The sequence below is a fragment of the Aeromicrobium marinum DSM 15272 genome (assembly GCF_000160775.2).
In the GTDB taxonomy this organism is placed as follows: domain Bacteria; phylum Actinomycetota; class Actinomycetes; order Propionibacteriales; family Nocardioidaceae; genus Aeromicrobium; species Aeromicrobium marinum.
This window is the reverse complement of sequence record NZ_CM001024.1, coordinates 2,277,413-2,385,021: the sequence shown is the minus strand read 5'-3', so window position 1 is coordinate 2,385,021 and position 107,609 is coordinate 2,277,413. Positions and strand designations below refer to the sequence as shown.

The 107,609-nt window shown below is 72.0% G+C and carries 120 protein-coding genes, 4 tRNA genes and 2 pseudogenes (2 of these 126 running past the window's edge); 77 read left to right on the top strand and 49 right to left on the bottom strand.

Annotated features, from left to right (window positions below; genetic code table 11):
• Positions 1–715: the 5' portion of an ATPase BagA gene (gene bagA / locus HMPREF0063_RS12145; RefSeq protein ID WP_007078979.1), read on the bottom strand. The gene continues 260 nt to the left of window position 1, outside the view; the window shows 715 of its 975 coding nt (coding positions 1–715); the start codon lies at positions 713–715; the stop codon falls past the left edge of the window.
• Between the two features lie 85 nt (positions 716–800).
• Between bagA and sp36 the strand changes: the two genes are divergently transcribed.
• Genes sp36 through HMPREF0063_RS12130 form a run of 4 tightly spaced genes read left to right on the top strand, consistent with a single transcriptional unit; the run spans position 801 to position 2,974 of the window.
• Positions 801–956, top strand: a complete 156-nt coding sequence (gene sp36, locus HMPREF0063_RS16835; RefSeq protein WP_007078978.1) for a Sp36 family protein — start codon at positions 801–803, stop codon at positions 954–956.
• A 1-nt stretch (position 957) separates the two neighbouring features.
• The gene (locus tag HMPREF0063_RS12140) at positions 958–1,422 is read left to right on the top strand and encodes a RidA family protein (protein ID WP_007078977.1); all 465 of its coding nucleotides are present in this window, start codon (positions 958–960) and stop codon (positions 1,420–1,422) included.
• A complete protein-coding gene (locus HMPREF0063_RS12135; RefSeq protein ID WP_007078976.1) occupies positions 1,419–2,222 on the top strand; it encodes an NUDIX hydrolase in 804 nt (267 codons plus the stop codon). Before HMPREF0063_RS12140 ends, HMPREF0063_RS12135 begins: the two co-directional genes overlap by 4 nt.
• Complete coding sequence (locus tag HMPREF0063_RS12130; protein WP_007078975.1) at positions 2,219–2,974, top strand: MBL fold metallo-hydrolase; 756 nt, start codon at positions 2,219–2,221, stop codon at positions 2,972–2,974. The genes HMPREF0063_RS12135 and HMPREF0063_RS12130 overlap by 4 nt, the downstream gene beginning before the upstream one ends.
• Before the next feature lie 109 nt (positions 2,975–3,083).
• Here the strand turns inward: HMPREF0063_RS12130 and HMPREF0063_RS12125 are convergent, their stop codons facing one another.
• Entirely contained in the window at positions 3,084–3,761 is a 678-nt protein-coding gene (locus HMPREF0063_RS12125) for a Crp/Fnr family transcriptional regulator (protein WP_007078974.1), read from the bottom strand.
• 186 nt (positions 3,762–3,947) lie between these two features.
• Here HMPREF0063_RS12125 and nth point away from each other — a divergent pair, with 186 nt between their 5' ends.
• The 5 genes from nth (at position 3,948) to HMPREF0063_RS12100 (ending at position 8,190) form a co-directional block, all read left to right on the top strand.
• Positions 3,948–4,613 (top strand): endonuclease III, encoded by a 666-nt coding sequence (nth, locus tag HMPREF0063_RS12120; protein ID WP_245527762.1) that lies wholly within the window; start codon positions 3,948–3,950, stop codon positions 4,611–4,613.
• Positions 4,610–5,224, top strand: a complete 615-nt coding sequence (locus HMPREF0063_RS15885; protein WP_007078972.1) for a TlpA family protein disulfide reductase — start codon at positions 4,610–4,612, stop codon at positions 5,222–5,224. Before nth ends, HMPREF0063_RS15885 begins: the two co-directional genes overlap by 4 nt.
• The gene (locus HMPREF0063_RS12110) at positions 5,221–5,877 is read left to right on the top strand and encodes an NUDIX hydrolase (protein WP_007078971.1); all 657 of its coding nucleotides are present in this window, start codon (positions 5,221–5,223) and stop codon (positions 5,875–5,877) included. The genes HMPREF0063_RS15885 and HMPREF0063_RS12110 overlap by 4 nt, the downstream gene beginning before the upstream one ends.
• Positions 5,874–7,043 (top strand): MarP family serine protease, encoded by a 1,170-nt coding sequence (locus HMPREF0063_RS12105; protein WP_007078970.1) that lies wholly within the window; start codon positions 5,874–5,876, stop codon positions 7,041–7,043. Before HMPREF0063_RS12110 ends, HMPREF0063_RS12105 begins: the two co-directional genes overlap by 4 nt.
• Positions 7,044–7,275: 232 nt before the next feature.
• Positions 7,276–8,190, top strand: a complete 915-nt coding sequence (locus tag HMPREF0063_RS12100; protein WP_007078969.1) for a LysR family transcriptional regulator — start codon at positions 7,276–7,278, stop codon at positions 8,188–8,190.
• 83 nt (positions 8,191–8,273) lie between these two features.
• Here HMPREF0063_RS12100 and HMPREF0063_RS12095 read toward each other — a convergent pair whose 3' ends face one another.
• Positions 8,274–9,029 (bottom strand): enoyl-CoA hydratase, encoded by a 756-nt coding sequence (locus tag HMPREF0063_RS12095; protein WP_007078968.1) that lies wholly within the window; start codon positions 9,027–9,029, stop codon positions 8,274–8,276.
• Between the two features lie 29 nt (positions 9,030–9,058).
• Between HMPREF0063_RS12095 and HMPREF0063_RS15880 the strand changes: the two genes are divergently transcribed.
• On the top strand, positions 9,059–9,964 hold the full coding sequence (locus HMPREF0063_RS15880; RefSeq protein WP_007078967.1) for an alpha/beta fold hydrolase: 906 nt from the start codon (positions 9,059–9,061) through the stop codon (positions 9,962–9,964).
• A 255-nt stretch (positions 9,965–10,219) separates the two neighbouring features.
• On the opposite strand, the gene HMPREF0063_RS12085 is transcribed toward HMPREF0063_RS15880, so the two are convergent.
• Together HMPREF0063_RS12085 and HMPREF0063_RS12080 are read right to left on the bottom strand one after the other, a co-directional pair.
• A tRNA-Gly gene (locus HMPREF0063_RS12085) sits at positions 10,220–10,290 on the bottom strand.
• Positions 10,291–10,327: 37 nt separating this feature from the next.
• Positions 10,328–10,984 (bottom strand): hypothetical protein, encoded by a 657-nt coding sequence (locus HMPREF0063_RS12080; RefSeq protein WP_007078966.1) that lies wholly within the window; start codon positions 10,982–10,984, stop codon positions 10,328–10,330.
• 97 nt (positions 10,985–11,081) lie between these two features.
• Between HMPREF0063_RS12080 and HMPREF0063_RS12075 the strand changes: the two genes are divergently transcribed.
• Both HMPREF0063_RS12075 and HMPREF0063_RS12070 read left to right on the top strand, forming a co-directional pair.
• Positions 11,082–11,885 (top strand): S-methyl-5'-thioadenosine phosphorylase, encoded by an 804-nt coding sequence (locus tag HMPREF0063_RS12075; protein ID WP_007078965.1) that lies wholly within the window; start codon positions 11,082–11,084, stop codon positions 11,883–11,885.
• Complete coding sequence (locus HMPREF0063_RS12070) at positions 11,882–12,922, top strand: NAD-dependent epimerase/dehydratase family protein (protein ID WP_007078964.1); 1,041 nt, start codon at positions 11,882–11,884, stop codon at positions 12,920–12,922. The genes HMPREF0063_RS12075 and HMPREF0063_RS12070 overlap by 4 nt, the downstream gene beginning before the upstream one ends.
• 161 nt (positions 12,923–13,083) lie before the next feature.
• On the opposite strand, the gene HMPREF0063_RS12065 is transcribed toward HMPREF0063_RS12070, so the two are convergent.
• Positions 13,084–14,571, bottom strand: coding sequence for a flavin-containing monooxygenase (locus tag HMPREF0063_RS12065; RefSeq protein ID WP_007078963.1), 1,488 nt, complete (start codon positions 14,569–14,571; stop codon positions 13,084–13,086).
• 91 nt (positions 14,572–14,662) lie between these two features.
• On the opposite strand from HMPREF0063_RS12065, the gene HMPREF0063_RS12060 reads away from it, so the two are divergent.
• Positions 14,663–15,280 carry a TetR/AcrR family transcriptional regulator gene (locus tag HMPREF0063_RS12060; protein WP_245527710.1) on the top strand — a complete coding sequence of 206 codons (618 nt, stop codon included), beginning with the start codon at positions 14,663–14,665 and terminating at the stop codon, positions 15,278–15,280.
• On the opposite strand, the gene HMPREF0063_RS12055 is transcribed toward HMPREF0063_RS12060, so the two are convergent.
• Complete coding sequence (locus tag HMPREF0063_RS12055) at positions 15,274–15,768, bottom strand: inorganic diphosphatase (protein ID WP_007078961.1); 495 nt, start codon at positions 15,766–15,768, stop codon at positions 15,274–15,276. The two genes, HMPREF0063_RS12060 and HMPREF0063_RS12055, sit on opposite strands and share 7 nt — an antisense overlap.
• A gap of 108 nt (positions 15,769–15,876) precedes the next feature.
• Between HMPREF0063_RS12055 and dacB the strand changes: the two genes are divergently transcribed.
• The 12 genes from dacB to HMPREF0063_RS11995 all read left to right on the top strand — a co-directional run bounded on the left by dacB (position 15,877) and on the right by HMPREF0063_RS11995 (position 26,440).
• Positions 15,877–17,280, top strand: coding sequence for a D-alanyl-D-alanine carboxypeptidase/D-alanyl-D-alanine endopeptidase (gene dacB, locus HMPREF0063_RS12050; protein WP_169309985.1), 1,404 nt, complete (start codon positions 15,877–15,879; stop codon positions 17,278–17,280).
• 60 nt (positions 17,281–17,340) lie between these two features.
• Complete coding sequence (locus tag HMPREF0063_RS12045; RefSeq protein ID WP_007078959.1) at positions 17,341–18,369, top strand: zinc-dependent metalloprotease; 1,029 nt, start codon at positions 17,341–17,343, stop codon at positions 18,367–18,369.
• Between the two features lie 4 nt (positions 18,370–18,373).
• Entirely contained in the window at positions 18,374–19,348 is a 975-nt protein-coding gene (gene tilS, locus HMPREF0063_RS12040; RefSeq protein ID WP_007078958.1) for a tRNA lysidine(34) synthetase TilS, read from the top strand.
• Between the two features lie 5 nt (positions 19,349–19,353).
• The gene (hpt, locus tag HMPREF0063_RS12035; protein WP_007078957.1) at positions 19,354–19,911 is read left to right on the top strand and encodes a hypoxanthine phosphoribosyltransferase; all 558 of its coding nucleotides are present in this window, start codon (positions 19,354–19,356) and stop codon (positions 19,909–19,911) included.
• Between the two features lie 129 nt (positions 19,912–20,040).
• Positions 20,041–22,032: an ATP-dependent zinc metalloprotease FtsH gene (ftsH, locus tag HMPREF0063_RS12030; RefSeq protein ID WP_083788919.1), complete on the top strand. Its 1,992-nt coding sequence runs from the start codon at positions 20,041–20,043 to the stop codon at positions 22,030–22,032.
• The gene (folE, locus tag HMPREF0063_RS12025; protein ID WP_007078955.1) at positions 22,029–22,595 is read left to right on the top strand and encodes a GTP cyclohydrolase I FolE; all 567 of its coding nucleotides are present in this window, start codon (positions 22,029–22,031) and stop codon (positions 22,593–22,595) included. The genes ftsH and folE overlap by 4 nt, the downstream gene beginning before the upstream one ends.
• 50 nt (positions 22,596–22,645) lie before the next feature.
• Positions 22,646–23,464: a dihydropteroate synthase gene (folP, locus tag HMPREF0063_RS12020; protein WP_040320266.1), complete on the top strand. Its 819-nt coding sequence runs from the start codon at positions 22,646–22,648 to the stop codon at positions 23,462–23,464.
• Complete coding sequence (locus HMPREF0063_RS12015; RefSeq protein ID WP_007078953.1) at positions 23,457–23,876, top strand: nuclear transport factor 2 family protein; 420 nt, start codon at positions 23,457–23,459, stop codon at positions 23,874–23,876. Before folP ends, HMPREF0063_RS12015 begins: the two co-directional genes overlap by 8 nt.
• Position 23,877: 1 nt before the next feature.
• Entirely contained in the window at positions 23,878–24,255 is a 378-nt protein-coding gene (gene folB, locus HMPREF0063_RS12010) for a dihydroneopterin aldolase (protein WP_007078952.1), read from the top strand.
• Positions 24,252–24,815 carry a 2-amino-4-hydroxy-6-hydroxymethyldihydropteridine diphosphokinase gene (gene folK, locus HMPREF0063_RS12005; RefSeq protein WP_007078951.1) on the top strand — a complete coding sequence of 188 codons (564 nt, stop codon included), beginning with the start codon at positions 24,252–24,254 and terminating at the stop codon, positions 24,813–24,815. Before folB ends, folK begins: the two co-directional genes overlap by 4 nt.
• A 25-nt stretch (positions 24,816–24,840) precedes the next feature.
• A complete protein-coding gene (locus HMPREF0063_RS12000) occupies positions 24,841–25,335 on the top strand; it encodes a DUF3180 domain-containing protein (protein ID WP_007078950.1) in 495 nt (164 codons plus the stop codon).
• A 97-nt stretch (positions 25,336–25,432) separates the two neighbouring features.
• Positions 25,433–26,440, top strand: a complete 1,008-nt coding sequence (locus tag HMPREF0063_RS11995; RefSeq protein ID WP_040320265.1) for a hypothetical protein — start codon at positions 25,433–25,435, stop codon at positions 26,438–26,440.
• 21 nt (positions 26,441–26,461) lie between these two features.
• Here HMPREF0063_RS11995 and HMPREF0063_RS11990 read toward each other — a convergent pair whose 3' ends face one another.
• Positions 26,462–28,102 (bottom strand): DUF885 domain-containing protein, encoded by a 1,641-nt coding sequence (locus tag HMPREF0063_RS11990; RefSeq protein ID WP_007078949.1) that lies wholly within the window; start codon positions 28,100–28,102, stop codon positions 26,462–26,464.
• 142 nt (positions 28,103–28,244) lie between these two features.
• On the opposite strand from HMPREF0063_RS11990, the gene HMPREF0063_RS11985 reads away from it, so the two are divergent.
• Genes HMPREF0063_RS11985 through HMPREF0063_RS11970 form a run of 4 tightly spaced genes read left to right on the top strand, consistent with a single transcriptional unit; the run spans position 28,245 to position 31,172 of the window.
• The gene (locus HMPREF0063_RS11985) at positions 28,245–29,102 is read left to right on the top strand and encodes a Rossmann-like and DUF2520 domain-containing protein (RefSeq protein ID WP_040320264.1); all 858 of its coding nucleotides are present in this window, start codon (positions 28,245–28,247) and stop codon (positions 29,100–29,102) included.
• Complete coding sequence (panC, locus tag HMPREF0063_RS11980) at positions 29,099–29,974, top strand: pantoate--beta-alanine ligase (protein ID WP_007078947.1); 876 nt, start codon at positions 29,099–29,101, stop codon at positions 29,972–29,974. The genes HMPREF0063_RS11985 and panC overlap by 4 nt, the downstream gene beginning before the upstream one ends.
• A 2-nt stretch (positions 29,975–29,976) precedes the next feature.
• Positions 29,977–30,396, top strand: coding sequence for an aspartate 1-decarboxylase (panD, locus tag HMPREF0063_RS11975; RefSeq protein WP_007078946.1), 420 nt, complete (start codon positions 29,977–29,979; stop codon positions 30,394–30,396).
• Complete coding sequence (locus HMPREF0063_RS11970) at positions 30,393–31,172, top strand: type III pantothenate kinase (RefSeq protein WP_007078945.1); 780 nt, start codon at positions 30,393–30,395, stop codon at positions 31,170–31,172. Before panD ends, HMPREF0063_RS11970 begins: the two co-directional genes overlap by 4 nt.
• A gap of 6 nt (positions 31,173–31,178) precedes the next feature.
• Here HMPREF0063_RS11970 and HMPREF0063_RS11965 read toward each other — a convergent pair whose 3' ends face one another.
• The gene (locus HMPREF0063_RS11965) at positions 31,179–31,592 is read right to left on the bottom strand and encodes a VOC family protein (RefSeq protein WP_007078944.1); all 414 of its coding nucleotides are present in this window, start codon (positions 31,590–31,592) and stop codon (positions 31,179–31,181) included.
• 35 nt (positions 31,593–31,627) lie between these two features.
• On the opposite strand from HMPREF0063_RS11965, the gene HMPREF0063_RS11960 reads away from it, so the two are divergent.
• The 6 genes from HMPREF0063_RS11960 (at position 31,628) to lysS (ending at position 36,968) form a co-directional block, all read left to right on the top strand.
• Positions 31,628–32,419, top strand: coding sequence for a TetR/AcrR family transcriptional regulator (locus tag HMPREF0063_RS11960; protein WP_040320263.1), 792 nt, complete (start codon positions 31,628–31,630; stop codon positions 32,417–32,419).
• Positions 32,420–32,565: 146 nt separating this feature from the next.
• Positions 32,566–32,739, top strand: coding sequence for a CsbD family protein (locus HMPREF0063_RS11955; RefSeq protein ID WP_007078942.1), 174 nt, complete (start codon positions 32,566–32,568; stop codon positions 32,737–32,739).
• A gap of 91 nt (positions 32,740–32,830) precedes the next feature.
• A complete protein-coding gene (locus tag HMPREF0063_RS11950) occupies positions 32,831–33,094 on the top strand; it encodes a GlsB/YeaQ/YmgE family stress response membrane protein (protein WP_007078941.1) in 264 nt (87 codons plus the stop codon).
• Positions 33,091–33,480 (top strand): LapA family protein, encoded by a 390-nt coding sequence (locus HMPREF0063_RS15875; protein WP_007078940.1) that lies wholly within the window; start codon positions 33,091–33,093, stop codon positions 33,478–33,480. Before HMPREF0063_RS11950 ends, HMPREF0063_RS15875 begins: the two co-directional genes overlap by 4 nt.
• A 125-nt stretch (positions 33,481–33,605) precedes the next feature.
• Positions 33,606–35,438, top strand: coding sequence for a Na+/H+ antiporter NhaA (nhaA, locus tag HMPREF0063_RS11940; RefSeq protein WP_007078939.1), 1,833 nt, complete (start codon positions 33,606–33,608; stop codon positions 35,436–35,438).
• 21 nt (positions 35,439–35,459) lie between these two features.
• The gene (gene lysS / locus HMPREF0063_RS11935; RefSeq protein WP_007078938.1) at positions 35,460–36,968 is read left to right on the top strand and encodes a lysine--tRNA ligase; all 1,509 of its coding nucleotides are present in this window, start codon (positions 35,460–35,462) and stop codon (positions 36,966–36,968) included.
• A gap of 36 nt (positions 36,969–37,004) precedes the next feature.
• Here lysS and HMPREF0063_RS11930 read toward each other — a convergent pair whose 3' ends face one another.
• Complete coding sequence (locus tag HMPREF0063_RS11930) at positions 37,005–37,295, bottom strand: DUF4287 domain-containing protein (RefSeq protein WP_007078937.1); 291 nt, start codon at positions 37,293–37,295, stop codon at positions 37,005–37,007.
• Between the two features lie 240 nt (positions 37,296–37,535).
• On the opposite strand from HMPREF0063_RS11930, the gene HMPREF0063_RS11925 reads away from it, so the two are divergent.
• The gene (locus tag HMPREF0063_RS11925) at positions 37,536–40,049 is read left to right on the top strand and encodes an ATP-dependent Clp protease ATP-binding subunit (protein ID WP_007078936.1); all 2,514 of its coding nucleotides are present in this window, start codon (positions 37,536–37,538) and stop codon (positions 40,047–40,049) included.
• Between the two features lie 67 nt (positions 40,050–40,116).
• On the opposite strand, the gene HMPREF0063_RS11920 is transcribed toward HMPREF0063_RS11925, so the two are convergent.
• A complete protein-coding gene (locus HMPREF0063_RS11920; RefSeq protein ID WP_007078935.1) occupies positions 40,117–40,998 on the bottom strand; it encodes an HhH-GPD family protein in 882 nt (293 codons plus the stop codon).
• Positions 40,999–41,045: 47 nt separating this feature from the next.
• Between HMPREF0063_RS11920 and HMPREF0063_RS15870 the strand changes: the two genes are divergently transcribed.
• On the top strand, positions 41,046–41,732 hold the full coding sequence (locus tag HMPREF0063_RS15870) for a hypothetical protein (protein ID WP_050760952.1): 687 nt from the start codon (positions 41,046–41,048) through the stop codon (positions 41,730–41,732).
• Entirely contained in the window at positions 41,729–42,292 is a 564-nt protein-coding gene (locus HMPREF0063_RS11910) for a chloramphenicol phosphotransferase CPT family protein (RefSeq protein WP_007078933.1), read from the top strand. Before HMPREF0063_RS15870 ends, HMPREF0063_RS11910 begins: the two co-directional genes overlap by 4 nt.
• Before the next feature lie 5 nt (positions 42,293–42,297).
• On the opposite strand, the gene disA is transcribed toward HMPREF0063_RS11910, so the two are convergent.
• From disA to HMPREF0063_RS11890, 4 genes are read right to left on the bottom strand one after another with little or no spacing between them, the layout of a single operon-like run.
• Positions 42,298–43,392, bottom strand: coding sequence for a DNA integrity scanning diadenylate cyclase DisA (disA, locus tag HMPREF0063_RS11905; RefSeq protein WP_007078932.1), 1,095 nt, complete (start codon positions 43,390–43,392; stop codon positions 42,298–42,300).
• Positions 43,393–43,417: 25 nt separating this feature from the next.
• Entirely contained in the window at positions 43,418–44,803 is a 1,386-nt protein-coding gene (gene radA / locus HMPREF0063_RS11900) for a DNA repair protein RadA (protein WP_007078931.1), read from the bottom strand.
• 41 nt (positions 44,804–44,844) lie between these two features.
• The gene (locus tag HMPREF0063_RS11895) at positions 44,845–45,483 is read right to left on the bottom strand and encodes a VOC family protein (RefSeq protein WP_007078930.1); all 639 of its coding nucleotides are present in this window, start codon (positions 45,481–45,483) and stop codon (positions 44,845–44,847) included.
• A 47-nt stretch (positions 45,484–45,530) separates the two neighbouring features.
• On the bottom strand, positions 45,531–46,274 hold the full coding sequence (locus HMPREF0063_RS11890) for a DUF3109 family protein (protein WP_007078929.1): 744 nt from the start codon (positions 46,272–46,274) through the stop codon (positions 45,531–45,533).
• A 63-nt stretch (positions 46,275–46,337) separates the two neighbouring features.
• Between HMPREF0063_RS11890 and HMPREF0063_RS11885 the strand changes: the two genes are divergently transcribed.
• Both HMPREF0063_RS11885 and HMPREF0063_RS11880 read left to right on the top strand, forming a co-directional pair.
• Entirely contained in the window at positions 46,338–47,249 is a 912-nt protein-coding gene (locus HMPREF0063_RS11885; protein ID WP_007078928.1) for a Ppx/GppA family phosphatase, read from the top strand.
• Between the two features lie 57 nt (positions 47,250–47,306).
• Positions 47,307–48,089 carry a sugar phosphate isomerase/epimerase family protein gene (locus tag HMPREF0063_RS11880; protein WP_007078927.1) on the top strand — a complete coding sequence of 261 codons (783 nt, stop codon included), beginning with the start codon at positions 47,307–47,309 and terminating at the stop codon, positions 48,087–48,089.
• Positions 48,090–48,202: 113 nt separating this feature from the next.
• Here the strand turns inward: HMPREF0063_RS11880 and HMPREF0063_RS11875 are convergent, their stop codons facing one another.
• Both HMPREF0063_RS11875 and HMPREF0063_RS15865 read right to left on the bottom strand, forming a co-directional pair.
• Positions 48,203–49,159, bottom strand: a complete 957-nt coding sequence (locus HMPREF0063_RS11875) for a bile acid:sodium symporter family protein (RefSeq protein ID WP_007078926.1) — start codon at positions 49,157–49,159, stop codon at positions 48,203–48,205.
• A gap of 26 nt (positions 49,160–49,185) precedes the next feature.
• Positions 49,186–49,902 (bottom strand): DUF4328 domain-containing protein, encoded by a 717-nt coding sequence (locus tag HMPREF0063_RS15865; protein ID WP_007078925.1) that lies wholly within the window; start codon positions 49,900–49,902, stop codon positions 49,186–49,188.
• A gap of 89 nt (positions 49,903–49,991) precedes the next feature.
• Between HMPREF0063_RS15865 and proC the strand changes: the two genes are divergently transcribed.
• The 6 genes from proC to HMPREF0063_RS11845 all read left to right on the top strand — a co-directional run bounded on the left by proC (position 49,992) and on the right by HMPREF0063_RS11845 (position 54,864).
• Positions 49,992–50,792 (top strand): pyrroline-5-carboxylate reductase, encoded by an 801-nt coding sequence (proC, locus tag HMPREF0063_RS11865; protein WP_007078924.1) that lies wholly within the window; start codon positions 49,992–49,994, stop codon positions 50,790–50,792.
• A 38-nt stretch (positions 50,793–50,830) separates the two neighbouring features.
• Positions 50,831–52,012, top strand: coding sequence for an acetoin utilization protein AcuC (locus HMPREF0063_RS11860; RefSeq protein WP_007078923.1), 1,182 nt, complete (start codon positions 50,831–50,833; stop codon positions 52,010–52,012).
• A gap of 153 nt (positions 52,013–52,165) precedes the next feature.
• On the top strand, positions 52,166–52,351 hold the full coding sequence (locus HMPREF0063_RS11855; RefSeq protein ID WP_007078922.1) for a helix-turn-helix domain-containing protein: 186 nt from the start codon (positions 52,166–52,168) through the stop codon (positions 52,349–52,351).
• An 87-nt stretch (positions 52,352–52,438) separates the two neighbouring features.
• Positions 52,439–52,540 carry a 30S ribosomal protein bS22 gene (locus tag HMPREF0063_RS16300; protein ID WP_012359487.1) on the top strand — a complete coding sequence of 34 codons (102 nt, stop codon included), beginning with the start codon at positions 52,439–52,441 and terminating at the stop codon, positions 52,538–52,540.
• A 21-nt stretch (positions 52,541–52,561) separates the two neighbouring features.
• Positions 52,562–53,533: an NAD-dependent epimerase/dehydratase family protein gene (locus HMPREF0063_RS11850; RefSeq protein WP_007078920.1), complete on the top strand. Its 972-nt coding sequence runs from the start codon at positions 52,562–52,564 to the stop codon at positions 53,531–53,533.
• Between the two features lie 119 nt (positions 53,534–53,652).
• Complete coding sequence (locus HMPREF0063_RS11845; RefSeq protein WP_007078919.1) at positions 53,653–54,864, top strand: lysophospholipid acyltransferase family protein; 1,212 nt, start codon at positions 53,653–53,655, stop codon at positions 54,862–54,864.
• Positions 54,865–54,870: 6 nt separating this feature from the next.
• Here HMPREF0063_RS11845 and HMPREF0063_RS11840 read toward each other — a convergent pair whose 3' ends face one another.
• From HMPREF0063_RS11840 to HMPREF0063_RS11830, 3 genes are all read right to left on the bottom strand, one after another.
• A complete protein-coding gene (locus tag HMPREF0063_RS11840) occupies positions 54,871–55,923 on the bottom strand; it encodes a DUF5667 domain-containing protein (RefSeq protein ID WP_007078918.1) in 1,053 nt (350 codons plus the stop codon).
• Between the two features lie 133 nt (positions 55,924–56,056).
• Positions 56,057–56,755 (bottom strand): sigma-70 family RNA polymerase sigma factor, encoded by a 699-nt coding sequence (locus tag HMPREF0063_RS11835; protein WP_007078917.1) that lies wholly within the window; start codon positions 56,753–56,755, stop codon positions 56,057–56,059.
• A gap of 55 nt (positions 56,756–56,810) precedes the next feature.
• Positions 56,811–57,692 carry an HAD family hydrolase gene (locus HMPREF0063_RS11830; RefSeq protein ID WP_007078916.1) on the bottom strand — a complete coding sequence of 294 codons (882 nt, stop codon included), beginning with the start codon at positions 57,690–57,692 and terminating at the stop codon, positions 56,811–56,813.
• Between the two features lie 52 nt (positions 57,693–57,744).
• On the opposite strand from HMPREF0063_RS11830, the gene HMPREF0063_RS11825 reads away from it, so the two are divergent.
• The gene (locus HMPREF0063_RS11825) at positions 57,745–59,310 is read left to right on the top strand and encodes a class I adenylate-forming enzyme family protein (protein WP_007078915.1); all 1,566 of its coding nucleotides are present in this window, start codon (positions 57,745–57,747) and stop codon (positions 59,308–59,310) included.
• Positions 59,311–59,323: 13 nt separating this feature from the next.
• Complete coding sequence (locus HMPREF0063_RS11820; RefSeq protein ID WP_007078914.1) at positions 59,324–59,581, top strand: glutaredoxin family protein; 258 nt, start codon at positions 59,324–59,326, stop codon at positions 59,579–59,581.
• A gap of 166 nt (positions 59,582–59,747) precedes the next feature.
• Here the strand turns inward: HMPREF0063_RS11820 and HMPREF0063_RS11815 are convergent, their stop codons facing one another.
• The 3 genes from HMPREF0063_RS11815 to HMPREF0063_RS11805 are packed head-to-tail and all read right to left on the bottom strand — an operon-like array spanning position 59,748 to position 62,175.
• Positions 59,748–60,578, bottom strand: coding sequence for an SCO6745 family protein (locus tag HMPREF0063_RS11815; RefSeq protein WP_007078913.1), 831 nt, complete (start codon positions 60,576–60,578; stop codon positions 59,748–59,750).
• 31 nt (positions 60,579–60,609) lie between these two features.
• Positions 60,610–61,377, bottom strand: coding sequence for a M15 family metallopeptidase (locus HMPREF0063_RS11810; protein ID WP_007078912.1), 768 nt, complete (start codon positions 61,375–61,377; stop codon positions 60,610–60,612).
• Positions 61,378–61,395: 18 nt separating this feature from the next.
• Positions 61,396–62,175: an MBL fold metallo-hydrolase gene (locus tag HMPREF0063_RS11805; RefSeq protein WP_007078911.1), complete on the bottom strand. Its 780-nt coding sequence runs from the start codon at positions 62,173–62,175 to the stop codon at positions 61,396–61,398.
• Between the two features lie 66 nt (positions 62,176–62,241).
• On the opposite strand from HMPREF0063_RS11805, the gene HMPREF0063_RS11800 reads away from it, so the two are divergent.
• On the top strand, positions 62,242–62,781 hold the full coding sequence (locus HMPREF0063_RS11800) for a bifunctional adenosylcobinamide kinase/adenosylcobinamide-phosphate guanylyltransferase (RefSeq protein WP_007078910.1): 540 nt from the start codon (positions 62,242–62,244) through the stop codon (positions 62,779–62,781).
• A 12-nt stretch (positions 62,782–62,793) separates the two neighbouring features.
• Here HMPREF0063_RS11800 and HMPREF0063_RS11795 read toward each other — a convergent pair whose 3' ends face one another.
• Positions 62,794–63,567 (bottom strand): adenosylcobinamide-GDP ribazoletransferase, encoded by a 774-nt coding sequence (locus HMPREF0063_RS11795; protein ID WP_007078909.1) that lies wholly within the window; start codon positions 63,565–63,567, stop codon positions 62,794–62,796.
• A gap of 22 nt (positions 63,568–63,589) precedes the next feature.
• Between HMPREF0063_RS11795 and HMPREF0063_RS11790 the strand changes: the two genes are divergently transcribed.
• Positions 63,590–63,943 (top strand): sterol carrier family protein, encoded by a 354-nt coding sequence (locus HMPREF0063_RS11790; RefSeq protein ID WP_040320832.1) that lies wholly within the window; start codon positions 63,590–63,592, stop codon positions 63,941–63,943.
• On the opposite strand, the gene HMPREF0063_RS11785 is transcribed toward HMPREF0063_RS11790, so the two are convergent.
• Both HMPREF0063_RS11785 and HMPREF0063_RS11780 read right to left on the bottom strand, forming a co-directional pair.
• A complete protein-coding gene (locus tag HMPREF0063_RS11785) occupies positions 63,930–65,246 on the bottom strand; it encodes a cytochrome P450 (RefSeq protein ID WP_007078907.1) in 1,317 nt (438 codons plus the stop codon). The two genes, HMPREF0063_RS11790 and HMPREF0063_RS11785, sit on opposite strands and share 14 nt — an antisense overlap.
• A gap of 3 nt (positions 65,247–65,249) precedes the next feature.
• On the bottom strand, positions 65,250–65,699 hold the full coding sequence (locus HMPREF0063_RS11780) for an SRPBCC family protein (RefSeq protein ID WP_007078906.1): 450 nt from the start codon (positions 65,697–65,699) through the stop codon (positions 65,250–65,252).
• A 51-nt stretch (positions 65,700–65,750) separates the two neighbouring features.
• Here HMPREF0063_RS11780 and purF point away from each other — a divergent pair, with 51 nt between their 5' ends.
• The 3 genes from purF (at position 65,751) to HMPREF0063_RS16295 (ending at position 68,570) form a co-directional block, all read left to right on the top strand.
• Complete coding sequence (purF, locus tag HMPREF0063_RS11775) at positions 65,751–67,235, top strand: amidophosphoribosyltransferase (protein ID WP_007078905.1); 1,485 nt, start codon at positions 65,751–65,753, stop codon at positions 67,233–67,235.
• Positions 67,232–68,299, top strand: coding sequence for a phosphoribosylformylglycinamidine cyclo-ligase (purM, locus tag HMPREF0063_RS11770; RefSeq protein WP_007078904.1), 1,068 nt, complete (start codon positions 67,232–67,234; stop codon positions 68,297–68,299). The genes purF and purM overlap by 4 nt, the downstream gene beginning before the upstream one ends.
• A gap of 100 nt (positions 68,300–68,399) precedes the next feature.
• The gene (locus tag HMPREF0063_RS16295) at positions 68,400–68,570 is read left to right on the top strand and encodes a DUF3073 domain-containing protein (protein ID WP_007078903.1); all 171 of its coding nucleotides are present in this window, start codon (positions 68,400–68,402) and stop codon (positions 68,568–68,570) included.
• Positions 68,571–68,582: 12 nt separating this feature from the next.
• Here HMPREF0063_RS16295 and HMPREF0063_RS11765 read toward each other — a convergent pair whose 3' ends face one another.
• Positions 68,583–69,650, bottom strand: a complete 1,068-nt coding sequence (locus HMPREF0063_RS11765) for a Glu/Leu/Phe/Val dehydrogenase dimerization domain-containing protein (protein WP_007078902.1) — start codon at positions 69,648–69,650, stop codon at positions 68,583–68,585.
• A gap of 182 nt (positions 69,651–69,832) precedes the next feature.
• On the opposite strand from HMPREF0063_RS11765, the gene HMPREF0063_RS11760 reads away from it, so the two are divergent.
• A complete protein-coding gene (locus HMPREF0063_RS11760; protein ID WP_007078901.1) occupies positions 69,833–70,189 on the top strand; it encodes a DUF2834 domain-containing protein in 357 nt (118 codons plus the stop codon).
• Here the strand turns inward: HMPREF0063_RS11760 and HMPREF0063_RS11755 are convergent.
• Together HMPREF0063_RS11755 and HMPREF0063_RS11750 are read right to left on the bottom strand one after the other, a co-directional pair.
• On the bottom strand, positions 70,178–70,984 hold the full coding sequence (locus HMPREF0063_RS11755) for an SDR family NAD(P)-dependent oxidoreductase (RefSeq protein ID WP_007078900.1): 807 nt from the start codon (positions 70,982–70,984) through the stop codon (positions 70,178–70,180). The two genes, HMPREF0063_RS11760 and HMPREF0063_RS11755, sit on opposite strands and share 12 nt — an antisense overlap.
• On the bottom strand, positions 70,981–71,622 hold the full coding sequence (locus HMPREF0063_RS11750; RefSeq protein WP_007078899.1) for a TetR/AcrR family transcriptional regulator: 642 nt from the start codon (positions 71,620–71,622) through the stop codon (positions 70,981–70,983). The genes HMPREF0063_RS11755 and HMPREF0063_RS11750 overlap by 4 nt, the downstream gene beginning before the upstream one ends.
• 67 nt (positions 71,623–71,689) lie before the next feature.
• Between HMPREF0063_RS11750 and HMPREF0063_RS11745 the strand changes: the two genes are divergently transcribed.
• Complete coding sequence (locus HMPREF0063_RS11745; RefSeq protein ID WP_007078898.1) at positions 71,690–72,559, top strand: sterol desaturase family protein; 870 nt, start codon at positions 71,690–71,692, stop codon at positions 72,557–72,559.
• A gap of 3 nt (positions 72,560–72,562) precedes the next feature.
• Here the strand turns inward: HMPREF0063_RS11745 and HMPREF0063_RS11740 are convergent, their stop codons facing one another.
• The 3 genes from HMPREF0063_RS11740 to HMPREF0063_RS11730 form a co-directional block, all read right to left on the bottom strand.
• The gene (locus HMPREF0063_RS11740; RefSeq protein WP_007078897.1) at positions 72,563–74,278 is read right to left on the bottom strand and encodes a DUF429 domain-containing protein; all 1,716 of its coding nucleotides are present in this window, start codon (positions 74,276–74,278) and stop codon (positions 72,563–72,565) included.
• A gap of 243 nt (positions 74,279–74,521) precedes the next feature.
• Positions 74,522–74,595, bottom strand: a tRNA-Phe gene (locus tag HMPREF0063_RS11735).
• A 180-nt stretch (positions 74,596–74,775) separates the two neighbouring features.
• Positions 74,776–74,849 (bottom strand) — tRNA-Asp (locus HMPREF0063_RS11730).
• Between the two features lie 166 nt (positions 74,850–75,015).
• On the opposite strand from HMPREF0063_RS11730, the gene HMPREF0063_RS11725 reads away from it, so the two are divergent.
• Genes HMPREF0063_RS11725 through HMPREF0063_RS11700 form a run of 6 tightly spaced genes read left to right on the top strand, consistent with a single transcriptional unit; the run spans position 75,016 to position 79,017 of the window.
• Positions 75,016–75,555, top strand: coding sequence for a cysteine dioxygenase (locus HMPREF0063_RS11725; RefSeq protein ID WP_007078896.1), 540 nt, complete (start codon positions 75,016–75,018; stop codon positions 75,553–75,555).
• A complete protein-coding gene (locus HMPREF0063_RS11720; RefSeq protein ID WP_007078895.1) occupies positions 75,552–75,980 on the top strand; it encodes a rhodanese-like domain-containing protein in 429 nt (142 codons plus the stop codon). The genes HMPREF0063_RS11725 and HMPREF0063_RS11720 overlap by 4 nt, the downstream gene beginning before the upstream one ends.
• The gene (locus HMPREF0063_RS11715) at positions 75,977–76,789 is read left to right on the top strand and encodes an ABC transporter ATP-binding protein (protein WP_007078894.1); all 813 of its coding nucleotides are present in this window, start codon (positions 75,977–75,979) and stop codon (positions 76,787–76,789) included. The genes HMPREF0063_RS11720 and HMPREF0063_RS11715 overlap by 4 nt, the downstream gene beginning before the upstream one ends.
• A gap of 4 nt (positions 76,790–76,793) precedes the next feature.
• Positions 76,794–77,447, top strand: a complete 654-nt coding sequence (locus HMPREF0063_RS11710) for an ABC transporter permease (RefSeq protein ID WP_007078893.1) — start codon at positions 76,794–76,796, stop codon at positions 77,445–77,447.
• Positions 77,444–78,118 (top strand): ABC transporter permease, encoded by a 675-nt coding sequence (locus HMPREF0063_RS11705; RefSeq protein WP_040320260.1) that lies wholly within the window; start codon positions 77,444–77,446, stop codon positions 78,116–78,118. The genes HMPREF0063_RS11710 and HMPREF0063_RS11705 overlap by 4 nt, the downstream gene beginning before the upstream one ends.
• Positions 78,119–78,126: 8 nt before the next feature.
• Positions 78,127–79,017: an ABC transporter substrate-binding protein gene (locus HMPREF0063_RS11700; protein WP_007078891.1), complete on the top strand. Its 891-nt coding sequence runs from the start codon at positions 78,127–78,129 to the stop codon at positions 79,015–79,017.
• A 52-nt stretch (positions 79,018–79,069) separates the two neighbouring features.
• Here the strand turns inward: HMPREF0063_RS11700 and HMPREF0063_RS11695 are convergent, their stop codons facing one another.
• Both HMPREF0063_RS11695 and HMPREF0063_RS11690 read right to left on the bottom strand, forming a co-directional pair.
• Positions 79,070–81,211 carry an MMPL family transporter gene (locus HMPREF0063_RS11695; protein ID WP_007078890.1) on the bottom strand — a complete coding sequence of 714 codons (2,142 nt, stop codon included), beginning with the start codon at positions 81,209–81,211 and terminating at the stop codon, positions 79,070–79,072.
• A gap of 1 nt (position 81,212) precedes the next feature.
• Positions 81,213–81,782 carry a TetR/AcrR family transcriptional regulator gene (locus tag HMPREF0063_RS11690; RefSeq protein ID WP_007078889.1) on the bottom strand — a complete coding sequence of 190 codons (570 nt, stop codon included), beginning with the start codon at positions 81,780–81,782 and terminating at the stop codon, positions 81,213–81,215.
• Between the two features lie 75 nt (positions 81,783–81,857).
• Between HMPREF0063_RS11690 and HMPREF0063_RS11685 the strand changes: the two genes are divergently transcribed.
• Positions 81,858–82,670, top strand: a complete 813-nt coding sequence (locus tag HMPREF0063_RS11685) for an alpha/beta fold hydrolase (protein WP_007078888.1) — start codon at positions 81,858–81,860, stop codon at positions 82,668–82,670.
• Positions 82,671–83,200: 530 nt separating this feature from the next.
• Here the strand turns inward: HMPREF0063_RS11685 and gluQRS are convergent.
• The 5 genes from gluQRS to HMPREF0063_RS11665 form a co-directional block, all read right to left on the bottom strand.
• The gene (gene gluQRS, locus HMPREF0063_RS11680) at positions 83,201–84,073 is read right to left on the bottom strand and encodes a tRNA glutamyl-Q(34) synthetase GluQRS (protein WP_007078885.1); all 873 of its coding nucleotides are present in this window, start codon (positions 84,071–84,073) and stop codon (positions 83,201–83,203) included.
• Positions 84,074–84,091: 18 nt separating this feature from the next.
• Positions 84,092–84,256, bottom strand: a complete 165-nt coding sequence (locus HMPREF0063_RS16625; RefSeq protein WP_007078884.1) for a hypothetical protein — start codon at positions 84,254–84,256, stop codon at positions 84,092–84,094.
• 162 nt (positions 84,257–84,418) lie between these two features.
• Positions 84,419–87,211, bottom strand: coding sequence for a type II toxin-antitoxin system Rv0910 family toxin (locus HMPREF0063_RS11675; RefSeq protein WP_007078883.1), 2,793 nt, complete (start codon positions 87,209–87,211; stop codon positions 84,419–84,421).
• A 17-nt stretch (positions 87,212–87,228) separates the two neighbouring features.
• The gene (locus HMPREF0063_RS15860; protein WP_007078882.1) at positions 87,229–88,578 is read right to left on the bottom strand and encodes an S-layer homology domain-containing protein; all 1,350 of its coding nucleotides are present in this window, start codon (positions 88,576–88,578) and stop codon (positions 87,229–87,231) included.
• A 29-nt stretch (positions 88,579–88,607) separates the two neighbouring features.
• A tRNA-Glu gene (locus HMPREF0063_RS11665) sits at positions 88,608–88,683 on the bottom strand.
• A 48-nt stretch (positions 88,684–88,731) separates the two neighbouring features.
• Between HMPREF0063_RS11665 and HMPREF0063_RS11660 the strand changes: the two genes are divergently transcribed.
• From HMPREF0063_RS11660 to HMPREF0063_RS11645, 4 genes are all read left to right on the top strand, one after another.
• Entirely contained in the window at positions 88,732–89,082 is a 351-nt protein-coding gene (locus tag HMPREF0063_RS11660) for a metallopeptidase family protein (protein WP_007078881.1), read from the top strand.
• Positions 89,083–89,106: 24 nt separating this feature from the next.
• The gene (locus HMPREF0063_RS11655; RefSeq protein ID WP_007078880.1) at positions 89,107–89,766 is read left to right on the top strand and encodes a pirin family protein; all 660 of its coding nucleotides are present in this window, start codon (positions 89,107–89,109) and stop codon (positions 89,764–89,766) included.
• 68 nt (positions 89,767–89,834) lie between these two features.
• The gene (locus HMPREF0063_RS11650; protein WP_007078879.1) at positions 89,835–91,193 is read left to right on the top strand and encodes an FAD-binding oxidoreductase; all 1,359 of its coding nucleotides are present in this window, start codon (positions 89,835–89,837) and stop codon (positions 91,191–91,193) included.
• The gene (locus tag HMPREF0063_RS11645; protein ID WP_007078878.1) at positions 91,190–92,476 is read left to right on the top strand and encodes a class I SAM-dependent methyltransferase; all 1,287 of its coding nucleotides are present in this window, start codon (positions 91,190–91,192) and stop codon (positions 92,474–92,476) included. The genes HMPREF0063_RS11650 and HMPREF0063_RS11645 overlap by 4 nt, the downstream gene beginning before the upstream one ends.
• Positions 92,477–92,505: 29 nt before the next feature.
• On the opposite strand, the gene HMPREF0063_RS11640 is transcribed toward HMPREF0063_RS11645, so the two are convergent.
• On the bottom strand, positions 92,506–93,291 hold the full coding sequence (locus HMPREF0063_RS11640; RefSeq protein ID WP_040320259.1) for an exodeoxyribonuclease III: 786 nt from the start codon (positions 93,289–93,291) through the stop codon (positions 92,506–92,508).
• 34 nt (positions 93,292–93,325) lie between these two features.
• Here HMPREF0063_RS11640 and HMPREF0063_RS11635 point away from each other — a divergent pair, with 34 nt between their 5' ends.
• Positions 93,326–93,913, top strand: a complete 588-nt coding sequence (locus tag HMPREF0063_RS11635) for a hypothetical protein (protein ID WP_050760950.1) — start codon at positions 93,326–93,328, stop codon at positions 93,911–93,913.
• Between the two features lie 3 nt (positions 93,914–93,916).
• Here the strand turns inward: HMPREF0063_RS11635 and HMPREF0063_RS11630 are convergent, their stop codons facing one another.
• Positions 93,917–94,768: an SDR family oxidoreductase gene (locus HMPREF0063_RS11630; protein ID WP_007078875.1), complete on the bottom strand. Its 852-nt coding sequence runs from the start codon at positions 94,766–94,768 to the stop codon at positions 93,917–93,919.
• Between the two features lie 229 nt (positions 94,769–94,997).
• On the opposite strand from HMPREF0063_RS11630, the gene HMPREF0063_RS15855 reads away from it, so the two are divergent.
• The gene (locus HMPREF0063_RS15855; RefSeq protein WP_169309983.1) at positions 94,998–95,729 is read left to right on the top strand and encodes an exonuclease domain-containing protein; all 732 of its coding nucleotides are present in this window, start codon (positions 94,998–95,000) and stop codon (positions 95,727–95,729) included.
• Positions 95,730–96,051: 322 nt separating this feature from the next.
• On the opposite strand, the gene HMPREF0063_RS11620 is transcribed toward HMPREF0063_RS15855, so the two are convergent.
• From HMPREF0063_RS11620 to HMPREF0063_RS11610, 3 genes are read right to left on the bottom strand one after another with little or no spacing between them, the layout of a single operon-like run.
• On the bottom strand, positions 96,052–96,873 hold the full coding sequence (locus HMPREF0063_RS11620; RefSeq protein WP_007078873.1) for an alpha/beta fold hydrolase: 822 nt from the start codon (positions 96,871–96,873) through the stop codon (positions 96,052–96,054).
• 29 nt (positions 96,874–96,902) lie between these two features.
• Positions 96,903–97,670 (bottom strand): lysophospholipid acyltransferase family protein, encoded by a 768-nt coding sequence (locus HMPREF0063_RS11615; protein WP_007078872.1) that lies wholly within the window; start codon positions 97,668–97,670, stop codon positions 96,903–96,905.
• 55 nt (positions 97,671–97,725) lie between these two features.
• The gene (locus HMPREF0063_RS11610) at positions 97,726–98,409 is read right to left on the bottom strand and encodes a lysoplasmalogenase family protein (RefSeq protein WP_007078871.1); all 684 of its coding nucleotides are present in this window, start codon (positions 98,407–98,409) and stop codon (positions 97,726–97,728) included.
• 56 nt (positions 98,410–98,465) lie between these two features.
• On the opposite strand from HMPREF0063_RS11610, the gene HMPREF0063_RS11605 reads away from it, so the two are divergent.
• The 3 genes from HMPREF0063_RS11605 (at position 98,466) to HMPREF0063_RS11595 (ending at position 100,598) form a co-directional block, all read left to right on the top strand.
• Complete coding sequence (locus HMPREF0063_RS11605; RefSeq protein WP_007078870.1) at positions 98,466–98,801, top strand: ArsR/SmtB family transcription factor; 336 nt, start codon at positions 98,466–98,468, stop codon at positions 98,799–98,801.
• Between the two features lies 1 nt (position 98,802).
• Positions 98,803–99,279, top strand: a complete 477-nt coding sequence (locus HMPREF0063_RS11600) for an SRPBCC domain-containing protein (RefSeq protein ID WP_007078869.1) — start codon at positions 98,803–98,805, stop codon at positions 99,277–99,279.
• A gap of 62 nt (positions 99,280–99,341) precedes the next feature.
• Positions 99,342–100,598 carry an APC family permease gene (locus HMPREF0063_RS11595; RefSeq protein ID WP_007078868.1) on the top strand — a complete coding sequence of 419 codons (1,257 nt, stop codon included), beginning with the start codon at positions 99,342–99,344 and terminating at the stop codon, positions 100,596–100,598.
• Here HMPREF0063_RS11595 and HMPREF0063_RS17100 read toward each other — a convergent pair.
• Both HMPREF0063_RS17100 and HMPREF0063_RS11590 read right to left on the bottom strand, forming a co-directional pair.
• The gene (locus tag HMPREF0063_RS17100; RefSeq protein ID WP_007078867.1) at positions 100,581–100,934 is read right to left on the bottom strand and encodes a rhodanese-like domain-containing protein; all 354 of its coding nucleotides are present in this window, start codon (positions 100,932–100,934) and stop codon (positions 100,581–100,583) included. The genes HMPREF0063_RS11595 and HMPREF0063_RS17100 overlap by 18 nt on opposite strands.
• Positions 100,935–101,065: 131 nt before the next feature.
• Positions 101,066–102,184 (bottom strand): annotated as a pseudogene (locus tag HMPREF0063_RS11590) (FAD-dependent oxidoreductase); the annotation flags it as partial.
• A gap of 121 nt (positions 102,185–102,305) precedes the next feature.
• Here HMPREF0063_RS11590 and HMPREF0063_RS16830 point away from each other — a divergent pair.
• Positions 102,306–102,467: a hypothetical protein gene (locus HMPREF0063_RS16830; protein ID WP_007078866.1), complete on the top strand. Its 162-nt coding sequence runs from the start codon at positions 102,306–102,308 to the stop codon at positions 102,465–102,467.
• A 45-nt stretch (positions 102,468–102,512) separates the two neighbouring features.
• Positions 102,513–102,773 (top strand): metal-sensitive transcriptional regulator, encoded by a 261-nt coding sequence (locus tag HMPREF0063_RS11585; RefSeq protein WP_007078865.1) that lies wholly within the window; start codon positions 102,513–102,515, stop codon positions 102,771–102,773.
• 3 nt (positions 102,774–102,776) lie between these two features.
• Here the strand turns inward: HMPREF0063_RS11585 and HMPREF0063_RS11580 are convergent, their stop codons facing one another.
• Complete coding sequence (locus tag HMPREF0063_RS11580) at positions 102,777–103,412, bottom strand: class I SAM-dependent methyltransferase (protein WP_040320258.1); 636 nt, start codon at positions 103,410–103,412, stop codon at positions 102,777–102,779.
• Between the two features lie 80 nt (positions 103,413–103,492).
• Here HMPREF0063_RS11580 and HMPREF0063_RS11575 point away from each other — a divergent pair, with 80 nt between their 5' ends.
• The 3 genes from HMPREF0063_RS11575 (at position 103,493) to HMPREF0063_RS17345 (ending at position 104,445) form a co-directional block, all read left to right on the top strand.
• Positions 103,493–103,711, top strand: coding sequence for a YgaP family membrane protein (locus HMPREF0063_RS11575; protein ID WP_007078863.1), 219 nt, complete (start codon positions 103,493–103,495; stop codon positions 103,709–103,711).
• Complete coding sequence (locus HMPREF0063_RS11570; protein ID WP_007078862.1) at positions 103,708–104,160, top strand: rhodanese-like domain-containing protein; 453 nt, start codon at positions 103,708–103,710, stop codon at positions 104,158–104,160. Before HMPREF0063_RS11575 ends, HMPREF0063_RS11570 begins: the two co-directional genes overlap by 4 nt.
• An 84-nt stretch (positions 104,161–104,244) precedes the next feature.
• Positions 104,245–104,445 (top strand): YgaP-like transmembrane domain, encoded by a 201-nt coding sequence (locus HMPREF0063_RS17345; protein WP_425358308.1) that lies wholly within the window; start codon positions 104,245–104,247, stop codon positions 104,443–104,445.
• A gap of 120 nt (positions 104,446–104,565) precedes the next feature.
• Here HMPREF0063_RS17345 and HMPREF0063_RS17340 read toward each other — a convergent pair.
• Together HMPREF0063_RS17340 and HMPREF0063_RS11560 are read right to left on the bottom strand one after the other, a co-directional pair.
• A pseudogene (locus tag HMPREF0063_RS17340) lies at positions 104,566–105,144 on the bottom strand (RNA polymerase sigma factor); the annotation flags it as partial.
• A gap of 4 nt (positions 105,145–105,148) precedes the next feature.
• The gene (locus HMPREF0063_RS11560; RefSeq protein ID WP_007078860.1) at positions 105,149–107,302 is read right to left on the bottom strand and encodes an MMPL family transporter; all 2,154 of its coding nucleotides are present in this window, start codon (positions 107,300–107,302) and stop codon (positions 105,149–105,151) included.
• 102 nt (positions 107,303–107,404) lie between these two features.
• Here HMPREF0063_RS11560 and HMPREF0063_RS11555 point away from each other — a divergent pair, with 102 nt between their 5' ends.
• Positions 107,405–107,609: the 5' portion of a YidH family protein gene (locus HMPREF0063_RS11555; protein ID WP_007078859.1), read on the top strand. 176 nt of this gene lie beyond the right edge of the window; 205 of the gene's 381 nt are visible here — the first part of the coding sequence; it begins with the start codon at positions 107,405–107,407; its stop codon lies beyond the right edge, outside the window.

Sequence of the window (107,609 nt, the reverse complement as noted above, 5' to 3'; positions counted from 1 at the left end):
TGGCGGTGGCCGCGGTGACCAACGCGGGGCGCACGAGGTTGACGATCACGTGGCCGACGGGCAGCCGTTCGCCCGTCAGCTCGGCCACGCCGTCCAGCGTCTCCTGCACCGGCATCTCCTCCAGCACGGTGACGAGGTGGACGCGCGTGGCGTCCGACCGCAGCAGCTGCATGATCGAGTCGGCCTGCCGGCGGATCGGACCCACCTTGGCCAGCCCGGCCACCTCGGAGTTGACGTTGAGGAACCGGGTGATCCGTCCGGTCGGCGGCGCGTCCATGATGATGGCGTCGTACGTGGGTCCGGCCTCGTTCTTGGCGCCCTGGCGGCGGGCGATCTCGTAGACCTTGCCGGTCAGCAGCACGTCGCGGACACCGGGAGCGATCGTGGTGGCGAAGTCGATGATGCCGAACCGGTCGAGGGCCTTGCCGGCGCGGCCGAGCCGGTAGAACATCTCGAGGTACTCCAGCAGCGCCGACTCCGGGTCGATGGCCAGGGCGTACACCTCGCCACCCCCCAGTCCGGTGGCGATGCGACGCTCCTCGTACGGCAGCGGGGCCACGTCGAACAGCTGGGCGATGCCCTGCCGACCCTCGACCTCGCACAGGAGCACCTTCTGCCCGCGGCCGGCGAGCGCCATCGCGAGGGCTGCCGCGACGGTCGTCTTGCCCGTTCCGCCCTTGCCGGTGACGATGTGCAGCGTGGGAGTGGAGGACACCTCAGCACCCTATCGACCGCCCTCCCTTCTGCATCTCGATCCGGGGAATCCCGCTCCCCGGCCGGCGGCCGATACAGTCGAACCCATGACGCAATGGGAGTACCTGACCGCACCCGTCCTGGTCCACGCGACCAAGCAGATCCTCGACACCTTCGGCAGCGACGGCTGGGAGCTGGTCCAGATCGTGCCGGGGATGAACCCCGAGAACCTGGTGGCCTACTTCAAGCGGCCGGTGGCCTGACGTGTCGGCGGTCGAGGAGCGCCTCGCGGCGCTGGGTCACCAGGTGCCCGAGGTCGCCGCGCCGGTCGCCTCCTACGTCCCGGCCGTGCACACCGGACAGCACGTGTTCACGTCCGGTCAGCTGCCGTTCGTCGAGGGCCGGCTGCTGCAGACCGGCAAGGTCGGTGGCGAGGTCTCGGCCGACGAGGCCACCGCGTGCGCCGAGGTCTGCGCGTTGAACGCGATCGCGGCGGTCCGGGGGGTCGTCGGCGACCTCGACCGGGTCACCCGGATCGTGAAGGCCACGGTGTTCGTCGCCAGCACCCCCGACTTCACGCAGCAGCCCCAGGTCGCTAACGGCGCGAGCGAGCTGTTCGCTGCTGCCTTCGGCGCGGTCGGTCAACACGCCCGCAGCGCGGTCGGCGTGCCGGTCCTGCCGTTGGACTCGCCCGTGGAGGTCGAGGTCGTCGTCGAGGTCGGTCCGTGAGGTACCCGCTGCCGGAGTCGATGCGGCCGTCGGCCGACGCCGCACCGAGCGTGCCGCGCGACGCCGCCACGATCGCCCTGCTGCGCGCCGGCGCGTCCGGCACCGAGACCTACCTGCTGCGCCGACAGCCCTCGATGGCGTTCGCGGCCGGCATGTACGTGTTCCCCGGCGGCGGGGTGTCGGCCCTGGACGCCGAACCGGTCCCGTGGGTCGGTCCGCCGCCCGAGGCCTGGGCCGAGCGCTTCTCGTGCAGCGTGCCGCTGGCCGCCTCGCTGGTCGTCGCCGCCGTGAGGGAGACGTTCGAGGAGTCCGGCATCCTGCTGGCCGGTCACGACGCCGACACCGTGGTCAGTGACGTCAGCTCACCGGAGTTCAGCGTCGCCCGCGCCGCGCTCGACGCCGACGAGCGCAGCTTCGCCTCCTTCCTCGCGGAGCACGACCTGGTGCTGCGGGCCGACCTGGTGGGCGCGTGGTCGCACTGGATCACCCCGGCGTTCGAGCCGCGGCGCTACGACACCCGGTTCTTCGTGGCGGCGGTCCCGGACGGCCAGATCGTGGGGTCCCTGCCGGGCGAGGCCGACCGCGCGGCCTGGCACCCCGTCGGCGACGTCCTGCGATCGGTGACCGCCGGTGAGGTGGCGATGATGCCGCCGACCCTGCAGACGTGCCGGGACGTCGTCGACCTCGCCCCCTCGGCCGCCGTGGAGGCCTCCCGCTCCCGCAGCATCTCGGCGATCGAGCCGCGCCTGGTCGAGGTCGACGGGAAGCTGTTCATCGACAACGGTCTGGAGGACCTGTGAGCGTCACCGAGCGGGCCGTCCGGGTCGTCGCCGACAACGCCGGGATCATGACGCTCGACGGGACAAACACCTGGATCCTCCGCGAGCCGGGGGCCGCACGGTCGGTGGTGGTGGATCCCGGCCCCGACGACGCCGACCACCTGGCAGCGGTCCTGTCCGCGGCCGGTGAGGTCGCGCTGGTGCTGTACACCCACTGGCATCCCGACCACACCGAGGCGATCGACCGCATGGTCGAGCTCACCGGAGCCCCCGCCCGGGCCGTCGACGCCGCGTGGTGCCGGGGGGCGGATCCGGTGGTCGACGGCGAACAGCTGGACGTCGACGGGTTGCGGCTCGAGGTGGTCACCACGCCGGGTCACACCGCGGACTCGATGTGCCTGCTGCTGACCGACGAGGGGTCGCTGCTCACCGGCGACACCATCCTGGGCCGGGGGACCACGATCATCGCCCACCCCGACGGCAGCCTGGGTCCGTACCTGGACTCCCTGGCGCGGATCCGCGAGCTGGTCGAGGAGGGCGTGGTCTCGCTGCTGCTGCCGGCCCACGGGCCGGTGCCGGACGACGCGGCGGCCCACGTCGACTTCTACCTCGAGCACCGGGCGGACCGGCTCGACCAGGTCAGGCGCGCGGTCGAGGCCGGAGCCGTCACGGCTGCCGAGGTCGTCGCCACCGTCTACGCCGATGTGGACCGTTCGCTGTGGCCCGCCGCCGAACGCTCCGTCGAGGCCCAGCTGGAGTACCTCCGCACCTGACCCCCCGGGGGCGGTGGATTCGCGACCGAATACCGGGTGGAGGTGCCAGACGGACCGAATGGGACCGTATTCGGTCGCATACTCACCGCCCGGGCGGGGGCGGCTCGGGTCAGCGGGAGCGCTTCTGCAGCCGCTCGAGGTCCAGGATGATGACCGAGCGGGGCTCCAGACGCAGCCACGAACGCGAAGCGAAGTCGGCCAAGGCCTTATTGACCGTCTCGCGGGAGGCGCCGACGAGCTGGGCGAGCTCCTCCTGCGTCAGGTCGTGGTTGACGTGGATGCCGTCGTCGGCGCGACGGCCGAACCGGCCCGCGAGGTCGAGCAGCGCCTTGGCGACCCGGCCGGGGACGTCGGAGAACACCAGGTCGCCGACGACCTCGTTGGTCCGGCGCAGCCGGCCGGCGAGCTGGTTGAGCAGGGCGTGGGCGACGTCGGGGTGCGCGTTCAGCACGGGGCTCAGGGCTTCGTGGCCGAGGCTGCGCAGGTCGACGTCGGTGACCGCGGTGGCGGTGGCGGAGCGCGGTCCGGGATCGAAGAACGACAGCTCGCCGAACATCTGCCCCGGTCCGAGGATGGCCAACAGGTTCTCGCGGCCGTCGGGCGAGGTACGACCGAGCTTGATCTTGCCGTCGGTCACGACGTACAGCTTGTCGCCGTCATCGCCCTCGTTGAACAGGACCTCACCCCGACGCAGCGTGGAAGGCGTCATCGACGACTCGAGGGCGGCAGCGGCGTCGTCGTCGAGCCCCGAGAACAGCGGGGCCTGACGGAGCACGTCGTCGTTCACGTGGCGTCCTTCTCTCCATGTTGAATGCGTCACAGACTGACTATGGGTGCATGCTTCCACATCCCGGGGCCCGATGGTGTGATTGCCCGTCCCGCGTACGCTGGCGCGGTGTCGACGAAAGCAGCCCGGACGCGGCCCGAGGTGGCCCACCGGCCGCCGACGTCGCTGGTCCGCCGGGCCCGACGCATGCACCGGGTGCTCGCCGAGGCCTACCCCGAGGCCGGGTGCGAGCTGGACTTCGCCGACCCCTTCCAGCTGTTGGTGGCCACGGTGCTGTCGGCCCAGACCACCGACCGAAGGGTCAACGCGGTCACGCCGGCCCTGTTCGCGGCCTACCCCGACGCCGCCGCGCTGGCCGCCGCCGACCGTGCCGTGGTCGAGGAGCTCATCCGCCCCACCGGCTTCTTCCGCGCCAAGACCACGAGCCTGCTGGGTCTCTCCGCGGCACTGGTGGAACGGCACGACGGTCGGGTCCCTGGACGGCTGACCGATCTCGTGCAGCTGCCCGGGGTGGGTCGCAAGACCGCCAACGTGGTCCTCGGCAATGCGTTCGACGTCCCGGGCATCACGGTCGACACCCACTTCTCCCGCCTCGTCGGACGGTTCGGTTGGGTCGACGACCACACCGTGGCTGATCCGGTGCGCACCGAGCACGCGGTCGGCGCGCTGTTCGAGCGACGCGACTGGACGATGCTCAGCCACCGGCTGATCTGGCACGGGAGGCGGTGCTGTCATGCCCGCAAGCCGGCGTGCGGGGCGTGCCCCGTGGCGCGGTGGTGCCCCGCCTTCGGGGCCGGGCCCACCGACCCGGAGGTCGCGGCCGCTCTCGTCACCACCCAGGGGCCCGCATGACGCGCCGACCGGGCCGTCTGCTGGCCGTGACGCTGGCGGTGGCCGCTCTGGTGTCGTGCGCGCCGGACCTGCCGGACCTCTCCGAGACCCCCGGGGAGGTCGTGCCGGGTGCCACGATCGACGCAGGGGTGGTGGCCGCGGCCGACGCGGCAGGGCTCTCGGACTGCCCGACGGGCTCGGGTGAGGCGTCCGAGGCGCCGTCGGTCGACCTGGTCTGCCTCAGCACGGGCGAGACGGCGTCGCTCGCGGACCTCGCCGGCACACCGGTCCTCGTCAACGTGTGGGCGCACTGGTGCACCGAGTGCCGGGAGGAGCTGCCGCTGCTGGCCCGGGCCGCACGCGAGTACGAGGGGCGGGTGCAGATCGTCGGCGTCCTGTTCGCCGACGAGGACCCGGCCGCGGCGATCGACCTGGCTCGGGCGTCGGGTGTCACCTACCCGCACCTGGCCGACCCGGACAGTCGGCTGACGGTGCCCCTGGGCCTGCGCGGCCTGCCGCAGAACGTGTACCTGGATGCGGACGGTCGTGTGGTCGGCACGGCATTCGGCTCGTTCCGCACCTACGATGACGTGGTCCAGGCGATCGACGAGCAGCTGGGAGTGCGACCGTGACCACGTCCTCGCTGCCCTCGTGGTTGCACGAGCTGGCCGAGATCGCGGCCTCGGTGCGGGCCGAGCAGCTGGCGCCACGGTTCCCCCACCCGCCCGAGGACGCCCGCCCGGCGGCCGTCCTGCTGCTGTTCGCGGACGGTCCGGACGGGCCCGAGCTGCTGCTCACGGAGCGGGCCGCCACCCTGCGGAACCACGCGGGTCAGATCTCGTTCCCGGGCGGTGGCTCCGACCCTGCTGACGGCGTGGGCAGGGCGGGTGCGATCGCGACGGCCCTGCGGGAGGCGCAGGAGGAGGTCGGCCTCGACCCGGTCGCGGTCGAGGTCTTCGGGGTGCTGCCGACCCTCTGGCTGCCGCCCAGCAACTTCGCCGTCACCCCGGTGCTCGCCTACTGGCACCAGCGCGAACAGCTGGAACCGGTGTCGGCGGCCGAGGTCGGCCACGTGCTGCACCAGCCGCTGGACCACCTGCTGGACCCCGACAACCGCTTCAGCGTCGTGCATCCGTCGGGGTGGCGGGGTCCGGCGTTCGACCTCGGCGGCGGCACCCCGTTGTGGGGCTTCACCGCCGGCGTCATCTCACGGTTGTTCGAGGTCGTCGGCTGGGAGCGCCCCTGGGACGACACCGTCGAGCGACCCGTTCCGGGGTCCCTGTGAACTCCCTCGACGTGCTGATCGTGGTGCTGCTCCTGGCCTACGCCGTCTCGGGCTACGTGCAGGGCTTCATCGCGAACCTCGCCGCCACGCTGGGTCTGCTGGTGGCCGGAGGCCTCGCCCTCGCGGTGGTGCCGCTGATCCTGTCGCCGGACGAGCCGGGGCTCGGGACGTCGCTGCTCGCGCTCGGCATCGTGGTGGCCTCGGCGGCCGCCGGGCAGCTCATGGGGTCGGTGATCGGCGGTGACCTGCGACGCGGCATCCGGACCGAGCCGGGCCGGGTCGTCGACGCGGTGGGGGGCAGCGGACTGAGCATCGTCGCGGTCCTGCTCGCGTCGTGGGCGCTGGGCTACGCCGTGAGCGGGACGCAGGTCCCGTACCTGTCGCAGGCCGCCCGGAGCTCGTCGATCCTCGGCTACGTCGACCGCGTCGTGCCGAGCCAGGCGGCCGATGCGCTGAACGCCTTCACCGACTCGATCGACTCCAGCATCTTCCCGCGGTACCTGGCTCCGTTCGAGGCCGAGGACATCGTGCGGGTCGGTCCGCCGGACCCGGCGACGCTGCAGCTGCCGGGAGTCTCGGGTGCGGCCGGGTCGGTCGTCAAGATCATCGGTGACGCGGAGTGCAACCGGGGCATCGAGGGCTCGGGCTTCGTGTACGCCGACGACCGCGTGATGACCAACGCCCACGTCGTCGCAGGGGTCGAGCGGCCCTTCGTCGTCACCCAGGACGGGCGGGTGCCGGCCCGGGTCGTGGTGTTCGACCCCGAGCTCGACGTCGCGGTGCTCGCGGCCGACCTGGACCTGCCGGCCCTCGCCTTCGAGCCCGGGGGAGTGGCGGGCCAGGACGCCGCGGTGCTGGGGTTCCCGGCCAACGGTCCGTTCGACGCCCAGCCGGCCCGCATCCGCGAGGAGATCCGGCTGCGGAGCCTGGACATCTACGACCAGGGCGAGGTGCTGCGCGACTCGTTCTCCATCCGGGCGCTCGTGCGTTCGGGCAACTCCGGCGGTCCGTTGGTGTCGGCCGACGGCACGGTGCTGGGCGTGATCTTCGCGGCGTCGATCACCGACGACTCCACCGGCTACGCGCTCACGGCGGCGGCGGTCGCCGACCACGCCGACGACGGCATCCGCAACCAGGATCCCGTCAGCAGCGGGGCCTGCGCCTGAGCCGGCGCCGGATCAGGCGCGCCGCAGGCTGGGGGTGCGGCCGTAGCCGTCACGGGCGACGAGGGCCACCGTCCGGGTGATGCCGATGGCGGCGACGACGGCCAGGCTGGCGACGAAGGTCATGGTGACTCCTTGATCTGATCGGTGCGTGGGGGGGGTTCCCCTCCAGTGTCGGCCGTCGAACTGTCAAGGACAAGCGAACACAACTACACCGGATGTGTAGCATTGCTTCATGGATGTGCGCCGACTCGGAGTTCTCAGGGAATTGTCCGAGCGGGGCTCCGTCGGGGCCGTGGCCGATGCGATGAGGGTCACGTCGTCGGCGGTGTCCCAGCAGCTGAAGGTGCTGGAGCGGGAGGCCGGCGTGCCTCTGGTGGAGCCGGCCGGGCGGGGTGTGGCCCTCACCTCCGCGGGCCGTGAGCTCGCGCGGGTGGCGACCGATCTCGCCGTCGCGATCGAGCACGCGGAGGCCCGCTGGCGCACGTTCGTGCAGCAGCCGGCGGGAGACGTCACGCTGACCACCTTTCCCACCGGTGGGGAGATGTTCCTCCCGGGTCTGCTGCGGCGCCTCGAGGGGGCCGCCGTCACCCTGGTGTGCACCGACCAGGACTCCGCCCTGGTCGACTTCGCCGACCTGACGCCGGACCACGACGTGGTGGTGGCGGACTCGGCGACGACGTCGGCCAGCTGGCACGACCGGGGTCTGCGGGTGGTGCCGTTGATGACCGAGCCGCTCGACGTGGCGCTGCCCGAGGACCACCGGTTGGCGGGTCGGGCCACGCTGTCACCGCGCGACGTGGTGGGTGAGGACTGGATCGGGGTGCCGACCGACCTGCCGTTCGACCGGATCCTGGAGCAGATCGTGGCGTCCACGGGCGAGCGGGTTCGGGTGCGGCACCGGTTCCACGACAACAGCATCGTCGAGGCGATGGTCGCCGCCGGTCATGGTCTGGGGATCCTGCCCCGGTTCACGACCCGAGACCACGTCAACGGTCTGGTGACCCGGCCGCTCGTCGGCATCCGGGCGTCCCGTCAGGTGTCGGCCCTGCTCCGCCCCGATCTGTTCGAGCGACCGTCGGTCCGCCTGGTGGTGCAGGCGCTGCGGGAGGAGGCCCGGGCCGTGGCCGACTCCCACGGCGCCGTCTGACCTCCCCCTCGGGCGGTGGATTCGCGACCGTATGGGGTGGCGGGTGGATTCGCGACCGAAAGAGCCTCCATTCGGTCGCGTCCTCACCGCCCGGCGGAGAAGCGGGCGGCGAAGGCGGCGAAGTCGTCACCAGCCAGCGAGGACGCCTGTGCCCAGGACTCGAAGTCCAGGGTGGTGGCCAGGTCGCTGGTGGCGGCGATCCGGGTGGCGGTCTTGATGTCGGCCATCAGCCCGGCGTCGCGGGTCGCGTACAGGTCGGCCAGCTCGCGGGCCCGGTGCTGGGGATCGTCGACGAGCTCCTGGGCGATGCCGAGTCGCAGCGCCTCGTCGGCACCGATCACCTCGCCGGAGAACAGGGCGGCAGCGGCGTTGGCCGCTCCGATGCGCTGGGTCAGCATCCAGGTGCAACCGCCGCCCGGGTGGAGGCCGATGTTGGCGAAGGTCGGGCCGAAGCCGGCTCGTGGACCGGCCACGATCACGTCGCAGGCGAGGGCGATGTTGAGTCCGGCCCCGACCGCCGGACCGTGCACCGCCGCGACGGTGGGGATCGCGAGGTCACGGATGCCGAGGAACGACGCGTACACGTCGAGCAGGACCTGACGCAGCACCGCGGTCGGACGGGTGACGTCACCGAACAGTCCCTGCAGGTCCGCGCCGGCGCAGAATCCGCGTCCGGCGCCGGTGACGACCAGGGCGCGCGCATCCGGGTCGGCGGAGACCTCGGAGATCGCCGCGGCCAGCTCGTCGAGCAGCGGCCGGTCGAGCGCGTTGAGCCGTTCGGGTGCGTTCAGCGTGATGGTGCGGACATGGTCGTCTCGGGTCAGGTCGACGAGGTTCATGCAGGTCAGGGTAGGGCTACGCTGCCGCCATGAGCTCTTCGACCGCACCTCCGGACCTACCCGGCGTCGCCCACCGCTGGGTCACCGTCGACGGGGTCCGCCTGCACGTCGCCGAGGCCGGTACCGAGCACCGCGACGTCGACGGTCGACCGTCGTTGGTGCTCGTCCACGGCTGGCCGCAGCACTGGTGGTGCTGGCACCGGGTCATCCCGCTGCTGGCCCGGACGCACCACGTCGTCGCCGTCGACCTGCGCGGGCACGGGTGGAGCGACGTGCCGGCGCCGGGCCACGGCAACTACGACAAGCGCCGGTTCGCCGACGACGTCATCGGACTGATCGGTGCCATGGACCTGGACCGTCCCGTCGTCATCGGTCACGACTGGGGAGCCTGGACGGCGCTGCTCGTCGCCGGCCGTGCGCCGGGCCTGACCCGCGGTGTGGTGGCGACCGCGATCATCGCGCCGTGGACGGACATCCCCACCACGGACATGTGGCGGTTCCTGTACCAGGTGGCCGCCGGTGGCCCGTGGGGGTCACTGGTGCACCGGGCGTTCGGCAAGGCCTTCCTGAGGACCGTCTACAAGCTGGGCAGCCACGGCCGGCGCGAGCACGTCGCCGGTGAGAACGACGTGTACCTCGAGCGCTACGACGACCCGGCGCGCAGGGCGGCCGGCCGGTCGGTCTACGGCACGTTCCTGCGGGCGGAGTTCCCCGCCGTCGCGAAGGGCACCTACCAGGCGCCGGTGACCGACGTGCCGATCATCTTCCTGCCCGGTCGCGGCGACGCGATCCTCGTGCCCCGCATCGTCGAGCGTGGTGTGGTGGCCGACAACATGTCGATGGAGACCATCGAGGGTGCGGGCCACTGGGTGCCGGAGGAGCAGCCCGAGAAGCTGGTCGAGAAGATTCAGGAGTTCCTGGCCGGCCTCACCTGACCCCGCCGCGAAATTACGGAGCCGGCACGGAGTCTTGTCACTGGGCACGGCAGATCTGCCGTGCCCAGTGACAAACTGCCGTGCCGAGTGCGAACCTGCCGTGCCGGCTCCGTAACTTCGCGGAACGGGGGCCATTCGATTCCCGTCAGCGGCACCTCGCTGCGCTCGGAGCCGATGACGGGATCCCTCCGGGGGCGCCTGCGGCGCGGGGAGGGGCCCACTCGATCCCCGTCAGCGGCACCTCGCTGCGCTCGGAGCCGATGACGGGAATCGAACCCGCATATCTTGCTTGGGAAGCAAGCGCTCTACCACTGAGCTACATCGGCGATGTCGGCCCAATCTATACCGACACTGTGGCCGGGTTCAGACCCGGTCGATCCTGCGGTGGTAGTGGGTACCGGCCTTGCCTCCGCCGAGAGCGGCGAGCAGTCCGCCCACGAGCGCAGCGGCCGCCGTGATGCCGGCGCCCCAGCTCAGCTCGTCGGTCGTCAGCGGCACCTCCGGCACGTCGACCCGTGCCAGCACGTCGTACTCCGAACCGAACACCGCGCCGAGGGCAGCGGCGATCGCGATGACGACGAGGCTGATGATCCAGACCGTCAGACCCTGTCGGGCCCCGTCGAAGCGGGACATCCGGCCCGCCACGTAGCCACCGGCCGCGTAGCTGATCATCACCAGCACCACCAGGATGATGGCCGCGGCCACACCGATGTCGGCGCTGCGGCCGAGCAGCTCGTCCTCGGTGACCTCCATGGCGTCGCCGACGGCCGCCGACACCGCTGCCACGATGCCGACGAGGATCGCGGCGACCCCGATGCCGGTGAGCCAGCCGAAGAAGCCAGCTCCGACCTGCGCGCCTCCGAACCGCTCACGCTGCGCGCGGTCGGTCAGCACCAGTCGCTCACCGTGGGTGGGCTCGTGGCGGCCGGCAGCGTGCTCGGGCGGATGCGACCCGGACGCCGCAGGAGCGGTCTCGGTGGTCGCGTGGTCGTGGTTCGTGGTCGATCGGTTGAACTTCATGGTTACCTCCTCGGTCCGCCAAGGGCGTACCCACTCGGGCGGACGTCACACAGCGGTCCCGCCGTGCCGCCGCGGTCAGGAGTGACATGCTCGGGGGATGAGTTCCGATCCCCGTCCCGATGTCGCCGTGATCGGTGGTTCCGGGTTCTACACCTTCCTCGAGGACCCGAAGACCGTCACGGTGGACACCCCCTACGGCGCCCCCTCGGCGCCGATCGCGGTCGGCGCCGTCGGGGACCGCACGGTCGCCTTCCTGCCCCGGCACGGCGCGCACCACGAGTTCCCCGCCCACCGGGTGCCGTACCGCGCGAACCTGTGGGCCCTGCGGAGCCTCGGTGTCCGGCAGGTCCTCGCGCCGTGCGCCGTCGGCGGCCTGCAGCCCGAGCACGGCCCCGGCACGTTCGTGGTGCCCGACCAGCTGGTCGACCGCACCACCGGCCGGCCGCAGACCTACTACGACTCCGGGGCCTGCCACATCTCGTTCGCCGACCCGTACTGCTCACGGCTCCGCGGGCACCTGCTGCAGGGTCTCAGCGACCAGGACCCGGTCGACGGGGGAGCGATGGTGGTCATCGACGGTCCGCGCTTCTCGACCCGCGCCGAGTCGCGGTGGTACGCCGCGCAGGACTGGGCGGTCGTCAACATGACCGGCCACCCCGAGGCGGTCCTCGCCCGTGAGCTCGCCCTCTGCTACGCCACGGTCGCCCTGGTCACCGATCACGACGCCGGCGTCGACGAGGCCGGCGCCGTCAGCATGGAAGCGGTCTTCGAGGTGTTCCGTGCCCACACCGACACCCTCAAGACGGTGCTCGGCGGCGTGGTCGGCGGTCTCGGAACCGATCGGGACTGTGCCTGCTCGCACGCCGTCGACGGCATGGACCTGCCGGTGACCCTGCCGTGAAGGTGCTGCTGACCGGCGCCGCCGGATTCATCGGCACCCACATCGGGCGGATCGCCGGGGAACGCGGGCACGACGTCCGGCGCCTCGACCTGTACCTGGAGAAGGCCCACGGGACCGGTGGCGAGCGCGACCCGCGCGTCGCCCGGTTGGACCTGCGCTCGGACCGGCTCGACGAGATCGTCGCCGACGTCGACGTGGTGTGCCACCAGGCGGCGATGGTGGGCAACGGCGTCGATGCCCAGGACCTGCCCGACTACGCCGAGCACAACGACGCCGGCACCGCCCGCCTGCTCGCCGCGATGGCCCGGGTGGGTGCGCGGGACCTCGTGCTGGCGTCGTCGATGGTGGTCTACGGCGACGGCCGCTACACGTGCCCCGAGCACGGCGACGTGCCACCGGCGACCCGCCGCGAGGACGACCTGTCCGCCGGACGGTACGACCCTCGGTGCCCGGTCTGCGCCGGTCCCATCGAGTGGCGACGCATCGACGAGTCGACGCCGTTCCTCCCGCGGACCAGCTACGCGGCCTCGAAGGTGGCCCAGGAGCACTACGCCTCGGCCTGGTGCACCTTGGAGGACGCCCGGGCGATCGCCCTGCGGTACCACAACGTGTACGGGCCGGGCATGCCCGCCGACACCCCGTACGCCGGCGTCGCAGCGATCTTCCGGTCCTCGATCGCCCGCGGTGAGGCCCCCCGCGTGTTCGAGGACGGCCGACAGGTGCGGGACTTCGTGCACGTGCACGACATCGCCCTGGCCAACGTGCTGGCGGTCGAGCAGGTGTCGGCCCACCGGGGCGGGCTCACCGCGTACAACGTGGCGTCGGGTCACCCCACCACGATCGGTGAGATGGCGCGGACCCTCGCGGCCGCGGCCGGTGCGCCGGAGCCGGTCGTCACCGGCGAGTACCGCCGCTTCGACGTGCGGCACGTCGTCGCGTCGCCGGATGCGGCGCGGGACAGTCTCGGATTCTCGGCCGAGGTCCGGCCGGAGGACGGTCTGGCTGCGCTCGCGACCGATCCGCTCCGCACCCGCTGACGCGTGACCACTCGGTGGTTGAGGTGTGAGGGCGCCCTGCGCCCGAGCCTCGAAGCCACCCTCCGGGAGTGGTTTCGAGGCTCCTCGCAGAGCTCGTCACACCTCAACCACCGAGTGGTGGCGCGGGGCGCCCTCGCACCTCGACCGGCGAGGAGCGAGGGTCAGGCTGCGGCGTCGGCCTTGCGGCGGCCGGTGATCCACGCGAAGTCGGTGGCCTCGACCTTGCGCGTCGTCCACCAGTAGCGCCACGTGAAGCCGGGCCAGATCGTGCGGTTCTTGCCCTTGCTGTCGAGGTACCAGCTGGTGCAGCCGCCCTGGCTCCAGACGCCCTTCTCGACCTTCTCCTGCAGGGCGTCGTTGAAGCTGCGCTGGGCCTGCGGGGTGGGCTCGACGGCCTCGGCCCCCCGCTCGTCCATCTCGTCGAGCATCGTCGAGATCCACTTGACCTGCTGCTCGATCATGAAGACGACCGAGTTGTGTCCCAGCGCGGTGTTCGGGCCGAGGAGCAGGAAGAAGTTCGGGAAGTGCGTCACGGCGATGCCGAGGTAGGTCTCGATGCCGTGCTCGTCGAACGTCTTGGACAGGTCGCGTCCGCCGGTCCCGGTGACGTGGACCCACTGGAAGGCGTCGGTCACGTGGAACCCGGTGCCGTAGATGATGACGTCGGCCTCGCGGAACGTGCCGTCCTTGCCGAGGATGCCGTCGGGCGTGATCTCGGCGATGCCGGAGTCGATCAGGTCGACGTTGTCGCGGTTGTAGACGGGGATGTAGTTGTCGGTCTTGAGGACGCGCTTGCAGCCGAGCCGGTAGTCCGGAATCAGCTTGGCGGCGGTCTCGGGGTCGTCGACCGTCGCGGTGATGTACTCGGTGACCTTCTTCTCGACGAGCTTGGTCACTCCCTGCAGCGGGCCGGTGAAGCCCAGCTGGGTGGACTCGTTGAACCAGTACACGGCGTTGCGGTAGGCGCGGGTGCCGCCGGGGACCTTGCTGAGCAGCGTCTTCTTGGTGCCGGTGATGTCGTGGTTCTTCTTCGGCACGACCCACGGTGCGGTGCGCTGGTAGACGTCGAGCTGCCCGACCTGTCCGACGATCTGCGGGATGAACTGGATCGCGCTGGCGCCCGTGCCGATGACCGCAACCTTCTTGCCGGTGAGGTCGACGTCGTGCTCCCACTGCGCGGAGTGGAACCGGGCGCCGGCGAAGGTCTCGGCACCGGGCAGCTCGGGGACGTTCGGGATGTGCAGCCCGCCGATGCCCGACACCAGCACCCGGGTCTGGTAGGTCTCCTTGGAGGTGGTGACGGTCCACCGCAGGGTGGCCTCGTCCCAAGTCGCGCCGGTCATCTCGGTGCCGAAGTGGATCACCTCGTGCAGACGGTGGCGGTCGGCGACCTCGCGCATGTACGCGTGGATCTCCGGCTGCGCGGAGTACTCGCGCGACCAGTTCTTGTTGAGCTCGCCGGAGAAGGAGTACATGTGGCTCTGCACGTCGCACTCGGCACCCGGGTAGGTGTTGTCGCGCCACGTGCCGCCGACGTCGTCGGCCTTCTCGAGGATGAGGAAGTCCTGCCGTCCGGCTTCGCGGAGCTTCATGGCCATGCCCATGCCGGCGAACCCGCTACCGATGATGATGATGTCCTTGCTGATCACCTTTCAGATACTATCGGTATCTGAAACCGGTGTCCACGGAACGTGATGAGTCGCTCACGGCCCGCCGACACCCCTGACGAGAGGTTGCCCGGTGACCGTGGACGGAGGGCGCGTGACCCGCGCCGAACGACAGGCCCAGACCCGCGAGCGGCTCGTGGAGGTGGCGCGCGAGCTGTTCCTCGACGAGGGCTATGCGGCGACCTCGTTGGACAAGGTCGCGCTCGCGGCGGGCTTCTCCAAGGGGGCCGTCTACTCCAACTTCGCCGGCAAGGAGGAGCTGTGCCTCGCGGTCCTCGACAGCATCCACGAGGAGCAGATCGAGGGCGTCCTCGGGGCGTTCACCACCGACACCGACCTCGCGGGCCGCATCGACGCGTTCGCCGCCTGGGCCCAGACGGGGCTGGGGCATCCGCGGTGGACGGCGCTCGAGGTGGAGTTCGCGGCGGTCGCGCGGCACAGTCCGTTCGTCGCGACGGAGCTGGTCAAGCGACACCGTGACCTCGTGGCGGCCACGGCCCAGCTGATCGGTCAGGTCACCCGTGAGGCCGGCCTCGAGCTGCGGGTGCCGGCGCACGAGGCCGCCACCGTGCTGCTGAGCCTGGGCATCGGGCTGGGGGCGCTGCGGTCGCTCGACTCCGCGATCGACGTCACGATCTTCGCCGACGCGATGCGGGCCCTCGCCCCGGGATTCACCGCCGGGGCTCAGTAGCCGCCGTTGGCCTCGAACCGCAGGAAGCTGGCGGTGATCTCGGCCTCGGCCTCGGCCCGCCCGACCCACTTGGAGCCCTCCTCGACGAACTTGCCCGGCTCGAGGTCCTTGTAGGACTCGAAGAAGTGCTGGATCTCCGACAGGTCGAAGTCGGCGACGTCGCCCACGTCCTGCAGATGGGCCTGGCGCGGGTCGGTCGACGGGACGCAGAGCACCTTGTCGTCACCCCCGGCGTCGTCGGTCATCTGGAACATGCCGATCGCCCGGCACTCGATGACGCACCCGGGGAAGGTCGGGAAGGGCAGGATGACGAGCGCGTCCAGCGGATCGCCGTCGTTGCCGAGCGAGTTGTCGATGAAGCCGTAGTCGGCGGGGTACGTCATCGACGTGAACAGGGTGCGGTCGAGCCGGATCCGATGGGTGGCATGGTCCAGCTCGTACTTGTTGCGCTCACCCTTGGGAATCTCCACGGTCACGTCGAAGATCACGATGCCTCCACAGGTTGGCTCAGTCGTCCTGAGTCGTCGTACTCGAAGTCGTCCCGGGGGTGCGCGGGCCTCTCGGACCGGCCCAGGATTGCCCTTAGTGTGGCCCATGTGACAGGACGAGCCGAACGCCGGGTGCTGTGGTCGGTGCTCACGACCCTGCTGGTCGTGGGACTGCTCGCGGCCGCCGGAACCGTGGCCGTCCAGGCGCACCGGGCGGGCGACCTCAACGGACTGCTCTGCGACGGTCCGTGCGGCCCGGAGTACATCGCCGCGCCCGAGGGGTTGGAGCCCGCGGTGCCGGTCGTCCTCGGGCCGGCGGCCGAGGAGATCGGGCGGGTGGACCCCGTGCGGGTGTCGTCGGCGGTCTCCGACGCGCTGGCGTCGCCCGCCCTGGGACCGCACACCGGACTGTCGGTCCGCGAGGTCGGCTCCGGTGAGGAGGTCATCGTCACCAACACCGATGCGTTCGTCCCCGCGTCCACGACCAAGCTGATGACGGGATTCGCCGCCCGCGCCCTGCTCGATCCGGGGTTGCGGCTGCGGACCGAGGCCCGCCTCGACGAGGGACGCGTGGTGCTGGTGGGCGGCGGTGACCCGTACCTGCAGGGCGAACCGTCGCCCGAGCCGGCGTACGGCGTGCGGGCCGACCTGGCGAGCCTGGCCGACCGCACGGTGACGGCCCTGCGCAGCCGGGGTCTCTCGCAGGTCGCCCTGGGGCACGACTCCACCCTGTTCGTCGGCCCGTCCGCGAGCGACCGCTGGGAGCCGTCCTACGTGCCGGACGACATCGTCACCCCGGTCAGCGCCCTGTGGGTCGACCGTGGTGTACGCGGCGGGGTGCGGGACGACGACCCGGCCGCGTTCGCCGCGACCCGGTTCGCCGAGCTGCTGACCGAGCGCGGCATCACGGTCACCTCGGTGGAGCCGGTCGCCCTGGGCGCGGGCTCCTCGGCCCTGGCCGCCGTCGGCAGTGCGCCGCTGGCCCAGATCCTCGAACGGATGGAGCTGGCGAGCGACAACGAGGCGGCCGAGGTGATCCTGCGGCACGTCGCCATCGCGGCCGGCGAGGACGCGTCGTTCGTCGGCGGCGCGACCGCCGTCCGCCGGACCCTGGCCGCCGCCGGCCTGGACGTCAGCGATCTGCAGACCTACGACGGCAGCGGCCTGTCGCGGGCCAACCGGGCCACCCCGTCGATGCTGAGCGACCTCGTGGCCCGGGCGTCCGCCGACCCCGCGACGGCAGCGCTGCTCACCGACCTGCCGGTGGCGGGCTTCTCGGGGACCTTGGACGACCGCTTCGGGCCGGTGCCGGTCGCCCGGGGGCTGGTGCGGGCCAAGACCGGGACGCTCACGGGGGTGCACTCGCTCGCCGGCACGGTGACGACCGCCGACGGTGCCGTCCTCGCCTTCGCGATGATGGTCGACGGCACCGAGGCCGTGCCGGGGCTGGAGACCCAGGCCGCCGTCGACGCCGTCGTCGCGGCGCTCGCCGGCTGCACCTGCGTGCGCTGAACCCCGCGTCACCACCGCGTCGACCGCTGCCGGTCGTGCTGCGGCCGTACCGTGGACACCATGATCGACTGGAGCTTCGCGCTGGCCACCGGCACCCGGCTGTCCCGACCCGGGCCCGAGATCGGTGCGTCGGAGGCCGCCGAGGTCGTCGCCGAGCTGCGCGAGGGCGCCGCCCTGTCCGAGGAGCCGGTCCGGCAGTTCGCCGACCTCCATGCCCGCTCGGCCACCGCGCCCGTCCTGGTCGTGGACCGGCCGCGGTGGATCGAGGCCAACCTCGAGACGTTCGAGACGATCCTCGAGCCGGCGATGGACCAGATCTCGGCCAAGGCGCCCGGACCGGTCGCCCGGGCGATCGGCAGCAAGGTCGGTGGAGCGGAGATCGGCAGTCTCATGGCCTTCATGTCGACGAAGGTCCTGGGGCAGTTCGACCCGTTCTGGGAGGGCCCCGCGGGTGAGACCGGCCGGCTGCTGCTCGTCGCGCCGAACATCGTGCACGTGGAACGCCAGCTCGAGGTCGACCCCCACGACTTCCGTCTGTGGGTCTGCCTGCACGAGGAGACGCACCGCGTGCAGTTCACCGCGGTGCCCTGGATGCGCGACCACCTCCGGGGTCTCATGGACGACTTCGTGGAGTCGACCGACCTCGACCCGGCCGTGGTCGCGGCCGGGCTCGGCGAGCTCGTGAAGGTCGTGCGGGGGCAGTCCGACCGGTCGCTGGGCGACCTGTTCCAGAACGAGACCCAGCGCGAGGTCGTCGACCGGATCACCGGGGTAATGTCGTTGCTGGAGGGACACGCGGACGTCGTCATGGACGGCGTGGGTCCCGACGTGATCGCGTCCGTCGCCCAGATCCGCCGCAAGTTCGACCAGCGGCGGCAGGGCAGCGGCGGGATCGACCGGCTGATCCGCCGGCTGCTCGGCCTCGAGGGCAAGATGCGGCAGTACCGCGACGGTGCGGTGTTCGTGCGCCACGCCGTCGACACGGTCGGCCTCGAAGGCTTCAACGCGGTCTGGGCGTCGGCCGAGAACCTGCCGACCCGGGCCGAGATCCTCGAGCCCGACGCGTGGGTCCGCCGCGTGCACGCCTGAGCCGATGGGCGGCTCGTTGCACCCGGCCGTCGCGGCCGGCCGTCGTGCCGTCGCGGCGACCCTGCACGACGTGGGCCCCGGATCGTCGGTGGTCCTCGGCGTCTCGGGTGGAGCCGACTCCCTGGCCCTGGCCGCGGTCACGGCCTTCGTGGCGCGACGCGAGGCGTGGGACGTCAGCGCGGTCGTGGTCGACCACGACCTGCAGCCGGGGTCGAGCGAGGTGGCCGCACGGGCTGCCGAGCAGTGCCGCGGACTCGGTCTGCGGGCCGAGGTCGTCGGGGTCGAGGTCGGCAGCGCCGGTGGGCCGGAGGCGGCGGCCCGCACCGCCCGCCACGGGGCGCTGCGATCGGCCGCTCTGGCCGCCGGGGCCGAGGTGATCTGCCTGGCCCACACCCTCGACGACCAGGCGGAGACGGTGCTCCTGGGGCTCGGCCGGGGTTCGGGGGCCCGCTCGCTCTCGGGTATGGCCGGCGTCGACGGACTCGTGCGGCGGCCCCTGCTGGGCCTTCGCCGCCGTGACACCGAGCAGATCTGCGCGGCGCACGGGCTGCCGTGGTGGGACGACCCCCACAACCGCGACCCGGCGCACCGCCGCGTCCGGGTCCGGCACGAGGCCCTGCCGGTGCTCGAGAACGTCCTCGGAGGCGGCGTGGCCGAGGGCCTGGCCCGCACCGCGCGGCAGCTGGCCGATGACGCCGACCTGCTGGACCGGCTGACCGACGAGTGGGTCGTGGGGCACCCGGCCCCGACCGTCGCGGACCTGGCAGGGCTTCCGTCCGCGCTGCGGTCGCGGGTGCTGCTGCGCGCCGCCCGTTCGGCCGGGTGCCCGCCCGGCGAGCTCGCTGCCGTCCACGTCGACGCACTCGACCGGCTCGTCCGGCTGGGACGCGGTGGCGCCCGGGTCAACCTGCCCGGCGGTGTGACGTGTGTCCGGTCGGTCGATCGCGTCACCTTCGTGCCCACCCCTGTGGCAGGCTGACGTCCGTGGACCGCGCACATGTCGAGAGTGACCTCGACCTCGAGCAGACCTTGTACACCGAGGACCAGATCCGTGACCGGTTGCGCGAGATGGCGGTCCGGATCGAGTCCGACTACGCCGGACGCGAGATCCTGCTGGTCGGGGTGCTCAAGGGAGCGGTGATGGTCATGGCCGACCTCGCCCGCGCGATCGACCGCCACGTCGAGATGGACTGGATGGCGATCTCCTCGTACGGCTCGGGCACCAAGAGCTCCGGGGTGGTCCGCATCCTCAAGGACCTCGACACCGACATCGCCGGTCGTGACGTCCTCATCGTCGAGGACATCATCGACACCGGCCTGACCCTGTCCTGGCTCGTGGCGAACCTGCGGTCCCGCGGGCCGGCCTCGGTCGAGATCGCGACCCTGCTGCGCAAGCCCGACGCGCTGCAGATGGAGGTCGACGTGAAGTACGTCGGCTTCGACATCCCCAACGCCTTCGTCGTGGGCTACGGGCTCGACTACTCCGAGCGCTACCGCAACCTGCGGTGCATCGGCACCCTGGCCGAGCACGTCTACACCTGACCACCGGCTCGCCGCCCCCGGCGGGAACCGCACGGCCCCTGCCGGACGTTCTGCCGGGTGACCGCCCGACGTGTACGGTTCGGATACCGCCCAGCATGCCAAGGAGGAGTGGGCCCACGCCCCACCGCGATGAAGCTCAAGAAGATCGTCAGGAGCCCCTGGCTCTGGATCGTCGTGATCGCCGTGGTCGTGATCGGTCTGCTGCAGCTCTCGGCGTCCGCCGACGGCTACTCCGAGGTCGAGACCGCCACGATGGTCACCTACCTCGAGAACGACGAGGTCGAGGAGGTCACCTTCGTCGAGGGCGAGCAGGAGATCCGCGCCACGCTCAAGGAGGACGACAAGCTCGTCCGCGCCGTCTGGCTGGGTGACCAGGGGTCACGTCTGGTCGAACAGGCCGAGCAGGCCGTCGCCGACCAGGAGCTCTCGTCGTTCGACGTCGAGAACCCGCAGCCGAGCTTCCTCAGCGCGCTCCTGCCGACGTTGATCCTCTTCGCGCTGTTCATCGGTGTGTTCCTGTTCATCATGAGCCGGATGCAGGGGGGCAGCGGCGGCATCATGAAGTTCTCCAAGTCCAAGGCCAAGCTGATGACCAAGGACACCCCGCAGACGACGTTCTCCGACGTCGCCGGTTGTGACGAGGCGATCGAGGAGCTCGGCGAGATCAAGGAGTTCCTCGCCGAGCCGGCCAAGTTCCAGGCGGTCGGCGCCAAGATCCCCAAGGGGGTCCTGCTGTACGGACCGCCCGGCACCGGCAAGACCCTGCTGGCCCGTGCGGTGGCCGGCGAGGCCGGGGTGCCGTTCTACTCCATCTCCGGCTCGGACTTCGTCGAGATGTTCGTCGGTGTCGGCGCCAGCCGGGTCCGCGACCTGTTCGAGCAGGCCAAGGCCAACGCGCCGGCGATCGTGTTCATCGACGAGATCGATGCCGTCGGACGCCACCGCGGCACCGGCATGGGTGGCGGGCACGACGAGCGCGAGCAGACCCTCAACCAGCTCCTGGTCGAGATGGACGGCTTCGACGTCCGCGGCGGGGTCATCCTCATCGCCGCCACCAACCGTCCCGACGTGCTCGACCCGGCGCTGCTGCGACCGGGCCGGTTCGACCGCCAGATCGGCGTGGAGGCGCCCGACCTCAAGGGTCGCGAGACGATCCTCAAGGTCCACGCCCGGGGCAAGCCCATCGGCGCCGGCGTCAACCTGGGCAGCGTCGCCCGGCGCACGCCGGGGTTCAGCGGTGCCGACCTGGCCAACGTGCTCAACGAGGCAGCGTTGCTGACGGCCCGCAACGGGGTCAAGACGATCACCGACGAGGCGCTGGACGAGGCCATCGACCGGGTCATGGCGGGGCCGCAGAAGCGCAGTCGCCTCATGAACGAGCACGAGCGGCTCGTCACGGCGTACCACGAGGGCGGTCACGCCCTGGTGGCCGCGGCGCTGCCGCAGAGCGACCCGGTGCACAAGATCACCATCCTGCCGCGCGGCCGCGCGCTGGGATACACGATGGTGCTGCCCGACGAGGACAAGTACAGCCAGACCCGCGCCGAGCTGCAGGACAAGCTCGCCTACATGATGGGCGGCCGGGCGGCCGAGGAGCTGGTCTTCCACAACCCGACCACCGGCGCCGGCAACGACATCGAGAAGGCCACCAACCTGGCCCGGGCCATGGTGACCCAGTACGGCATGAGCGAGCGGCTCGGTGCCGTGAAGCTCGGCGAGGACAACGGCCAGCCCTTCCTGGGCCGCGACCTGGGGCACACCCGGAACTACTCCGAGGCCGTCGCCTCGGCGGTCGACGAGGAGATCACCGGACTCATCCTCGCCGCGCACCAGGAGGCGTTCGACATCCTCGACGAGAACCGCGACGTGCTCGACGCGCTGGTCGCGGAGCTGATGGAGAAGGAGACGCTCGACAAGGCGCAGGTCGCCGAGATCTTCGTCCCGCTGCGCCGCCGTGACCGTCGCCCCGCGTGGACGGGCTCGGACAGCCGTCGACCCTCGGCGAGGCCGCCGATCGCCGCCGTCCCGGCCTCCCGTCCCGCGGTGGCCGACGACGGCATCGTGGTCGGTCCGGAGACCGCCGGTGGTCCGCCGCCCCCGCCCGCCCCGGCGGCACCGTGACGGTCGACCAGGTCCGCGCCGCGGCAGCCATCCGCGAGCTGCTGTTCGCGATCGGCGAGGATCCCGACCGGGACGGCCTCGTCGACACCCCGGCGCGCGTCGCCCGTTCCTACGTGGAGCTGGTCGCCGGGCTCGACCAGGACCCGGCCGAGGTCCTCACCGCGACCTTCGACGTGGGCCACGACGAGCTGGTGCTGGTCAAGGACATCGAGCTCTGGAGCATGTGCGAGCACCACCTGGTGCCGTTCTTCGGGGTCGCGCACATCGGCTACATCCCCGAGGACGGCGGGTACGTCACCGGGCTCAGCAAGCTCGCCCGTCTCGTCGACGTGTTCGCGCGGCGTCCGCAGGTGCAGGAGCGCCTCACCACCCAGATCGCCGATGCGCTCTCGGACGTGCTGAAGCCGCGTGGGGTGATCGTGGTCATCGAGGCCGAGCACCTCTGCATGGCGATGCGCGGCGTCCGCAAGGGCGGCGCCAAGACCGTCACCAGCGCGGTGCGTGGCCAGCTGCGCGATCCGGCCACCCGCGCCGAGGCCATGGGCCTCATCACGGGGCCTTGACCCCGCTGCCGGGCCTCGCCGGTGCGCCGGCCGCGGGACGGACCCTCGTGATGGGGGTCGTCAACGTCACCCCCGACTCCTTCTCCGACGGTGGGCTCTGGGCGGACCCTGCCACGGCCGTGGCCCATGGGCTCGACCTCGTCGCCCGCGGGGCCGACCTGGTGGACGTGGGGGGTGAGTCGACCCGTCCGGGCGCCGAGCGCATCGACGCGGCCGAGGAGCTGCGGCGGGTCGTGCCGGTCGTCCGGGCCCTGGCGGACGCCGGGGTCGCGGTGTCGGTCGACACCATGCGCAGCGAGGTCGCCGAACGCTCGCTGGAGGCCGGCGCGGCGTTGGTCAACGACGTCTCGGGAGGTCGGGCCGATCCGCGGATGACGGCGGTCGTCGCGGCCGCCGAGGTGCCGTTCGTCGTGATGCACTGGCGGGCGCACTCGACCGAGATGCTGGCCGCCGACCACACGCGGTACGACGACGTGGTGGCCGACGTGCTGACCGAGCTGACCGCCGGGGTCGACGCCGCCGTCGACGCAGGCGTCTCGGCGGACCGGATCGTCGTCGACCCGGGGCTGGGGTTCTCCAAGACCGGTGCCCAGAACTGGCAGATCCTCGCCGCGCTGCCGGTGGTCACGGCCCAGGGGTTCCCCGTCCTGGTCGCGGCGAGCCGCAAGCGTTTCCTCGGCGAGCTGCTCGGCGACGACGACGGACCGCGCCCGACCGGAGCCCGCGAGGACGCGACGGCGGCGGTCACGACCGCCGCGGCGCTCGCCGGCGCATGGGCCGTGCGCGTGCACGAGCCGCGACCGTCCGCCGACGCCGTCCGGGTGGTCGCCCGCCTGCAGGCCGCCTCGTCGCGGGGTGCCCATGAGTGACGCGCTGGCGGTCCACCGGTCGTTCTACGAGGCGATCGAGGCAGGCGACGTCGACCTGCTGAGGGCCCTGTGGATCGACCGGCCCGACACCACATGCGCCCACCCGGGCACGGCGCCGGTCGTGGGCACCGCCACGATCGTGCGGTCCTGGACGATGCTGATGGCCGCGACCGACTACCTCCAGTTCTTCCTGACCGACGTGCAGGTGGCGTACCTCGCCGACGGGGCCGTCGCGGTCGTGAGCTGCACCGAGAACATCCTCTCGGGCCAGGGCCTGGAGTCGGCGGAGAACTTCGCCGGCGGTCGGGTCACCAGCACCAGCATCCTGGTGCACGGTGGCGGCACCTGGCGGTTCCACAGCCGCCACGCGTCACCGGTCATCGAGTTCGTGTCCGACGACGAGGAGCAGTGACATGGCCTGTCCAGAGGGTCTCGACCGCATCGAGCTGACCGGCCTGCGCGGCACCGGTCACCACGGCGTCTTCGAGCACGAACGCCGCGACGGACAGGAGTTCGGCGTCGACGTCGTGCTCGGCCTCGACCTCGAGGCGGCGGGTCGCAGCGACGACCTGTCGGCCACCGTCGACTACGGCACGCTGGCCGAGGGCCTGCACGCGATCCTGGTCGGAGAACCGGTCGACCTGATCGAGACGCTGGGGGTCCGTATGGTGGACCTGTGCCTGTCGGACCCTCGGGTGCGATGGGCTAGCGTGACAGTGCACAAGCCGGAGGCGCCCATCGCGCAGACGTTCACCGACGTGGCCGTCACGATAGAGCGGAGCAGAGTGTGACCGAATCGCCCACACCGTACGTGCTGGACGCCGACACCATGACCGGCGGCATGCGGCCGATCCGGCAGGCGGTCATCGCCATCGGCTCCAACCTGGGGGACCGGCACGCCCGTCTGCAGGGCGCCGTGTCGGCGCTCGAGGACACCCCCGAGGTGTCCGTGGTCGCGCTCTCGTCGGTCTACGAGACCGCCCCGGTCGACGCCCCCGAGGAGTCCGGCAGCTACCTCAACGCCGTGGTCCTGCTCGACACGACCCTCACCGTGCACACGCTGCTCGACCGGGCCCTGGCGATCGAGGACGCCTTCGGACGCGAGCGCACCGAGCGCAACGCGCCGCGCACCCTCGACGTCGACGTCATCGTGGTGGGCGACCGGGTCGCCTCCGACGACCAGCTCGTGCTGCCGCACCCGCGCGCCCACGAACGCGGCTTCGTGCTCGTGCCGTGGCTCGAGATCGATCCGGAGGGCGAGATCCCGGGCAAGGGCTTCGTGGCCGACCTGATCGCCGACGTCGACACGTCCGGCGTGGTCAAGCGCGAGGACCTCGAGATCCTGCTCTGACGCCCGCGGCCCCCACCTCCGCACGATGAGACCCGTCCGGCGGACCTCGGCGCTCACGATCGTCGCCCTCGTCGGCGTCGGCCTCGTGGTCGGAGCCGGCATCCCACCCCTGGCGATGCGGCTGGATCGCAACGCCCCCCTGCTGTCCTGGGGATCGGTCCTGGTGATCGCCGTCGCCGCGGCCGTCGTGGGGCTCGTCGCGTGGAACACGTGGGACACGGTGCACCGTCAGAAGAAGCGGGTGCACCACGAGCGGGGCGTGCTGCTGCTCGCACTGGCCCAGGCGTCCAGCCGGGTCGGGGCACTGTTCGCCGGCGGGTACGCCGGGTTCGCCCTCGCGTTCGTCGACACCATTGGCACCGAGTTCGGCCAGGACCGGGTGGTGCGTGGTGGTGTCGCCGTCCTGGCATCGGTCGGCCTGCTCGTGGCCGGGCTGCTGCTGGAACGGGCCTGTCGCCTGCCGTCCGACGACGACGAGGACGACGACGACGGCACCTCCGCGGAGGCCTCACCGGCCTGAGCATGGCTCGAACGGACCATGTCGGTGACGTGGGTGGACATGTGACGCACGGGACATAGGGTGGTGTTTTGCCCTCTGCACCGAAGGATCTTCACCCGTGAAACGCCTCACCTCCCTGCTGTCCGGCGTCGGACTCGTCGCCGCAGCCGTCATGTTCACCGCGCCGGCCGCCCAGGCCGCCACCACCGGCCCGAACTTCATCGAGACGTCCCACGTGGCCGAGTGCGGGTCGATCACGATCTCGCTGCGCAACGTCAGCCCGTGGATCTACCCGGTGTCGGTCAGCACGGACGGCTCCGAGCCGAACGCCGCCGGCCCGCTCTACGGCCCCGTCGTGGACAACCGCACCGACGGCGGTGTGTCGGGTCCGCAGAGGGACCAGACCGGTTCGCGGACCTACTCCTTCGAGGAGGGCGCTGGTGGCGGCACGGTGATCGTGAAGTACGTCGTCGCTGCCGGTACGGAGAGCGACCTGTACGACGATCAGCCGGTGGGCGAGGTGACCACCGTCGAGGTCGACACCGACTGCGCGGAGCCCAACTCCCTCGAGACGTCCCACGTGGCCGAGTGCGGGTCGATCACGATCTCGCTGCGCAACGTCAGCCCGTGGATCTACCCGGTGTCGGTCAGCACGGACGGCTCCGAGCCGAACGCCGCCGGCCCGCTCTACGGCCCCGTCGTGGACAACCGCACCGACGGCGGTGTGTCGGGTCCGCAGAGGGACCAGACCGGTTCGCGGACCTACTCCTTCGAGGAGGACGCCGGCGACGGCACGGTGATCGTGAAGTACGTCGTCGCTGCCGGTACGGAGAGCGACCTGTACGACGATCAGCCGGTGGGCGAGGTGACCACCGTCGAGGTCGACACCGACTGCGCGGGGCCGGGCACGGGTGACGGCGGTGCCGGCGCGGGTGCCGGTGGCGGTGCCGGTGGCGGCACCGGGACCGACACCCCGGCCGGCGCTCCGACCGGTGTCCTCCCGGCCGTCGGTTCGGCGATCACCGGCCCGCTGGGCCCGATCGGCCTGGCGATGGTCGCGGCCGGTTCGCTGCTGCTGTGGCTGAACCGTTCGCGCCTGCGGGGCGGTCGGCACTCGGCCGTCTGACCCGGGCCGGCCCGAGTCGGCTCAGGGCAGCAGGGTGTCCCTCAGGGTGCCCAGACCGACGCTGCCGACGGCCAGGGCCTCGGCGTGGAAACGCTTGAGGTCCTGGCCGTGGCGCGCGGTCCAGTCGTCGCGCAGCTGCTCCCAGTGCCGCTGGCCGATCTTGTACGACGGGGCCTGACCGGCCCAACCGAGGTAGCGGTTGGCCTCGAACCGGACGACCCGCTCGTCCATGTTCATGTGCTCGAGCATGAACGGCAGCACGTCGTCACCCCGCCACGGTCCCGAGCCGTCCGGCTTCGGCAGGCCGAGGTGGACGCCGATGTCGGCCACCACGCGCGCCGCCCGCTGCCGCTGGCCGTCGAGCATGCCCAACCGGTCGGCGGGCGCGTCGAGGTGTCCGAGGTCGGCCATCAGCCGTTCGGCGTACAGCGCCCACCCCTCGCCGTGGCCGGAGTTCCAGTTGATCCGCCGCCACGCGTTGAGCCGGTCGCGGCCGGTCATGGCCAGGCCGAGCTGGAGGTGGTGGCCGGGCACGCCCTCGTGATAGACCGTCGTCAGCTCGCGCCACGTGTCGAAGGCGGTGACGCCCTCGGGCACGCTCCACCACATCCGACCGGCCCGGCTGAAGTCCTCGCTGGGCGGCGTGTAGTAGATGCCGCCCTCCTGGGTGGGCGCGATCATGCACTCGAGGCGGCGGACCGGCGCCGGGATGTCGAAGTGGTGCTCACCCAGCTCGGCGACCGCTCGGTCGCTGACCTCCTGCATCCATGCGCGCAGCGCCTCGGTGCCGTGCAGCTGCATCGAGGGATCGGCGCTGAGGTGCGCGATCGCCTCCGGCACCGTCGCGCCGGGCAGGATGCGGTCGGCGATCTCCTCCTGCTCGGCGACCATCCGGGCGAGCTCCTCGACGCCCCACGCGTAGGTCTCGTCGAGGTCGACCTCGACCCCCACGAACCCGCGGGAGGCGAGGGCGTAGGCCTCGCGGCCCACGGCGTCCTCGGCCCGCGCGCGGGGCGCGAGTTCGTCCTGCAGGAACTCGGCGAGGTCGGCGTAGGCAGCGGCGGCGCGCGCCGCGGCGGATGCCAGCGCGGCGCGCTGCGCCTCGGGTCCTCGAGCGGCCAGCTGCTCGAAGAAGTTGTCGGGCGCGGTGAGCTTGCGGACCTGGGTCAGCACCTCCCGCACCTGCCGGACGGCTGGCGTGCGGCCGCTCCGGATCCCGGCCCGCAGCGACGCGGTGTACCCGGCCAGGGCACCCTCCACCCGGTCGAGCCGCAGCGCGACGTGGTGCCAGTCGTCCGGGGTGTCGGTCGCCATGAGGTCGAAGATGTCCCGCACGCCCTGCACCGGGGACGCGATCACGTTGAGGTCGCGCTGCCACTCGCCCGCCTCGTGCAGCTCCACCGCCAGGCCGAGGGTGCGCTCGAGCTCCGCACGGGTGACGCGGTCGACGTCGTCGCGCACCTCGGTCGTGCGGACCTCGGCCAGGGTCGCGCGGGCGGCGTCGGCGGCCGACCCGTGGCCGTCCGGTGAGAGGTCCGCGTACTCGCCCTCACGTCCCGGCCGGCCGAGCTCGACGTGCCACTCCGGCTGCAGCTCGAGCAGGGTGTCGAGCCACCGTTCGGCGACGGCGTCCATCGGGGTGGGGGTCCGCGCGGTGTCCATACCGCGACCCTACGACTGCGGTGTGGCGCCCCGGGTCCGGCAGGGTGACGGGGGTCATGGCCGGACGTGCCACCGCCGGTATAGGCTGACGCCGTCACCTTGTCTGGTACCCCTCGCGGGACTGGAACGAAAGGCAACATCGATGTCACGTCCTTCCGTGGGCGTCGTCGGCGCGGGTCGCGTCGGTGCCGTCCTGGCCTCCCGGTTCCGTGCTGCCGGACACCCCGTCGTCGTCAGCGGGCGGTCCGAGGCCACCCGACTGCGCGCCCGGACGATGCTTCCCGGCGTGGCCGTCCTCGCTCCGTCCGAGGTGGCCGCGCAGGTCGACGTCCTGGTGCTGGCCGTGCCCGACGACGTCCTGGCCGAGGTCGCGGCCGAGCTCGCGCCGCACGTGACGGCAGGATCGGTGGTCCTGCACACCAGCGGCCGGCACGGGCTCGAGCCGCTACGACCCCTCACCGACCGGGGAGCGCGGCCCGTCGCCTTCCACCCCGCGATGACCTTCACGGGCACCGACATCGACCTGTCGCGGCCGTGCGTCATCGGTCTGACCGCCGCGGACGCCGAGCGCGAGGTCGCCGAGCGACTCGTGGCCACCCTCGGTGGCAGCCCCATGTGGATCGCCGAGGCCGACCGCGCCACCTACCACGCCGCTCTCGCCCACGGGGCGAACCACCTCGTCACGGTGGTCAACCAGGCGATGGAGCTGTTGCGCTCGATCGGCGCGGCCGACCCGTCCGCCGTGCTGGGTCCGCTGCTGGAGGCCGCGCTGTCCAACACGTTGGCCTACGGCGATGCCGCCCTCACCGGCCCGGTCGTGCGGGGCGACGTCGACACCGTGCGGGCCCACCGTGACGCCCTGGCGTCGCACCCCGGGATCGAGTCCACGTACCGGGTGCTGGCCGAGGCGACCGCAGACCGCGCCGAGGCCGACGACCGGTTGTCGTCGGACCGGGCCGACAAGATCCGTCGGGCCGTCACCACGGAGCCGGCCCGATGACCGACGTCTTCGACGGGCCGCGGGTCGTCCGCACCGCTGCCGAGCTGCGGGCCCTCGCCGGCAGTGTCGCCCTGGTGCCCACCATGGGAGCCCTGCACGACGGCCACGTCCAGCTGATGAAGCACGCGCGGCCCCTGGCCGACACCCTCGTCGTCTCGATCTTCGTCAACCCCACCCAGTTCGCGGAGGGGGAGGACTTCACGGAGTACCCCCGGACCTTCGAGGACGACCTGGCCCGGTGCGCCGAGGCGGACGTCGACGTGGTGTTCGCCCCCACCGTCGACGTCATGTACCCGTCGGGGCACGGCGCCGGTCAGGTCACGGTCGACCCGGGACCGCTCGGCTCGGTGCTCGAGGGCGCTGTCAGGCCGACCCACTTCCGGGGGGTCCTCACCGTCGTGGCCGCGCTGTTCGGTCTGGTGCGGCCCGACGTCGCCGTGTTCGGCGAGAAGGACTACCAGCAGCTGGGCCTGATCCGGCGGATGGTCGATACGTTGTGCCTCGGCGTCGAGGTGGTCGGCTGCCCCACGGTGCGTGAGGCCGACGGCCTGGCGATGAGCTCGCGCAACCGGTACCTCGGTCCGGAGGACCGGCAGCGGGCCGCCGCCGTCCCGCGCGCGCTCGACGCGGGGGTCGCCGCCGGCCCGCAGGGTGCTGACGCCGTCCTGGCCGCCGTCCACGGGGTGCTGGCCGCTGCCGGGATCGACCCCGACTACGTCGCCCTCACCTCTCCCGATCTCGGCGAGCACGGAGGGTCCGGCGAGGCCCGTCTGCTCGTCGCCGCCCGCGTGGGCGCACCCCGCCTGCTCGACAACCGCGCCGTCCACCTCGGCGACCCGACCTCCGGCACCACCCCCTCCGAAGGAGCCTGACCATGCTGCGCACGATGATGACCTCCAAGATCCACCGGGCGACCGTCACCCAGGCCGACCTGCACTACGTCGGCTCGGTCACGGTCGACGCCGACCTGCTGGACGCCGCCAACATCCTGCCCGGCGAGCAGGTCCACATCGTCGACATCGACAACGGCAACCGGCTCGTGACCTACACGATCGAGGGCGAGCGGGGCAGCGGGGTGATCGGCATCAACGGCGCCGCGGCGCGCCTGGTGCAGCCCGGCGACCTCGTCATCCTCATCGGCTACGGCCAGATGGAGGACGCCGAGGCGCGGTCGTTCGAGCCGAGCGTCGTCTTCGTCGACGCCGACAACCGGATCGTGGGCACGGGGTCCGACCCGGCCGAGGTCCTGCCCGGGAGCGGCCTCCTGCGGGGCGACCTCGTCGCCTCACGATGACCCTGCTCTGCCTGGACGTCTCGAACAGCCACACCACGGTGGGGATGTTCGAGGGCGCCGACCTGGTGGCGCACTTCCAGGTGTCGTCCCACGAGCGCCGGACCGCTGACGAGTGGTTCCTGCTGGTCGACGGGCTGCTCGCGACGACCGACGCCGATGACGTGTCCGCCGTCAGCCTGTGCTGCACGGTGCCGTCGATCCAGATCGAGCTCCGGTCGATGGCCGAGCGCTACTTCCCTGATCTTCCGACCTCCATCGTCGGTCCCGGCGTACGGACCGGGGTGCCGATCCACACCGACAACCCTCGGGAGGTCGGCGCCGACAGGATCGTCAACGCGCTCGCGGCCGCGGAGCTGTACGGCGGTCCGGTCATCGTCGTCGACATGAACGGCACGGCCACCATCTTCGACCTGGTCGACGAGCAGGGGCGGTATCTCGGCGGTGCGATCGCGCCGGGCGTGGAGCTCTCGCTGGAGGCGTTGGCGCGCCGGGGGGCCCAGCTGCGCAGCGTCGAGCTGGCCGCTCCGCGCGGCGTCGTCGGCAAGAACACCGTCGAGGCCATCCAGTCCGGTGTCGTCTACGGGTTCGCGGGCCAGGTCGACGGCATCGTGCAGCGGATGGTGCAGGAGTCCGGCCTCGACCCCGACCACGTGACCGTCGTGGTCACCGGTGCCTACCCCGACGCCGTGGTCGACGCCTGCGCCACCATCACGACGCGCGACCCCTGGCTGACCCTCACCGGTCTGCGGCTCGTGCACGAGCGCAACCACGGCTGACCCGGGTCAGGACACCGGCTCCCAGAGCGTCAGCAGGTTGCCGTCGAGGTCGAGGGCATTGACCTCCAGTGTGCCCCAGTCGGTCCGCGCGGGCCGGCCGGTGTCGGTGGGGTGCAGGACGTCCCGGGCCGCCAGCTCGGCGTGCACCGACCCGATCGACGTGACCCGGATGCGGCAGCTCGCCGTGCCCGCGATGAAGTCCTCGGCCCCGCTGAGCACGGGGCGCTCGAGGACGTCGTCGCGGTCGCGCCAGGTGGAGTCGCTGGCCGCCCACAGGTGGATCTCGGCCTCGTCGCGGACCACCCGCGCGAAGCCGGAGTCCTGGTGCAGGACCGTGAAGCCGAGCCGCTCGGCGTAGAACGCGGCGGCCGCGTCGATCCTGCGGACGGGCAGGGCCGGGGTCGTGGCGGCGAAGGTCATGTGCGGACTGTAGTGGCCGTGGGACGATGGGGCGCATGCCCACACCGTCCTCCGACCCGCCCCGGCGACGACGGCTGTCCAAGGACCTGATCGCCCGCACGACGCTGGACCTTATCGACGAGCAGGGCGTGGGAGCGGCGTCCATGCGCGGCATCGCCTCGCGGCTCGGGGTCGAGGCGATGAGCCTGTACAAGCACGTGCGGACCCGTGACGAGCTGCTCGACCTGGTGGTCGACCTGATCGTCGCGGAGCTCGACGAGGACCCGGAGGTCCGTCGCGACGCCACCGACGGGTGGCGCGACTACCTCGTGCGGCTCGCGCGCGGTGTGCGGCGGTACGCCCTGGCCCACCCGCACGCGTTCCCGCTGGTGACCACCCGCCCCGCCGAGGCTCCGTGGATCAATCCGCCGTTGCGGTCGCTCGCGTGGATCGAGTCGATGCTGAGGACCCTGCAGGACGAGGGTTTCGACGACGAGGAGGTCCTGTTCGCCTACCGCTCGTTCAACAGCTTCCTGCTCGGCTACCTGCTGATGGAGTCCGGTGCGCGCACCCTGCAGGACCCCCAGGACGGTGACGGCTCGCACTCGGGCAGCCCGGCCGACCCGGTGCCGGGTGGACTCAGCCCGACGAGGACCGACGAGGAGCAGGAGAACATCTCGGAGGCGGAGTCGGCGGTCGAGCAGCTCGATCCGCAGGGCGACATCGACGTCACGGAGTTCCCGACGATCCACCGCCTGGCCGAGCGGCTGGCCGAGGACCGGTTCGACGACGAGTTCGAGCGGGCCCTGGCCCAGATGCTCGACGGCATCGGCGTGCGGATCGCCTGAGCACCTCCCATGCTGGAGGAAGGCCGCGCATGAGATGCCTGTCACTCGGGGGGTTCCTGGGTTGCGCGGCAGAGGTTTACGTCGTAATCTTTTGAGTACGGCTTACAACGTAAGCCCCGCAGGATCCACTCACAAGGAGGAACACCATGGGTATCGCTGACAAGGCCAAGAACACCGCGGAGAAGCTCGTCGGCCAGGCCAAGGAGGCCGTGGGCGACGCCACGGACAACAAGGACCTGCAGGCCGAGGGCAACAAGGACCAGGCCAAGGGCAGCCTCAAGAACGCCGGCGAGGACGTCAAGGACGCCTTCAAGAACTGAGTTCGCCTCGAGGGGCGTCGGACGTCGTCCGGCGCCCCTCGATCTCTGTCCGGATGACCGACGTCATCCGCCCCATCGTCAGGAGAACCACATGCTCGGCTTCATCATCGGTCTCATCGTCGTCGGCCTGCTCGCCGGCGCCCTCGCGCGACTGCTCGTCCCCGGTCGCCAGGACATCTCGATCCCCGCCACCATCGGAGTCGGGATCGTCGGCTCGTTCGTCGGTGGGTTCCTCGGCAGCCTGCTGTTCGACGCCGACATGTCCCTGCAGCCGTCGGGCATCATCGGTTCGGTCATCGGCGCCGTCATCGTGCTGCTGGTCTGGACCCGGGTCGGGTCCGGAGCGAAGCGATGACGGTCCCGACGCCCGAGGACGACCCGACCCGCACGGGTCCGTCCGACCCTGCCTCCGCCCCTGACGCGCCCGCGTCCGACGCCCGTCCGTCCGACGACCGTCCGGCCCGTAGGCCGGGCCTGGACGACAAGGGCCGGGTCAAGCGCACACGGGCCGGGACCGTCTGGTTCGCCACGGTGGTGCTGGCGGTCGTGATGGTCGCCTTCGTCGTCTTCGTGGTGCAGAACTCCCAGAGCGTCACGGTCGAGTACTTCGGCTGGTCGGGCGACTTCTCGCTCGCGGCGACCGTGCTGATCGCGGCGGTCGCCGGCGCCCTGCTGGTCGGCATCCCGGCGGGCGTGCGCATCGCGCAGCTCCGCCACGCCTTGCGGCGCAGCGCCCGCTGACCCACGCCGGCATCGTCCGATCGGCCGGGTGACCGGCCGGTCGGACGATGCCCGGTCGGGGCCAAGGGAGCGGCTGATCCTGCGCTGCCGGGAACATCTGGGGGGCGCCGGTGATTGGATGCAGCATGACCTCCGTCGGTGCCGCCCGGTCGCCCGTCCGTGCGCGGCTGCGTGCCATGGGCGAGGAGAAGCGCGCGGCTGGCCTGCTGCTGATCTTCACCCTCGCGGCGATCCTGTGGGCCAACTCGCCCTTCGGGGACTCCTACGAGCACCTCTGGGAGACCGAGCTGACCCTGGCCCTCGCCTCGGACTCGATCACCCTGACGCTGCACGAGGTCGTCAACGACGCCCTCATGGCGATCTTCTTCTTCGTCGTCGGACTCGAGGTCAAGCGTGAGCTGACGATCGGTGAGCTGACCGACCGCTCGCGGGCGATCGTGCCGGTGTCGGCCGCCGTGGCCGGGCTGGTGCTGCCCGCGGCGATCTTCTGGGCGTTCAACGCCGGCACCGAGAATGCCCACGCCTGGGGCATCGTCATCTCGACCGACACCGCCTTCCTGCTGGGTGCGCTCGCGATCATCGGTCCGCGCCACCCGGCGCGGCTGCGGCTGTTCCTCATGACGCTCGCCATCGTCGACGACATCGGGGCCCTGGCCGCGATCGCCCTGTTCTACAACGACGGGCTCCGGCCGGACGCCCTGCTGTTCAGTGCGGTGATGGTCGCCCTGGCGGTGGGGGTGCGGTTCCTGCCCGGCAGCAGAGGTGTGCTGTACGCGCTGATCGGCATCGGCCTGTGGTTCGGCCTGCACGAGGCGGGGATCCACGCGACCCTCGCCGGCGTGGCCCTCGCGCTGATCATCCCGGTCGCGGCGCCCAGGCGCGACGACGTCGAACAGGTCGTCGAGACGACGCGGGCGTTCCGCCAGTCGCCCAGCCCCGCCTACGCGGCGGCCGCGGCGCGCAGCCTCCGGCAGTCCATCTCCATCAACGAGCGCCTGCACTCCTCGTTCACCCCGTACGTGTCCTACGCGATCCTGCCGGTCTTCGCGCTGGCCAACGCCGGGGTGCGCCTGGACGGACCGACCGTGGAGGCCGCCCTGACCTCCCGCCTCACCTGGGGGGTCGTCGCCGGTCTGGTCGTCGGCAAGCTGGTGGGGGTCACCGTCGTGACCGCGCTGGTGCACCGCAGCGGCATCGGCATGCTCGCCCCGGGCCTCACGATCGGTCGCGTCGCCGGGGGAGCGGCCCTCTCCGGCATCGGCTTCACCATCTCGCTGCTCATCGTCGGTCTGGCCATCGACGACCCGGCAGCGCAGGACGAGGCGCGGGTCGGGGTGCTGCTGGCGTCGGTGATCGCCTTCGGCCTGGGGTGGGTCGTGCTCGCCTCCCTCGACCGGCACGCACCCACCGAGGCGGTCGGTGCGCGACTGCTGCGCCCCTTCGACCCCGAGCGCGACCACCACCGCGGCCGCCCGGACGCGCCGCTGGTGATGGTGGAGTACCTCGACTTCGAGTGTCCCTTCTGCAGCCGGATGACGGGGTCCGTCGACCAGGTCAGCGACCACTTCGGTGACGACCTGGTGTGGGTGTGGCGGCACCTGCCCCTGCACCGCGTCCACCCCCACTCGCAGCTGGCGGCCCAGGCGGCCGAAGCGGCGGCCCTGCAGGGTCGGCACCTCGAGTACGGGCCGCTGCTGTTCGCCCGCCAGGACGACCTGACCCGCACCGACCTGCTGGCCTACGCCGCCGAGCTGGGGCTCGACCTCGACCGGTTCGAGGCCGACCTCGACTCGGCGGCGGTGGTGCGCCGCGTGCAGGACGACGTCGACGACGCCGACCTGATGGACCTGGCCGGGACCCCCACGTTCTTCATCGGCACCGAGCGCCACAGCGGCCCCATCGACGCCCGGTCGCTGATCACCGCCCTGGAGCGGCTGCGCACCGAGGCCGCCCCGTGACGATCAGTAGACTCGTGCCTCGTGACCGACGCGCCGACCACCCCTCCTGCTGACGACGACCTGCCCGAGCAGCTGCGGATCCGCCAGGACAAGCGGCAGCGGCTGGTGGACGCGGGCGGGGAGCCATACCCCGTGGTGGTCGGCCGGACCCACACGCTCCGCCAGATCGTCACCTCGCACGACGCCGAGGCGTTGGGAGCGGACCACCACACCGGTCTGCAGGTGGCCGTCGCGGGACGCGTGATCTTCCTCCGCAACACCGGAAAGCTCTGCTTCGTGCGGCTGCGGGAGGGTGACGGCACCGAGCTGCAGGCGATGCTCTCGCTGGCGGAGGTCGGCGAGGAGCGGCTGGCCGACTTCAAGACGCTCGTCGACATCGGTGACCACCTCGCGGTGACCGGCGAGGTCATCACGAGCCGTCGGGGCGAGCTGAGCGTGCAGGCGACGTCCTGGACGCTCGCAGCCAAGACGTTGCGACCGTTGCCGAACGAGCACACGCCGTTGTCGGACGAGGCGCGCAGCAGGTTGCGCTACGTCGACCTCATCGTGCGGCCGGAGGCGCGCGAGAACGTGCGGGTCAAGGCTGCCGTCATGAAGTCCCTGCGCAGCACCCTCGACCGTCTCGGCTACGTCGAGGTCGAGACGCCCGTGCTGCAGCACACCAACGGCGGTGCCGCGGCCCGGCCCTTCCGCACCCACGTCAACGCCTTCGACGAGCCGGCCCTGCTGCGGATCGCGCTCGAGCTGCACCTCAAGCGCGCCCTGGTCGGCGGCATCGACAAGGTCTACGAGATGGCCAAGACCTTCCGCAACGAGGGGGTCGACAACACGCACAACGTGGAGTTCCTCATGTTGGAGGCCTACGAGGCGTACGGGTCGTACGACACCATGGCCGAGCTGACCCGTGAGCTGGTCGTCGACGCTGCTCGCGCCGTGGGCCGGACCGTCGTCACGGGTCGCGACGGCTCGACGATCGACCTGGAGGCCGAGTGGCGCCACGCGACGGTGCACGGGCTGGTCAGCGAGGCGGTCGGTGAGACCGTCGACGTCAGCACCCCGGCCCACCACCTGCGCACCCTCGCCGCCCGCCACGACGTGGCCCTGCGCGACGGGTGGGACGCCGGCGAGATCGTCCTCGAGCTGTACGAGAAGCTCGTCGAGCACACCCTGATCCGGCCGACCTTCGTGCGCGACTACCCCGAGTCGGTCCGGCCGCTGGCCAAGAAGCACCGGACCGAGCCCGGCCTGGTCGAGGCGTGGGACCTCATCATCAACGGCGTCGAGCTCGCCCCCGCCTACTCCGAGCTCAACGACCCGGTCGTCCAGCGCGAGCGGCTGGAGGAGCAGGCTCGCCTGGCCGCGGCCGGCGACCCCGAGGCCAACGACGTCGACGAGGACTTCCTCCGCGCCCTGGAGTTCGGCATGCCGCCGGCCGGTGGTCTCGGCCTCGGCGTCGACCGCCTGGTCATGCTGCTGCTCGGCATCGGCATCCGCGAGGCGATCCTGTTCCCGACCCAACGCGCCGAATGATCCTCCGACGGTCGTGAGCGCGGCGGTGCCACCGCGTCACGAGGGACAGGTGTCCTTGCCGTCGAGCCAGAGCCGGCCGATGCTGCCGGTCGGGGGTTCGGTGATGCCTTCGTTCCTCAGGTCGATCCGGTCGAGCTGCTTGACGACCTGAGCCATGGTCATGGCATGGCCGTGGCCCAACCCGTACGTCTCCTTGAACCATGCGGCGCACGGGGCGACGGCGACGTCCGGACCGGAGAACCCTGCCTCCGCCGCGTTTGCGACGAGTTGGCGCGGGGTGAGGCCGGTCTTCGTCTCGATGGTCGTCAGGTAGCTCTGGGCAGACATGGGCGATCCTTCGCGCTGGTCGTGTGTGCTCCGGACCACCTTTCCGGTCACCTCACCCCTGGTGCAACAAGGGTCAGGTGACTGTTTCCCAGGATGTCCTGGGAAACCTCCGATTGCGCCGAGAGTGAACACCGGAACGCGGGAGCGCCCGTGACGGTTGTGTGAAGCATCTGGACATCCGCGGCGCGGTGAACAGGTGCCAACTAGACTGACTGGAACCAAGCCAACAGAGGGGGCTTCATGTTCGAAAGATTCACCGACCGGGCCCGCCGGGTGGTCGTGCTCGCGCAGGAAGAAGCGCGGATGCTCAGCCACAACTACATCGGTACCGAGCACATCCTCCTCGGACTCATCCACGAGGGTGAGGGCGTCGCGGCGAAGGCGCTGGAGAGTCTCGACATCTCGCTCGAGGCGGTGCGCGCCCAGGTCGAGGACATCATCGGCCAGGGCCAGCAGGCGCCGAGCGGGCACATCCCGTTCACGCCGCGCGCCAAGAAGGTCCTCGAGCTGAGCCTGCGCGAGGCGCTGCAGCTGGGCCACAACTACATCGGTACCGAGCACATCCTGCTCGGTCTGATCCGCGAGGGCGAGGGCGTCGCCGCCCAGGTGCTGGTCAAGCTCGGCGCCGACCTCAACCGGGTCCGCCAGCAGGTCATCCAGCTCGTCCAGGGCTTCCAGGGCAAGGAGGCCGAGGCCGCCGGCGCCCCCGCCGACAACGCCCCCGCCACCTCCGCGGTGCTCGACCAGTTCGGTCGCAACCTCACCCAGGCCGCCCGCGAGGGCAAGCTGGACCCGGTCATCGGGCGCGAGAACCAGATCGAGCGCGTCATGCAGGTCCTGTCGCGCCGCACCAAGAACAACCCGGTGCTGATTGGCGAGCCCGGCGTCGGCAAGACCACCGTCGTCGAGGGTCTGGCGCAGGACATCGTGCGCGGTGACGTGCCCGAGACCCTCAAGGACAAGCAGATCTACACGCTCGACCTCGGTGCGCTCGTCGCCGGGTCCCGCTACCGCGGTGACTTCGAGGAGCGCCTCAAGAAGGTGCTCAAGGAGATCCGCACCCGCGGCGACATCATCTTGTTCATCGACGAGATCCACACCCTGGTGGGTGCGGGTGCCGCCGAGGGCGCGATCGACGCCGCCAGCATCCTCAAGCCGATGCTGGCCCGCGGCGAGCTGCAGACGATCGGCGCCACGACGCTCGACGAGTTCCGCAAGCACTTCGAGAAGGACGCCGCGCTCGAGCGCCGGTTCCAGCCCATCCAGGTGCCGGAGCCCTCGGTCGCGCACACGATCGAGATGCTCAAGGGTCTGCGCGACCGCTACGAGGCGCACCACCGCGTCACGATCACCGACGAGGCGCTGGTGGCCGCGGCCACCCTGGCCGACCGGTACGTCTCCGACCGGTTCCTGCCGGACAAGGCGATCGACCTGGTCGACGAGGCGGGCTCGCGCCTGCGCATCCGCCGGATGACGGCTCCGCCGGACCTCAAGGAGTTCGACGAGAAGATCTCGGACGTGCGCCGCCGCAAGGAGGGCGCCATCGACGCGCAGGACTTCGAGGCTGCGGCCTCGATGCGCGACGAGGAGAAGAAGCTCATCGCGGCCAAGAACGAGCGGGAGCGTCAGTGGAAGGCCGGCGACATGGACGTCGTCGCCGTCGTCGACGAGGAGCTCATCGCCGAGGTCCTGGCGCTCGCCACCGGCATCCCGATCGTGAAGCTGAGCGAGGAGGAGTCCAGCCGCCTGCTGAACATGGAGGCCGAGCTCGGCAAGCGCGTCATCGGTCAGCACGAGGCCATCAAGGCGCTGTCGCGGGCGATCCGCCGCACCCGCGCGGGTCTCAAGGACCCGAAGCGTCCGGGCGGGTCGTTCATCTTCGCCGGGCCGTCGGGCGTCGGCAAGACCTGGCTGTCCAAGACGCTGGCCAACTTCCTGTTCGGTGACGACGACGCGCTGATCCAGCTCGACATGAGCGAGTACAGCGAGAAGCACACCGTCAGCCGGCTGTTCGGTTCGCCTCCCGGCTACGTCGGCTACGAGGAGGGCGGCCAGCTCACCGAGAAGGTGCGCCGCAAGCCCTTCAGCGTCGTGCTGTTCGACGAGGTCGAGAAGGCGCACCCGGACATCTTCAACTCGTTGTTGCAGATCCTGGAGGAAGGTCGTCTGACCGACAGCCAGGGACGGGTCATCGACTTCAAGAACACCGTCATCATCATGACCACGAACCTCGGCACGCGCGACATCGCCAAGGGTGTCAACCTCGGCTTCAGCCAGGTGGGCGACGTGCAGGGGTCCTACGACAAGATGAAGGCGAAGGTCTCCGAGGAGCTCAAGCAGCACTTCCGGCCGGAGTTCCTGAACCGAGTCGACGAGATCGTCGTGTTCCCGCCGCTCACGCAGGACGAGATCATGGCGATGGTCGACATGATGATCAGCTCGCTGGAGACCCGGCTCAAGGATAAGGACATGGGCATCGAGCTCACGACCGCGGCCAAGGAGCTGCTGTCCAAGCGGGGCTTCGACCCGGTGCTCGGCGCTCGTCCGTTGCGGCGGACGGTGCAGCGCGAGATCGAGGACGCGATGGCCGAGAAGATGTTGTTCGGCGAGCTGCGTCCCGGCCAGATCGTGCTGGTCGACGTCGAGGGCGAGGGCGTCTCGGCGGTCTTCACCTTCGAGGGCACCGCGAAGGCCGATCTGGAGCTGACCGAGGGCACCGATCCGCTCGCGGTCGAGGCCGGCACCAGCGACTGACCGACCTGACACCAGGAGGCCCGGGACCCGTCAGGGTTCCGGGCCTCCTGCCGTCGTGGCGCCGGGGTCAGCCCGGCAGGGTGTAGGTGCTGCCGGCTGCCGGCTGCACCAGTCCGTCGGCGACGAGCGAGTCGAGGCACCGCATGCGCTGCTGCTGGTCGGGCCACGCGGCCTCGAGCTGCGCCAGCGTCACGGGGTCCGTGCTGTCACGCAGCACCGCCAGCAGCCGGCCGCGGCACTGCCGGTCGGTGCCGTCCCACGCCTGTCCGCGGCGCGGTGGACCGACGTGCTCGGGGTGACCTGCGGCGCGCCACCGGCAGAGGTCGGCGACGGGACAGTCCCCGCACCGCGGTGAGCGGGCGGTGCACACGGTGGCGCCGAGCTCCATCGTCGCGGCGGCCCATCGGTGGGCCCCGACCTCGGGCAGCACGGAGCCGGCGAGGCGACGCTCGGCTGCCGTGACCGCGGGGGCGGGGTACTGCTGTCCGTCCGCGACCCGGGCCAGGACCCGCCGCACGTTGGTGTCGAGCACGACGTGACGCTGCCCGAAGGCGAAGGACGCGACCGCCGCAGCGGTGTACTCGCCCACGCCGGGCAGGGCCAGCAGGTCGTCGTGGTCCGCGGGCACGTCGCCGCCGTGCTGCTCCACGATCGCGACGGCGGCGGCGTGCAGGCGCAGCGCCCGACGGGGGTAGCCGAGCCGGCCCCAGGCACGGACCGCCTCACCGGCCGGTTCGGCGGCCAGGTCGGGCGGCGCGGGCCACCGCAGCATCCACGCCTCGAAGACCGGCAGCACCCGCACCACCGGTGTCTGCTGGAGCATCAGCTCCGAGACGAGCACCGGCCACGGCGAGGGGTCGCGTCGCCAGGGCAGGTCACGGGCGTGGCGGTCGAACCAGTCGAGCAGCACCGTGTGGAGGGCGGCGACGTCGGTGGGGGACGGGGTCATGGCGCGTCGATCCTCGCACGACGGTGGTCGCCGCATACGGTGGGCGAGTGAGTCGTCCGGTGTCGCCCGCGGTCTACCGTCGCCGCCGCATCGCGCTCGCCCTGGCCCTCGCGGTGGTCGTCGCCGTGGTCTGGCTCGTCGCCGGTCTGGTCGGCAACGATGACGAGTCCCCGGCGCCGGTCGCGACGCCCACCCCGTCCACGGCCGCACCCGAGCCGGACCCGGTCGAACCTGCCCCGGGCGTCAGCGAGGTGTCCCTGGCCTCCTCCGGCGACGGGTGCGACCCGCGGACCGTCCGCATCACCCCCACCGTGCCGGCCGGACAGCAGGCCGGGGGCGACATCCGGGTCGACCTGGCGGTGTCGACGTCGAGCGAGACCCCGTGCACCCTCACCGCCGAGGACGCCGAGCTGCTGGTCATCATCAGCTCCGGCGGACGGCCGGTCTACGACTCCACGGTGTGCACCTCCTCGCTGATCGCCCAGCCCGTCCCCCTCACCCCGCGATGGGTCACCTCGACCGCCGTCACGTGGACCGGGCGAGCCGGGTGCGTGGGGGCCGAGCCGTTCGTCGGGGCCGGTGAGTACACGATCCAGCTGGGAACCCTGGGCGGTGAGCCGGGCAGTGCCACCTTCGGCCTGGCCGAGCCGCCGCCTCCTCCCGAGCCCGAACCCGCGCCCGAACCCGAACCCCCGGTCGAGGAGCCCCCGGCCGAACCCCCACCGGCCGGATGACCGGCCGCGCCATCGTCCTCAACGGCCCCTCGAGTGCGGGCAAGAGCACCCTCGCGCGGACGCTGCAAGGCGTCCTGCCGGAGCCGTTCCTGGTCCTCGGCCTCGACCAGTTCCTCTTCGGCGAGGTCCTCCCGCGGGACGCGGACGGCCGGGTGCGGGAATGGTCGAGTGTGCGCCCGAGGCTGGTGGCCGGCTACTTCCGGGCGGTCGGGGGGTTCCTCGACGCGGGGAACGACCTGATCGTGGACCTGGTCCTGGAGGACAGCGCCCAGCGGGACCAGCTGGAGCGGGCCCTGGCCGGGCGCACGGTCCTCCGGGTCGGGGTGCACGTGGACCTCGACGAGCTGGAGCGTCGTGAGGTGGCGCGGGGGGACCGCAGCATCGGCGACGCGCGCCGCGACGTGCTCGTCGTCCACGCTTTCATGTCCTACGACCTGGAGATCGACGGCAGTCTGCCCTCGGCCGTCCTGACCGAGCAGGTGGCCAGGGCCTGGACCCGTCGTCTCGCGAGCCCCGCCCCTCCCCGCGAATCGCGGGGACGTGGAGGACGGGCAGGGTGACGGGGTCAGACGTAGCGCTCGAGGATGCTGGACTCGGCCAGTCGTGACAGGCCCTCCCGCACTCCGCGGGCCCGCAGGTCGCCCACGCCCTCGACCGCCTGCAGGTCGTCGAGGCTGGCCGCCAGCAGCTTCTGCAGCGATCCGAAGTGGTCGATGAGGCGGTCGACGACGCTGGTCGGGAGCCGGGGGACCTGCGCGAGGAGCCGGTAGCCGCGAGGCGACAAGGGGGCGTCCAGGGAGTTCTCCGACCCGATGCGCAGGGCGCGCGCGATCGTGCTGAGGTCGACCAGGTCGGTGGAGGCGATCGCGGCGAGGTCCGACAGGACGTCAGCCGTGGGCCGGGCCCGTCGCCCGCGGGGCATGTAGTCGCGGATCACCAGCTCGCGCTGCCCCTGCACGCCGCTGAACAGCTCCTCGAGCTGCAGGGCGAGCAACCGACCCTCGGTACCGAGCTGCAGCACGTAGGTGTCGATCTCGCCGGCGATGCGGCTGACCATCTCGAGCCGCTGGGCCACGGCGGCGACGTCGCGGACCGTCACGAGATCCTCGATCTCCAGCGCCGACAGGGCGTCGGAGACCTCGTCGAGCCGGTGCCGGTACCGCTCGAGGGTCTGCAGGGCCTGGTCGGCACGGCCGAGGACGGCGCCGGCCTCCTCCAGCACGTGCCGGGTGTCGTCGAGGTACAGGGCGATGGTGTGCATCGAGGCGGACACCGAGATGACCGGGACGCCGGTCTGGCGGGCGACCCGGTCGGCGGTCCGGTGCCGGGTGCCGGACTCGTCGGTGGGGATCGACGGGTCGGGCATGAGGTGCACCGCGGCCCGCAGGATGTGCTGCGCCTGGGGATCGAGGATGATGGCGCCGTCCATCTTCGCCAGCTCACGCACCCCGGTCGCCGAGAACGGGACGTCGAGCACGAAGCCGCCGGTGGAGATCGCCTCGACCTGCCGGTCGTGACCGATGACCACCAGGGCCCCGGTCCGACCCCGCAGGATCCGCTCCAGGCCCTCCCGCAGGGCGGTGCCGGGCGCGACGGACGCGAGCACGGCGCGCAGACGTGACGCGGTGTCGGACGCGATGCGGTCGCTGCTGGCTGCCATGGACTCCCTCTCGTGCGGGGACAGTCTAGGGCGAACGAACAGGAGTCAACGCACGGACGGCGCGGATCGCCGTGGCGACGTCGGCCACCGCCGCCACCTCGATCTGGCCACGCATCGCGTCGAGCCCCTCGCTGCCGGCCGGCACGACGGCCCGGGTGAAGCCGATGCGGGCCGCCTCGCGCAGACGGGAGGTCAGGTCGGTGACCGGGCGGACCTCGCCGGCCAGCCCGACCTCACCGATGGCGACCAGCCCGGCCGGCACCGGGACCTCGTGCACGGCCGAGGCCACGGCGAGGGCCGCCGCCAGGTCGACCGACGGCTCGACCAGCCGGGCGCCGCCGACCGACGCGGTGTACACGTCGGCCGTGCCGAGCGGCAGGCCGCAGTGCTTGGTGAGCACGGCCAGGATCATCGCCACCCGGGCGTTGTCGAGTCCGCTGGAGGTGCGGCGCGGGGAGGGGGTCGTGCTGGCCACGGTCAGGGCCTGCACCTCGGCCAGCAGGGCACGACGACCCTCGAGGGTCACGGTGACGCAGCTGCCGGGCACCGGGGCGTCGTGCCGGGACACGAACAGTCCCGTGGGGTCGGCGACCTCGACGATGCCGGAGCCGGTGAGGTCGAAGCAGCCGATCTCGTCGACCGGGCCGAAACGGTTCTTCGACGCCCGCAGGAGCCGCAGTCGCGACGTGCGGTCGCCCTCGAACTGCAGCACCACGTCGACGAGGTGCTCCAGGACCCGTGGCCCGGCGACCGAGCCGTCCTTGGTCACGTGGCCGACCAGCAACGTCGCGATGCCCGCTGTCTTGGCCCGTCCGATGACGGCAGCGGCGACCTCGCGCACCTGGGTGACGCCGCCGGGGACCCCGTCGACGTCGGCCGAGCCGATCGTCTGGACGGAGTCGACCACGAGCAGGCTCGGTGCCACCTGGTCGACGTGGGTGAGCAGGGCGCCGAGGTCGGTCTCGGCGGCGAGGTAGAGCTCGTCGGTGACGGCACCGGTGCGCTCGGCGCGCAGGCGGACCTGGGCCGCGGACTCCTCGCCGGTGACGTACAGGGTGCGGCGGCCGGCCCGGGCCCACCGGGCGGCGACCTCGAGCAGCAGGGTGGACTTGCCCACTCCCGGCTCACCGGCCATGAGCAGGACCGCGCCCGGCACGACACCTCCGCCGAGCACCCGGTCGAGCTCGCCGATGCCCGACCCGACGGCGCGGGCGGCCTCGACCGCGATCTGGCCGATCGGCACGGCCGGGGTGGAGACGGCGGCCGCGGTGGTGCGGCCGGAGGTGCGCTCACCGCCGGCGACGTCGACGGTGCCCCACGCCTGGCACTCCCCGCATCGACCGACCCACTTGGAGGTGGTCCATCCGCACTCGGCGCACCGGTAGGCGGGACGTGCGGTCTTGGCGGCCATGGCGACAGCCTAGGCGCGCGGGCCGACACCCGGCCGACGGCTCAGACGCGGACGGACCCGTGCGGGGTGTCGAACGTCATCGCCATGATGCCGGGCAGGCCGTTCGGCGCGACCCAGTCGACCGTGATGGACTCCAGCGCGGTGAACACGCCCTCGCCCAACCAGTCGGCGACGCGCTGGGGGTCGCCGGCGATCTCCATGCGGGTCAGCTCGATGTCGGTGTCGGCCGCCTGCGAGGGGTGCTCCTCGTCGGGGATGTCCCAGCGGGTCACGTACGGGAGCTGGGGGTCGGCCTTCATGGAGCTGGTGCCGATCTGGTGCCACTCGAGGTTGAACCCGTCGGGTCGGTGCCGGTTGCCGGGCACGGCGTGCCGGCCCATGCGCTTCTCGACCTCGGCGAGGTCGCGGACCGAGACGCACCAGTGCAGCCAGCCGCCACCGGCCTCCGACCGCTCGCGGACCGCCTGCCCGAACGCCATCTTGTCGGCGGCGGGATGGTCGAGGACCTCGACCACCTCCAGGTACTGCCGGTTGCGCAGGGGCAGGACGCGGTTGCGGGTGCCGAACCGGGGGTGGACGCCGCCGTCCACGAACGCGGCCCCGAGGGCTGCCGAGAGCTCGTCGGTCGTGGCGTCGAGCCCGCTCGGCCCGACGGCGAAGGTCACGTGGTCCAGATGCATGCCTCAGTGTCGCCCGGCGCCGCGACCGCGAGGGACTTAGGTCACCCTCAGCGGGGTGCGGAGGCCGGGTGCGGGACGGGCGTCCCGGCGGCCTCGAACGCCGAGCAGTGGCGATCGAGCTCGGCGTAGCCGGCCGGTCCCATCAACGCCGTCAGCTCGGCGCGGTGCGCGACCCACACCGGTTCGAGGGCCACGTGGGCCTCGGTGTTCGAGGAGCAGTACCAGTCGAGGTCGTGACCGCCGGGGCCCCACCCCGACCGCACGTACTCGCCGATCTCGACCTCGGTGTAGGTCTGTCCGTCGCCGGGGTCGACCTCACGGAACTGTCGTCGCATCGGCAGCTGCCAGCAGACGTCGGGCTTCACGGTGTGCGGTTCCAGGCCTTCGGCGAGGGCCAGCCCGTGCAGCGCGCAGCCGTAGCCGCCGTCGAACTCGCGGGAGTTGTGGAAGATGCAGGCGCCGTCGACCGCACGGGTCTTGGCGTCTCCGTCGTCGTCGGTCTCGGTCCAGCCGTGGGCGGTGCCCTCCGCGTGCCGTTCCCACTGCTGCGGTGTGAGCTGCTCGACGAAACCGCGGACCCGCTCGACGTCGTCGTCGTCGGCGAAGTGCGCGCCGAGGGTGCAGCAGCCGGCCTCCGGGCTGCCCTCGTAGATCCCGGGGCAGCCGGCCCCGAAGATGCAGGTCCACCGCGAGGTGAGCCAGGTCAGGTCGCAGCGGAACCGCTCGGTGGCGTCGTCGGGATTGGCGAACTCGACCCATGAGCGGGGGAATCCGAGGTCGATCTCAGGCATCGGGTCCACTCTACGTGCAGGTCGGAGTGCGGGAGACGGCCCGAAGGGTGGAACAATCGCCGCATGCGCATGGGCGTCCTCGACATCGGGTCCAACACCGGACACCTCCTCATCGTCGACGCCTTCCGTGGCGGACCGCCGGTCGCGGCGTTCTCGCACAAGCAGCCGTTGCGACTGGCCGAGCACCTCGACGACCGGCAGGCGGTCAGCAAGGAAGGGATCGCCCTGCTGGTGGAGTTCGCCAGCGAGGCCCGCCGGGTCGCGGCCGACCAGGGCTGCACCGACGTCATCGCCTTCGCCACCTCCGCCGTCCGCGAGGCGGTCAACGCCGACGACGTCATCGCGCGGGTCAACCGCGCCACCGGGCTGGACCTGCAGGTGCTGCCCGGGGAGGACGAGGCCCGTCTGACCTTCCTCGCCGTCCGTCGGTGGTTCGGCTGGTCGTCGGGACGTCTGGGGGTCTTCGACATCGGTGGCGGCTCGCTCGAGATCGCGGCCGGGTCCGACGAGACCCCCGACGTCGCCCGGTCGTTCCCCCTGGGCGCGGGCCGACTCACCCGTGACTGGGTCGACACCGGTCGCGACCTCGACGAGCTGCGCATCCACGTGCGCGCCACCGTGGCCGACGGCGCCGGGCCGATCCGGCGCGGCGGGTCCTTCGACCACGCCGTCGCCACCAGCAAGAGCTTCCGCTCGTTGGCGCGCATCTGCGGGGCCGCGTCGTCCTCCGACGGGCCCTTCGTGCGGCGGGTGCTGCGCCACGCCGACCTGGTCCCGCTCGTCGAGAAGCTCCGCACCCTGGACGCCGACGAGGTGGCGGCCCTCCCCGGCGTCTCGGCCGACCGGGCGCACCAGCTGTGGGCGGGCGCCCTGGTGGCCGACGCCACGATGTCGTTGTTCGGGCTGGACGAGCTCGAGATCTGCCCCTGGGCCCTGCGCGAGGGCGTCCTGCTGGAGCGGCTCGACGCCCTCTGACCGCGGCCCGCGGACGGTCGCGGCGGCACGATCGACCGCACCGCCTAGGCTGGTGAAATGTCCGACCCCCTCCGCGTGTCGCTCTCGTCGTCGTCGGTCTATCCCGGCTCGACCGCCAGCGCGTTCGAGGCGGCCGCACGCCTGGGGTACGACGGGGTCGAGGTCATGGTCGGCATCGATGACGTCAGTGCCGACATCGACGCCGTCGTGGCGTTGTCGGAGTTCCACCAGATGCCCGTCGTGTCGGTGCACGCACCCACGCTGCTGCTCACCCAACGGGTCTGGGGCACCGATCCGTGGGGCAAGCTGCACCGCAGCGCCGACATGGCCAGGGCCGTCGGGGCGACCACGATCGTGGTGCACCCGCCGTTCCGGTGGCAGCGCGACTACGCCCTGGAGTTCGAGCAGGGCATCGCCGATCTCGAGGCCGAGCACGGCCTGGTCTACGCCGTCGAGAACATGTACCCGTGGCGCACCGGCAAGCGGGAGTTCCAGGCCTACGCGCCCGGATGGGACCCCGTGGTGCACGACTACGCCCACGTCACGGTCGACCTGTCGCACAGCGGGACCGCCCGGCAGGACCCCGTGCAGATGGTGCGGGACCTCGGTCCCCGCCTGGCCCACGTGCACATCGCCGACAGCCTCGGCAGCGCCAAGGACGAGCACCTCATCCCGGGCCGGGGCAGTCAGCCGTGCGGTGAGTTCCTGAGGGCCGTCGCCGACTCCGGCTACACCGGCGAGATCGTCGTCGAGGTCAACACCCGCAAGGCGCTCGACGCCCGCACCAAGGAAGCCGACCTGCTGGAGGCGCTCGCCTTCAGCCGCCTGCACACCTCCTGACCCCAGCCCCCGGGCGGTGGATTCGCGACCGAAAGGGGCCGGCGGTGGGTATGGGACCGAATGACGCGCCATTCGGTCCCATACCCACCGCCCGCCCGCTTTCGGTCGCGAACTCACCGCCTTGGGGGGGTGGCGCGGGCGGCCAGCCACGCGCTGACCACCAGCTGGGCCTGGTGGTAGAGCATCAGCGGCAGGATCACCAGGGCCACCCGGTCGTCGGCGAACAGCACGGCCGCCATCGGCAAACCGGTCGCGAGGCTCTTCTGCGTGCCGCAGAAGGTGATCGCCCACCGGTCGCCACGGTCGAAGCCCGCCCACCGGCCGATCGCCCGGGTCCAGGACAGCATCAGGGCGAGCAGCCCGAGGCACAGGGCGACCACCAGCCCGAGCTCGGCCGCGGTCAGCTCGTCCCACACGCCCTGGTTGCTCCCCGCGCTGAAGGCCAGGAAGACCACCAGCAGGATGCTGCCGCGGTCGACCAGCCGCAGCCGGGGGTCGTGCCGCGCCACCCACCGCCCGATGAGCGGCCGCAGCAGCTGGCCGAGCACGAACGGCGCCAACAGCTGGGCGAGGATGGACAGCACGGCGCCGCCGTCGACCGTGGCCCCGCCGGCGCCCGACAGCAGCACGCCCACGAGGACGGGCGTGAGCACGACGCCGATCATGCTGCTCAGCGAGGCACTGACGACCGCGCCGGAGACGTTGCCGCGGACGATCGAGGTGTAGGCGACGGCCGACTGCACGGTCGACGGCACGAGGCACAGCAGCAGGAATCCCGCGTAGAGGTCGTCGCCCACCACCTCCGGCACCCACAGCCCGCACGCCAGGCCGACGGCCGGGAACACCACGAAGGTCGTGCCGAGGATCGTCAGGTGGAGCCGCCAGTGGCGGATGCCGTCGAGCGTCTCCGGGGTGGAGAGCCGGGCGCCGTACAGGAAGAACAGCAGGCCGATCGCCACCGTGCCCACGACCCGCAGCACGGCCAGCGCGTCGCCCTCGGCGGGCACCACCGTCGCCACGGCCGCCGTCGCCAGCAGGCCGAGGATGAAGGGGTCGAGGCGCAGGCGCACACGCCGACCCTAGACCGTGCTCGGCGTCAGATCCGTCCCTCGAGCAGGCGTCGGTGCCGCGCGGTCACGTCCCGGACGACCAGCACCCACAGCGTGAAGCCGACGACCGCCGTGGCCGCCGACCAGGTCTCCGCCGCACCGAGGGCCTGCAGGGTGGTCGGATCGGGCGCCCCGTACCCGACGAGACTCGCCGCAAAGGCGTCGGACACCACGAAGACCAGCCAGGCCGCCCACCACCAGCCGATCAGCGGGCTGCTGCGCCCGGACGCCGGATCGCGGGACACGTCCCGCACCACCTGGTACGGGAACCACAGCGACACGAACGGCACCACCCATCCGCCCCAGGCCCATCCGGCCGAGCGGGCGTGGGAGAGGTGGGGGTGGAGGGCCTCGACGTTGGTGCGGGCGCGGTGCAGCCACAGACCCGTGGTGACGAAGCACGCGACCAGCGCCGGCAGCCACGCGACAGCCAGCAGGTCGTACGTGGTCAGCACCGTGAAGCCGGGACGACCCTCCCGCGCGGCCTCGAGGTACTCGGCCTGGGCCGACCACGCGAAGCCGGCCTCGAGGACGCCCAACAGGGTCAGGGCACCGGCGGCCACGATCGCGGCGGTCGCAGGGCCGCCGAGCCGTCGGGGAACCCGGTGGACCTGCGGCTGCGCCCAGGCGGTGGGGGCAGGATAGGGAGGCGGCGGCGGTGCGACCGGGTGGCCGAACGGGTCCACCGGCGGTGGCTGGGTCATGGCGTCCTCCCCGAGAAGCTGTCGGCACGCTAGCACCGCACGAGCTCGCCGGTGAGGGGTTCGGGCCCGCCGCCCCTACGCTGGTCGGCATGACCACGATCGCGATCCTCGGCGCCGGCGTGATGGGCGAGACCCTCCTGGCCGCCGTCCTCGCCGACGGCCATCCGCCCGAAGGCGTCGTCATCAGCGAGAAGCTGCCGGAGCGGGCCGCCGAGCTGCACGACCGTCACGGGGTCCGGGTCACCACCGCGACCGAGGCCGTCCGGGGCGCTGACGTGGTGCTGGTGGTGGTCAAGCCGCAGGACGTCGTCGCCCTGCTCGACGAGGTGGCCGACGCGGTTCCCCCCTCGGCCACCGTCGTCTCGCTGGCCGCCGGGGTGCGGATCGACGTCATCGAGGCGCACCTGCCCGCCGGCACCGCGGTCGTGCGCGCCATGCCGAACACCCCGGCGCTCGTGGGGGCCGGCATGTTCGGCATCTCGCCCAACGAGGCGTGCGACGAGTCCCGGCTGGCGGTCGTCACCCGACTGCTCGGCAGCGGCGGCGAGGTCGTCGTGGTCGACGAGTCGCGTCAGGACGCGGTCACGGCCGTCTCGGGGTCCGGCCCCGCGTACGTGTTCTACCTCGCCGAGCAGATGATCGCCGGCGGGGTCGAGGCCGGTCTGGACCCCTCGGCCGCGCGCACCCTGACCGTGCAGACGCTGGTCGGCGCCGCCCGCCTCCTGCAGTCCGGGGAGGACGAACCGGCCGAGCTCCGCCGCCGGGTCACCTCCCCGAACGGCACCACGGCGGCGGCGATCGACGCGTTCGACGCGGCCGGTGTCGACGTCGGACTGCGGGCCGGTGTCGCTGCCGCGGCCCGGCGCTCCGCCGAGCTCTCCGAGGGCTGAACGCCCGGGACGGACGGCGGGGCGGCTAGGCTCGGCCCATGGCGGGTCCCGACCGGGCGTGTGTCGTCTTCGACGAGCAGCTCACGAGCTACGACTTCGGAGCGAGCCACCCGATGGCCCCCGTGCGCGTCGACCTCACGATGCGCCTGGCTCGCGACCTGGGAGTCTTCGACCACCTGCCGGTCGTCGGTGCCGCGCCGGCCACGGAGGACGAGCTCGCCCTCGTGCACACCCCGTCGTACATCGAGCGGGTGCAGAAGCTCAGCGCCCATCCGGAGTACTCCGACGTCCCCCATGGACTCGGCACCGAGGACAACCCGGTGTTCGCCCGGATGCACGAGGCCAGCGCGCTGATCGCCGGTGCCAGCGTCGAGGCGGCCCGCCGGGTCTGGACGGGTGAGGTCGACCGGGCCGTCAACGTCAGCGGCGGTCTGCACCACGCGATGCCGGGCCGGGCCAGCGGGTTCTGCATCTACAACGACGTCGCCCTCGCGATCCGGTGGCTGCTCGACCACGGGGCCGAGCGGGTCGCCTACGTCGACGTCGACGCGCACCACGGCGACGGCGTCCAGGCGATGTTCTGGGACGACCCCCGCGTGCTCACGATCTCGGTGCACGAGGGACCGCAGACCCTCTTCCCCGGCACCGGGTACGCCACCGAGACCGGGGGCGAGGGCGCCGAGGGCACCGCCGTCAACGTGCCGCTGCCTCCGGGCACCTCCGACGCGGGCTGGTTGCGCGCGTTCCACGCCGTCGTGCCGCAGGTGCTGCGCGAGTTCGGCCCTGACATCCTGGTCACCCAGCACGGGTGCGACTCCCACATGGACGATCCGCTGACCAACCTGATGCTGAGCATCGACGGTCAGCGGGCGTCGTACCTGGTGCTGCGCGACCTGGCCGAGGAGCTCTGCGGAGGCAAGTGGGTCGCCACCGGTGGGGGCGGGTACGCCGTCATGGACGTCGTCCCACGCGCCTGGGCCCACCTGCTCGCGATCGTCTCCGGCCACCCGTTGAGTCCTGACACCCCGGTCCCCGACCGGTGGCGGGTCCACGTCGGCGACCTCGCGGGCCTCGCCGCACCGCTGCGGATGACCGACGGACGGCAGCCGGGCTACCGCGCCTGGGAGCAGGGTTTCGACCCGGCCAGCTGGTTGGACCGGTCGATCAACGCAGCCCGCCAGGCGGTCTTTCCGCTGGTGGGGATCGATCCGACCTACTGATCGCAGGGGTTCGGGACCACTGCCGAGCACAATTCGGACAACTGCTGTACCCGGGCGGCCCGCAGCCACTAGTGTCGTCGCAAGCACGCGCGCTACCTCTCCGGTGGGGAAGCCGGAGAGCGCGCGTGCCCTTGACTGAGAGGCGGGCCCCAGATGGCTCCCGGAGCGGTGTTCCTCACGGTCGCGGAGGTCGCGGAGCAGATGCGCGTGTCCAAGATGACCGTCTACCGGCTGGTCCATGCCGGCGATCTCGAGGCCGTGCGTGTGGGTCGGTCGTTCCGTGTGCCGGCCCAGGCGGTCGCCGATTTCATCGAGAAGTCCTTCTACGAGGCGGGCTGAGGTCCGTCCTGCGGCCCAGTGGTGTCCGAGCCTCGATGACCGCGTAGGCTGAACCGTCATCGTCACACCGTCGTCCTAGGGAGAACCGTGGGTTCGGTCATCAAGAAGCGTCGCAAGCGCATGTCGAAGAAGAAGCACCGCAAGATGCTCAAGCGCACGCGCGTGCAGCGCCGCAAGCTCGGCAAGTAGTTCCTCGGACCGGGGCTGAGCATGGGCAAGGTGGTCCTCGTCACCGGCGTCTCGAGCGCGTTCGCGTCCCGAGCCGCACGGCGGTTGGCCGATGAGCCCGGCATCGACAAGGTCGTCGGTGTCGACACCGTGCTTCCCGCCGGCGACCTCACGGGCGTCAAGTTCGTCCGGGCCGACATCCGCACGCCCGTCATCGGCAAGGTGCTGGCCGTCGAGGACGTCGACACCGTCGTCCACCTCGACCTGAGCCCGTCGACCCGGGGCCGGGCTGCCGGCAAGGAGCTCAACGTCATCGGCACCATGCAGGTGCTGGCGGCCTGCCAGCGCTCGTCGGTCGTCCGCAAGTTCGTGCTGGGCTCCTCCAGCGCCGTCTACGGCTCCTCGCCGCGCGACCCGGCCATGTTCCTGGAGTCCACGGCAGCCCGCGCCGGCGTCAAGGTGGGCTTTCCCAAGGACGCCGTCGAGGTCGAGTCCTACGTGCGGGGATTCGCCCGCCGACGACCCGACGTCATCATCACCACGTTGCGGTCGGCGCAGATCCTCGACGCCGAGATCCGCTCCCCCCTGGGTGACTACTTCCGCAACCCGGTCCTGCCGGCCGCGCTGGGCTACGACCCGCGCCTGCAGTTCACCCACCTCGAGGACGCCCTCACGGTGGTGGTGCAGGCGGTGCGCGGCGACCGCCCCGGCACCTTCAACGTCGCGGGTGACGGTGTGCTGCTGCTCTCGCAGGCGGCCCGTCGCCTCGGCAAGCCGATCATCCCGCTGCCGCCGTTCGGATTCGCCACCGGTGCCCGCCAGGTCATCCGTGCTGTCGGGTCCAGCATCTCGCCGGACCTGCACCGGCTGCTGATGTACGGCCGGGCCCTCGACACCACCGCGCTGCGGGAGATCTTCGGCTACGAGCCCACCTACACCACCGAGCAGGTGTTCGACCAGTACCGCCGAGCGATTCGACCCGGGATCCTCGCGCCGATCGGAGGCCGGTCATGAGCGACGATTCCCGTAGCCAGATCGGTTCCCGCGGGACGGCGGGCCGGGGGAGCCGAGGCTCGAGCCCGTCGTCCGCGGCACGTTCCCTGGCCGGCGGTGCCGGGGCACGCAAACCTCCGGTGAAGGCCAAGAAGCCTGTCACCGACAAGCCTGTCACCGACAAGGCTGCTGACAAGCCCGCCGCCGGACCGGCCGCGCAGAAGCCGGCGAAGCCCGCTGCGACCAAGCGGGCTCGTCCCGGTGCTTCGGGGCCTTCGGCCCCCAAGCGTCTGACCACGGGTCCCAGCGCCTCGGCCCGCTCGACCGCGCGTGCCCAGGAGGGCGCGTCGGCGCCCCGCCTGCGGGCCGTCACGGCCGACGACGCCGCTGCTGCCGCCGCGGCTGCGGCGGAGGAGGCGGCCCGGCGGACCCGCACGGCCGGCTCGACCCCCACGGCCGCCGGCATCCCCTTGGACGACCTCGCCGCCGCACTGGTCCACGGGGTGCAGCGAGTCCTGGGGTCGGAGTGGGACACCCGGCTCGCGTCGCTGCTGGCGGCGATCCGTCGCCGGCTCGGTGGCGACTACGAGGTCGACGAGTTCGGGTTCGACCCGCAGATCGTCGACGTGCTGATCCACGCGATCGAGCCGCTCGCGGAGAGCTGGTTCCGTCTGGAGGTCCGTGGTGTCGAGAACATCCCGGCCACCGGGGGCGCGCTGCTCGTGGCGAACCACTCCGGCACCGTGCCGATCGACGGCATCATCACCGCCTACGCGGTCCGCAAGTACGCCGGCCGTGACCTGCGGCCGCTGGGGGCCGACCTCGTCTTCGCGCTGCCGTTCGTGAGCCAGATGGCCCGCAAGTTCGGGGCGACCCTCGCCTGCTCGGAGGACGCGGAGCGACTGCTCACCGGCGGCGAGCTGGCCGGGGTGTGGCCCGAGGGCTTCAAGGGCATCGGCAAGTCGTTCGCCGAGCGGTACAAGCTGCAGCGTTTCGGCCGTGGCGGGTTCGTCTCGTCGGCCATGCGCGCCCAGGTCCCGATCGTGCCGGTGTCGATCGTCGGTGCCGAGGAGATCTACCCGCTCATCGGCAACGTGCCGTCGCTCGCGCGGTTCCTGGGGCTGCCGTACCTGCCCATCACCCCGTTCTTCCCGCTGCTCGGTCCGCTCGGACTCGTCCCCCTGCCGAGCAAGTGGATCATCGAGTTCGGTGAGCCCATCCGCACCGACGCCTACGAGCCCGAGGCGGCGGACGACCCGATGCTGCTGTTCAACGTCACCGACCAGGTGCGCGAGACGATCCAGCAGACGCTCTACTCCCTGCTCGTGGACCGCGGCAACGCGTTCTTCTGAGCCGGCTCAGCTGCGGCCGAGCAACCCGCCCAGCAGGCCGGGCACGAGGCCTTCCTGCGTGTCGTCACCCAGGAGCGACCCGAGCAGTGGCGTGACCACCGGCACCTCCGGCAGGTCGGCGATCGGTGACGGCGACGGTGCGGGCCGGCTCGGCGACGGTACGGGGGCCGCAGCCGTGGGGGAGGGACCGGGTCGCGGGGCGACCGAGACCTCCGCGGGCGGGTCGTCGAGGACCGGCACCGGGGTCGGCAGCGGTGACGACGTGGAGGGGTTCGCGGCGGTCGGGGCGCTGACGACGACCATGTCGCTCAGCTCGCCGTCGGCGCAGGTGGCACAGAGGTCCCGTGCCTGCGCGGCGAGGTCGGTGATGGTCAGGGCGGTGAGCTCCAGGGCGGACTCGTTGCCGGGGCCGGCGACGCGGATGATGTCGGCGAGCACGGCGGAGGACTCCTCGGTGAAGGCGGCCACGCTGCGGATCGAGTCGCCGTCGCCACTGGACTCGAAGTCGTCGAACAGTCGCTCCGATCCGTCGACGGCGTCGGAGCGGAACTCCTTGAGGCTGGTGGTGAACGCGGTTCCGCCGCCCTCGACCTCGGCGAGACGGGCCGCCTCGGCGAGTCGCTCGCCGGCCTGCGAGAGCTGGAGCTCGCCGCGGGACGTCTCGGTGCGCTGGAGCGCCATCTCGACGTTCTCGACGCCGCGCTTGACCGCGTAGAGCATGTCGCCGGGCACGGCCTGCGCGCTCGAGGCGACCAGACCGACGCCACCGACGGCGACGATGGCCGCGGCGCTGACCCGGGCGACCCGACGCCGGAAACCGGGAGCCGCGGGCGCGACGGCCCGACGCGGCACTGCGGCGCGCGGCTCCAGGGCCGTGGCTGCCTCGGTCATGAGGCGGTCGCGCAGCGAGCTGCGGAAGTCGTCGGAGGGCCCGTGCTGGGCGGCGGTGGCGCAGAGGTGCTCGGCGTGCCGGACGAGGTGACGCAGCTCGGCATCGGCGACGTGACGACCGCGCAGGGCGGACTCGAAGGCGTCGGCGTCGGCATCGCGGCGGATCATCGCACCTGCTCCTGTCCTGCTCGGTCCTGCACGGGATGACCGCTCGTCGTCCGACCGGTCACCTGTTCAACGAAGAGGAGACGGTCGAGGTTACGACTCATGACGCGGCTCACGAGGTCGGATCGGCGGGCGGTCATCGGACGTCCCCCGAGATGTTCTTCGCCAGGCTGCGCACGGCCCGCAGCTGGAGCTGCTTGACGGCGCCCTCGCTGCGGCCGAGAGCCGCGGCCGTCTGCGCGATCGACAGACCTTGGATGAACCGCATCAGCACGCAGTCGCGCTGTTCTGCGGGAAGCAGGTTGACGGCCTCGAACAGCATCTCGTTGGAGACCAGCGACAGCACCTCGTCCTCGGGGCTGGCGACGGTCTGCTTGGACTCGGGGACCGAGTCGGAGACGATCTCCAGCCGCGAACGACTCGACTTGTAGTGGTCGGCGATGAGGTTGCGGGCGATCGTCGTGAGCCACGCCCCGAAGTCCTTGCCCTGCCAGCTGAAGCGCTGGACCGCCCGCAGACCACGGACGAAGGTCTCGCTGGTGAGGTCCTCGGCGAGCTGGGTGGAGCCCACGCGGTAGTAGACGAACCGGTAGATGCCGGAGACGTAGTGGTCGTACAGCTGGCCGAACGCCTCGGTGTCGCCCTGGGTGGCCAGGTCGACCAGGGCGCGCAGCCGCAGCCCCTCGGCGTCGAGCTCGGGCTCGTCGTACGTCGGCCCGCTGGCGCGGCCGGAGGAGGGTCCGGCATCGGCCAGGGCCATGAGCAGGAAGCGGTCGTCAGCACCCGCGCCGGCCAAGGCCACCGCGTGCCGCAGTCCTCCCAGAATCTCCCTCATGACCCTCCCAGATCACCGCCAGTCTAGGCGGTGATCCGACGCTTGTCGCCGGTTCTCACGAACTCCATCGAGATCGACCGCGCCGCGCGACCTGCCAGGCGACCCCGACCGCCCCTGCCGCCGCGGCGGTCTTCGCCCCCGCGAGGGCGACCCGGCGGCCGGTGCGGTAGTCGCGGATCTCCCAGCCGCGCGCCTTGGCGTGGGCGCGGAGCACCGCATCGGGATTGACGGCCACCGGATGTCCCACCAGCGACAGCATCGGCAGGTCGTTGCTGGAGTCGGAGTACGCCGAGCAGCGTTCGAGGTCCAGACCTTCTCGTTCGGCGATCGCCCGCACGGCCACGGCCTTGCCCTCGCCGTGCAGCATCTCGCCGACGAGCCGGCCCGTGTACACGCCGTCGACGTGCTCGGGGACGGTGCCGAGCGCGCCGGTGAGCCCGAGCCGGCGAGCGATGACGCGGGCGATCTCGACCGGAGCGGCGGTGACCAGCCAGACCCGTTCTCCGCGGTCGAGGTGGGTCTGGGCGATCGCCCGCGTGCCGGGCCAGATCTTGTGGGCCATGTGCTCGTCGAAGATCTCCTCGCCGATCATCTCCAGCTCGTCGACCCGGTGGCCCTGGATGAAGGCGAGGCCGGACGACTGCGCCTCCTGGATGTGGGCGGGATCCTCCACCCCGGCGAAGCGGAAGTAGAACTGCTTCCAGGCCGCGCCCGCGATGTCGCGGGCGCTGAAGAAGTCGCGCCGGTACAGGCCGCGGGCCAGGTGGAAGATCGACGCGCCCTGCATGATGGTGTTGTCGACGTCGAAGAACGCGGCGGCGGTCGGGTCGTGCTCGGGGGTGAGGGCCCGCTCGACCTCGGCGGCGGCTGCGGCTGCCTGCCCGGCCAGGACCGAGCGCGACTGCAGGTTGCGGCGTTCCGGCATTTCGCGGGGCATGGGGGGAGGCTACCGCGCCCACCCGGGTGGTCCGCTGTGGTTGACTCGTACCGTGACCGTGAATGTCAGCGAGGACCTCCGGGCAGCAGCAGTTCGGGATCCCGGCGGCATCGCGCTGGTCGAGCACCGGGGGGGCCGGCGCGAGATGTCCTGGGCCGACCTGGACCGTGCGGCCGACGCCGTCGCGCGCAGTCTCAGCGGGCGGGGCCTGCGGGCCGGCCAGCGGGTCGCGCTGGTCATGGCGAACCGGATCGACCTCGCCGTCGCCTACTACGGGATCCTGCGCGGCGGCATGGTGGCCGTGCCGGTGAACCCCCGGTCCACCGCCCGCGAGATGGGCCGCATGTTCGGCGATGCCGGGGTGCGGCTCGTCCTCGCCGACGCGGCGGCCATCGGGGCGGTGCGCGAGGCGTGCGCCGACGCGTCCGACGTGTCGGTCGTGGTTGCCGACACCGATCCGGACGGCGACGAGGTGGCCTTCGACGCGTTCCTCGACGCCGCGGTCGAGTCCGACCCGGTGGCGCCGGTCGACCCGGAGTCGTTGGCCCTGATCCTCTACACCTCAGGGACCAGTGGCAAGCCGCGCGGCGCGATGCTCACCCACCGCGCCCTGGTCGCCAACGTCGACCAGGTCGCACCGCTCGACCTGGTCCGAAGCGACGACGTGTGCCTCGGGCTGCTGCCGATGTTCCACATCTACGGGCTGAACTGCGTGCTCGGCCAGGCGGTGCGCCAGGGCGCCCGCCTCGTGATGGTCGACGGGTTCGACCCCGCCGGTCTGCTGACGCTGATCGCCGAGGAGCAGGTCACCAACCTCCCCCTGGCGCCGCCCGTGGTGGCGGCCTGGGCCGGTCGGGACGACCTGGCGGACGCCCTCGCGGGGGTACGGGTCGTCATCTCGGGAGCGTCGGCCCTCGACCCCGACCTGGCGGACTCGTTCCGTGAGTCGTCCGGTCACGCGATCGAGCAGGGCTACGGCCTGACCGAGACCGCGCCCGTCATCGCGGTCACGGTCGGTGCGGCCCGGGAGGCCGACGGGGGACCCAAGCCCGGTTCGGTCGGACGGGTCCTGCCGGGCATCGAGATCCGCATCGTGGAACCCGGCACCGACGAGCCCCGCGACGCCGTGCCCGGCGACCCGGCCGAGATCTGGGTCCGGGGCGACAACGTGTTCTCGGGCTACTGGCCCGACGGCGAGGAGGGGCCGCGCGACGACGGCTGGTACCCCACCGGCGATGTCGGCTTCCTGGACGACGACGGCGACCTGACCCTCGTCGACCGGCTGCGAGAGCTGGTCATCGTGTCCGGCTTCAACGTGTACCCGCGGGAGGTCGAGGACGTCATCGCCGAGGCGCACGGTGTGGCCCAGGTGGCGGTCGTGGGCCTGCCCCACGAGGAGACCGGCGAGGCGGTCGTCGCCTTCGTGGTGGCGTTGGACGGCGTCGACGAGGCGACGGTGACCGAATCCGTCGAGGCGGTGTGCCGGACCCGGCTGGCCCGCTTCAAGCAGCCCACCCGCGTCGTGGTCGTCGACGGCCTGCCGTACTCGGCCACCGGCAAGGTCGCCAAGGGTCGGCTGCGGGCGTTGGCCCGGGGCGAGGCCCTGGGCCTGGCCTGATGGGGGAGCGCCGATGACGGTTCCCCACGCCGACGTGGCCCGGGTGGTCGTGTTCACCCGCGCGGGGTGCCACCTGTGCGAGGTGGCCGAGCAGGCCGTGGCTGCGGTCGTCGCCGAGACCGGCGACGACTGGCAGGCGGTCGACGTCGACGGCGAGCCGGAGCTCGTCCGTGCCTTCAGCGAGCAGGTGCCGGTGATCTTCGTCGACGGCCGGCAGCACGACTTCTGGCGGGTCGACCCGGTGCGCCTGCGCGCCGCGCTCTCCGGCTGACCACCCGACCCACCCGACGGCCCATCTCCCCTCCGCGCTGGGAGTGACGATTCTGCCCCTGATGCGCGGTTCTGAGGGCGGAAACGTCACTCCCAGCGGGAAGGTGGCAGCGGGAAGGCGGGGCCCGAACGCGGGAGGTGGGGAGAGCGGGGCGGGCGGGGTCAGGTCACGGGGCGGGGACGCCGGTCGGGTTCGGGTAGGCGATCGCCCCGCCGTCGACCAGCAGCTGGGCGATCGCGGTCAGCTCGGGGGTCACGGCGTAGGCGCGGGCGGTCGCCTCCTGGTCCAGACCGGCCCCGCAGGCGCGGTCGGTGGCGTCCTCGATGCGGCCCCGCGCCGCACGACCCGTGGCGTTGACGACGCTGCCCTCGGTCCAGCCGAACTGCTCGAGGCGCCCGAACGCGGCGATCCACTCGTCCTCGGTCCATCCGCGCACCTCCCACTGGTTCCTCGGCACGAGCCCGGCCGCCACGGCCAACGCGTTGGCGGACGCTCCGTCGAGGCCCGCGGAGACGAGCACGGCCACGTGGCAGTCACCGCGGTACTCCCGCAGCACGGTGGCGGCGTGCCACAACCGGCCGACCGGATCGGCGGGTACGGGCACCGTCCGGTGCGCCGCGGCCAGGGTCTTGCCCCCCAGGTCCAGCTGGCCGGCGAGGCGGCCGAGGGTGTCGGCCGTGCGCGCCACCTCGCGCGATCCGATGGCGCGGGTGATCGCGGTGCGGGCCAGGTCCAGGCGGGTCGCGAGCACCTCGTCGCGGGAAGCCATCGACCACGCGTCCGGCAGCGCCCGCGCGATCAGTCGGGGAGCGAACCCGTGGAACAGCGCCGTGACCACCTCGGGATGAGGGGTCCCCAGGGCCGCCGACCTGGAGGCGGCGTACCCCATCCAGTAACCCTTGAGCCCGATGGCCTGGTAGACGTCCTTCGCCTCCGGAGCGAAGTACACCGTGGAGTGGATCGCCTCGACGCTGCGCCAGAACTCAGGGGTCGTCATGCCGGCGAGCCTACGACCGCCGCCGACCCGGTCAGCCGTTCGGGCTGGTCCAGGGCGCCGACGGGTAGCCGGTGTCGAAGTGCATGTAGTCGGGCACGTCGATGTTCTGCCAGATCCAACCCTCGTCCTCGAACAGGGCGACCTCCGGCCCGCCGGGCAGGATCTTGCCGGGACCCGGGGTCCGCTCGGCGTGGGTGTCGCGCGGTGACCAGCAGCGACAGCGCAGGTCCATCCACGGGTTGAGGTCGGGGTTGATGTCGATCGCCCGGCCGTTGGCGTGCGGCGACTCCAGCACCGGGGCGTTGATCTGGTCCGGGCGCCGGCAGTTGTAGGCCGAGGTGTTGTTGGCCTGCAGGCTTGCGAGGGTGTCACCGCCGTAGGTCTCGACCGGCTCCATCCGCTCGATCGGGAACCCGGCGTCGAAGAGCGAGGTGAAGATGCGGGAGAGGCTGGCCATCACGTCGCGGTGCGCCACGAGCGTGCCGCGCTGCACCTCGCCGGCGAGGTCGACGTGGTGGACGGTGAGGACCCGCAGGTCGTCGCGGCCGACCGGGCACCCCTCGCGCCACGCGCCCGTGGCGACGATGCGGTCCCACTGCTCGTCGGGGATCTCCGAGACCACCGGGTCGGCGGTCGTGGGCGTGACGGGCGTGGTCGGGGCTGGGGCCGGGGCCGGGGCGACCGTCGTGGTCGGGGGCGGCTGCGGGCTCGCCGGCGCGGGGTCCGGTCCGCCCGAGCACGCGGTCACGAGGACCAGTGCGGCGAGCGGGACCAGCAGGGACCACCGCGGTGTCGACATCGATGTCGACGCTACCCGTCAGGTGGTGGGGAACACTCGCTGATCGTGGGCATTCACGACCGTCACGCCCGGCTGGGCGCCCAGCCGGGCGAGGGTCGCGTGGTTGCCCGCGATCCGCCGGCGATCGATGGCGAGCACCTTCTCGACGACCCGCAGCAGCCCGATCGACGGCAGGGGCTCGCCGGTGTCGGCGTGTGCGGCACCGTGCACGCTGGCGTCGAACGAGGCGTCGCCCGCGTGCACGATCAGACCGTCCTCGGCGTCCACCGCCACGGCCGCGTGACCGCGGGTGTGACCGGGCATCGGGACCAGCGTGATGCCGGGCAGCACCTCGTGACCGGTCAGCCCGTCGCGCCACGCGTCGCCCGGCCCTGCGTGGGTCTGCACGTCGGTGCTGCCCGACCACTGCACGGACTGGTACCGGCTGCGCTCGGCCAGCTTGGTGTCGATCGTCGCCGCCGACCACTCGTCGGCGGTGGTGTGCAGCCGGGCCGACGGGAAGTCCGCGACCCCGCCGACGTGGTCGATGTCGAGGTGGGTCAGCACGATGTCGGTGACGTCGTCGGTGGAGAATCCGGCGGCCTCCACGGCACCCCGGGCCGTGTAGGCGGTGTCGCGGTCGGGCCGCAGCATCAGACGCGCGATGCCGAGCCGCTTCGGGTCGGCGAGGTCGGCATGGCTGAAGCCGGCGTCGACGAGCACCAGGCCGGTGGGGTGCTCGCAGAGCAGGACGTGGCTGATCATCCGGGGCACGAGGGGCGCGTGCATCAGGCCGGCGACGAGGTGGTGGACGCGCATGCCCTGATGGTAGGGGGTGCGGGTGCCCTACGCTGCTGGAACGACGATCGTGGGACGGACCATGGGGTGGTCAGGGTGAAGGTGCTGGTGACCGGCGGTGTGCGCTCCGGGAAGTCCTTCCACGCCGAGGCGTTGCTCCTGGCGGAGCCGGTGGTCACCTACGTCGCACCGGGACCGGCCGCCGACGCCGTGGACGACCCGGACTGGGCGGCCCGCGTGTCCGCCCATCGTCGCCGCCGGCCGGAGCACTGGCTGACCGTGGAGACGCACGACCTCGTCGCCGCCCTCGACGGCGCCGAGGGTGCCGTGCTGATCGACTGCCTCGGGACCTGGGTCACCGCACAGCTCGACGAGCTCGACGCGTGGGACGCGCTGCTGGAGGACTGGGAGCCGGTCTTCCGGGCTCGTCTCGACGCGACGGCCGAGGCGCTGGCCGCGTTCCGCGGCACGGCCGTGGTGGTCACCAACGAGGTCGGCATGGGAGTCGTCCCCGCTCATCGTTCGGGCCGGGTCTTCCGCGACCTGCTCGGCACGGCCAACCAGCGGATCGCGACCGAGTGCGACCAGGTGCTGCTGGTCGTGGCGGGACGCACTATCACCCTCTGAGGGCGTGCCCGGTCAGGTCAGGGCCAGCAGGAGGACGGCGAGACCCACCTCGATCCCCGCCCCGAGCACGTCGCCGCTGATGCCGCCGATCCGCCGCACGCACCGCCGGACCAGGACGGCCACGGCGGCCACGGCCGCGACCAGCGCGACCGGTCCCCTCCACCAGTCCAGTCCGGCAGCCGCTGCGGCGGCTCCGAGGACCGATGCCGCCGCGACGACCAGGGCGACGGCGACGGGCCGCGGCACCGAACCGGCGACGGTCGCCCCGAGACCCTCCGGACGCGCTGCGGGGATGCCGGCCGTGCAGACGACCGCCACCGTCGCGCGGGACGCGACGACGGCTGTCCCGGCGAGCCACCACCCGTGGGTCGTGCCGACCAGCGACGCCAGCGCACCCACCTGCACGGCGAGCACGACGACGATCGCCACGACCCCGGCGGGGCCCACGTCGCCGGTACGCATCACGGCCAGGGCCCGCTCGCGGTCGTACGACGCGGTGAGTCCGTCGGCGGTGTCGGCCAACCCGTCCAGGTGCAGGGCGCGGCTCCCGAGCGCGAGCGCGCCCACCGCCGCCGCGGCCACCCCCACGGGGGCCAGTCCTGCCTCGCGGCCGGCCCACAGCAGCGCAGCCACGGCGACCCCCAGCGGCAGCACCGCGAGCGGTGCCAGCACCAGCCCGAGCCCCACGACGTCCCGGTCGATCCGGGACGGCGCCCGCACCGACCACGCGGTCAGCGTGCCCACCGCGAACCGCCAGCCGTCCGCGGTGCGCGAACGGGAGCTCATGGACCTTTCCTACCCTGTCCCCATGGCCCGACGCCCCACGCCCCTTCCCGCCGCCGAGTTCGCGGCGGTCTGCGCGCGCCTCGACGCCGGGTCGACCGACCGCCACGACCTCCGGGCGGCGACCCTGCACCTCATGGCGGTCCTGGTCGAGCGCGCGCCGGGCCACAGCGTGGAGGTCCGGGTGCCGCCCTACGCCGCCGTGCAGTGCATTCCCGGGGCCAGCCACACCCGCGGGACCCCTCCGGCCGTCGTCGAGATGGACGCCGCCACGTGGATAGCGCTCGGGCGGGGGTCGCTCGCGTGGGCCAACGCCACGGTGCACGCCTCGGGGGAGCGGTCCGACCTGTCGGCCTGGCTCCCGCTCAGCGAGGGGTGAGGGTCAGCGGGGCCCGGTCACCGGGGACGTTGGTGATGTTGCGGAGCAGGTTGGGCGCCGGCCGGTCGGCGTGCACGGTGTGACGCAGCAGCACCTCGCGCAGGACCACGGTCCCCTCCATGAGGCTGAAGGCCGCGCCGAGGCACCGCCGGGCACCGCCGCCGAAGGGGATCCAGGTGTTCGGGGCGACCTCCCCGGCCGTGAACCGCTCGGGCCGGAACAGGTGGGCGTCGGCGAAGCTCTGCTCTCGGCTGTGGGACAACATGATCGACGGGGTGACGGTGACGCCCCGGGGCAGTCGGCGCCCGCCCACGACCTGCTCGCTCTGCAGGGTCCGCGCCACGAAGTCGATGACGGGGTGCAGTCGCATCGCCTCCTTGAGGCAGGCCTCGAGGTACGCGTCGTCGCCCTCGTCGGCCGCCGCGGTGGCCAGGGCGTGCCGCTCCGGGTCACGGCCGAGCTCGTGCAGGGTCCAGGACAGTGCCGAGGCGGTGGTCTCGTGGCCGGCCAGCAGGAGGGTTACGAGCTGGTCGCGCAGCTCGGTGTCGGTGAGGGGTGCGGTGTCGTCGCCGCCGACCCGCAGCAGGCGCGACAGCACGTCGTCACGGACGTCGAGGTCGGTGGCCGCCCGACGCTCGCGGATCTCGGCGTACAGCAGTTCGTCGACCGCCGCCTGGTTGCGGAAGTAGCCCCGCCACGGCGGGACCGCGGCCAGCCGGGGGTACGACCAGGCCAGCAGCATCTTGGCGTCGATGTCGACCATGCGGTTGACCATCGGACGCAGGGCGTCGAGCCGGGCGGGGTCGGTGACCCCGAAGACGACCCGCAGGATGATCTCGAGGGTGATGGCGTTCATGCGGTCGAGGGTCACCAAGGTGCGTGAGGCGTCCCACGAGTCGACCTCGGCCTTCGCGACCGCCTCGACCAGCGGCACGTAGCCACGCATCGGTGCACCGGAGAAGGCCGGCATGAGCAGCTTGCGGGCGCGCTGGTGCGCGGCGTCGTCGACGAGCAGCACGGAGTTCTCGCCCATGACGGGTCCGAGGATCGCGTTGCCCTCACCGGCGTGGAACTGCGCCGGGTCGGCCGCGAAGATCTCCTTCACGTCGGCCGGGTCGCTGAACACCACGAAGGTGCGGGGACCCGGCATGATCTGCAGGCTGAAGGTGTCGCCGTACTGCTCGTGCAGCCGGGGGATGAGCTCCTTGCGGTCGCGCATGAACCGCCACGTGGTGCGCCAGACCGACCCGCGGGGGCCGGCAGGGATGCCCGGGAGCTCGTCCGTCGTCCCGGTGGGGTCCACCGCTCAGCCCTCGACGACCTCGGCGAGCCGCTGCAGGGTGCGCTCCATGCCGATCTGGTTCTTGCGCGGGATCGAGGTCTTCAGCAGCTGCTTGCGCTGCTTGTCCTGGCGGGCGTCCCAGGTCTCGCGCACGATCGTTCCGCCGTCGGTGGGCTCCAGCTCGTACCGCCAGATCCGTCCGCCGACGAGGCCGAACATCCCGGTCGTCTTCCAGGCGATGCGGCGGTCGGGCTCGAACTCCACGACGGTGTTCTTGGTCGAGTACGGCAGACCCTGCTTCATCGACATGCCGAACTGGCTGCCCAGCTCCAGGGGCTGCGAGCCGCCCTTGGTGCCGCGGACGGTCCCGGACCCGTCGATCTCGCTGTGGCGTGCCGCGTCGGCGACGATCGCGAAGATCGTGGCGGCCGGAGCGGCGATGGTGCGTTCTACCGTGACCTGGTCAGGATGCATGGACCCATCCGACCGTCATCGGGACCTGAGCGCAACCCCTACACTGGGGGCGTGCCTCGCGGAGACGGTCGCCTGACCCACGACATCGACCCCCAGGATGCCGGACCCCAGGACGCCTGTGGTGTCTTCGGCGTCTGGGCCCCCGGCGAGGAGGTCGCGAAGCTGACCTACTTCGGCCTGTACGCCCTGCAGCACCGCGGCCAGGAGTCGGCGGGCATCGCGGTCAGCAACGGTCGACAGATCCTGGTCTACAAGGACATGGGGCTGGTCAGCCAGGTCTTCGACGAGTCCACCCTGGCGTCCTTGAAGGGCGAGATCGCCATCGGCCACGCGCGGTACTCCACCACGGGGGCCAGCGTCTGGCAGAACGCCCAGCCGACGTTCCGTCCCACCGCCACGGGCTCGGTCGCCCTGGCCCACAACGGCAACCTGACGAACACCGCCGACCTCGTGAAGGTCGTCGAGGAGCGTGAGGGCACCGGCAAGCGTGGCGCCGAGATCGCGACCAGCGACACCGCCGTCATGGCGACGCTGCTCTCGTCGTTCCCCGACCGGTCGGTCGAGGAGGCCGCGCTGGAGGTGCTGCCGCAGCTGCGGGGCGCGTTCTCGCTCGTCTTCATGGACGAGGGCACCCTGTACGCCGCCCGCGACCCGCAGGGCATCCGGCCCCTGGTCCTCGGTCGCCTCGAGCGCGGCTGGGTGATCGCCAGCGAGACCGCGGCGCTGGACATCGTCGGCGCGTCCTACATCCGTGAGATCGAGCCGGGCGAGTTCGTCGCCGTCGACGCCGAGGGCCTGCGCAGTGAGCGGTTCGCGCCCGCGGCACCCAAGGGCTGCATCTTCGAGTACGTCTACCTCGCTCGACCCGACACCACCATCGCCGACCAGCGGGTGTTCACCGTGCGCCAGGAGATCGGCCGTCGGCTGGCCCGCGAGTCGCCCGTCGACGCCGACCTGGTCATCCCGGTACCGGAGTCAGGCACCCCGGCGGCCATCGGCTACGCGGCCGAGAGCGGCATCCCGTTCGGCCACGGACTGGTCAAGAACTCCTACGTCGGACGCACCTTCATCCAGCCGTCGCAGACCATCCGGCAGCTCGGCATCCGCCTCAAGCTCAACCCGCTGCGTGACGTGATCGCCGGTCAGCGGCTGGTCGTCGTCGACGACTCGATCGTCCGCGGCAACACCCAGCGCGCCCTCGTACGGATGCTGCGCGAGTTCGGTGCCGCCGAGGTGCACGTGCGGATCTCCAGCCCGCCGGTCAAGTGGCCGTGCTTCTACGGCATCGACTTCGCCTCCCGCGCCGAGCTGATCGCCAACGGCATCAACGTCGACGAGATCTGCCGCTCGATCGGTGCCGACTCCTTGGCGTACGTGACCCTCGACCAGCTGGTCGAGGCGACCAACGTGCCGAAGGACAACCTCTGCCGGGCCTGCTTCGACGGCATCTACCCCGTCCCGCTGCCCGAGGACGACCTGATCGGCAAGCACCTGCTGGAGGCGCCGGCCCACCCCGAGCTGAAGGTGGTCCCGTGACCGGTCCGATCGACTACGCCGCGACCGGCGTCTCGGTCGCCGAGGGCGACCGCGCCGTCGAGCTGATGAAGCAGTGGGTCGACCAGGCGCGTCGGCCCGAGGTCGTCGGTGGCATCGGCGGGTTCGCGGGTCTGTTCGACGCATCGGCCCTCAAGGCCTACCGACGCCCGCTCCTGGCGACCTCGGCCGACGGTGTCGGGACGAAGGTCCAGATCGCCCAGCGCATGGACCGCCACGACACGATCGGCTTCGACCTCGTCGGGATGCTCGTGGACGACCTGGTCGTGTGCGGTGCGGAACCGTTGTTCATGACCGACTACATCGCGTGCGGCAAGGTCGTGCCCGAGCGCATCGCCGCGATCGTCAAGGGCATCGCCGCAGCGTGCGTCGAGTCCGGCACCGCGCTGCTCGGCGGCGAGACCGCGGAGCACCCGGGCCTGCTCGCTCCCGACGAGTACGACATGGCGGGATCGACCACCGGCGTGGTCGAGGCGGACGCGTTGCTCGGGGCCGAGCTCGTGCGACCCGGCGACGTCGTGGTCGCGATGGCCTCCTCGGGCCTGCACTCCAACGGCTACTCGCTGGTGAGGCACGTGTTCTTCGCCCCGCCGGACGCCGGCGGCGCGGGCTGGTCGCTGGACCGCGAGGTGGCCGAGCTCGGCGGGACACTCGGCGACACCCTGCTCACCCCGACGCGGCTGTACACCAAGCCGTGCCTCGCGCTGGCCGCGGCCGGAGGCGTGCACGCCATGTCGCACATCACCGGCGGGGGTCTGGCGGCGAACCTCGCCAGGGTGCTGCCACCGACCGTCTCGGTGCGGATCGACCGCGGCAGCTGGACCCCGCCGGCCATCTTCGGACTCGTCGCCGAGGTCGGCCGGGTCGAGCAGACCGCTCTCGACGAGGCCCTCAACATGGGCGTCGGCATGGTGGCCCTGGTGGCACCGGACGCTGCTGACGCCGCGGTCCGCCTGTTGGCCGAGCACGGCATCGAGGCCTGGATCGCCGGGGACGTGGCGGCCGCGGGCGTGCACGGCGAGGCCGGCACCGTCACCCTCACCTGAGACGCACGGGGCCGCTACCGGGGGGTAGGCGAGCCGTCCTCAGGGTTCTTCTGTAGGCTGGCTGCACGACATACTGACTACGTTGCGAGGGGGTCGACCCATGGGGCGCGGCCGTGCGAAAGCCAAGCAGACCAAAGTTGCGCGTGAGTTGAAGTACCGCACACCTGATACGGACTTCTCCACCCTGCAGCGAGAACTCCACGGGGAGTCGGGCGACCCGATCCCTGAACAGTACGTCGACCTCGACCGTGAGGACCCGGCCGCCAGCTGACGGCCGCCCCGGTCAGCGGGTCGGCAGCCAGACCTGTCCGAGTCGTCCGATCTCGCGCATGCGCTGCTCGGCCTGCCGGTCGGCGGCGTCCGCGGTGGTGGTGCCGTCGCTCGCGGCTCGTTCGAGCACGGCCAGCGTCGTGTCGAAGATGCCCGTGGCGCGTCGCTTCGCCCGGTCGAAGTCGAAGCCGTCGAGCTCGTCGGCCACCTGGATGACCCCTCCGGCGTTGACGCAGTAGTCCGGCGCGTAGGTGATGCCGGCCTCGTCGAGGAGCTTGGCGACCCCGGGGTGCGCCAGCTGGTTGTTGGCGCCGCCGCAGACGATGCCGGCCGAGAGCGTCTGCACGACGGCGTCGGTGAGCGCGCCGCCCAGCGCGCAGGGGGCGTAGACGTCGAGCGGCTCGGCCAGGAGCGCCTCCGTCGACGCGACGGACCGGACGTCCGACGACAGGGAGAGGACGTGGCTCACGGCCGCGTCGACGGGGTCGGTGACGACGACCCGGGCGTCCTCCTCGACCAGGTGGCTGACCAGGTGCCGCCCGACCTTGCCGACCCCGGCGACACCGACGGTGCGCCCGGCGAGCGACGGGGAGCCCCAGCGGTGCTGCGCCGCGGCCCGCATGCCCTGGTAGACGCCGAAGGCGGTGAGCACCGAGGAGTCGCCGGCCCCGCCGTGCTCGACGGTCCGCCCCGTGACGTACGAGGTCTCGCGGGCGATCACGTCCATGTCGGGGCTGAACGTGCCGACGTCACAGGCCGTGTAGTACCGGCCTGCCAGCGACTCGACGAACCTGCCGTAGGCCCGCAACAGGGCCTCGGACTTGTCGGTGCGGGGGTCGCCGATGATGACGGCCTTGCCGCCGCCGAGGTCCAGGCCGGCGAGCGCGTTCTTGTAGGCCATGCCGTGACTGAGGTTCAGCACGTCGGCGAGCGCGTCGGCCTCCGAGGCGTAGGGGTGGAAGCGGGTGCCGCCGAGCCCCGGGCCGAGGGCCGTGGAGTACAGGCCGATGATGGCGCGGAGGCCGCTGGCGGGGTCGTGGCAGAAGACGACCTGCTCGTGCGGATGGCTGAAGACGGTCACGGTGGTGCTCTCTTCTCTCGTGGTGGTGGCCGCGCGGTGGTGGGCACGGTCCTCGTCGGCCGCAGGGTGGTGGGCCTGTCGTCGATCGTACGCCCCAGAAGTGCTCCCAGATCAACCTTTGCCGCCGCAGGAACGGTTGATGTGGGAGCACTTCTGGGTTGGGTTCGGACTACGGTGGCCGCATGGAAGCACGCAGCGACACCCTCGACCGGACTGCTCGACTCCTCCTCGCCGCGGTGGCGGTCGGGTTCACCGTCGCCTTCGTGGTGATCGTGGTGCCGGCGCTCGTCGACGACGGCTGGGACGTGTGGGGCGGCGCCCTGGACGGGTTCGTGAACCCCTACGCGTCGGGGTACTCGACCGACGTCCTGTTCACGTACGCGGCCCTGGCGATCTGGGTGGTCCGTGACGCCGTCGTGCTCAAGGTCCGCCGCGGATGGATCGCGCTGCTGCTCGGGGTCGTCCCCGGCGTGGCCGTGGGTCTGGCGGTCTACCTCATCCTGCGACAGGGGCAGGTGCGGGAGACCTCAGTCGGCTGACCGCACCCGGCGGGCGAGCCGCTTGTCCATGCGGCGGATGCCCGGGGTGACGACACGGGTCACCAGACCCGGCACGGCTGCCATGCCGATCTCGGCCGCGGTGCCGCTCAGGCTGCTGACGCGCGTCGGCCGGTCGAGGCTGGCCTTCACGAGCCACCCGCCGGCCCGGCGGGCGGACATCATCGGCATGGCGGCGTAGATGTCGGTGGCGCCCGACATGCGGGTGCGCACCATCGGGAAGTTCACGACGGTCGTGGTGATGCCCCGATGCGCGTTCTCGGCCGCGAGCGATCGTGCGAACGACTCCAGTGCCGCCTTGCTGCCGAGGTAGGCCGAGAACAGTGGCACGGGCACCTGGGTCGACATCGTCGAGCTCATCACCACGTGGCCGTGGCCCTGCTCCAGGAAGCGCGGGAGCAGGCCGAGGGTGAGGCGGACCGCGCCGAGATAGTTGACGGCCATCGTGCGCTCGTAGTCGTGGGCGCGATCGACCGAGCTGGCGACGCTGCGCCGGATCGACCGGCCGGCGTTGTTGACCAGCACGTCGATGCGCGGGTGGTCGGACAGCAGGCGGGCCACGACCTCGGAGGTCTCGTCCGGGTCGGTCAGGTCGACGGGGTAGGTGTGGGCGGTGCCGCCGCCGGCGACGATCTCGGCCCACACCGCCTCGAGCTCGTCGGCCCGACGGGCCAGCAGGCAGACCGTGGCGCCGCGGGCGGCCAGCTGACGGGCGGCCTCGGCCCCGATCCCGCTCGACGACCCGGTGAGCACGACCGTCAGGTCCGCGGCCCTCATGCGAGCTGGCCTCGGGCGGCGTCGGAGAACAACGCCCGGACGAGGCGCACGCACCGGTCGAGCATCGCATCGGCGGACTCGCCGGGATGGTCGACCCACCAGCCCATCAACGAGTCGACGATGCCCAGCCAGGTCGCGGTCATCGCGGAGATGTCGAGCGGATCGGTGTTGCCGCTCAACCCCAGCAGCTCGGTGACGCCCTCGTGGGCGAGCGCTGCGATGCGGTCGGTGTGGTCGGCCACCGTCTCGGCGACCGCGCCCGTGGTCGGGGCCGTGGGGTCGTGCAGCAGTCGCCACAGGTACGGCTGCGGCTCCAGGATGGTGAACATGCCGGCGAGGGTGCGCAGGCCCCGTTCGAGCCCGACCGCGTCGCCGCGGGCGATCCGCTCGATCTCCCCGCCGAGCACCGTGCCGGCGTGGTCGAGGCACGCGGCGTACAGGCACTCCTTGGAGCCGAAGTAGTTGTAGATCAGCGGCTTGGAGATGCCGGCGCGGTCGGCCACGGCCTGGATGTTGGTGCCGGCGAAGCCGGCGGAACCGAACTCCTCGGTGGCGACCCGGAGGATCTGGGTCTCGCGCTCCAGCCGCGGGACACCCTTCGTGCCGGCGTTCGGTCTGGCATGTGCGACGGCGACCATGGCTGCACTCTAGCGCAGGATGTGAACTCGTGGTAACTTACTACGAAGTCATATAGCCGGAGGTGCCATGAACGACCTGCTCGATCCGCTGAAGAATCCCGTCACCTGGGCGGCACCGTTCTTCCTGCTGACGATCCTCATCGAGCTGGCAGCGTTGAAGTGGCTCGACCACGACGACAACGTCACCGGGTACGCCCTCAAGGACGCCCGGACGTCGATCTCGATGGGGATCGGTTCGGTCTTCTTCCTCACGGTGTTCAAGGTGCTGTCGTTCTTCGGCTTCGTGGCGGTGTTCAGCTACCTCGCGCTGTGGGAGCTGCCGACCGACACCTGGTGGTACTGGGTGGTGCTGTTCCTCGGCCTCGACCTGGGCTACTACTTCCACCACCGGTTCAGTCACCGGGTGCGCATCGGCTGGGCCGGCCACCAGGCCCACCACTCCAGCGAGTACATGAACTTCGGCACCGCCCTGCGGCAGAAGTGGAACCCGTGGTTCGAGTTCTTCTTCTGGCTGCCGCTGCCGCTTCTGGGCTTCGCCCCGTGGACGCTCTACGTGGCCTTCGGCTTCAACCTCATCTACCAGTTCTTCGTGCACACCGAGCTGGTCGACCGGCTCCCGCGCCCGGTCGAGCTGGTGATGAACACGCCGTCGCACCACCGGGTCCACCACGGGAGCGATCCGGAGTACCTCGACAAGAACTACGCGGGCATCTTCATCATCTGGGACCGGATCTTCGGCACCTTCGCCGCGGAGAAGCAGCGACCCACGTACGGCCTCACGTACAAGGTCGACACCTACAACCTGATGCGGCTGCAGTACGGCGAGTACGTGCGGATCGCCCGTGACGTCCGCGGGGCGAAGAGCCTGCGCACCAAGCTCGGCTACGTCTTCGGGCCGCCCGGCTGGCAGCCCCAGGAGGTCCCGCAGAAGGTCTGAGGGTCAGTCGGTCGGCGAGGTGCGCAGCTTCGCCAGCCGCGACTCCAGCGCCTCCTGCCGGTGCGCGTTGCCGGTCAGCTGCAGGTACCGCTGACCGAAGATCGCGAGCAGGGCGTCGTCGAGGCGACGGACCGCGCCGGGCGGGTACTGGTACTCCATGCGGCCGGTGATGATCTCGCTGTCGACCGACGACAGCAGTCCGCCCAGCTCGTCCAGCGACGTGACGCCCAGCTCGAGCAGCAGCCCGGAGACCCAGGCGTAGTGGTCGGTGCGTGACCAGCCGGCGTCGGTGAACCGGCCCGCGAGGAAGCTGGCGAGCTCCTGGGGGCTGATGCGGGGGTCGCCGGCGTCCATCTCGGGCCGCTGGTCCCGCATCCACCCGTGCAGCCGTGACCGGATCGTCGAGAACTCCCGGTCGGCGAGCTCCAGCAGGCCGGCCGCCAGGGTGAAGCGACGGTCGAAGTCCGAGGCGTGCTCGGCGGGGATCGTGCCCTTGTAGCGGATGTCGTGCTCGAACTCGGCCCAGGCGTGCTGCAGCACCGTGCGCACCTGGACCTGGGCGGGTCGCAGGTCGCCGGCCGCGACGAGCAGGTGCCGGCTGGCGTAGCCGAACCGTCCCTCGCCGGCGGTCTCGCGCCCCATGTCGCGGTCCTCGAGGACCGACATCTCCTCGGCGAGCAGCTCCGCGACGGCGGCCACGTCGCTCTGGACGTAGGTGATGACGCGGATGCCGATCTGGTCGGTGATCTCGGTGAGCGGCCGGGTGAAGACGCGTCGGCCACCCGCGGTGCGTGCCGCCTTCGTGGCGAACGACGCCACGCTCTTGGCCCGACCGCTCACGGTCAGGTAGTCGATGCCGGCCTCGTCGAGGAGCCCGATGACGGACCGGGTGTAGTGGGCGGTCAGGTCGACGAGCGCGGGGTGTTCCTCGGCGTACCGCTGGACCGCACGGCTGACCGGCTGCTGCCGGGCCCGCGGGGCGGGGGTGTGGTCGGCGGGCAGCGTCGGCGTGACGATGTAGCCGGTGTCGGCGTCGCCGTAGGTCGTGACCGCGCCGGGGTCCTGCGCGGCGACCATCGCCACGTAGGCGCACACCACCGCGTCGACCTGGTCCTCGGCGGTGCGCAGCTCGCTCTTGCGTCCGGCCGACGTCACGGCCTCGACGAGCGCGTGCCAGTCCGGGTGGTCGAGGTGGAGCGCCGGCCGCGCGTCGGCCAGGCCGTCCAGCAGCTGGGTGAGCCGCAGCAGCTGCGCGCGCATGCCGTCCAGCGTGCGGCCCGGCTTGTTCTTGTAGGCCAGGATCCGGCCGAGCCGGAACAGGGCGACGGTGGCGGGGTGCGGGTACACCTCGATCGCCCGCCGCCGGGACGTCGATGCCGGGTGGATGTCGAGGCCGAGCGCCTCGGCGAGGCGGGCGCCGCGAGGGGTGTCGGCGAACTCGGGCTTGCCGCGGTTGACCGGGTGGGCGCCGGCGTCGAAGCGGGCGAAGTCGGCGTTGAGGCCGCGCTCCGCGGGCCGGTTGCCGGTGTCGTTGGTGACGATGAGGGGCGCGTCGACCGCCACCAGGCAGTCGCCCTCGACCCACGGCCGGACCGCCTCGAGGATGTCGGCGTCGCGCCGCTGTGACGACAGGTGCACGAGCCGGCCGGCCGGGTCGAGCACCGCGACCCCGGTGGGCTTCTTCTCGCCCCAGGCGAGATCGATGCCGACGAGGTGCATGCGGCCAACCTAGCGGGGGAGCGCCGGCGCTTCGGGCAGGCGGACGGCCCGAGCCCACGAAAAAAGCGGGCCCGCTCGTACCTCGCGGACCCGTGTTCCCGTGGCCAGGGCCGGGGTCGACTCCCCCGAGCACTCCGCTGCGCTCCGTGCAGGGGGGACCCCCAGGCGACCTCGCCGGTTCTCCCGCCGGCCCGAGCCCACGAAAAAACGGGCCCGCTCGTACCTCGCGGACCCGTGTTCCCGTGGCCAGGGCCGGGGTCGAACCGGCGACCTACCGCTTTTCAGGCGGTCGCTCGTACCAACTGAGCTACCTGGCCGTGCTCGCGTGGCGAGCGACGACCACCTTATCCCACGCACCCGGACCCCCGCGATGTGGGGAGTTCGTGGTCGTTCGGCCTCGCGAGACGAACATCTTCTGCACATTTCGTGGGGAGGGGAGGGCGAGACGACGAGAGGGCCCACGCCTGGTGGCGTGGACCCTCTCGTTGCTTGCTCTGCGACCCCGACGGGACTCGAACCCGCGACCTCCGCCGTGACAGGGCGGCGCGCTAACCAACTGCGCCACGGGGCCTCATGCGTGCTCCCGGCCCTCGGGCCGAACAGCGAACGCAACTCTAACCTACGGTCCGGCCGGTCCACCAATCACCCCGGGGTACCAGAGCCGGCCGCCCGTCGGCCACGGTCTCAGGTGGCGGGATGGCCCCGGAACGCCGGTCGGGCGGGTGTGTGATGCCGTCATGTCCGCGCATCCCGCTCCCGCCAGGAAGTCCGCTGCCACGCCGCTGAGCCTGGCAGAGCTCGTCGGTCTCACGACCGCCGTCGCGGCCGATGTCCGGGCCGGCCTGTATGCCGTCGAGGCCGACGTCGACCATCGCTGGCACGTCCGGCTGCACCGTGACGCCCAGGTCGACATCTGGCTGATCAGCTGGACCACGGAGCAGGGCACCCAGCTGCACGACCACGGGGGGTCGGCCGGAGCCTTCACCGTCGTCGAGGGTGCACTGACCGAGTCGGTGTGGACCGGGGTCGGAGAGCTGCACGACAACGAGCGATCGACCGGCGAGACGGTCCGGTTCGGGGAGCACTACGTGCACGACGTCCGCAACACGGCGGCTGCGACCGCGGTCAGCGTGCACGCCTACTCGACCCCGTTGGAGCGGATGAACTTCTACGACGTCGCCGGCGGACGCTTGGAGCGGCTGGCCTCCGTGTGGACCGACGACCCCGAGGCGCCGGCGCCGGAGTCGGTCCGCGATCGTCTGCGGGAGGCTTCGTGACCTTCGGGAGTGTCGACGAGCTCCTCGCCCACGCCCGGGCCCAGCTCGACCGCCTCACGCCGGCGGAGGCTGCCGCTCGGGTGGACGCGGGAGCGCTGCTGGTGGACATCCGGCCGGCGTGGCAACGTGCCGAGGACGGGGAGGTGCCCGGGTCATGGGTGGTCGAGCGCAACCATCTGGAGTGGCGACTGCACCCCGGATCAGGCGCCGCACTGCCCCACGCGACGGCCGAGCAGGAGTGGATCGTCCTGTGCACCGAGGGGTACACGTCGTCCCTGGCGGCGGCCTCCCTGGTGTCGATCGGTCTGCGGGCGACCGACGTCGACGGCGGGATCCGCGCATGGACCCGTGCCGGCCTCCCGATTGCCCGCAGCGTCTCGAGCGTGAACACTGTGGTGTCATCCGCGACGTCAGGAGACGCATGATCGAGTACCGCACCGTCGGCAAGACCTTCCCCGGCGGCACGGTGGCCGTCGGCGAGTTCTCCCTGACCCTGCCGTCGCACTCGACCACCGTGTTCGTCGGTTCGTCGGGCTGCGGCAAGACGACCCTGTTGCGCATGGTGAACCGGATGGTCGAGCCGAGCGCCGGCCAGGTGCTCATCGACGACGTCGACATCGCGACCCGCAATCCGGTCGAGCTCCGGCGCAGCATCGGCTACGTCATGCAGCACGCGGGCCTGCTCCCGCACCGCACCGTGCTGGACAACGTGGGCACGGTCCCGCGCCTGAACGGGGCGAGTCGGGCCGAGACCCGGCGCCGGTCGCTGGAGGTCCTCGAGACCGTGGGTCTGGACCCGCAGCTGGCCGACCGGTACCCACGGCAGCTCTCCGGCGGTCAGCAGCAGCGGGTCGGCGTGGCCAGGGGGCTGGTGAGCGACCCGAACATCCTGCTGATGGACGAGCCGTTCGGAGCGGTGGACCCGATCGTGCGCGTCGAGCTGCAGAACGAGCTGCTGCGGCTGCAGCGCGAGCTGGGCAAGACCATCGTCTTCGTGACCCACGACGTCGACGAGGCCCTGCTGCTCGGCGACCAGGTCGTCATCCTCTCCACGGGCGGCGAGGTCGCCCAGGTCGGGTCGCCGGCCGAGCTGCTCGCGAACCCGGCGAGCGAGTTCGTGCGCACGTTCCTGGGCCTGGACAAGGCCGAGCGGACGCTGCGCGTGGAGGAGACCGACGGCCGGCGGATCGTGGTCGACGGCAACGGACGCGCCACCGGCGTGCTGGACGGCTGAGCCCGTGGACTGGGTCCTCGACAACCGCGACTACGTCACGGGTCTGGCGCTCGACCACCTCTGGTTGAGCCTGCTGCCGATCGTCATCGGCTTCGCGGTGGCCGTGCCGATCGGCTGGGTGGCGCACCGTCGTCCGCGCCTGCGCGGACTGCTGCTCGGCGGCGGCAGCATCCTGTACACCATCCCGTCGCTGCCCCTGTTCATCATCCTGCCCAGCATCCTGGGCACCGGCATCCTCGATCCGTTCAACGTCGTGGTCGCGCTGAGCCTGTACGCGATCGCCCTGATGGTGCGGTCGGCGGCCGAGGGGTTCGGCTCGGTGTCACCGGCGGTGCTCGACGCCGCGACGGCCAGTGGCTACGGACCCTGGCGGCGAGCCTTCACGGTGGAGCTGCCGTTGGCGGGCCCGGTGCTGCTGGCCGGCCTGAGGGTCGTCACCGTGAGCACGGTCAGCCTGGTCAGCGTCGGCGCCCTGATCGGTGTCAGCAGCCTCGGGTCGCTGTTCACGAGCGGGTTCCGGCGTGACTTCGACACCGAGATCCTCACGGGCGTCGTCGGCATCGTGCTGATCGCCCTGGTCCTCGACGGGTTGCTGGTGCTGGCGGGTCGCGTGCTGATGCCGTGGGCGGAGTCACCCCGGACGGCAGGTGCACGATGAGCGTCGTCTCCGACACGATCGACTGGCTGACCGACGGGGCCAACTGGACCGGCGACGGCGGCATCCCCACGCGTCTGGCCGAGCACCTGGGCTACACCGCGCTGACGGTCGCCGTGGCGGCCGCGATCGCCATCCCCCTGGGGCTGTGGGTCGGGCACACCGGCCGGCTCCGCGGGCTGGCCGTCGTCTCGAGCGGCACGTTGCGGGCGTTGCCCACGCTGGGGGTGCTCACGTGGGCAGCCCTGCAGTCCGGCGGCAACCGGTTGGTGCCAGCGGTCCTGGCGCTGACGGTGCTCGCGATCCCGCCGCTGCTGGCCGGCGCCTACGCGGGGCTGGAGTCGGTCGACCGGGCGACGATCGACGCCGCCCGGGCCATCGGCATGACCGAGTGGCAGATCCTGGTGAAGGTCGAGATCCCGCTGGCGGCCGACCTGATCGTGGGCGGACTGCGCTCGGCCACCCTGCAGGTCGTCGCCACGGCCACGATCGCCGCGTACATCGGACTCGGCGGTCTCGGGAGGTACATCATCGACGGGCAGGCGGTGTCCGACTACGCTCGCATGCTGGGCGCGTCGGTTCTCGTGGTCGCCCTGGCGCTCGCACTCGACGGACTCTTCGTGCTGGCGCAGCGCGCCGTCTCCCGCACCTCCGCACCTGTTCCCCAACCCTGAGGAGAAACATGACCATCCGCCGCCTGGCCGCGATCGGCGCTGCCGCGTCGCTGGCCTTCACCCTGTCCGCCTGCGGTGGCGACCCGACCGACGGCGACGGCGTCACGATCGGGTCGGCCGCCTTCGCCGAGAACGAGATCATCGCGGAGGTGTACGCGCAGGCGCTGGAGGCCGAGGGCATCGACGTCAACCGGCAGTTCCAGATCGGGTCGCGCGAGGTCTACCTGCAGGCCCTCGAGTCGGGCGAGGTCGACATCATCCCCGAGTACACCGGCAACCTGCTGTCCTTCTACGACCCGGAGACGACCGCGGCGACGCCCGAGGAGGTCGAGGACGCCCTCGACGACGTGCTCCCCGACGAGCTGGACATCCTCGAGCCGGCGGACGCCGAGAACAAGGACTCCCTGAACGTCACCCGCGAGTTCGCCGAGACCAACGGCGTGACCTCCATCGCGGACCTGGCGACCCTGGACTCGGTGCGTCTCGTCGCGAACCCCGAGTTCGAGCAGCGTCCCTACGGTCTCCCCGGGCTGGAGGCCGTCTACGGCCTGACGAACATCGTGTTCGAGTCCAACAGCGACTACGGCGGACCCGACACCCTGAAGACCTTGCTGGACGGCCGGGCCGACGTCGCCGACATCTACACGACGACCCCGTCGATCGTCGAGAACGACCTGGTGACCCTGGAGGACCCCGAGGGCCTGATCCTGTCGCAGAACGTGGTTCCGCTGATCCGTGACTCCGTCGACGACGACCGGATCGAGGACGTGCTCGACCGGATCTCGGCGCAGCTGAAGACCGAGGACCTGCTGGAGTTCAACATCCGCAACTCCGGTGACGAGAAGGCCGCGCCGGCGACCATCGCCAAGGAGTGGCTGGAGAGCAAGAACCTGATCTGAGCCGTGCCCACGAAGGCGGTCCCACGACACCCGTCGGGGGACCGCCTTCGTGCTACACCCGGGCCGGTACGGGGCGTGGCTCCGGCGCGACGGGTTCACCCTCGTTGAGGCCGAACCGGTCGTGCAGCTTGCGCAGGGGCTTGGGAGCCCACCAGTTGGCCCGGCCCAGCAGCGCCATCAGCGACGGCACCAGCAGGGCCCGCACCAGGAAGGCGTCGATCAGCACCGCGACCGCGACCCCGAGGCCGAGCTGCTTGATGAAGATGATGTCCGAGGTGGCGAACGCTCCGAGTGCGATGGCGAAGAGCACGGCCGCTGCGGTGACGATGCGTCCGGTCCGTTGGATGCCGAGCGCCACGGCCTCGCTGTCGGTGGCGCCGTTGTCACGAGCCTCCTTGATGCGGGTCAGGAGGAACACGGCGTAGTCGGTCGAGAGGCCGAACACGATCGCGAACAGGAACACCGGCTGGGTGGACTCCAGCGCGCCCTGGCTCGTGTAGTTGAGCAGTCCCTCGAGGCGCCCGTCCTGGAAGATCAGCACGAGGATGCCGTAGGTCGCGCTGACGGTGAGCAGGTTCATGACCAGCGCCTTGATCGGCAGGATCACCGAGCCGGTCATGAGGAACAGGGCGACGAAGGTCAGGGCCGCGAGGATGCCGACGGCCAACGGGATGCTGTCGGCGATCGAGGCCACCTGGTCGACCTGCTCGGCACTCGACCCGCCGACGAACGTGGGTCCGGGGGCCGGGATGTCGCGGATGGTCTCGACGAGGTCGAGCGACGTCGCCTCGATGGGACCCTGGGCGAGCCGGACGTCGACCTGCCACAGGTCGTCGCCGAGGTACAGCGGCGGGGTCGTGCCGACCGTGCCCTCGAGCGCGGCGGCGGCGCGGGCGAACGTGGCGACCTCGTCGGCCGCGGACTCCGGTGCCTCGATGGCCACGATGACCGGCGCGGCGTCGGTGTCGGTGAACTCCTCGCGCAGGGTCGTGTCGACGATCCGCGCCTCGGCGTCGACCGGCAGCACCGACGCGTCGACCCCGGTGAACTTGACCCCGAGGAACGGGGCCCCGAGCGCCAGCATGATGACCGTGCCGGCGATGGCGATGGGCAGCGGGCGGCGCATCACGAACTGCGCGAGGCGGTACCAGAAGCCGGACTTCTCCGCAGTCGCCTCGGCCTGCAGCGACCGCTGCCAGCGCTTGAGGCCCAGGGAGTTGACCCGGGTCCCCAGCAGGGCGAACAACGCCGGCAGGACGATCAACGAGACGGCCGCCGCGGTCAGGGCGACGATGGTGAGCCCGACACCCATGGAGTAGAGGAAGCGCAGCGGGAAGACCAGCAGGGCCAGGCCGGCGCCGGCGACCGTCACGGCGGAGTAGACGACCGTGCGACCCGCGGTGGCGACGGTGCGCGTGATGGCCTCGACGCCCGGCCCGACGCGGGCGAGCTCCTCGCGGTACCGCGACACCATGAACAGCGAGTAGTCGATCGCCAGGCCCAGGCCGATGCCGGTGACCAGGTTGAGGGCGAAGTTCGAGATCGAGACGATCTCGTTGGCGCCGCGGAGGAACAGCAGGGACGAGATGATCGTGAGGCCGCCGACGAGCAGGGGCAGCAGGGCGGAGACGCCGGAGCGGAAGACCCACAGGGCCGCGATGAGCAGCAGCGGGAAGGCGATCAGCTCGGACCGGACGAGGTCGGACTCGACCTTCTCGTTCACCGCCTGGAACGCGGCGCCGATGCCGCCGATCCGGACGTTGTCGATCTCGCCGAGCTGCTCGCCGAGGTGCTCGGACACCTCGGTGGTGTTGGCGTCGGCGGTGTACACGACGGCGAGGAAGGTGAGGTCGCCGTCGCGCGAGGCGAACGCGTCGCCGGCCTCCGGCCCTCCGACCACCGCAGCCACGTCCGGATCGGCGTCGAGGACCTCGCGGGCCTCGTCGAGGGCCGCCGGGTCGTCGGTGTCGATCAACAGCACCATCTCGGCGACCGCCTTGGTGCCGGTCGCGTCCTCGATCAACCGCAGGGCGGTGGCGCTGTCCGAGCTGGTGTCGCTGAACGAGTCGGTGTCGGCGTTGAGCAGCCCCGCGACGGGGCCGCCGAGCACGCCGGCGAGGGCGATGAACAGGGCCGTGACGAGCAGGACTCGGCGCGGTCGGGTGGTGGCGATGCGGGCAAGGAAATCGAACATGTCAGTCGTCCTGGGGGGAGGGGGAGGGAGGGGTGGTGGTGCCGATCGATGACGTGGGGATGGAGCAGGCGAGGTCGGGGATGTCGAGCGCAGCGGCCACGGTCATCAACATCCCGTGCGCCATGAAGTCGGTGATCTCCTCGTCGGACGCGCCGCTCAGGCGACGGATGTCGTCGAGGATCTCGAGGTAGGTGGACCGCGCCACCGGTCCGATCGCGGGGTCTCCCGCCGCGGCCCAGGTGTGCAGCTGGCAGCGCAGCGAGTTGGGGTCCTCGGCCAGGATCCGGGCGTACTCCTCGCCCATCGCGTCGAGCGGGCTCAGCTCGCCGCGCTCGGCCACCGCCCGGGCGAACAGGCCCCGCAGGGTGTCGGTGTGCTGGTGGATCGCGGCGATGATCAGGTCCTGCTTGGTGCCGAACAGGCGGAAGAGGTAGGGCTGCGACACCCCGGCGCGTTCGGCGATCGCCTCGGTGGACGTCTCGTGGAGCCCGCCGCTGCCGTACTCGACGATCGCTGCGTCGAGGATCAGTCGCTTGCGGTCCTCTGCCTTCATGCGCTTTCCGGTGACCATGGAGTTAAGTTAGTGATCACTCACAAACCTTGTCAAGTGTGACCTGCGCCACGAGGCGGACTACCCTCGTGACCCATGCCCCTCCTGCACGTCAACGGCACCGACGTCCACCTGACCGACACGGGCGCGCCCGCAGGCCGGCCGGAGGCACCCACCGTGGTGTTCGGCCACGGCCTGCTGTTCAGCGGCCGCATGTTCGACGACCAGGTCGCCGCGCTGGGGGAGCGCTACCGGTGCATCACGATCGACTGGCGCGGCCAGGGTCGCACCCCGCCCGCCACCACCGGCGGCTACGACATGGACACCCTGCTGGGCGACGTGGTGGGACTGCTCGACGAGCTCGGCCTGGACGCGGTCCACTACGTGGGGCTGTCGATGGGCGGCTTCGTCGGGATGCGACTCGCCGCCCGCCACCCCGACCGTGTCCTCTCGCTGAGCCTGCTCGACACCAGCGCCGGACCCGAGGACCCGGAGAAGGTCAAGCGGTACCGCCTGCTCGCCCGGGTGTACCGGCTGTTCGGCATGGGGATCGTCCGCGGCCAGGTGGAGCCGATCATGTTCGGCCCGACCGCCCTGGGCGATCCGGCCGTCCGTCCGCGCATCGACCGCTGGCTGGAGGACCTGGCCACGGTCGACCGCAGCGGCATGCGGCAGGCGATCCTCGGTGTGACGGACCGCTTGCCGGTGGCCCCCGAGCTCGGCTCGATCACCGCACCGACCCTGGTCGTGGTGGGTGCCGACGACGTCGCCACGCCGGTGCACAAGTCCGAGGCCATCGTGGCCGGCATCGCCGGAGCGCGGCTGGAGGTCGTGCCGGACTGCGGACACTCCAGCACGATCGAGCAGCCGACGATCCTGTCACGCCTGCTGGCCGACTTCATCGGCTGACCGAGCCGGTCAGGCCGGTCCGTTCGCCTCGCTGCGCGGGCCGGCGAACGGGTCCCGTGGTCGCCAGGGAGCGCAGCGACCGTGAGGGCGGAGCCCGAGGCGACCCTCGCGTGAGGTTCGCCTCGCTCCGCTCACGCCCTCGCAAGCTCGGGCTGGCGAACACGAGGTCGCGCGTCCTCGGTGGTTGAGGTGCTGCGAGGAACGAGCAGCCTCGAAACCACACCCGGGTGGCGGTCGCCAGGGAGCGGAGCGACCGTGAGGGCGGAGCCCGAGGCGACACCCGCGTGGGGTTCGCCTCGCTCCGCTCACGCCCTCGCAAGCTCGGGCTGGCGAACACGAGGTCGCGCGTCCTCGGTGGTTGAGGTGCTGCGAGGAACGAGCAGCCTCGAAACCACACCCGGGTGGCGGTCGCCAGGGAGCGGAGCGACCGTGAGGGCGGAGCCCGAGGCGACACCCGCGTGGGGTTCGCCTCGCTCCGCTCACGCCCTCGCACGCTCGGGCTGGCGAACACATGGTCGAGGCGCACCGCCTCAGGGGGTTCTGAACACCCAGGGCTCGCGGGGGAGGGCGGCCGGGTCGAAGTCCCTCAGCAGGCGCGGCAGGTCGCCGGCCAGGCCCAGGGACGCGGCGATCAGCGCCAGGGGGTCCAGGCCGAGGGCGCGAAGGTCTGCCGCGGTCACGGCGCCGTCCCGTTTGGCCAGCCGCTGTCCCTGGACATTGACCGCCAGGGGCACGTGGGCGTAGGTCGGCGCCGGCAGGTCGAGCAGGTGCGCCAGGTGGGCCTGTCCCGGTGTCGAGCCCACCAGGTCGTCGCCGCGGACCACCTGGTCGATACCCTGGTCGGCGTCGTCGACGGCGACGGCGAGGTGGTACGCCGCCGTCCCGTCGCCACGCCGCAGCACGAGGTCGTCCACCGGTCCGGCCAGCTCGCCGAGCACCAGGTCGGTCGCCGACCAGCTGTCGACCTCGGCCCGCAGCCGGATCGCCGGTGGCCGTCCGGTGGCCCGCCGGTCCCGCTCGGCCGGGTCCAGGTCACGGCAGGTGCCGGGATAGGACCCGGGGGGCGCGTGCGGCGCCCGGGTGGCCTCGCGGATCTCGCGCCGCGAGCAGAAGCACGGGTAGGTCCGGCCTTCCTCGGTGAGCCGCTCCAGCGCGGCGGCGTAGGTGTCGGCGCGGTCGGACTGCCGCACCACCTCGCCGTCCCAGTCCAGACCGAGCTCCCGGAGGTCCTGCAGCTGCCGGGCCTCGGCCTCGGCCCCGGAGCGACCCTGGTCGAGGTCCTCGACCCGCAGGAGGAACCGGCGTCCCGTGCCGCGGGCGAACAGCCAGGCGAGCACGGCGGTCCGCAGGTTGCCGATGTGCAGGTCGCCCGAGGGCGACGGGGCGAATCGGCCGGCACTCATGGCGTCAGCCTGTCACGCTCAACGCCGGGTCGGCACCTGCTCGCGGTCCTCCGCGCGCTCCTCGACCCGGGCCACGACCCAACCGGCAGCGGCGTTGAACAGGACGACGACCAGTGCCCCGATCAGGAGCACCAGGGCGACGCTGACGAGCACGAGGAGCAGGTTGGAGAGCAGGGAGATCACAGGCCGAGGCTAGGTCATCCAGGCACACGTTCCTGACCAGCGAGGGTCTTTTGGCGCAGATGTGTCGGACATCACCTCCCGTCCCCGCTGGGAGTGACGTTTCTGCCCCTGATCGAGCGATTTCGGGGCCGAAACGTCACTCCCAGCGGGTACGGGAGGGGCTCAGTGGCCGGTCCAGACCGGGTCGCGGTGCTCGACGAAGGCCTGGACGCCCTCGCGGGCGTCGTCGGAGAACACCGCCGGCGCCGCGAGGTCGGACTGGCGGTCGAAGGCCTCGTCGGTGGTCCAGTCGGGGGACTCGGTGACGATCTGCTTGCCGATCCGCACCGACATCGGCGCGTTGACGGCGATGGACGCAGCGAGCTCGAGGGCCGCCTCGAGTGCGCGACCGGGCTCGACCACGCGGTTCACCAGGCCCAGCTCGGCCAGGCGGACGGCCGGCACCGGGTCACCGGTGAGCACCATCTCCATGGCCAGCTTGCGCGGCAGCGCCTGCGTCAGTCGCATCACGCCCCCCGCTGCCGCGACGAGGCCACGCTTGGGCTCGGGAAGGCCGAACACCGAGGTGGAGGATGCCACGATCAGGTCCGCGGCCAGCGCCAGCTCACATCCGCCGGCGAGGGCGGCGCCCTCCACGGCCGCGACGAGCGGCTTCGTCGGGGGTCGGCCCGTGATGCCGAGCGGGCCGCGGCCGTCCGTGAGCGGGAACTGGCCGGCGGCCGCCGCCTTCAGGTCCATGCCGGCCGAGAAATGACCCCCGGCCCCGGTCAGCACCCCGACCCGGAGCGTGGGGTCTGACTCCAGCAGGTCGACGGCGCGCTCGATCAGCAGCGCGGTGCGCAGGTCCACGGCGTTGCGGCGCTCCGGGCGGTCGATGACGATCACGAGGGTCGACCCGTGCCGCTCGGTGCGGACCGGCAGCGGCGGCGCCGCGGGGACCTCGGTGGACTCGTCCAGCAGCCGGACCTCCTCGGTGGACCCCACCTGGACCCGCCGGCCCGCGATCGATCCGGCGGACGCGACCTCGGGCTGCCGCGTCCGCACGAGCACCCGGTCGCCGGCGGGGGTGACGACGCTGAGGATCACCGCGTCGGGCGACCCGTCACGGTCGAACTGGGTGGTGTGCGCCTCCACGACGGCCTCGCCCTCGTACTCGGCCAGCACGGTGCGCGTCGGAGTGGCCTCCACGACGGGGTGCAGGTCGCGGTACGGCTGCACGGGCGGCTGGGCCGAGAAGATCCCCACGGCGTGCTTGGTCAGGAACCAGCCCACCGAGGTCGACAGGCCGAAGGTGTCCGGCTCCGCCCGCAGCCGGGGGACGAGGCTCGCGACGGCGTGCGTCCCGTAGTTGTTGCCCGGACCGCCGGCGAAGGTCAGCCCACCGGTGACGCTGAGCGGCCGGGCGGGGTCGCCGACGGGCAGGCCCAGCTCGCGGGCGCCGATCTGCACCGCCGACGGGAAGCACGAGTACAGGTCGACGTGCCGGATCTGCTCGATCGAACGGCCCGCGTGAGCCAGGGCGGCGGCGCCGATCGTGCGGATCGCCGGGGACGAGGCGAGGTCGCCCCGCTCGGACACGAACCACTCGTCGTGGGCCGACGCACCGGCGTGCAGGAAGACCCACCGGTCCTGGGGCACACCTGCGGCCTGCGCGGCGGCGACACTGGTGACGATCAGCCCCGCGGCGAGGTCGACCGTGAGGTTGGCGCACATCAGCTTGCGGTACGGCGAGGAGATCATGCGGTTCTCGTCGCCGACCTCGAGCAGCTCGGACGCGGACCGGGCCTGCGGCGACCAGGCATGGGGGTTCGCCGCCGCGACGTCGGACAGGCCCGACCACAGCTCGCTGACGACCTGCTCGTGCTCGGCCGTGTCGTGCCCGGCGGCGGCCTGCAACGCTGACTCGAACAGGGCGTAGGTGTACACCGGGACGCTGAGCCCGGCGGCGGTCTCCGGGTCGGTGTTGGCGGCCCGGTCGCTGCCGAGCACACGCGTGGGGGCCACGTCCTCGGCCTGCCGCGGCCAGTCGAGCTCGAGGCCCTGCTTCTGCGCCGCCGCCAGGGTGGCTCCGGCCTCGGCGCCGCTGACCAGGGCGACCGCCACCCGACCCTCGGCGATCGCGGCGCCCGCGTCGTTGAGCAGCAGGGCGCCGGCATCCCCGCCGAACCGCGCGGACATGACCGTCTCGGCCGGGTCGGCGCCGACCTGTGCGGCGACCGCGGCCGCCTGGTCCCGGTAGGTCCACGAGGCGCTGGCGATCGCGTAGACGGCGTCGGCCGATGCGAGCAGTCCGCTGCTGCCGCTGTCGGTCTCGGCCGCACGCAGGGCCAGGACGCTGAGCTCGACGGGATCGAGCAGCTCCTCGCCGACCGCTCGGTTCGCGTGCTGGCCCACACCGACGATGACCGGGGTGTGCGGGTCGAGCAGCTGACCGGTGCGGTCGTGGCGCACGGGAGCCGCTCCGTCGGCCGGCCCGGCGGCGGTGGGGTCGGCACCGGCCACATGGTCGACGAGTCGGGTCACCGATGCGTCGACCGCCTCCTGCACGCTCTGCAGGACCGAGCCGCCCATCGGCCCCCGCACGGGGTCGCCGGACAGGCCGATGTCCAGTCGGAGGGTCGTTCCGTCGCCCTGGGGGGCGAGCGTCACCAGCAGGGCCAGGGTCAGCTCCATGGGTCCCGACCCCTCGAGCCCCAGGCGGTCGTCACCGACCTCGACGACCTCCCACTGCACCTCGGCGGGAATGCCCATCAGCTGCACCTGCTCGACGAACTGCAACCCGACGACGGCGCGACCGGGTGCCCGCCCGCGCCACCCGCTGTGCATGTCGAGCCAGGCAGGGAAACTGCCGAGGTCGGTGACTACCGCCAGCGCCACCGACGGCGGAACCGGCAGGGTGACGGTCGCTCCCGCGGTGCGGTCGTGCGAAGGGCTCGGGTCCAGCGGCTCGGTCATGGGTCCTCCGGTGGGGGTCAGAACGTGCGGAAGCGGAACAGGAACGCGGCCATCTGCTCGCGCAGCACCGGCTGGCTCCCACGGAACGTGCGGGTGTCGTCCGGCTCGAGGTAGCCGGTGGTGATGCCGGCGCCCTCCAGCCAGGCGATCTCCCCCGCGAACACGTGGTCCACGGGCACGTCGGCGAAGGGGGCCGCGCTCGGCGCCGCCGGGTCGGTCCCGAGGTGCACCCGGTGCAGGAACGCGGCCATCTGCTCGCGCAGCACGGGCTCGGACGGCCGGAAGGTCACGGTGCCGTCGGGCTCGTCGTAGCCGGTCGTGATGCCCTGGCCCGCCAGCCAGGTGATCTCACGGTAGAACGGGTCGGTCGTCGAGACGTCGGTGAACGGGGAGGTCTCGGGCGGCACGAAATCCGCGACGGCGGCGCGGCGGAACAGGAACGCGGCCATCTGTTCGCGCAGGACCGGCTGGGTCGGGCGGAACCCGCCGTCGGCGTAGCCGGTGGTGATGCCCGTCGACCTCAGCCACATGATCTCGGGGGCGAACACGTGGAACACCGAGACGTCCGTGAAGTCGACCCCCGTCACCGAGACCTCGAAGCCCGACGGCAGGGGTGCCCCGTCGACGCCGAGGACCGTCACGGCGACGTCGTGACGGACGCCGAGCCCGAGGTCCGCCAGCAGCGCGGCCGGTTCGTCGACCTCGGTCCGGCGGGTGGGTCCTCCGGCGGAGGGGGACCACTCGACGGCGTAGCCGGTGACCGGTCCGGTGGCCGGCGGCTGCCAGGTGAGCTCCAGGCCGGTGTCGACGGACCTGCCCTGTGGTGCGGTCGGCTGGTCGGCATTCTCCGGAAGGTCGGCGAAGTGGATGAACCCGGTCGGCCAGCTGGTGCCGCCGCGGGTGACCTTGCGCCAGTGGAAGGTGCCCCCGAAGTTGCTCTCGGAGACCCAGATCTCGTCGTCGGACACGATCTTCTCGACGTAGCCCAGGTGGCCGCTCGAGCCGGCCGGCCCGCCCGACGTCCCGTCCCACCAGGCGACCGCGCCGAGCGCGGGCCGGTCGTCGGTCAGGTGGGCGTTGGCGACGCCCCAGGTCTCGGCGTTGCCGAACGTCGACCACGGTTTGGTGGTCGACATGCCGTTCGTGCTGATCAGGCGGTGGGCGACGTAGTTGGTGCAGTTGTGGCCCGACGTCTGTCTCCACCACGAGGTGTTCATCGCCTCGGCGTAGCCGTGGGTCCGGAACCCGCGTTCCGCGCAGTCGGCGAAGCCGGTGCACAGGACGGGATGGGCAGCCGACGCCGGTGGCGCGGCCAGCAAGGAGGCTACCGCCAGGGTCGCCGCGACGAGGACGAGCCGAGCGCGCACGGGACCTCCTTCGGGGTCGGGCTGCTCCGTGGTACCCCCTACGGGATTCGAACCCGCGCTACCGCCTTGAAAGGGCGGCGTCCTAGGCCGCTAGACGAAGGGGGCTCAGGCGCGGCCAGCATATCGGCACCGCCCGGCTGGCAGGATGGCAGCGTGATCGACGTCGACGAGGACCGCTTCGCCGAGCTGGTGGAGGCCGCCTTCGCGGCGATCCCCGCGGAGCTCGCCGCGCTGCTCGACAACGTCGTGCTGTTCATCGAGGACGACGCGCCTGACGACGAGCCCGACCTGCTCGGGCTCTACGACGGCGTGGCCCTGACCGAGCGGGACGCCTCCTACGGCGGGGTGCTGCCCGACAGGATCCTGGTGTTCCGCCGGCCCACCCTCGCGATCTGCGAGACCGAGGCCGAGGTCGTCGAGGAGGTCGGCATCACCGTGGTGCACGAGATCGCCCACCACTTCGGGATCGACGACGACCGGCTCCACGAGCTCGGTTATGCCTGAGGTCCGGCATGCGTGAGGTCCGGCATGCGTGAGGTCCGACGCAGCGCCGACCGGTTCCTGACCGTCGGCGACGGCACCGTCACCCGGCACTCCTTCTCGTACGGGGCCCACTACGACCCCGCCAACGTTCGGTTCGGTCCGCTCGTGGCGATCAATGTCGAACACCTGGCCCCCGGCTCCGGCTACCCGGCGCACCGCCACAGCGACGTGGAGATCATCACCTGGGTCCTGGAGGGCGTCCTGCGGCACGAGGACTCGACCGGCATCGCGGGGGACGTCGGTCCGGGCGTGCTGCAGCGACTCAGCGCCGGGCCGGGGGTGCAGCACACCGAGGTCAACGCATCGGCGACCGATCCGCTCGTGTTCGTGCAGATGATGCTGGCCAGCGACCACGACGGCGACCCGGAGATCGAGCAGCGGGCGGTCGAGCCGTCGCCGGGGGTGCTGGTCGCCACCGTCCGGGTGCACGCGCCGGGACGGCTGCACGTCGCGACCTTCCGTGGCGGCGAGACCCTGCGGGTGCCGCCGGCGGGACGTCACCTGGTGCACGTGACCCGGGGCGACGTGATGGCGGGCGGCGAAGGCCTCGGCGCGGGCGACGAGCTGCGGTCCGACGAGGGCGGCCCGCTGGTGCTGTCCGGCGACGGCCCCGGCGAGGCACTCGTGTGGAGCCTGGACGGCTGACCCGCCAGGGTGGTTGCGCGGGGCAACCACCCTGTCGGAGCGCGGCCGCCCCGTCGTAGGCTGGACGCGTGGATGGCTGGCAGCAGCATCGGGGGGCCGTGGAGGCTCTGCTCACCTCCTTCCGGGCGATCGGGGAGGGTGAGCCGGTCAGGCTCGCCAAGCGCACCTCGAACCTGTTCCGGCCACGCGCCGCCACCGGGGCTCCCGGCCTCGACGTCTCCGGACTGACCGGGGTCATCGCGGTCGACACCGACGCCGCGACCGCCGACGTGCAGGGCATGTGCACCTACGAGACGCTCGTCGCCGCGACCCTCGTCCACGGCATGATCCCGTTCGTCGTCCCGCAGCTGCGCACGATCACCCTCGGGGGAGCGGTCACCGGTCTGGGCATCGAGTCCACGTCGTTGCGCCACGGGCTGCCCCACGAGTCGGTCCTGGAGATGGACGTGCTGACCGGATCGGGTGAGATCGTCACCGCCACGGCCGACAACGAGCACGCCGACCTCTTCGCCGCCTTCCCCAACTCCTACGGCAGCCTGGGCTACGCGACCCGCCTGCGGATCCGGCTCGAGCGGGTGCCGGGGCGGGTGGGCCTGCGGCACGTGCCGTTCGAGGACGCCGACGCGGCCTGCAAGGCCGTGCACGAGATCGCCGAGACCGGCTCCTGGGACGGGCGCAGGGTCGACGCCGTCGACGGCACCGCCTTCACCCCCGGCGACATCCGGCTGAGCCTCGCCGAGTTCACCGACGCGCCCGTGGAGACCAGCGACTACACCGGCCAGCAGATCTACTACCGGTCGGTCGGCGAGCGCGAGACCGACGCGCTGGCGATGCTCGACTACCTGTGGCGCTGGGACACCGACTGGTTCTGGTGTTCCGGCGCGTTCGGGGCGCAGCACCCCGTGGTGCGCCGCCTGTGGCCGGCCCGGTGGCGGCGCAGCGACGTGTACCACCGGCTCGTGGGACTGGACGCCCGGTTCGGCGTCAGTCGCGTGCTCGACCGCGTCCGCGGGATCCCCGGGCGCGAACGGGTGATCCAGGACGTCGAGCTGCCGCTGAGCGCCGTGCCGGAGTTCCTCGCCTGGTTCGATGCCGAGGTCGGGATGCGGCCGGTCTGGCTCTGCCCCTTGCGCACGACCCGCGCCTGGCCGACCTACCCGCTGACCCCGGGCGAGGTGTACGTGAACCTCGGGTTCTGGGGCACCGTCGAGGTCCCGGCCGACGCCCCGGCCGGCCTGGTCAACCGCCGCATCGAGGCCGAGGTGCACCGGCTCGGCGGCCACAAGTCCCTGTACTCCGAGGCCTTCTACGACCGGGAGACGTTCGACGGCCTGTACGGGGCCGAGCACCTCGACGCGGTCCGCCGGCGGTACGACCCGGCCGGACGACTCAGCACCCTCTACGACAAGGCGGTGGGCAACTCATGACGACCGAGACCACGACCCGGCTGACCATCGCTCAGGCGTTGGAGCGGCTCATGCGGCACGGGATGCCGTTCCGCTTCGAGGCGTACGACGGCAGCACGGCAGGGCCGGAGGACGCGGCGCACACGGTCCGGCTGCTCACCGAACGCGGTCTGGCCTACCTGATGTCGACCCCCGGGGACCTCGGCTTCGCGCGCGCCTACGTGGCGGGCGACCTGGAGATCGACGGTGTCCACCCGGGCGACCCGTACGCGATGATGCAGCTGTTCCGGAGTCGGCTCACCTTCAGGTTGCCGCCGCCGGGTGAGCTCGTGACGATCGTGCGCAGCCTGGGCCTGTCGCACCTGGTCGCGCCACCTCCCCCTCCTGAGGAGCACCTGCCCAAGTGGCGTCGCGTCCTGGAGGGTCTGCGGCACAGCCGCTCCCGCGACGCCGAGGCGATCCACCACCACTACGACGTCTCGAACCGCTTCTACGAGCTGGTGCTGGGTCCGTCGATGGCCTACACCTGCGCCGTCTACCCCGACACCGACGCCACCCTGGAGCAGGCCCAGGCCGAGAAGTTCGACCTCGTGTGCCGCAAGCTGGACCTGCGGCCCGGCCAGCGGCTGCTGGACCTGGGGTGCGGCTGGGGCGGCATGGTCAGCCACGCCGCCGAGCACTACGGGGTGGAGGCCCTGGGCGTCACCCTCTCGCGGGAACAGGCCACGTGGGCGCAGGAGTCGATCAAGGCACGCGGCCTGGACCACCTCGCCGAGGTGCGGTTCATGGACTACCGCGACGTGCCGGAGCGTGACTTCGACGCGATCAGCTCGATCGGCCTCACCGAGCACATCGGGGTGCGCAACTACGCCCCCTACTTCGCGTTCGTGGAGGATCGGCTGAAGCCGGGAGGCCGGCTCCTCAACCACTGCATAACCCGTGACAACAACCGGTCGGCGACCTCGACCGGAGCGTTCATCGACCGCTACGTGTTCCCCGACGGTGAGCTCGCCGCGGTCGGCCGCATCGCCTCGGCCGTGCACGACGCCGGGCTGGAGGTGCGTCACAGCGAGAACCTGAGGGAGCACTACGCCATGACCCTGCGTGACTGGTGCCGCAACCTCGAGGCGCACTGGGACGAGGCGGTCGCGGAGGCCGGGCTGGGCACCGCGAAGGTGTGGGGCATGTACATGGCCGGGTCGCGGATCGCGTTCGACGTCGACGAGATCGAGCTGCACCAGGTGCTGGCGGTCAAGCCGGACGCCGAGGGCCGTTCGGGGTTCCCCCTGCGCCCCACGTTCTGAGCGGAGGCCCGGACCGGGCCCCGAGGGGCTCAGGCGAGGTCGATGACCACGGGGGCGTGGTCGCTGGCGCCCTTGCCCTTGCGCTCCTCACGGTCGATCCAGCCCTTCTCGACCCGGGCCGCCAGCGCGGGGGAGCACAGCTGGAAGTCGATGCGCATGCCCTCGCGCTTGGGGAACCGCAGCTGTTGGTAGTCCCAGAAGGTGTAGACGCCGGGCCCCGGGGTGTGCGGGCGGACCACGTCGGCGTAGCCGGCGTCGACGACGGCGCGGAAGGCGGCCCGCTCGGGCTCGGAGACGTGGGTGGAGCCGGCGAAGGCGGCCATGTCCCAGACGTCCTCGTCCTGCGGGGCCACGTTCCAGTCGCCGGTGAGCGCGATCTGCGCGTCCGGGTCGGCAGCCAACCACTCCTGACCGGCCTCGCGCAGACGGTCGAGCCACGCGAGCTTGTAGACGTAGTGGTCGTGGTCGAGCTCGCGGCCGTTCGGCACGTAGAGGCTCCACACCCGCACCCCGCCACAGGTCGCGCCGATCGAGCGCGGCTCGAGCACGTCGGCGAACGTGGGCTGGTCGTCGGCGAACGTGGTGGCCACGTCGTCGAGGCCGACCCGCGAGACGATCGCGACCCCGTTCCACTGGTTGAGCCCGGCGTGGGCGTACTCGTACCCCAGCGCGGAGAGCTCGAGGCCGGGGAACTGGTCCTCCCGGCACTTCGTCTCCTGGATGGCCAGGACGTCCACGTCGTGGCGCTCGAGGAAGCCCACGACGCGGTCGATGCGGCTGCGGATGGAGTTCACGTTCCAGGTGGCGATACGCACGGGGTCGAACCTACTGCAGTGCCATGATGGCGCCATGGCCGACGAACCCGCACCGGTGGCACCGCGCAGCTCCGACGAGATCGGTGGGCCGTGGGTCCGGCGGGCCGTCCTCGTGGCGGTGGCCCTGGTCGTGGCGCTCGTGGTGTGGAAGCTGTCGGGTGCGTTCTTCCCCCGGTGGTGGGCCCAGCGGGTCTCCGACCAGGTGCAGGGCGACCTGACCCAAGGGGTGTGGCGTGGGCTGTTCGTGGGGTTCGTGTTCTCCGTGGTCCCGCTGCTGGTGCTCTTCCAGGTCCGCCGCCGGTTCCTCAGCTGGGCCTGGCGCGGGGTGCTCGCGGCCGTCGCGGTGGTGCTGGCGACACCGAACTGGATGACCCTGGCGATCGCGATCGGCGACAGCAACGCGGCACGGGCCGGGAGCCGGATCATGGACACCGAGGCGCCCGGGTTCCGCAACGCGTCGCTGGCCGGGGTCCTCGTCGGGGTCCTCGTCGCGGTCCTGCTGTCGGGTTCGTCGATCTGGTTGTCGCACCGCAAGAAGCAGGTGCGGTCGCTCAAGGGCGAGCTGCGGCAGCGACGCGACGACGAGTCGGCGGAGCCCCCCGAGCGCCCCGCCGACTCCTGACCGTCAGGCCGGTGGCGCGACCGACCGGAGGACCGTGCGGATGCGCCGGTTCGCGAGGCGCATCACGAGGTCGTAGCCGAACGGCACGTAGCGCTGGCCGTACCACCCGAACCTCACGTCCGGCGACGTGAAGGCCAGGTGCCGACCCTTCTCGACCGCTCTCAGCATCGCCGCGGCGGCCCGCTCGGGACTCACCGCGTGCCGCTCGAAGCGTTCGACCGTGGCCGCGACGCGGGGGTCGCTGCGGTCGACGCCGACGATGTCGACCGTGCCCACCAGCGGCGTCGCCACCGCCCCGGGACACACGAGGGTGACGCCGATGTCGTGTCCCTCGAGGTCGAAGCGCAGCACCTCGCTGATGCCGCGCAGGCCGAACTTGGCCGCACTGTAGGGCGCGTGGAGCGGCAGCCCGAACAACCCGGCCGCGGAGCTGACGTTGACCAGGTGCCCGCCCCGTCCGCCCCGCACCATCGGGGGCACGAAGGAGTGCATCACGTGGATCGGTCCCATCAGGTCGACCTCGACGGTGCGCCGCCAGTGGCGCAGCTCGAGGTCCTCGATGCGTCCCCAGGTCGAGATCCCGGCGACGTTCATCACCACGTCGACGGCCGGGACCAGGGTGTGGACGTGGTCGGCCAGGGCCTGGACGGCCTCGGCGTCGGCCACGTCGAGGGCCGCGTGGTGCAGCACGGCCGGGCCCAGCCGGTCGGCGACCTCGTCGAGCGCTGCGGCCTGCACGTCGGTCAGGACGAGGCGGGCGCCGCGGTCAGCGGCCTGGACGGCAGCAGCGCGACCGATGCCACTGGCGGCCCCCGTCACGAGGGTGACGGCGCCGTCGAACGACGTCCTGCGCATGGGTGCTCCTGGGGCGGTGCCGGCGGTCAAGTTGGACAACCGTACCAATCGGGGCGAGGCGTGTCTGCCTGATCCTGTCGGCGAGCACCACTAGCGTGGAACCAGCACCACGAATCGAGGCTCCATGCGGTCCAACCGACACGACAGCTCCTGCGCCACCTGCCGGACCCGCGTCCCGGCGGGCACGGGGCTCCTCATCGGTCGGCCGGGTTCCTGGCGGGTCACCTGTGTGGGGTGTCGTCCCACGGCACCGCCGCCCGGCGACCACGCCGGATGGCACCTCGGCCCGGTCGCGTCACTCGATCTCGAGACCACCGGCGTCGATCCCCTCCGGGACCGGGTGGTCAGCTTTGCGCTGCTCGACGACCAGGTCGAGCGCTCCGGCCTGGTGGACCCGGGCGTCCCCATCCCCGAGGGCGCGTCCGCCGTTCACGGGCTCGACGCTGCGGCTCTGCGCGGCGCACCCGCGCCGCGTGGGGCGCTCACCGAGGTGCTCGACTGGGTGCAGCAGGTCGTCGACCGCGGCGTGCCGCTGGTGGTCTTCAACGCGCCCTACGACCTCACGATGCTGCGGGCCGAGGCCGAGCGGTGGGGCCTCGTCCAGCCGGACTGGTCGCGGCTGCTGGTCATCGACCCCTACGTGGTCGACTGGGGCATCGTGCGCGGCGAGCTCGGTCCGCGCCGGCTCACCGACGTCGCCGCCTACTACGAGGTCGAGCTGGCGAACGCCCATGACGCCCTGGCCGATGCGCGCGCCGCGCTCGAGGTCGCCCGACAGATCGCGGCCCGCCACGTCGGCGTCGGCACCGCCACCGTCGAGGACCTGGTGACCGACCAGCGTCGCTGGTACGCCGAGCGAGCCGACGACTGGAACCGGTGGGCCCGCACGGCCGGCCGTGAGCTCGACGACCCACAGGGGTGGCCCTTGATCACCGCCGCGACGGTCCGCCGCTCCGCCTGAGCCCGAGGCGACGGGTGGCGCGGGGTTCGCCTCGCTGCGCTCACGCGAACGGAGGGTTCCGCGTCCTCGGTGGTTGAGGTGCTGCGAGGAACGAGCAGCCTCGAAACCACACCCCCCCTCGCTCCGCGGGCCGGCGAACGGAGGGTTCCGCGTCCTCGGTGGTTGAGGTGCTGCGAGGAACGAGCAGCCTCGAAACCACACCCGGAGCGCGGTGGTCGCCAGGGAGCGGAGCGACCGTGAGGGCGGAGCCCGAGGCGACCCGTGCGTGGGTTCGCCTCGCTGCGCTCACGCTCGTCGCTGGCGAACGACTGGTCGCGCCGGATCAGACGGCGCGGGTGATGATCGCCTCGGCCAGGGCCTCGGGCGCCTGCTCGGGCACCCAGTGGCTCACGCCCGGCAGGATCAGGTAGGTGAAGTCGCCGGTGACGAACTCCGCGCAGCCGTCGGCCGAGGCGCGACCGATGGCCTGGTCCTCGTCGCTCCACACGAAGGTGGTCGGGACGTCGACCGCGGGGAGCGAGCCGAGCTCCGGGCCCATCGCGCGGTACCAGTTCAGTGCAGCGGTCAGGGCCCCTGGCCGCGAGAGGTGCTCGACGTACCGCTCGACCTGCTCGGTCGGGACGTGCGGTCCGTACATGGCCCGCAGTCGGCGGGCGTCGTCGTCGAGGAGCAGCGCCTCGGCCTTGCCGGGCTGACGCAGCAGGCCGATGTAGGAGCCCTTGGCCTGCTGGTCCGGGTCGTCGCGCAGGGCCCGACCGTAGGCGGCCAGGTGGGGCACCGAGACGGCGGTGAGGCTGCGCAGGCGGGAGCCGTGGTGGGCGGCGACGCACCAGGCCACGGCTGAGCCCCAGTCGTGGCCGACGAGGTGGAAGGTGTCGAGTCCGAGCCCGTCGGCGAGGCCGACGACGTCCTCGGCCAGGGCGGAGGTGGAGTAGGCCTCGACGCCATCGGGTCGTGCCCCGGGCGAGTAGCCACGCTGGTCGGGTGCGAACACGCGCAGGCCGGCGGCCGTGAGCAGGGGGGTGACCGCCGACCACGAGGCCGACGTCTCCGGGAACCCGTGCAGCAGCATGACCGGTGGGCCGTCCTCGGGACCCTCGACGTGCACGTCGAACGTCAGGTCACCGACCGCGATGCTCCGCATGGGCCCAACTTACGCCTGCCGCGGGCCGGTCAGTCGAGGGTCTCTCCGATGCGGGCGAGGGCCGCCCGGTCCAGCTCGTGCGCAGCCTCGGGGTCGGGTGCGGTCCCGCCACGGTCGTGCGGCAGCCACCACCGGTCGTCGTCGTCCCGGGGCTCGTCCGGGTAGTCGCTGATCGCGGTGTCGAGCAGGTCGGACATGGCGACGCGCACGCGTGCGGTGAGGTCGGCGACGGACTCGTCCGGCCGGGTCTCCAGCGGTTCCCCGACGTGGATCGAGATCGCGATCCCGCGGCGCAGGCTGCGGTGGCCGTCGACGGTGAGGATGCGGTGGCCACCCCACACGACCACGGGCACGACCGGCACCCCGTGACGCAGGGCCAGCCCGGCTGCTCCCGGCCGGAAGCGCTTCAGCAACCACGAGCGGCTGATGGTCGCCTCGGGGAAGAGACCGACGAGCTGGCCGGCGTCGAGCAGGCGACCCGCGCGCCGGTAGGCGACGGCGCCGGACGCCCGGTCGACGGGGATGTGTCCCATGCGCCTCATCAGCCATCCCGCGAACCGGGAGTCGAAGACCGACCGCTTCGACATGAACCGCACGAGCCGGCCGCGCTCACGGGCCGCGTACCCGATGAAGGTGAAGTCCAGGAAACCGATGTGGTTCGACGCGATCACCGCGGGCCCGTGGGCCGGCAGGTGTTCCGCACCGCGGACGTCGAACCGGTACCCCCACAGGCGGAACAAGGCGCCGAAGACGGCGACGACGCCTCGGTAGGTGCGGTCGGAGCGGGGAAGGTCCACCGCTCCAGTGTGCCTCGCTGGCGTCTGGGCGGTGGATCTGCGACCCTCTGGGCGCTCAGACGGTCGAGATTCCACCGGCGGCGGGATTCGGTCGCGAATCCACCGCCCTGTGGGGGAGGGAGGTGGCGCCCGCGGTGAGCAGGGCGATCGCCGCGAAGTAGAGCACCATGATCGTCAGCTTCGCCCACACCGCGGTGTCGTCGATGCGGTCGGCGACACCGAGGGCGATCACGGCGTCGGAGACGAGGAACAACAGCCCACCGATGCCGGCCACCCGGTCGGTGGCCAGGGCGGTCGCGGCGGTGCCGACGAGCAGCAGGGCGTAGAACGGCAGGGCGTAGCGGACCACCGCGTCGTCGACCCCGCCCCACACGACGGCCACCAGGACCACGGCAGCCAGCACCAGGGCTGCGGGCACGGCCGGTCGGGCCCGTAGTCCGTCGAGCGCACCGCGCGAGACGAACCACGCGGTGAAGCAGACGTGGGCGAGCGCGAACGACACCATGCCGAACACGAAGAGCGACTCGATCTCCAGGAAGAGGTCGCCGCCGAGACAGAACGTCAGTGCCACCGCGAGGATCCGGGGTCCGCGCTCGGCGAGCACCCAGCCGACCAGCAGGGGTGCAGCCAGGCACTTGGTGATGCTGTCCCACGGCGTGGCATCGGCCGCGAGCAGGACGAGGTGGATGCCGCACACGGCCACGAAGGCCTGCCACCACGGTGATCTGAGATCGGGCACACCTCACGGTATCGGGAGTCTTGACAGTCCAGCGCCGTTCCTCAATAGTTAAGTATATGCTTAACCATGGCGAGCGGATGGACCGGGTGTTCCACGCCCTGGCCGACTCGACCCGTCGCGCCATGGTCGAGCGGCTCGTGCAGTCACCGGCCTCGGTCAGCCAGCTGGCCGAACCCCTGCCGATGTCGTTGCCGGCCGTCCTGCAGCACCTCGCGGTGCTCGAGGAGGCCGGGATCGTCGTCAGCGAGAAGGTCGGTCGCGTCCGCACGGTGCAGCTGGCCCCCGACGCGCTGTCGGGCGCCGGTGCCTGGATCGGGCGGCAGCGACTGCCCGCCGAACGCCGGCTCGACCGACTCGGCGACCACCTGAACACCTCACCCCAGGAGACCTGAGATGACCACCACCCCCGAACGGTCCGAGACCCCGCACACCTTCGTCCTCGAGCGCACCTTCCCCGTGACGGTCGATCGCCTGTGGCGGGCCCTGACCGTCGACGAGGAGCGCGCGGCGTGGTTCGGCAGTGAGGAGAACTTCGACGCCGACGAGGTGAGCCACGACTTCCGGGTGGGTGGCCGGACCGTCGACGACGGCCGCTGGCACGACGGCCCCCGGTCGCGCTACGTCGCCACGTACACCGACATCGTCGACCTCGTCCGGATCGTCATCAGCTACGACATGTGGATCGACGGGGTGCACATCTCGACCTCGACCCAGTGCCTGCGCCTGGACCCGGTCGACGGGGGCGTCCGGCTGACCCAGACCGAGCAGGGCCTGCACCTCGACGACCCCGAGGGCGGGGCGATGCGGGAGACCGGGTTCGGTTCGATCCTCGATGCCCTCGCGTCCCACCTGGAGTCGTCGCCCTCCTGACCTCCCCACCTGCCCAGCGGCAAGGGGGGCTGGGGTTCACCCGCACGAGGTAGGTTGCGCCCGTGACCGACCGACCGGCCCTCCAGCAACGACTCGGGACCGCTGACGGGATCGTCGTCGGGCTCGGCGCGATGCTGGGTGCCGGCATCTTCGCGGCGGCCGCCCCCGCCGCGGCGATCGCCGGCTCCGCCGTGCTCGTCGGGGTGCTGGTCGCGGCGGTCGTGGCCCTGGCCAACGCGACCTCCTCGGCCCAGCTGTCCGCCGCCCGCCCGGCGTCCGGTGGTGCGTACGTCCACGGCCGCGAGCGACTCGGACCCTGGTGGGGGTATGCGGCCGGGGTCGGCTTCGTCGTCGGCAAGATCGGCAGCTGTGCGGCGATCGCCCTGGTGGTGGCGCAGTACACCGTGCCGGAGGACTGGGTGCGGCCGGTGGCGGCCCTGGTGGTGGTCGTGCTCGCCGCCGTCAACTGTCTCGGGGTGCATCGGACGGTCGCCGTCACGCGGGTCCTGGTCGCGCTGGTGCTGCTCACCCTCGGGCTGGTGGTCGTGGCCGCCCTGAACGCACCCGACACCACCGCGGCCGGGCCGTTCGCCGTCGCCGACGGTGTGCGCACGGTCGGGTGGGTGGGGGTCGCGCAGGCCGGTGCGGTGTTCTTCTTCGCGTTCGCCGGCTACGCCCGCCTCACGACGATGGGCGAGGAGGTCCGCGACCCCGCTCGCACGATCCCCCGCGCGGTGCTGGTGTCGGTCGGCCTCGTGGTGGTGACCTACCTCGTGGTCACGTGGGCGACGTTGCGGGCCCTCGGTGCCTTCCGGCTGGCGGAGTCCGCTCGTCCGTTGGCCGACGTCGTCGACGTGGCGGGCTGGGGGTGGGCCGTCCCGGTGGTGTCCGTGGGAGCCGCGCTGGCCGCACTCGGCTCGTTGCTGGTGCTGCTGGCCGGGGTCGCCCGCACGGCGATGGCCATGGCGCGCGAGGCCGACCTGCCGCCGTGGCTCGCTGCGGTGCATCCCCGGTACCGCGTGCCGCACCGCGCCGAGATCGCCGCCGGGGCGGTGGTGGTGGTGCTGGTCCTCACCGTCGACCTGCGAGGTGCGATCCAGTTCTCGGCGCTCGGCGTGCTGCTGTACTACCTCGTCGCCAACCTCGCGGCCCTCAAGCAACCGGCAGCCGAACGGTTGGCGCCCCGCTTCGTCCAGGTGCTGGGCGCCGTCGCCTGCCTCCTGCTCGTCGTGACCCTGCCCCCGGCCACGTTGCTGGCCGGCGTGGTGGTGGGCGTGCTCGGGTTCGCCGTGCGGTCGCTCTCACGACGTCGCGGCTGACAGCCTCCCGACCGCCGTGCCGTCGGCCCACGTCCGCAGACCGCCGTCGAGGTTGCGCACCCGGCGACCGTGCTGCGCGAGCAGCCGTGCCGCGGCGTGGCCCCGCTGGCCCACGGCGCAGTGGACCACCAGGTCGCCGTCGGGCAGCTCGTCGAGGCGGGACCGCAGCTCGTCCAGCGGCACCAGCACCGAGCCCGGGATCGACTCGGCCGCGTGCTCCGCGGTGCTGCGCACGTCGACCAGATGGGCACCGGCGGCCAGGACGGCGTCGAGCTCGTGCCACTGCACCGCGTCCCCGATCCCGTCGCGGCGGTTCTCGGCGATGAACCCCAGCATGTTGACCGGGTCCTTGGCCGCCCCGAACTGCGGGGCGTAGGCCAGCTCCAGGTCGGCCAGGTCGCTGGCCAGCAGCCCCCGGCCATCGCGGTGGCGATCACGTCGATGCGCTTGTCGACTCCTCGCCCTCCGACCCCCTGGGCGCCCAGGATCCGGTCGGTGTCGGGGTCGACGACGAGCTTGAGCGCCATCGGCTCGGCCCCCGGGTAGTACCCGGCGTGGTCGGCCGGGTGGGTGTGGATGACCCGCGGCTCGACCCCACGGGCCCGCGCGACGCGTTCGCTCTCGCCGGTCACCGCCACCTGCAGGTCGAACACGCCGAGGATCGCGGTGCCCCGGGTGTGACGCAGGGCAGAAGGTCGCCCGGCAATCGTGTCGGCCACCAGCCGGCCCTGGCGGTTGGCGGTGTTGGCCAGGGGCGCGAGCACCTCCGCGGTGTGGTCACCGCGCTTCAGCGTGGCGTCACCCACCGCGTACACGTGGGGTGCGCTGGTGCGCTGCTGGTCGTCCACGACGATCGCCCCCTGGGCGCCGAGCTCGAGCCCGGCCTCCCGGGCCAGGGTGCTCTCGGGCCGGACCCCGATCGCCAGCACCACCAGGTCGGCGGGGATGCGTCGGCCGTCGGCGAGCTCCACGTCGTCGGGGCCGATGCTCGAGGCCGTCACGCCGAGGTGGACCTCGACGCCGTGCCGGCGCAGCTCGGCCTCGACCCGCACCGCCATCTCGGCGTCCAGCGGCCCCATGACCTGCGGGCCCGCCTCGACCACGCTCACCTGCAGCCCGCGCCGGTGCAGGTTCTCGGCCATCTCCAGCCCGATGAAGCCCGCACCGATCACCACCGCGGTGCTGGCCGTGGCCGTGGCGACGAGCATCGCGTCGAGGTCGGTCACGTCGCGCAGCGACAGGGCACGGTCGATCCCGGACAGCGGCGGGCGCAGAGGCGTCGCCCCCGGACTCAGGACCAGCTCGTCGTACGGCTCGTCCCACTCGCGGTCGGCCTCGAGGTCGCGCACCGTCACGGTGCGGGCGGCCGGATCGATGCGCAGGACCTCGTGCCGCACCCGCACGTCGAGGTCGAACCGCGCACGCAGCGCCTCGGGCGTTTGCAGCAGCACGTCGTCCCGCTCGGCGATGACCCCGCCGACGACGTACGGCAGACCGCAGTTGGCGAACGACACGTGGGGTCCTCGCTCGAACACCACGATCTCGGCGTGCTCGTCGAGGCGGCGCAGGCGGGTGGCTGCGGACATGCCGCCGGCGACACCGCCGACGATGACGACCTTCAGGGATGGGCTCATGGGGACGATAATACCCCAGGGGGTATAGTGATGGCACGAGCGGTCGTCGACCGCACCGACGAAGGGAGAGGCCATGTGCCGACAGATCCTCTGCAAGGAGTGCAAGAAGCCGACGTGGGCCGGGTGCGGCCAGCACGTGGAGGAGGCGCTGGCCGGCGTGCCGCGCTCGGCCCGCTGTGTCGGACACGAGAAGCAGTCGTCCACGGTTCCCCGCCGCTCCTGGTTCCGGCGGTGACCCATGCACCCCGGGGTATCGTGGTGATCGACACGAGGAGGCGTCATGCAACTGGACCGTGACGACATGCAGGCCGTGGTGCGACGACTCCGTCGCGCCCAGGGTCAGATCGGCGGCATCCTGACGATGATCGAGGAGGGTCGGGAGTGCCAGGACGTCGTCATGCAGCTCGCGGCCGTCTCCAAGGCCGTCGACCGTGCCGGGTTCGCGACCATCGCGCTCGGACTCCGGCAGTGCATGGCCGATCCCGACAGCGGCGACATGGACGTCGAGCAGATGGAGAAGATGTTCCTCTCCCTGGCCTGAGGGTCAGCGGGGCGTGGCCGAGCCCGTGACGAACCAGCTGGAGAACCGGGTGGCGCGCAGCGGTGTCGCGTACCTGGTCTGCGTGAGGGTCACCTCGTAGCCCGCGTCCGCGACCAGACGGGGGATGTCGCGCGTCAGGTGGCAGCCGCCGGCCAACCGGCCCCACACCGGCTGGATGCGTCGTGCCGTCCGGCGGGGACCGGCGTCGGGGGCCAGCGAGTGCTCGGCGAACCGCAGGGTGCCACCGGGTCGCACCACCCGCGCCATCTCGGCCAGGGCGCTGGTGACGTCGGGGATCGTGCAGAGGGTCCACGTGGTCACCGCGGTGTCGACGCTGTCGGCCGCGAGGTCGAGGGCGGCGCCGTCGAGGCCCACGCGCTCGACCGGCCGCCCGAAGGCCCGGCGCGCCGCGGCCGACCGCTCCCACGCCACGTCGGACGGTTCGACCACCAGCACCCGGTCGACCACGGCCGGGTCGAGGAACGGCAGGTTGCGGCCGGAGCCGAACCCCACGTCCAGCACGGTGCCCCGCGCGCCGGCCGCTACCGACTCGCGCCACCGGTGCGTCATGCGGTCGTTGAGTGCCACGTCGACGAGGCGCGGCACGACGTGTCGGTCCCACTGCTCGGCAAGTCCCATGGGGTGATCCTCATGGTCCGCGCTCGACATGTCAAATACCCCTAGGGGTATACTGACGGTCTCCGAGAGAAAGAGGCGTCATGTCCTTCCTGTCCTTCATGAACGGCCCGTGGGGTCGACTCGTGCGCGTGGCTGTCGGTCTCGTCCTCATCGTGGTCGGACTCGTGGTCGTCGGCGGGACCGCCGGCACGGTCATGGCCGTGGTCGCCCTGGCGCCGCTGCTGACCGGGGTCACCGGCTTCTGTCCGGTCTGCGCCCTGAGTGCCGACTCGTGTGCGTGGCAGCCGGCCGGCCGATGAGGCTCGCCCGGCTCGCCGTCCTCGCCACGGTCGCCGCCCTGACGATCGGCGCCTGCGGTTCGAGCGGCGCGGGCAGCTCGTCGTCGGTCAGTGTCTCGGCGGGCCCCACCGCCTCCGCCGCGCCGTCGAACGGCGCCGAGGTCGACGCGACCGAGTTCGCGGCGGCCCTCAAGCGGACGGGGACGGTCGTCGTCGACGTCCGGACCCCCGAGGAGTTCGCCGCCGGCCACCTGCCGGGTGCCGTGCTGATCGACGTGCAGGCCCCCGACTTCGCCGATCGGATCGCCGAGCTCGACCCGGCCGTGCCGTACGCGGTCTACTGCCGCTCGGCCAACCGGTCGGCCGTGGCGGTCGACCTGATGGTCGACGCCGGCTTCACCTCGACCTACCACCTGGCCGGGGGGATCCAGGCCTGGCAGGACGCCGGAGGCGAGGTCGTCGCGGACTAGGCGAACTCGGTCGTGGTGATCCTGTCCGAAAATGCTTCGCCGGCCGTCCAACAGAAGTCATCACCGCCGAACAGAGGAACTTCCATGGCCTTCGTCACCTTCATGAACAGCCCCGCCGGACGTCTGCTGCGCATCGTGGCAGGAGTCGCGATGATCATCGTGGGACTGGCCGCGGTCGGCGGCGCCGGCGGTGTCGTGCTCGCGGTCGTCGGCGTCGTCCCTTTGCTGGCCGGGCTCCTCGACGTCTGCCTCGTCGGGTTCCTGATCCGTGGTCGCGACGCCTGACAGACCCCGGAGGGACAGCCGGCCGCCGGCGACCGCTTCTCGCACGGTCGGCAGAGCCTGCAGGACCGGCGGGCACGCGGCGCACGCGGCGAGATGCGCCTCGACCGAGAGGGCGTGCCGGTCGCTGAGGGTCCCCGCCAGGTAGGCGGCCGCCAGGACGCGAGCCTCGGAGCACCCGAGCAGGGGGACGGGTGCCTTCTCGGCCCGCACCAGCTCGACGGACCGGGCCAGACGTGCCCGAGCCCGCTGCAGTCGCTTCTGGGTGCTCGGGACCGAGCACCCCACGACGGCCGCGGTGTCGACCATGCTCCACCCCTCGGCATCCCGTAGGGCGATGACGGCGCGGTCCGGGACGGACAACCGGCTCAGCGCCGCGCGGACGACCGCGGAGTCCTCGGCGCGCTCCAGGTCGAGGTGGTGCACGTCGGGGACCGGTCGGTCGGGGATCGGGGCCAGGGGCACCTCGTGGGTCCGCCGGGCGCGGTCGTGGGCGAGGTTGATGAGGATCCGGTGCACCCAGGTGCTGGCGCTCGCCTCACCACGGAACGTCCCGCGCCGAGCCCACGCCCGCTCGACCGTTGCCTGCACGAGGTCCTCCGCATCGCCCTGGTCCCCGGATGCGGTCAGCCGGCGGGCGTACGCGAGGAGCCGGTCGCGCAGGGCGACCAGCTCCTCGGCGAACTCCGCGTCCGACGGCATCGGGTCAGTGCGAGAAGCGCACCGACGGCAGCACCCGGCGCAGCCAGGCCGGCGACCACCACGCGCCGTGTCCGGTCAGCCGGAGGATGACGGGCAGCAGGATCAGGCGGACCAGCGCCGCGTCGAGCAGCACCGCGAGGCCCAGGATGATGCCCATCTCCTTCGGCGGCAGGGGCTCGGCGAGCGCAAAGGTGAAGAAGACAGCGACCATCACCGCGGCCGCGGCGAAGATCACCCGGCCGGAGTGGGCCAGGCCGTCGACCTGGGCGGTCTCGGGATCCTGCGAGAGCTCGTAGTGCTCCTTGGCGGTCGCCAGCAGGAACACCGTGTAGTCCATCGCGATCGCGAAGATCATCGCGAAGAAGAACACCGGTCCCCATCCGTTGAGGAACCCCTGGGGCTCGAACCCGAGCAGGTCGGCCCCGACGCCCTCCTGGAACACCAGGCGGGCCACGCCGAACGCCGCCGCCGTCGACAGCAGGCTCACCAGGGTGCCCAGCAGCGCGATCAGCGGCGCCTGCAGCGCGATCAGCAGCAGCACGAACCCGAGGGTCAGGATGATGCCGACGACGACCGGGAACCAGGTGTTCAGGGCCTTCTGAAGGTCCAGGTTCTCCGCCGGGGCGCCGCCGACGACCGCCGAGGACGGCAGGTCCGCGCGCATCCCCGACAGGATGTCCTCCATCGCGGGGTCGGAGGGGTCGACCGAGGGGATGGCCTGCACCATCACCAGCCCGCTGTCGTCGAGGGCGGGCTGGGCGGGGGTGATCATCGCGAGGTCGTCGCCGCGTCCTGCGAGCGCCGCCAGGACCTCATCGGTGTCCGTGGCCGGCGCGATCACCTGCAGGGCACCGGGGGCGCCGTCACCGAACGACTCCTGCACCACGGCGTAGCCCTGACGCACGGGCGCGTCCTCGGGGACGACCTCGATGGACGGCATCGCGACCTTGAGGCCGAACACCGGGATGGCGAGGGCCACCAGGATGCCCACCGAGGCGATGGCGAACGGCCACGGCCGGCGGTGCAGCAACCGGCCCCAGGCAGCGAACTTCGGCGACCGGGGCTGGTGGGCCTTCGCCCAGGGCAGCCCGGCCCGGTCGACCCGCGGGCCGAGGGCGCCGAGCACGGCGGGCAGCAGGGTGAGGGTGGCGGCCAGCACGAACACGACGGCGAGCATGATGCCGACCGCCATCGTGCGGACGGCCGGTGCGGGCACCACCAGGACCGCCGAGAGGCTGACGAGCACGGTCAGTCCCGACAGCAGGACGGCCTTGCCCGCGGTGTCCATCGTCTCGGCGACCGCCTGTCGGGGAGAGCTGCCGTGGTGGAGTGCCGACCGGAACCGGTGCACGAGGAACAGGGCGTAGTCGATCCCCAGGGCGAGCGCGAACATCATCGCGAAGTTCATCGCCCAGACGGAGATCGGGACGACCTGGTTGAGCAGCACGAGCGCGCCGGCGGACGCACCGAGGCCGGCCATCGTGAGCAGCAGGGGGAGGCCGGCGGCGACCAGCGAACCGAAGGCGATCACCATGATCGTCAGGGTCACGGGCCACGAGATCAGCTCGGCCTTGATCATCGCGTCGTGGTTGGCGTGGTTGAAGTCGCTCCACAGCGCCGACGCGCCGGTGGGGTACACCTCGACCCCGTCGCCCGACAGCGCCGTGAGCTCGTCCGAGAGATCGTCGACGGCGCGCACCATGTCGTCGGGGCTCGCGGCCGCGCCGGCGAGCAGGATCGCCGTGCGCCCGTCCTGGCTGACGGTCATTCCCCGCCGTGGCGGCACGATCGTGGCGAACCGCGCGTCCGCCGCGAGGATTCCGGTGGCCGCGTCGAGCGCCTCCACGGCTGCGGGGTCGTCGACCGAGCCGTCGGGCGTGTGGACCACCAGCTGCAGTGCGTGCGACGCGTTGCCGCCGAAGTGCTCCTCGGCCAGCTCGCGCGCCGCGACCGAGTCCGAGTCGTCGGCCTGCCAGCCGGCCCCGGCGAGGTCGCTGAACACGCTGGGCGCGAACGACCCGAGTCCGGCGATGACCAGCACCCACACCACGGCGACGGCGCGTGCGTGGTCGACCATCCGGGTGCCGAGTCGGCCGAGGGGACCGGGCGGTCGGTGCTGGGCGGCGGGGGGAGCGGGTCGCTCGGTGGTGGTCGTCATGGGTCTTCCTCGGGGAGCCGGATCAGGTCGCGGCTGACTGTAGCAGATACCCCCCGGGGTATTGTGAGCTGTGGTGTCGACGGGGTGAGGCACGATGAAGGAGTGGACGCACGTGAGCAGGACGACCCCCGGCGGCCCCGATCGGTCTACCGCGTCGGGGGCGAGCCCGACGCGCGATTCAGCCTGGCCAACGAGCGCACCTACCTGGCGTGGACGCGCACCGGACTGGCGGTCGCCGCCGGGGCCCTGGCCGTCCGCAGCCCGATCCTCGACCTCCCCGAGGTCGAACGCGAGATCGCAGCGGCGG

Excerpts from the sequence above, each read along its gene's own strand:
- sp36 (WP_007078978.1), top strand. The coding sequence starts at position 801 with ATGACGCAATGGGAGTACCTGACCGCACCCGTCCTGGTCCACGCGACC.
- nth (WP_245527762.1), top strand. The coding sequence starts at position 3,948 with ATGCACCGGGTGCTCGCCGAGGCCTACCCCGAGGCCGGGTGCGAGCTG.
- HMPREF0063_RS15885 (WP_007078972.1), top strand. The coding sequence starts at position 4,610 with ATGACGCGCCGACCGGGCCGTCTGCTGGCCGTGACGCTGGCGGTGGCC.
- HMPREF0063_RS12100 (WP_007078969.1), top strand. The coding sequence starts at position 7,276 with ATGGATGTGCGCCGACTCGGAGTTCTCAGGGAATTGTCCGAGCGGGGC.
- HMPREF0063_RS12095 (WP_007078968.1), bottom strand. The coding sequence starts at position 9,029 with ATGAACCTCGTCGACCTGACCCGAGACGACCATGTCCGCACCATCACG.
- HMPREF0063_RS15880 (WP_007078967.1), top strand. The coding sequence starts at position 9,059 with ATGAGCTCTTCGACCGCACCTCCGGACCTACCCGGCGTCGCCCACCGC.
- HMPREF0063_RS12080 (WP_007078966.1), bottom strand. The coding sequence starts at position 10,984 with ATGAAGTTCAACCGATCGACCACGAACCACGACCACGCGACCACCGAG.
- HMPREF0063_RS12075 (WP_007078965.1), top strand. The coding sequence starts at position 11,082 with ATGAGTTCCGATCCCCGTCCCGATGTCGCCGTGATCGGTGGTTCCGGG.
- HMPREF0063_RS12045 (WP_007078959.1), top strand. The coding sequence starts at position 17,341 with ATGATCGACTGGAGCTTCGCGCTGGCCACCGGCACCCGGCTGTCCCGA.
- tilS (WP_007078958.1), top strand. The coding sequence starts at position 18,374 with ATGGGCGGCTCGTTGCACCCGGCCGTCGCGGCCGGCCGTCGTGCCGTC.
- ftsH (WP_083788919.1), top strand. The coding sequence starts at position 20,041 with ATGAAGCTCAAGAAGATCGTCAGGAGCCCCTGGCTCTGGATCGTCGTG.
- folP (WP_040320266.1), top strand. The coding sequence starts at position 22,646 with ATGGGGGTCGTCAACGTCACCCCCGACTCCTTCTCCGACGGTGGGCTC.
- HMPREF0063_RS12015 (WP_007078953.1), top strand. The coding sequence starts at position 23,457 with ATGAGTGACGCGCTGGCGGTCCACCGGTCGTTCTACGAGGCGATCGAG.
- folB (WP_007078952.1), top strand. The coding sequence starts at position 23,878 with ATGGCCTGTCCAGAGGGTCTCGACCGCATCGAGCTGACCGGCCTGCGC.
- HMPREF0063_RS12000 (WP_007078950.1), top strand. The coding sequence starts at position 24,841 with ATGAGACCCGTCCGGCGGACCTCGGCGCTCACGATCGTCGCCCTCGTC.
- HMPREF0063_RS11990 (WP_007078949.1), bottom strand. The coding sequence starts at position 28,102 with ATGGACACCGCGCGGACCCCCACCCCGATGGACGCCGTCGCCGAACGG.
- HMPREF0063_RS11985 (WP_040320264.1), top strand. The coding sequence starts at position 28,245 with ATGTCACGTCCTTCCGTGGGCGTCGTCGGCGCGGGTCGCGTCGGTGCC.
- panC (WP_007078947.1), top strand. The coding sequence starts at position 29,099 with ATGACCGACGTCTTCGACGGGCCGCGGGTCGTCCGCACCGCTGCCGAG.
- panD (WP_007078946.1), top strand. The coding sequence starts at position 29,977 with ATGCTGCGCACGATGATGACCTCCAAGATCCACCGGGCGACCGTCACC.
- HMPREF0063_RS11970 (WP_007078945.1), top strand. The coding sequence starts at position 30,393 with ATGACCCTGCTCTGCCTGGACGTCTCGAACAGCCACACCACGGTGGGG.
- HMPREF0063_RS11965 (WP_007078944.1), bottom strand. The coding sequence starts at position 31,592 with ATGACCTTCGCCGCCACGACCCCGGCCCTGCCCGTCCGCAGGATCGAC.
- HMPREF0063_RS11960 (WP_040320263.1), top strand. The coding sequence starts at position 31,628 with ATGCCCACACCGTCCTCCGACCCGCCCCGGCGACGACGGCTGTCCAAG.
- HMPREF0063_RS11955 (WP_007078942.1), top strand. The coding sequence starts at position 32,566 with ATGGGTATCGCTGACAAGGCCAAGAACACCGCGGAGAAGCTCGTCGGC.
- HMPREF0063_RS11950 (WP_007078941.1), top strand. The coding sequence starts at position 32,831 with ATGCTCGGCTTCATCATCGGTCTCATCGTCGTCGGCCTGCTCGCCGGC.
- HMPREF0063_RS15875 (WP_007078940.1), top strand. The coding sequence starts at position 33,091 with ATGACGGTCCCGACGCCCGAGGACGACCCGACCCGCACGGGTCCGTCC.
- nhaA (WP_007078939.1), top strand. The coding sequence starts at position 33,606 with ATGACCTCCGTCGGTGCCGCCCGGTCGCCCGTCCGTGCGCGGCTGCGT.
- HMPREF0063_RS11930 (WP_007078937.1), bottom strand. The coding sequence starts at position 37,295 with ATGTCTGCCCAGAGCTACCTGACGACCATCGAGACGAAGACCGGCCTC.
- HMPREF0063_RS11925 (WP_007078936.1), top strand. The coding sequence starts at position 37,536 with ATGTTCGAAAGATTCACCGACCGGGCCCGCCGGGTGGTCGTGCTCGCG.
- HMPREF0063_RS11920 (WP_007078935.1), bottom strand. The coding sequence starts at position 40,998 with ATGACCCCGTCCCCCACCGACGTCGCCGCCCTCCACACGGTGCTGCTC.
- HMPREF0063_RS11910 (WP_007078933.1), top strand. The coding sequence starts at position 41,729 with ATGACCGGCCGCGCCATCGTCCTCAACGGCCCCTCGAGTGCGGGCAAG.
- disA (WP_007078932.1), bottom strand. The coding sequence starts at position 43,392 with ATGGCAGCCAGCAGCGACCGCATCGCGTCCGACACCGCGTCACGTCTG.
- radA (WP_007078931.1), bottom strand. The coding sequence starts at position 44,803 with ATGGCCGCCAAGACCGCACGTCCCGCCTACCGGTGCGCCGAGTGCGGA.
- HMPREF0063_RS11895 (WP_007078930.1), bottom strand. The coding sequence starts at position 45,483 with ATGCATCTGGACCACGTGACCTTCGCCGTCGGGCCGAGCGGGCTCGAC.
- HMPREF0063_RS11890 (WP_007078929.1), bottom strand. The coding sequence starts at position 46,274 with ATGCCTGAGATCGACCTCGGATTCCCCCGCTCATGGGTCGAGTTCGCC.
- HMPREF0063_RS11885 (WP_007078928.1), top strand. The coding sequence starts at position 46,338 with ATGCGCATGGGCGTCCTCGACATCGGGTCCAACACCGGACACCTCCTC.
- HMPREF0063_RS11880 (WP_007078927.1), top strand. The coding sequence starts at position 47,307 with ATGTCCGACCCCCTCCGCGTGTCGCTCTCGTCGTCGTCGGTCTATCCC.
- HMPREF0063_RS15865 (WP_007078925.1), bottom strand. The coding sequence starts at position 49,902 with ATGACCCAGCCACCGCCGGTGGACCCGTTCGGCCACCCGGTCGCACCG.
- proC (WP_007078924.1), top strand. The coding sequence starts at position 49,992 with ATGACCACGATCGCGATCCTCGGCGCCGGCGTGATGGGCGAGACCCTC.
- HMPREF0063_RS11860 (WP_007078923.1), top strand. The coding sequence starts at position 50,831 with ATGGCGGGTCCCGACCGGGCGTGTGTCGTCTTCGACGAGCAGCTCACG.
- HMPREF0063_RS11855 (WP_007078922.1), top strand. The coding sequence starts at position 52,166 with ATGGCTCCCGGAGCGGTGTTCCTCACGGTCGCGGAGGTCGCGGAGCAG.
- HMPREF0063_RS11850 (WP_007078920.1), top strand. The coding sequence starts at position 52,562 with ATGGGCAAGGTGGTCCTCGTCACCGGCGTCTCGAGCGCGTTCGCGTCC.
- HMPREF0063_RS11840 (WP_007078918.1), bottom strand. The coding sequence starts at position 55,923 with ATGATCCGCCGCGATGCCGACGCCGACGCCTTCGAGTCCGCCCTGCGC.
- HMPREF0063_RS11835 (WP_007078917.1), bottom strand. The coding sequence starts at position 56,755 with ATGAGGGAGATTCTGGGAGGACTGCGGCACGCGGTGGCCTTGGCCGGC.
- HMPREF0063_RS11830 (WP_007078916.1), bottom strand. The coding sequence starts at position 57,692 with ATGCCCCGCGAAATGCCGGAACGCCGCAACCTGCAGTCGCGCTCGGTC.
- HMPREF0063_RS11820 (WP_007078914.1), top strand. The coding sequence starts at position 59,324 with ATGACGGTTCCCCACGCCGACGTGGCCCGGGTGGTCGTGTTCACCCGC.
- HMPREF0063_RS11815 (WP_007078913.1), bottom strand. The coding sequence starts at position 60,578 with ATGACGACCCCTGAGTTCTGGCGCAGCGTCGAGGCGATCCACTCCACG.
- HMPREF0063_RS11810 (WP_007078912.1), bottom strand. The coding sequence starts at position 61,377 with ATGTCGACACCGCGGTGGTCCCTGCTGGTCCCGCTCGCCGCACTGGTC.
- HMPREF0063_RS11805 (WP_007078911.1), bottom strand. The coding sequence starts at position 62,175 with ATGCGCGTCCACCACCTCGTCGCCGGCCTGATGCACGCGCCCCTCGTG.
- HMPREF0063_RS11795 (WP_007078909.1), bottom strand. The coding sequence starts at position 63,567 with ATGAGCTCCCGTTCGCGCACCGCGGACGGCTGGCGGTTCGCGGTGGGC.
- HMPREF0063_RS11790 (WP_040320832.1), top strand. The coding sequence starts at position 63,590 with ATGGCCCGACGCCCCACGCCCCTTCCCGCCGCCGAGTTCGCGGCGGTC.
- HMPREF0063_RS11780 (WP_007078906.1), bottom strand. The coding sequence starts at position 65,699 with ATGCATCCTGACCAGGTCACGGTAGAACGCACCATCGCCGCTCCGGCC.
- HMPREF0063_RS16295 (WP_007078903.1), top strand. The coding sequence starts at position 68,400 with ATGGGGCGCGGCCGTGCGAAAGCCAAGCAGACCAAAGTTGCGCGTGAG.
- HMPREF0063_RS11760 (WP_007078901.1), top strand. The coding sequence starts at position 69,833 with ATGGAAGCACGCAGCGACACCCTCGACCGGACTGCTCGACTCCTCCTC.
- HMPREF0063_RS11755 (WP_007078900.1), bottom strand. The coding sequence starts at position 70,984 with ATGAGGGCCGCGGACCTGACGGTCGTGCTCACCGGGTCGTCGAGCGGG.
- HMPREF0063_RS11750 (WP_007078899.1), bottom strand. The coding sequence starts at position 71,622 with ATGGTCGCCGTCGCACATGCCAGACCGAACGCCGGCACGAAGGGTGTC.
- HMPREF0063_RS11745 (WP_007078898.1), top strand. The coding sequence starts at position 71,690 with ATGAACGACCTGCTCGATCCGCTGAAGAATCCCGTCACCTGGGCGGCA.
- HMPREF0063_RS11740 (WP_007078897.1), bottom strand. The coding sequence starts at position 74,278 with ATGCACCTCGTCGGCATCGATCTCGCCTGGGGCGAGAAGAAGCCCACC.
- HMPREF0063_RS11725 (WP_007078896.1), top strand. The coding sequence starts at position 75,016 with ATGTCCGCGCATCCCGCTCCCGCCAGGAAGTCCGCTGCCACGCCGCTG.
- HMPREF0063_RS11715 (WP_007078894.1), top strand. The coding sequence starts at position 75,977 with ATGATCGAGTACCGCACCGTCGGCAAGACCTTCCCCGGCGGCACGGTG.
- HMPREF0063_RS11705 (WP_040320260.1), top strand. The coding sequence starts at position 77,444 with ATGAGCGTCGTCTCCGACACGATCGACTGGCTGACCGACGGGGCCAAC.
- HMPREF0063_RS11700 (WP_007078891.1), top strand. The coding sequence starts at position 78,127 with ATGACCATCCGCCGCCTGGCCGCGATCGGCGCTGCCGCGTCGCTGGCC.
- HMPREF0063_RS11695 (WP_007078890.1), bottom strand. The coding sequence starts at position 81,211 with ATGTTCGATTTCCTTGCCCGCATCGCCACCACCCGACCGCGCCGAGTC.
- HMPREF0063_RS11690 (WP_007078889.1), bottom strand. The coding sequence starts at position 81,782 with ATGGTCACCGGAAAGCGCATGAAGGCAGAGGACCGCAAGCGACTGATC.
- HMPREF0063_RS11685 (WP_007078888.1), top strand. The coding sequence starts at position 81,858 with ATGCCCCTCCTGCACGTCAACGGCACCGACGTCCACCTGACCGACACG.
- gluQRS (WP_007078885.1), bottom strand. The coding sequence starts at position 84,073 with ATGAGTGCCGGCCGATTCGCCCCGTCGCCCTCGGGCGACCTGCACATC.
- HMPREF0063_RS11675 (WP_007078883.1), bottom strand. The coding sequence starts at position 87,211 with ATGACCGAGCCGCTGGACCCGAGCCCTTCGCACGACCGCACCGCGGGA.
- HMPREF0063_RS11655 (WP_007078880.1), top strand. The coding sequence starts at position 89,107 with ATGCGTGAGGTCCGACGCAGCGCCGACCGGTTCCTGACCGTCGGCGAC.
- HMPREF0063_RS11645 (WP_007078878.1), top strand. The coding sequence starts at position 91,190 with ATGACGACCGAGACCACGACCCGGCTGACCATCGCTCAGGCGTTGGAG.
- HMPREF0063_RS11635 (WP_050760950.1), top strand. The coding sequence starts at position 93,326 with ATGGCCGACGAACCCGCACCGGTGGCACCGCGCAGCTCCGACGAGATC.
- HMPREF0063_RS11630 (WP_007078875.1), bottom strand. The coding sequence starts at position 94,768 with ATGCGCAGGACGTCGTTCGACGGCGCCGTCACCCTCGTGACGGGGGCC.
- HMPREF0063_RS11620 (WP_007078873.1), bottom strand. The coding sequence starts at position 96,873 with ATGCGGAGCATCGCGGTCGGTGACCTGACGTTCGACGTGCACGTCGAG.
- HMPREF0063_RS11605 (WP_007078870.1), top strand. The coding sequence starts at position 98,466 with ATGCTTAACCATGGCGAGCGGATGGACCGGGTGTTCCACGCCCTGGCC.
- HMPREF0063_RS11600 (WP_007078869.1), top strand. The coding sequence starts at position 98,803 with ATGACCACCACCCCCGAACGGTCCGAGACCCCGCACACCTTCGTCCTC.
- HMPREF0063_RS17100 (WP_007078867.1), bottom strand. The coding sequence starts at position 100,934 with ATGCTGGGGTTCATCGCCGAGAACCGCCGCGACGGGATCGGGGACGCG.
- HMPREF0063_RS16830 (WP_007078866.1), top strand. The coding sequence starts at position 102,306 with ATGTGCCGACAGATCCTCTGCAAGGAGTGCAAGAAGCCGACGTGGGCC.
- HMPREF0063_RS11585 (WP_007078865.1), top strand. The coding sequence starts at position 102,513 with ATGCAACTGGACCGTGACGACATGCAGGCCGTGGTGCGACGACTCCGT.
- HMPREF0063_RS11580 (WP_040320258.1), bottom strand. The coding sequence starts at position 103,412 with ATGGGACTTGCCGAGCAGTGGGACCGACACGTCGTGCCGCGCCTCGTC.
- HMPREF0063_RS11575 (WP_007078863.1), top strand. The coding sequence starts at position 103,493 with ATGTCCTTCCTGTCCTTCATGAACGGCCCGTGGGGTCGACTCGTGCGC.
- HMPREF0063_RS11570 (WP_007078862.1), top strand. The coding sequence starts at position 103,708 with ATGAGGCTCGCCCGGCTCGCCGTCCTCGCCACGGTCGCCGCCCTGACG.
- HMPREF0063_RS17345 (WP_425358308.1), top strand. The coding sequence starts at position 104,245 with ATGGCCTTCGTCACCTTCATGAACAGCCCCGCCGGACGTCTGCTGCGC.
- HMPREF0063_RS11560 (WP_007078860.1), bottom strand. The coding sequence starts at position 107,302 with ATGACGACCACCACCGAGCGACCCGCTCCCCCCGCCGCCCAGCACCGA.